This window comes from Solibacillus isronensis, assembly GCF_023715405.1.
Taxonomy (GTDB): domain Bacteria; phylum Bacillota; class Bacilli; order Bacillales_A; family Planococcaceae; genus Solibacillus; species Solibacillus isronensis_B.
The window spans coordinates 288,357-403,699 of sequence record NZ_JAMBOC010000001.1 but is presented as its reverse complement, the minus strand read 5'-3'; the positions used below and the strand labels follow the sequence as shown (position 1 = coordinate 403,699).

Here is a 115,343-nt window from a genome sequence, read left to right as displayed (position 1 = left end):
TCCTTGGTTGGCATCTACTCTTAACGTAATATCAGGCCCTACTGCTTTTCGAATTGCCATAACCCGTTCCACATCTTCCACCGGATTTTTCCCGACTTTCACTTTTAAAATGGAAAAGCCCCGTTTGACAGCTGCTAAACTGTCTTTCACCATTTCATCCGTTCCATTCACACTAATAGTGATGTCCGTCGTTATGTTCTTTCGGTAGCCACCTAGCAATTTATATAGGGGAGCATTGTATTGTTTCGCCCATAAATCATAAAGCGCAATTTCGACCGCCGCTTTAGCACTCGTATTCTGGTAGAGACACGCATCGACCTTTTGACAAAGCAGCGCAATTTCATCAATTTCAATTCCGATAATCGATGGTGCAATGACTTCTTCTATCGCATAGCGGATTGATGAAAGTGTCTCACCTGTAATAACATGGGTCGGCGCAGCTTCACCAATGCCGATTAGCCCGTTGTCGGTATAAATAAAGACGACGATATTTCTTATACTATGTACTGTGCGTAGTGCTGTTTTAAACGGGGTAATAAGAGGTGCCTCGACAAGCCCCACCTCAACCTTTGATATTTTCATAAATTCACCTGCTTTATGTTAAAAATTGTAACAGTCTCAACACTTCAAAATAATCGGTCGTTTCGAACTGGACCGTATTATGCGGTTTAAATGCCGCGCCTGGATAAAACGAATTCCGGTATGCTTTAATATGATCCTTGTAAATAATTTCTACCGTAAAGTGTTTCGGCAATTCAATTTGAAGCTTTGTACGTTCAATCTTCATTGCCTGTTCTACAAGATATTTTGTCTGTTTTAATGTCGTTTGCGGACTTACATTAATTGTTGCATGACCGATTCCCTCTTTTGTCGCGAATGTGACGATTTGGTCATTGTAACGGGCAATATGTTCTGTCAATGCCTGATCTCCGCTGACAAAAGCAACCGGTACATCATGGAGTGCTGCTGCATATGTATTTATTAAAAATTCACTAGCATATTCCCCGTTTATTTTGACATCAGCCAATAAGCTTAGTGTATGTGCAAGCGGGTTCTTCTCACTGCCGCCCTCACTGTGATAGCCAATAAAAATCGCCCGGTCAAAACTGCTATCCAATCCCGCAACCATGCACATCGGCTCTTGCGTCCAGCCACGAATGATTTTTACATTCTCCGGCAGGTTTTCAATAAGAATATTTCGGCCGGAATCATGTGCATCTTTCAGTAAAATTTCAGTAGCACCACCTGCAAATGCTCCTTCAATTGCGGCAAGCACTTCTTTTGTCATTTGTTTTTGAAACTGGGCGTAATCCGGAGCACTCAGTTCGGTTTCACTCCATACCGTTGTGCCCGTTATTCCCTCGATATCCGCACTTATATATACTTTCATTTATACGATTCTCCTTTCATTTATATTTATTCATCAGTCCAGAATAACATTTTCGAAGATTTAGATTTTTCAGTCTTTTATTTATAATCTATAAAATACCATACTTATTTCGATTGTGGAAGTTTTTTCTAATAGTTTTCTAAATAAAATAATAAAATTATAAAGCGCTAAAACCTTTGATAAATAGCATTATTTTAAAAAGATTTAAAGCATATTATCCCAATAGATATTATATTTTCATAAGAAAAAAGCCTTCTACATAATTGTTATGCAAAAGACTCAATAAACCTCCTAACGAAAAGATACATTATTCGACAAAATTATAACTTTGGACTTTGTGATTATTTCTTCCCGTTGTAGTTGTAGCTTGAGACAAAGAATTCAGTATTGCTTCTTCTGTCGCTTCGGCAGCTGCCATAAATAATGAGTTCATGACGTCATGATCTTCTCTAATCTGCCGGCGACTTTCGAGTTCTCCATCGAATTGATGTTGTATTGTACGAGCTGTTGTGAAACCGATGACAATATCTCCGCTTCCATGGGAATAATGGCTGCCTGTTCTCCCTAACCCTATTCCGCAACGTTTTATAACTCGTTTCAGCTGGCGGCTGCTTAATGGGGCATCTGTCGCCATTACAATAATAATAGAGCCGTCTGTAGGGCTAATTGTCGATTCACCGTTGGCAGCCGTAACGTTATACCGGTCTGTTAAAAATTCGCTCGCCTTCCCAAAGTTGCTCAATACAAGGCATCCGACAGTATATTTTTGACCAGCTTTATCTTCAACAATGCGTGAAGAGCTGCCAATTCCTCCTTTATAGCCGAAGCAAACCATACCTTTTCCTGCTCCGACCGCTCCCTCTTCTATAACATCTGTTTTAGCTTGCTGTATTGCTTCAATTGCATGTTCAGGTTTTACCGGAAAATGACGGATGGAGTTTAAATGGCTATCATTACATTCTCCGACAACGATATTAACGGTACCAGTCGAAATTCCTATCTCTTCGTTCTGTTCAAGTAAATACTGGAGTGTCCCTTGTGATACATTAGGTACCCCAAATGTATTAGTTAGCATAATAGGCGACTCGATTACACCAAGTTCGTCCACTTGAACGAGACCGGTTGTTTTTCCGAATCCGTTTAATACATAGCTGGCTGCTGTCATCTTTTCCCGGAAAAGATTTCCTTGGTGAGGTAAAATAGCCGTTACTCCGGTACAGGCAACATCACCTGAATCATTTAACGGATAATCCAATGTCACATGCCCGACACTTACACCTTCAATATCGGTAATGCAGTTTTTATCACCTGGAGGCAATTGTCCAATCGTTATACCCAATTCACGTACTTTCATTGTCTGTTCTCCTTTAGTCATTTATGTAGTTAGTTTCATCGTAAACAACTTTTTCCAAAAAGAAAATAGAAAAAAAAGACACGTCCTCCCACTAGGTCGCATCTTTTTTTCTTGTGAAATGAATTTATGTTCTATTAATACTTCTTACTCACGCAAAATTATATTTCCAGAATTCCTCTTGTCCAACGATCAACAAAGCTTTCAAAAGTAATGCCATATTTGTTATACACTTCATGATAAACAAAGTAAATTCCAAGTTTGTCTAGCAATTCATCATTAATCCGCATTAAAAATCACTCACTTTCGATTATTTAGATGATGGACTTTTCAGCGCCAAGCGATTCGTATCTATTTCTAATCATACCCAGAGTTGCGAACGTTATTCATGTACAGACAATGCAAACAATTTCGGAAAAGAATATCTTTATTCAACTGATTAACGAACTGTTACAATTCTTTCACAATCTGTTTCAAAATCGGTGCGAATCTTTCATCACAATTTAGTAAGATGAATGAAATGACAGCATTGGAGGGACTCTAATGAGGAGATTTAGTTTAGTATTATTTACTGTAATTTTATTGGCTGGATGTGGTGATACGGTAGCGGATTTAAAAGAGGCGGCAGCAGGTATTAATTCAAAGGCAAATGAAGCAGCTTCAGCGATTTCAATCGATGTCCACTTCATTCGAGCTACTGAAATTGAATTCGACAATCAAACTTTTACTATTAACGACTTATTTAAGACTATATTACGCGATGTCGAGTGGAATTATGACGACAGCGGTGAAACCCAGCAATTGAAAATCACAGGTACTTGGCAAAATAACGGTTTATTTGCCCAGCATTCATTTTCTGCGTACCAAAAAGAACTGTTAAAAGAAAATGGCGAAGTAGAAGTTATACTTTCTTTTAACAATGGCACAATGGATGAAACAAAAACAAAAGTATCCATGATAATGGATGGTGAGACACTTATAAAAGAAGTGGGTCAGGAGATTCTTCATCACTTGTATAAAACCTACACACAAATTTTGCTCTAATCCGACTTTTCTATCCACTTTGTTTAGTATTAATACACGAGGGAATATGATTACCATCTAAACTTTTAGGAGGTCATATTATGTCAAACGGATTTACAGATAAACTAAAAGGCGCAGGCAACAAAATTAAAGGTGAAGTAAAAGAAGAAATCGGTAAAAATACAAATGATCCTTCTTTACAAGTCGAAGGTCAGCGCGATCAGCTAAAAGGGGAAACACAAGAAAGAGTTGCTGATGTAAAAGATAAAATTACAACTAAAATCGATGAATATCGAAAATAAGGTTCACAGTAACTAGTAAATTCCATATTTACTAGTTTCTTTTTTTTGCGTTAAAATAGTTAATATACCTTAATATACCCTAATTTTTATTAAGTACTTTAGACTTAATTGAAAGGGATATTTTTATATTAATATAATCTCACTTTAAATTTATAGGAATTTTGTTATACTTTAGTTAAAATACACATTACTTTTTAAAGGGGAAGTTAGAATGACCATTGATCAATTTATACCCCTATCAAAAGACCGCTTATTTAATTGGCTAAAAACCTTAAGTAACCAGCTTTCGAAAGGATCGCTCATCATTGATATAAATGATGAAAATTTACCTATTTTACATGCTAATCCACACTTTTTAAAATTTACATCATTCGAAATGAAAGAATTACTTCATCAAAATATCAATATTTTGAATGGACACAGAACGAATGAAACCTCTATTGAAGAATTAAATTTACATTTAAAATCAGGTGTAGCGAAAAAATTTACGATTTTGCATTATACGAAAGAAGGATCCGCTTTTTGGAACACAATTATACTGCATCCGATTCGAAATGAAGACAACGTGATTCAGTATATTTTATTAACTTGCGAAGATACAACGGAAGCAGAGTTAAATAAAATGGTTTATAAATTGGAGCATGAAGTTTATGAAGCGATTGATCATGAAGATAACCTGCAGTCCATTTTAAATTTAATTACCGAGAAGATTGAACTTTTCTATATTCGCGATGTGTATTGTGCCATTCACATTTTTGATGAAAATTGTGAAATTAAATCGTTAGGTACGCATTCATTGCCATTGGAAATTATTAATGAACTTAATATACTGGAAATCACACCTAACACTAGCCTGAATTCAAACGCAGTTTATTTAAAAGACTTTGCTCCCAAAGATCACCATATAGATCTTTTTAAACATTGGCATCTTAATTTTGTTCAAGGTTCATGGACAAAGCCTATTTTAACTCCTCAAAATGAAGTAAGCGGCATTTTGACCCTGTTCAATCAGGATCCAACAGAATTAAAGCAAATAGATATTAATTACTTAAATCGATTGGCCTTACTGATCCAATTAGCAATTAAGTATGCTGAACAAAAAATTGAGCTTAGCAGACTCGCCTTTTTTGATGTTGAAACAAATTTACCAAACCTGCATTATTTCAAATCTGAATTATCAGAATGGATCAATGTTGGCAACTCGGGATTAGTCGCAATTCTACATCCTACTGAATTTAATAAGGTCGTTGATTTATACGGAAGAAACGCTGGAGCCGACTTACTCCGTCAAGTGGCGGATCGTATGCAAATATATTTTCCGGAAAGTGATTCACTGATTTCACGCTTTTCAAATTCGCTTATTTTCGGAAAAGTTGACGAAAACGATTGCTTCCTTGCCTATAATCAGCAGCTTGAATCGATAACACAATTGCCATATATTATCGATGGTAAAGAAATCTATATTACATTAAAGATCGGTTATACAGTCTTCAATGAGTCGATGACAGTCGAGCAGAGCATTCATCAGGCAGATATCGCCTTATCCAATGCACAGAAGCGTACTGGGACGAGCTATGCAGTATATGAAGATAATAGTACGAAACAATTGACGGAAGAAATGGATATCCTCAATCAATTGGCTTATGGGCTTCAACATGAAGAATTTGAAGTTTATTTGCAGCCTAAAATTAACTTTCAGACAATCGAAGTGGAAGGTTTTGAAGCATTATCTCGTTGGAATTCGAGCAAACTTGGTTTCATTTCACCGGTAAAATATATCCCAATCGCTGAACAAACGGGAAAAATTAAAGCCATTGATTTACTAAACTTTAAACAGATCCTTATCTGGCTACAAAATCGTATAAATGAGAATAAAAAGATTTTACCGATTGCACTCAATATTTCGCCGGACCATTTTTACGATCCGGATTTCCTGCAAAATATAAGGGATATATTTTACCAATATAATGTCCCACCGTATTATATAAAGCTGGAAGTAACGGAAAGCATTGAGTTGGTGGATTTTAAAAAAGCAAAAGAGATTCTAAATCAACTAAGACTTATGGGCATTGAATGTTCAATCGACGATTTTGGTATCGGCTTTTCTTCATTAAGCTATTTACCGCAGTTGCCCTTTTCTGAAATCAAAATTGACCGCAGCTTTATCAGCGCTATGGATGAACCCGGGATGTATGCAATCGTACAAACGATTATCCAATTGGCGAAAAATATTCAAATGCGCCCCATTGCCGAAGGGATTGAAACAGAAGAACAACTGGCAATGCTTCAACAACTTGGCTGTCCTGCTGGTCAAGGCTATTATTTCTATAAACCGATGTCTATTACCGAAGCAGAACAATTGCTGGACACGAAAAAAACAGCTGACGGGAAGTAAATCACCTTCCGTCAGCTGTTTTCTTAGTTTATAGTGTTCGGTAAATCTTTCGATAAGAATACGATTAAATCATGTAGATTTTGCTCGCTCACTCCATGACCTACCGGATAGGTTCTGAATGTAACGTCCGTGTCATAGTCATTGAAGAAACGAACGGCATGCTCTGCCCATTCAATCGGAAAATCATAATCATATTCCCCGTGAGAAATAAAGATTTTAGATTTATCCATCGTTTTTTTACTATATTCAAGCGCAACGAATTCCGGTAAATAACCGCTTAATGCTGCTGTTCCACGAATGGCATTGCCCATCACCATCGCAAGTGACTGTGCCATCGCTGCCCCTTGGTTGAAGCCAACAACATAAATTTGCTGTTCATCCAAATTGAATTCCCAAATAGCTTCTTTAATAAATAATTCTATACCTTTCAGCACTTTATCGAAAATGGCACGATTCGGCTTACCCTCTTCTTCAAATGTATAAAATGCATAGCCCGGACGATGTTTAATCGGTCCTTGCAAACTAAAAATATGACAATTTGTTGAAAACGAATCAACAAGTTGTATTAAATCATTTTCATCGCTCCCTAATCCATGCAGCAAGAAAATCGCAGGTTGCTTATCTGCATCTACTTTAGGTGCTTTGTGTAAATAAATAAATGGTGTGTTCATTTTATATCTCCTTTTAAGAAAGCGTCATTTTATTGACAAGCTGGTCCGTGTAATAAGCCATGTAGCCATCCAGCAATTTGATTGTTTCCTCGATATCGCCTTCTGTTAAAATATTTGCATTTTTAGCACAGGCAACTGTCAAAAAATCAATACGGTATGCATGCTCCACGGATGCATAAGCATAATCGTAAATCACATCTTCATCCTCTACCTTTAATGCATCATATTGCTGATGGAATGCTTTCTTGTAATCGTCCATTTTCTCTCCGACACTGTGGCGGATTTGCATTTGCTGTGCCATTAATTCATTTTCGATATAAGGAACGGTTGGCACTTTTCCTGAACTGAATGTTTCCCGAACAAGATCTGTCCATGCCATTTTATTCTCCACATAATACGCAATATTTAACATTAATCGATCATAAAAATCAGTCGTTGACGTGGAGGAAGCTCTTTTTTCATCGATATTTTTTTGAAGCATTGTTTGGAATTTTTCAAGATCCGCTTTATTCGACAGGAAATAAAGTGTCTGTTCGATATATGTAGTAATTTCTTTTTGCTTATTTTCTGCTGTCATGATTCATCCACATCCTTCATCTGATACTTCCATATTTCTTTATTATCGTACCATTCCTTCAGTAAAATCGCACGTTATCCTATTATCTGTATGGGCCTATTGTATCTGAATTCAGCTCTTTTTGCCAAAGCTTTTTTCTTGTCACCTATACAATAAGTCGGGCTTCCGATTGATTTAGAAATAAAAAAATGCCACTTGCCATAGTAGACAAGTGACATTTTGAGCTTCGAATTAAAGTGCTTTTACTTTCGCAACTACATTTTCTACTGTGAAGCCGTATTCTTTTAACACAATTTTCTCTGGAGCCGATGCACCAAATTTATCGATTGCCAATACATCGCCTTCAAAGCCAACATATTTATGCCAGCCAAGTGATGCACCCATTTCAATTGCTAAACGCTTCGTCACAGCTTTTGGTAATACAGATTCTTTGTATTCCTTGGACTGTTTTTCAAAGCGGTCCATTGATGGCATTGATACAACAGATGCATCAATTCCTTCTGCAAGTAGTGCCTTTTTAGCTTCTACTGCCAAGCCAACTTCAGAACCTGTTGCAATTAACAGGGCATCCGGTGTTTCTTTAGATGAAGCTGAAACGACATAAGCACCTTTTTCAACACCATCGTATACTGTCTCTGTCGCAAGATCCAATACCGGCAAGTTTTGACGAGATAATACTAATACAGTTGGCGTTGATTTGCTCTCTACAGCTAATTTCCATGCAGCTACAGATTCATTTGCATCTGCAGGACGGATAACAGAAAGATTCGGCATTGCACGTAATGATGCTAAATGCTCAACTGGCTCATGTGTAGGACCATCTTCCCCTACTGCAATTGAGTCATGTGTAAACACATATGTTACAGGTAATCCCATTAATGCAGATAAACGAATTGCTGGACGTACATAGTCAGAGAATACAAAGAAAGTACCGCCAAATACGTTTAAACCGCCATGTAATGCCATACCGTTCAGTGCAGCGCCCATTGCAAATTCACGAACACCAAACCAAATGTTACGGCCTTCCGGAGTTTCTGCAAAGAAATCGCCAGCGCCTTTAATAGTTGTCTTGTTTGATCCTGCCAAGTCAGCAGAACCACCGAAGAATGATGGTGTTGTTTTTGCAATTGCATTGATTGCATCACCAGATGATGAACGAGTAGCTACTGCAGTACCTGCTTCATATACAGGTAACTCAGATGCAAAGTTCTCCGGTAATTTGTTTTCCATTGCGTTTACAAATTGTGCAGCCAGTTCTGGATATTCGTTTTTGTAGCTTTCGAATAATTCATTCCATGCTGCTTCTGCTTGTACACCTTGTACTTCGCTAGCTGCTTTAAATGTATCATATACTTCAGTTGGAACGAAGAATGGCTCATGTTCCCAAGCGTATGCAGCTTTTGTTAAAGTAACTTCATCAAATCCTAGTGGCGCACCATGTGAATCTGCTTTACCAGATTTGTTAGGAGAACCAAAACCGATAACAGTTTTCACTTCGATTACAGTTGGGCCGCCAGTATTTTGTTTCGCTTTTTCAATAGCTGAATTAATTTCCACGATATCTGTACCGTCTGCAACTTTTAAATAGTTCCAGCCGTATGATTCGAAACGTTTTTGGATGTTTTCCGAGAATGACTTTTCTAAATCACCATCAAGTGAAATATCATTTGAATCATATAGTACAATTAATTTATCCAATTTTAAGTGACCTGCAAGAGAAATTGCTTCTGCAGCAACACCTTCCATTAAATCACCGTCACCGCATAGTGCAAATGTATAGTGGTCTACAATGTCTTTACCTGGCTTGTTGTATGTTGCTGACAAGTGACGTTCAGCCATAGCCATACCTACTGACATTGCAATACCTTGTCCTAATGGACCAGTTGTCGCTTCTACACCAACTGTATGACCATATTCAGGATGTCCCGGTGTTTTTGAATTCCATTGACGGAAGTTTTTGATTTCTTCCAACTCTAAACCGTAGCCACCTAGATGCAATAAACTATATAAAAGCATGGATCCATGTCCAGCTGATAATACAAAACGGTCGCGGTTATACCAATTAGGATTTTGAGGGTTATGGCGTAAATGCTTCGTCCACAATGTATAGGCCATAGGTGCAGCACCCATTGGTAAACCTGGGTGACCTGAATTTGCTTTTTCAATTGCGTCGATTGATAGTGTACGGATTGCGTTAATTGCTAACTGATCCATCTGTTGTGTCATTATGTGACATCCTTTCCTCGTACGATATTTATACATTTTATAGTGTAGACAAATTTTCACAAGAAAACAATAATTTCTAAAAACGTCCTATAAAATATGTCATACTTTATATTAAATGTGACATATTAATGAAATGTTATTAGTTTAAGAATTTCTTCTGTGATTTAATTTGTTTTAATTTTTCAGGTGTCACATCATTGCCTTCTTCATCAATTACTTTTACATGCTCGATTGTATCACGCATTGTAGTACGGAAAGTATCTAAATATTCTTTGCGCAGCGCTGTACGTTCCTTCGCCTGCTCTTCCGTCAATTTACCTTCTCTCGCTAATTTAGAAAGCTCGTTAATGCGAGCTAATTTTTCTTTTGATAACATTTGAATCTCACCTTTCTTCCTACCTACTACAAAGGTATAAAAAAAACGACTTGAAAACAAGTGTTTACTCTTCAAGTCGCTCCATATATTCAATATATCTTCTATGTACGGTCGCTTTACTGATAGAAATGCCCAAGCCAGACAAAGTCGTAGCAATTTCTGCAAAGGTTAAGCCTTTCTGACGCAGTTGAACAATTTCTTCGACAGGCACTTCTTTTCGTTCACGCCCTTCAATATTACCGCGGTTTTTTAAATTATTTTGCGGCTGGTAGCCATTTTCTACAGCGCGGCGCATTCCCCGGCGGATTTTTGCATTATGCATACGGCGCTGATACTCTTCGACAATCGCTAAAATTTCGAGCAGCATTGTATCCATTTCGTTTAATACGACAGGACCTGCATCATTCAATGTATATACTGTCGCTTCATATTTTTGCAGGAGGTGCAGCACTGCCATACGGGCATTCCCTCGCCCTAAACGGGTTTCATCCTGTACAAATAATGCTTTAATACCGTACTCTTTCATGTAGTCAAGCATGTCGAGTAATCCGTCTCGATCGACATCATATCCACTATGCTGGTCCATGAAAATCTCCACATCTTTATAGCCGAATGATTTTGCGTATTTTGTCAGCTCCTCCTGCTGACGCACTAGCGATGTTTCTTGTGTATTTTTATCCGTACTGACACGGCAATAGATTACTGCTTTAGTTTTTATCATTGTTCCCTCTCGCTACTTTAATCAATTGCATATCGGAGGATTCATTCAGCTGAGCTATGTATTGTGAATCTTTTTCTACAGGCACAACCAATACTTGTCCAAAAACAACTTTTTCATCCAGCATTCCGTTTTCCTTTTTTACTTCATTGATCCAATCATGCTTAGCCATTTTACCACGATATTGTTCTGCCAACGACCATAAAGTATCGCCATGCTCTATGCTTACGTGTTCGTATAATTCAATTTTATCATCCTGCATCATGAATAAAGCAATCATAAGTACAGAGAATAGTAGAAACATTGATGTGAAGCCATTTAATTTAACTCTTTTCATTTGAAAAACCCTCTTTCGAATGTATGTTCGGAATGTTTGTTCTCATAATAATACGAACGTATGTTTTTGTCAACCGTTTTTTCGAACTTATGTTTGCATTCATGTTCGCATACTGCTATACTTACTTTAAGAAAAATAGCATGATAAAGAGGTGAGTTAGTTGACACAAAAAATTTCAAAGCGGCAGCAAGCTATTCTAACTTTTATAAAAGAGGAAGTTCGTGCTAAAGGCTATCCGCCATCAGTTCGCGAAATTGGAGAAGCAGTAGGTTTAGCTTCCAGTTCAACTGTCCACGGGCATTTAGCTCGTTTAGAAAGTAAAGGGCTTATCCGCCGTGATCCTACAAAGCCGCGTGCCATTGAAATATTGGATCAGGAAGAGATGAATATCGCAAAACAAGGTGTCATTCATGTTCCGCTGATCGGTAAAGTTACAGCTGGTCTGCCTATTTCTGCAATCGAGGATATCCAGGAATATTTCCCGTTGCCGGATGCTTACGGCTCACCGGAAGAGGAATTATTTATGCTTGAGATTATGGGAGAATCCATGATTGAAGCCGGGATTTTAAATGGGGATTATGTGATCGTTAAAAAAACGTCTACTGCGAACAATGGAGAGATTGTCGTAGCAATGACGGAAGACGATGAAGCAACTGTTAAGCGCTTTTACAAAGAAAAAACCCATTTCCGTTTACAGCCTGAAAATAGCTCAATGGAGCCAATCATTGTCAACCAAGTTTCTATTTTAGGTAAAGTGGTCGGCCTCTATCGAAATATCCATTAATCATCAACTTGCCATTCTAATAGAATCGGCAAGTTTTTTATTTACAAAATAAAAAGCTCAGCCGCGAACGACTAAGCCTTTCGTTATTTATTGCATGCTTCTACAAAACTATTAAATAAGCGCTGTGCATAAACATCACCGTTCGGAGCCAATTCTTCCGGATGCCATTGCACCGCGACACAATATGGATGCGATTCATGTTCAATCCCTTCAATGATGCCGTCCTTAGCAAGTGCCGAAACAACGAGCCCTTTCCCCAGCTTTCCAACCGATTGATGATGAAATGTATTTACACGGAATGAGTCTTCTTTAAAAATCTCTTTAAATTTAGGTGTCTTTACTTCAACGGTATGTGCCAGTTCCCCTCGCTTTGAAGGCTGTTTATGTAAAATTGTGTTCGCTACTTGTGATGGTATATCCTGAATTATCTTCCCCCCGAATGCGACATTCATAATCTGTTGTCCGCGGCAAATACCGAGAACAGGCATTTGTCTTTTATAGGCTTCATTCATCAATAAAAGATCGCTGTCATCACGTTTCCGTACAACACTTCCGATATGACGGTGCGGTTCTTCATTAAACAACAATGGATCTATATCCGCTCCACCAATTAATACGAGGCCATCAATTAGATCTAATAACTCATTTACGTTTTCTTCTGTAGCATTCGGTATACAAATCGGTATACCTCCCGCTTGTTCAATTGAAATTAAATACGTGTTATTAATATCCAACTTCTTGTCAAAATCATACATTGTTAATCCAATAATCGGTTTCATTCTTTTTATCCCCTTATAATTTATAGATAATTCCAATAATTTAAATTATACTATTGCGTTATACGAAATGACTACAAAAATAAAAAAGGATTGCAGAATCGCAACCCTTTACTTATTAAACACTTTCCATTTGTTTTATAAAATACTGTTTAATTTCTTTCCAGTTATGAACACGCATGAAACCTTCTTCTGATCGATTGTACGGCATCGAATACAATATACCTGTCCCTTTGAATGCTGCGAGTTGGCGTGGGCTGTCATCAATTAAATAATCGGTATGTATTACCGCTTTATTTCCGCAAAACACAATGTTCTGTGTTTTAATAAAGGGTAAATGCTCCATTAACCAGTCGTATTTCGCTGTAAATGAACCCGGTACATCCATTGCAGCTGTCGCAATAAAAATTTCATAATGTTCCTGCAACTCTTGAATGACTTTAATCGCATCTTCATCCAGTACTTTTAAATCTCTGAAATAGTCAGGCTCATTTAATATTGCAAATAATTTCTTCGCATCTTCTCGAGGCAAATCGCGCTGTGTCGTCAGAAGAAACTCTTCATCTGTAAAATTTGTTCCGAAATTTTCGTTATATGTCACACGTAATTTCGAATAAAAATCAGCTAGTACCTGGTCCATATCGATAGCAATACTTTTTTTCATGTAATAAGCCTCCTTGAAATTCCCATAATTTTAGTTTATACAATTGTATTGTGAAAAAACAAGGTATAACTCTTTACAATTAACAACGTACATATTTACGTTTAAAACCGATTCGCCCTTTTTCCACCTGTTTTTCAATTTCCTCATAAGCATGAAGCAAACCCGGTTTTTTCCCTTCCCGTTTCGTTTCAATTGGTCCGATCTCATTTGCAATTTGCACTGCCTCATCATGTAAAGGTTTAAATGAAACACCGACTGTCATGACAAAATTGTTCATCGCCACCTGTGTGCGCTGCGGTGCTTGACGGATATTTTGTTTTACATACTCGAGCATGTCCATTAACTTTTCCTTTGAAAATTCCTCATCTTTACGATTGCCGAGAAGCCAGCAGTAGCAATGCCACCCTGCCGACATTTTCAGATCCTTACCACTGGCAATCCACTTATCGCTTACTTCTTGCGCAATATCAGATTCCGCCAGAGTTACTGCCACAACATAATCCGAAATCATATAGAAATAGGCCTGTTCCATCCAGCGGTCATAATCTTCCTCAGTCATTGCATTCGGATCCGCAATAATTCCTGCGAAATACATAGCATCATAGTTGCCTGTAGCATAGAGCTGTTCGGCCAGTTCCTGGTCTATTTTTATTTGTTTTACAAACGGTTTCATCGAGCCAATCGTTACACCGAACAACGGCTCCTTAGCCCCATTGGACATATAAATCTTTTTTGTACGCTCTTTCCCAAGTGCTTCTAACTCTTGCATCATTGTATCGAGTTTCATAATTTCCTCCTTTTTATTATTATTTTTGTCTTATACTATTATATGATTTAATCGCAAACATACCTAGCGTTCTTCTCAATAAGCTTGCTGGTAAATATTTCATTTAAAACAGTATTTACGGGATATATACGGCGACATACACTCAAGCTTCAGTGTCCTTTTATTGTTGCCCTGTACTTTAATAAAAAAATTGGCAAATTATTTAACCGAATAATAAAACAACCTCTGAACAGAATAATCTCAGGAGGTGATATTGATGTCAAAAAATAAAAACAACATCAATAATAAAAACGTCGAATTCGGTATGGAAACGGACGTTAATCAAGTAAAACAGCAAAACCAAAAAGCTGAAGCTAAAAAGCAACAATCTTCCGGTTTGTTTGCAAACAGCGGTTTACAAAAGCAATCAAGTTCCTTGAATGCTGAATTCGGGATGGAAACTAACGTAAACCAAGTGAAGCAGCAAAACCAGCAAGCTGAAGCCAAAAAGCAACAAACTTCTGGATTGTTCGCGAATAATGGTTTACAGAAAAACTTCTCTTCCATGAACGCCGAATTTGGCATGGAAACAGATGTTAACCAAGTAAAACAGCAAAACCAGCAGGCCGAAGCCAAAAAGCAACAATCTTCCGGTTTGTTCGCAAACAGCGGTTTACAGAAGAAGCTTTCTTCAATGAGCGCTGAGTTTGGCATGGAAACAGATGTTAACCAAGTGAAACAGCAAAACCAGCAGGCCGAAGCTAAAAAACAACAAGCATCGGGTCAATTTGGTAAGAACAAATTCCAAAACGGCAATAAATAAAAAATATTGAACCGGCAATTTTTATTGCCGGTTTTTTAGTTCAAAATTATATTGGTTATAATTTTAAATAATATGTATACATATAAAAAAAACGCTGGAATTTTAACTCCAGCGCTTTCTCTTAGTACATCTTCATATATTGGTCGCGTTCCCACTGATGGACAGTAGAACGGTACATGTCGAATTCGATTTCTTTAGCTTCTTTAAAGTTAGCATAGATGTGGTTGCCTAATGCTCGTTGAACAACTTCATCTTTTGCAAGTAAGTTTAAAGCGTCGTCTAAAGCTGCAGGCAGGTTATCAATGCCGTTTGCTTTACGCTCTTCTTCGCTCATTACATAAATGTTGCGGTTAATTGCTGGTGGTGGCGTTGATTTTTTACGAATCCCTTCCAGACCAGCCTCTAAAATTACTGCCATCGCCAAATATGGGTTAGCTGATGGATCGACCGAACGAACTTCTACACGTGTTGAAACTCCGCGAGAAGAAGGAATACGAATTAAAGGTGAACGATTTTGTGCAGACCATGCTACGTAACAAGGTGCTTCATAACCTGGTACTAAACGTTTATAAGAGTTTACTGTCGGGTTTGTAATTGCAGTAAAGCCTTGAACATGATTAAGTACGCCTGCCATGAATTGCATCGCTGTTTCAGAAAGACCTAATTCAGTAGACTCATCAAAAAAGGCGTTTTCTTTTCCTTTAAATAACGAAACATTGAAGTGCATTCCTGATCCGGCTTCACCGAATAAAGGTTTTGGCATGAATGTTGCGTGTAAACCGTGTTTACGTGCAATTGTTTTAACAACTAATTTAAATGTTTGGATATTGTCGCAAGCTGTAATTGCATCCGCATATTTAAAGTCAATTTCATGTTGTCCCGGTGCAACCTCATGGTGAGATGCTTCAATTTCAAAGCCCATTTCTTCTAGTTCTAATACGATATCACGACGGCAGTTTTCACCTAAATCTGTCGGTGCTAAGTCGAAATAACCCCCGTGGTCATTAACTTCCAAGCTTGGCTCGCCTTTTGCATCCAGTTTAAATAAGAAAAATTCCGGTTCTGGCCCTAAGTTGAAATCTGTGAATCCTAGCTCTTCCATTTCCTTTAATACACGTTTCAGGTTGTTACGTGGATCTCCTGCAAATGGTGTACCGTTCGGATTGTAAATATCACAGATGAAACGTGCTACTTTCCCTTTTTCAGCAGTCCATGGGAAAATCATAAATGAATCATAATCAGGATATAAGTACATATCTGATTCTTCAATACGCACAAAACCTTCGATTGATGAACCATCAAACATCATTTTATTGTCCAATGCTTTATCTAGTTGGCTTACAGGAATTTCTACGTTTTTAATTGTTCCTAAAATATCTGTAAACTGTAAACGAATGAATTTTACTTGCTGTTCTTCTACTAGACGTTTAATATCGTCTTTTGTATATTTGCCCACTAAATTCCACACTCCTAAATTTGTTCAGTACCGATTTTACTCGATCTTTTATAATTTACACACTATTGGTAAAAGCGTGATAAATCCCCTTGTCGAATAGATGTTTTTTGCATGCGCTGTGCTTGGCGCATTTCTTCACGTAAAATTTTTCGTAAGTCCGAATCTGAAATTTCTTTGCTCGCTTGTTGGGCGGCCGGATCATTTTTCAAAGCAAACACTTTTTTGATACCTGCCATATTAATACCCTGCTCAAGCATATCTTTGATTTCAAGTAAAGTATCGACATCATTTAAAGAAAACATCCGTCGATTTCCTTCTGTCCGGTGCGGCTGAATTAAATCATGCTCTTCATAATAACGGATTTGTCTTGCTGTCAGATCCGTTAGTTGCATGACGATACTTATCGATAATAGTGGCATTGAACGTCGAATTTCACTACTCATTTAATTCACCTCCCTTATCGCTATATTACGACTTGTTATTTACAATGTCAAATGTATGTCAGAAAAACTCACATAACTTATGTAAATGAGCAAATAGTTGACAGAATAAAGCGAATTTTATGCACAACAAAAATCGTCCAATAAATGGACGATTTCTAGAAACTATTTTAGTTTTTGGACAGCAGAACAAATGGCATATTTTACATGTTCATATGTTAAACCGCCTTGGATAAATGCGGTGTAGGGAGGGCGAATCGGACCGTCTGCTGTTAATTCAATACTTGATCCTTGAACAAATGTACCTGCCGCCATAATAACATCATCCTCATAACCAGGCATATAGGCAGGCTCCGGCGCAAAGTGAGCGTTAATAGGTGAAGCAGCTTGAATTTCACGACAGAATGCCACCATTTGTTCAGCCGTTTGGAAAGAGACTGACTGAATGAGATCTGTGCGAACATCCGTGTAATGCGGGGATGTCGTCATACCGATTTCTTCAAGCATAGCCGATGTAAAAATTGCACCTTTTAAACTTTGTGCAACAATATGCGGTGCCATGAAGAAGCCCTGATAAAAATCTGCTAACGTATTTAATGAAGCCCCTGCCTCCGCACCGATTCCCGGTGACGTCATACGATATGCACATTTTTCCACTAAATCCGCGCGACCTGCAATATATCCGCCAATTTTTGCAAAGCCCCCACCCGGATTTTTGATTAATGAACCGGCCATTAAGTCAACACCAACTTCTGTCGGCTCAAGCAACTCTACAAATTCACCGTAACAGTTATCAACAAAAATAACGGTGTTTGGTGCAATTACCCGTATTTTTTCAACCATTTCAGCAATTTGTTCAATCGTAAATGATGGGCGCGTCGCATAGCCTTTTGACCGCTGAATTGCAATCATTTTCGTATTTCCGTTTACTGCCTGTTTTACACCTTCCCAATCAATTTCCTTATTATCGATTAAATCTACATGGGAATAGCCAATTTTATAGTCCTTCAGGGAACCTGTATCCTTTTCGCCCCCGTCAACGATTGACTGAAGTGTGTCATAAGGCTTACCTGTAATATAGAGCAATTCATCACCAGGACGTAATACACCGAATAAACTTAATGTGATTGCATGTGTACCTGAAATGATTTGAGGACGTACGATAGCTGCCTCTGACCCGAAAGTTTGCGCATATACACGCTCTAAATTATCACGGCCTTCATCATCATAGCCATACCCTGTTGAAGGATGCAAATGAAAGTCGCTTACTTGATTTTCTCGAAAAGCTGCCAGCACCTTTTGCTGATTATAAAACGCACGTTCATCCACTTCCTGATGATAAGTGCGGACTTTTTCTTCCACTTTTGCTGCAAGCGTTAATGTTTCAGCTGTTAATATTGATTGAAATGCCATTTTTACTACTCCATTCTGTTCAAACTGTATCCATTATACATGAAAAAAAATAGTTTTGACGAATGTTTGAAAAACTGCTATCGTCATGGTCGAAAGGACATTAAGGGAGAGATGTTTATGGCGTGGGATGTATTTAGTTTGATCGGAACGGTTGCCTTTGCCATTTCCGGGGCAATTGTGGCAATGGAAGAAGAGTATGATTTATTTGGGGTGTACATATTAGGTATCGTTACAGCTTTTGGCGGCGGGGCTATCCGTAATATATTAATCGGTCTGCCGGTTTCGACATTATGGAACCAGGAGCTTATGTTTCAATTCGCGCTTCTTGCGATTACGGTGTTCTTTTTAATTCCGCATCATTTATTTAAACAGTGGAGTCGATGGGGATACGTTACCGACGCAATCGGATTATCCGCCTTTGCCATTCAAGGTGCAATGCATGCTGTCCACCTGGAGTTACCGATTGTAGCAGTAATTGTAGCTGCCGTTTTAACAGGTGCAGGCGGTGGGGTGGTTCGGGACTTGCTTGCCGGTAGAAGACCCATTATACTGCGTCACGAAATTTATGCCGTTTGGGCGGCCAGTGCAGGTTTCTTAATCGGCCTTGAAATTTTTAAGGGGGATTTGTTTTTATACTTTTTATTTGTTTCCATTACTGTCCTGCGGATATGTTCATACACTAAAGGCTGGAGCCTCCCATCAAAGAAAATTTATTATACAAAGTAGGATAACTAAAGGGAGTGCCGAATCAATCGGCACTCCCTTTCTTTTGGAAATTATTTAAATTCTAATTCTCCATCATAGGCCATCATTCCGCCATCTAAATTCGTTACATCAAAACCTTGCTCTGCCAGATATTCGCATGCATTAGCACTGCGTACGCCGCCTTTACATACGACGATATAGGATTTTGAATTATCCAGTTCATTAGTACGTTCAGGGATTGAGCCAAGTGGAATATGTACAGCACCTGGAATCATTCCGTGTTCCACTTCAAAATCTTCACGAACATCGATTACATTTAAATCTTCATTTGCATCGAGTAAGTTGATCAGTTCATCTGTTGTCATCGTTTTCATCAAAAATCCTCCAATACTTATAGCATCTTAGTCATTATAATCAATCAGACCAAAATTCGCTACAAGTTTGGCTGTGTTGTTACTCTTCTTCCGATAAAGCTACATTTTTTGACGGTACAAAAGTAGAAATTGCATGCTTGTAAATAAGCTGCTGTTTTCCTTCCGACTCCAATAATACGGTAAAATTATCATATGATTTTATAAGTCCTTTTAATTGGAAGCCATTTAACAAAAATACCGTTACAAAAACATTATTTTTACGTAAATTGTTTAAAAAAGTATCTTGCAAATTAATCGATTTCATCGTCGTTCAATCTCCCTTACCATAAAATACATGCAATAGTTACCTATTCGTTATTCGGACAAAGTTTCCCTTTAATTTTAATGATTTTCAAATAAACTTTTTATTTTACTCCAATCATTTCCGATCCACGCAATATCCATTTTGTTTCGGAAATAGGTAAGCTGGCGTTTTGCATAGCGTCTGGAATTTTGTTTAATCTGTTCCACTGCTTCATCAAGTGAAACCAGTCCATCGAAATGGGCATACAATTCTTTATAGCCGATTGCTTTAATCGCCTGAACATCACGTATCCCAGCATCGTATAGCGCCCTAACTTCTTCAACAAGACCTGCTTCCACCATCAAATCCACACGTAAATTAATTCTTTCATATAACTTTTCACGGTCCATATCCAACCCGATGATTAAGTGGTTATATAGCGGAATATCCCCTCGATTGAATTGCTCTTCCGCTCGAGAAACCCCTGCAAGTTCTGCCATTTCCAGTGCCCGAATAACACGTCTTGTATTATTCGGATGAATCGACGCTGCAGCTGCGGGGTCCATTTGCACAAGTTTTGCATGCATCGCTTCAGGACCTAAAACTTCAAGTTCTTTATAATAGTTTTCGCGTGCTGCTTCATCAACTTCCTGTTTGGCAAATTGAAAATCATACAAGACAGATTGTACATATAGCCCCGTTCCGCCAACAATAATCGGCATTTTACCTCGCGCATGAATCTCTTCAATTTTCCCGCGAACAAGCTGCTGATATTCCGCAACCGAAAACCCTTCCGTCGGTTCTTTAATGTCGAGCAAATGATGCGGAACACCTTCCATTTCGGCTTCTGTAATTTTGGCCGTTCCAATATCCATATGACGATAGATCTGCATGGAATCTCCGTTTATTATTTCGCCGTCAATCTCTTTTGCCAAGCGGACACTTAGCGCTGTTTTTCCTGATGCTGTAGGACCGATAATGGCCACGACATCGATTTTATTATTCATCTTTTAACCACCGTACAATTATTTCTCTTACTTGTTCTTTCTTTTTTTCATTTAGAATTTCATGACGCATCCTTTCAAATATATGCACCTTCACATGTTCCACACCGGCACGTGCAAGCAGTTTCCCTACTCGAAACGCTCCTTCTGCTTCAGGTCCGGCGATCGGATCATATGTCCCGTTTACAACGAGTATTTTTAAATCAGAGCGGATGCGCGCATTTGCATATTCATCCTCCATCTTAAGCATGCCTCCTGTTAAATCAACGAAAAATTGATTCGTCGGAATCACACCGCAAAATGGATCATCGATATATTTTTGCACTTCTTCTTCATCGGTAGTAAGCCAGTCAAAATTTGTTTTTGCATCTTTAATTTTTCGGTTAAAACTGCTAAAACTAAGATCATTCATGAGATCACTTTGGATTTGTGCTCCCTGCAGCTTTACCAGCTGCTTCGCGATAATATGCCCTGCCTTATGAAGCAATGTCGGTGATCCCGATCCCGATAAAATCAGCCGTTCAATTTTATCGCTATGCTGTTGAATAAAGCGGCGTGCTATGAACGACCCCATACTGTGGCCGAATAAAATAGGCAGTTCCGTTGTTTCTTTCTTTAAAAAGGAAAGCACTTCTACAACATCATCAACAACAAGTTCAAAACCTTTTTCAGGTCCGAAATAGCCGAACATGCCGTTTTTTTGCGCTGTATAACCATGGCCGCGATGATCATGTGCTGTTACAAAATACCCTTCATCACATAGCTTTTCTGCAAAATTTTCATAACGCCCACTATGTTCCGACATCCCGTGTAAAATATGAATATGTCCAATACGCTTCTTACTCGGTGCATAAGTACGGACGAAAATATCATGCCCGTCTGACATTGTGACAAAAAATGACCGTTGTTCCATAAAACCATCCCCTTTTTATGAATTACATAACGCGTTTAAACATTTTTTCCACTTCATATGACGTAAAATGAATTAATACAGGTCGTCCATGCGGACACGTAAACGGATTGTCGGCATTTCGTAAATCATTGATCAGCCTTTCCATCTGTTCTTTATTTAAATAGTGATTCGCTTTAATCGACTTTTTGCAGCTCATCATAATGGCCGCATCTTCACGTAATTTTTTTATATCGGTTTTCCGTGCACTTAACACTTGCTCGATCAATTCCTCGATAATTTCCTGTTCCTCGCCTTTCGGGAACCAAGTCGGGTATTCCCGTACAACAAATGAAGAAAGTCCGAATTCTTCCAAGAAAACCCCTACTTCTTCAAGTGCCTCTTTCGATTCTTTTAGACGCAATGCCTCATCTGCCGCATAATGGAATGTTAATGGCATGAGAAGTGTCTGACGTTCGTTTGCATTCACTTCTCCGACTTTATCACGGAAATATTCATACTTAATCCGTTCCTGTGCTGCATGCTGGTCAATTAAATAAAATCCGTCTTCCATTTGGGCTACAATATACGTTCCGTGAATCTGACCGACAATTTCAACTTGCGGGAAATGCCGTTTTGTTTCGGCTTCTTCCATTGGTACCTCTTCCGGATAGGTTTCCTCTTCAACAGTTGGAAGTTCATCGAAATCAGACCGATTATGCTGTTCCCTGCTTTCCGGCACAGGTGAAGCTGTATGCGTGACCGGTTGTTGCTTAGTCGGAACCGGCGCATACGGCTCTTTTACAACAGAAGCTTCACTTGATAATCGCTCAACGATTGTCGATAGCTTTTCTTCATTGAATACAGGCTGTGTTGAAGGTGCCGGTGCAGGGTTCCAAATATTCATCTGCTCAGTCGGCGTTCGAATTGGCTTCTCCTTTTTTTCAGCGAGCGGAATGCGGATAACATCCCGAATCGCAGAACGGATCGTATCTTCAATAAGCTTCAATAGTTCCGGCTCTTTACTTAAGCGTACTTGATGCTTCGCCGGATGAACATTGACATCGGTTAATTGCGGATCTCCCTCAACATACAAAAGTACGATGGGAAAACGCTCAATCGGTAAATACGTATGGTATGCATCTGTAATTGCCTTCTGAATCACGAAATGTTTGACCCAGCGTCCATTGACGAAAAGTGACATATAGTTTTTTGAAGCACGTGTCACCTCAGGCAAACTTGCAAAACCATGAATTTTATAATCTTGATTTTGACCTTCAAACGGCAGCATTTTCTTTGCATTATGTGCACCGTAAATGGCTGCCAATACTTGTTGAACTTGGCCGCGCCCGTTCGTTTGCAATAATGTTTGCCCATTATGCACTAGTTTAACCGCAATCGATGCGTAGCCAAGTGCAATCCGGTTAACAAAATCGATTGTATGCCCAAGCTCGGTCTGAATCGTTTTTAAATATTTTAGGCGTGCAGGTGTATTAAAGAAAAGCTGAGCAACAGTAATATCTGTCCCCCTGCGAAGTGCGGTCGGCTGATGCTCCTTCAAATGACCGCCTTCCATATACAAATGCACACCTCCATTTCCGTCCGATGTGCGTAATGTTAACTTGGAAACCGAAGCAATCGATGCCAATGCTTCACCACGGAAACCAAGCGTCCGAATGCGGAACAGATCCTGTTCTTTTTCTATTTTTGATGTGGCATGGCGCGAAAAGGATTTAAGCGCGTCTTCCTCGTCCATACCACTTCCGTTATCTATGACTTGTATTGAATGAAGGCCAGCTTCTTCCAGGAAAATTTCGATTGACGTACTGCCAGCATCGATTGCATTTTCAACTAGTTCTTTTACAACAGATGAAGGGCGTTCGACTACTTCACCGGCTGCAATTTTATTTGATAGCCACTCATCCATTATTTGAATTTTTCCCAAAGCCGTTCCCTCCTTTATTGATTGCCTAGTAATTTTTGCTGCAGTTCATGCAATAATGTCATGGCCTGCATCGGTGTTGTACCCATCACATTCAGTTTTTTCAATGCATCGAGTACTTCTTGTTGTTCTGGTGCAATTGATGGTTCTTCTTCCATTGTAAACAATGAAAGCTGCAAATCGTTCTCCGCCACCTGTTCCACTAATTGCGGATTTTGTGGGGGTTCTTGTTCAAAAATAGCTTGTGGCTTTTCTGCATTCGTTGCTTCAAATTGTTCCAGCAACAGACGTGCACGCTGTAAAATCGTTTCCGGCATTTCCGCAAGCTCTGCCACATGAACACCGTAACTTTTATCTGCGGCACCTTTTTTCACTTTATGCAAAAATACAACTCGGCCGTCTTGCTCGGTTGCACTGACATGAACATTTTGCAGTCGTGCCAGCTCGTTTTCCAAATCCGTCAGTTCATGATAGTGAGTTGAAAATAGTGTGTTTGCTCCGATTTCATCATGAATATATTCCATCATTGCCTGTGCCAGACTCATTCCGTCATATGTTGAGGTGCCGCGTCCGATTTCATCAAATAACAGCAAACTGTTTTTAGTTGCATGTGTAATGGCATACTGTGATTCAAGCATTTCTACCATAAATGTCGATTGACCTGCTGCTAAGTCATCAGCTGCACCGATTCGTGTGAAGATCTGGTCGGTAATCGGTAGTATCGCTTCATCAGCCGGTACATAGCATCCCATTTGAGCCAAAACGACAATTAGTGCGACTTGGCGCATATACGTACTTTTACCCGACATGTTCGGACCGGTAATCAGCATCATATTTTTATCCTCTGTTAGCACACAATCATTCGGTACATAGCTTTGTTTATTGAGCATTTTTTCAACGACCGGATGTCTTCCTTCAATAATTTTCAAAGCACGTCCTTCATGGAATTCCGGCTTTGTAAAACGGTACTTATCGGTTACCGTTGCAAAGCTCATCAGAACATCAAGCTCACTGATTTGGGCAGCCAATGCCTGAACCCGAGGTATATACCCTTTTAACTGTTCTCGCAATGCTACAAATAAATCATATTCCAATGCAAGGCTCTGCTCTTCAGCATTCAAGATCAGTGCTTCTTTTTCTTTTAATTCTTCTGTAATAAAACGCTCGGCATTCGCTAAAGTTTGTTTTCGTTCAAAACGTGCCAGGTCCGTATTATTCAAATGGGATTTTGTAATTTCAATATAGTACCCAAACACGCGGTTATAGCCGATTTTTAAATTTTTGATCCCTGTCAGTTCACGTTCTTTCTGCTCAAGCTGGGCGATCCAGTCTTTCCCGTTTCGGGATGCATCACGATATTCATCCAGCTGTGCATTGTAGCCATCGCGAATGACATCGCCTTCTTTGATCGAAATTGGCGGATGATCGGTAATCGCCTCTGCCAGCAATTGTTCGATATCGGCACATACGTCCAGCTTTTGACCAAGCGTCACACATTTCTCCAACCCGCTGTTTACAAGCTTTTGCTGAATCTCGGGTACTTGTCGTAATGATTCGCGCAGCTGTGCCAGATCGCGCCCTCCAACAGAACCAAATGCTACACGCCCTGCCAGACGCTCTAAATCGTATACATTTTTCAGCAGTGTCGTTAATTCGTCGCGCAAGAAGAAGTCTTCCAGTAATTCCGTAACAATCGCCTGTCGTGCTTCAATAGCATTTTTCTTTGCGAGCGGCTGGTGCATCCATTGTTTCAGTTTTCGGCCTCCCATCGCTGTTACCGTTTCATCCAAAAGCCAAAGCAATGTACCTTTAGCATCCCCGCCCCGTATCGATTGGATTAACTCCAAGTTACGTTTGGAATTTGTATCGATACGAAGGAAATTATCGGCTTCAGTATAGGAAAACGGCTGAATATGCGATAAAGAACGCATTTGTGTACGTTCCACATATTGTAGTAGTCGCTTTGCCACACCTTGCAGCTGAACCGGCAAATGTGCAACATACTGATCTGCCTTTACCGGATCCATTTCTTCTGTTTCAAGTGATAGGACGATACCTCCTGCTTCCGCATAATCGGCAAGCAGTAACTGCAGCTGTTCTGTTACAATCAGTTCTTTTATCGCATATGCTTGTACTTGCTGAATTAATTGTTTTGCACTTCCTTCAATTACCGAACAGTTTGCTTCCCCTGTTGATACGTCCAAATAGGCAAAGACGATTTCATCATCTTCATTACTTTCAGCAGCAGCAATAAAATGATTGGATTTCCCGTCAAGCGCTTTTCCCTCTGTAATCGTTCCCGGTGTAATTACTTGTACAACTTCGCGTTTCACAACACCTTTTGCATGCTTTGGATCTTCCGTCTGTTCGCATACTGCCACTTTAAAACCTTTTGCGACAAGTGTTTCGATATAGCCCTGCGCAGAGTGATGCGGTACCCCACACATCGGAATTGGATTATCTGTATTGCCGGCACGCGCTGTTAATGTAATTTCCAGCAGCTGTGACGCTTTAATGGCATCATCAAAAAACAGTTCATAAAAATCGCCTAAACGGTAAAATAAAAAAGCATCTTTGTAATCTTGTTTTACGAGCAAATATTGTTGCATCATCGGTGTATATGTAGTCATGGTTATTTCCCTCACTTGCTAAAACTTGTACAAGTATTATACCATTTGACTCGCAATTTGCCTTCCAAACGCAAAGAAAAGGAATTGTCTGAAAGTTATCTTCAAACAATTCCCATCTGTTTACGATAGAGTTTTACAATTTTTTACGATTAGACATTTGTTGTTAAAAGATGGATGCTTTTACGAAAATGATGAGGAATCATAATCTTTGCCAAAATCTTTGCCGCCAGAGTCGGACGATGATGACGATGAGGATGAGGATGAAGAACTGCTGGATGGTTGTTGTGAACTTTCTTCAAACGACCATTCATCTTCAAAATCCATTGGGTGTACATTAATGACAATTGTTGTTTCCCCAATAATTTCCACTAAAAATTCACGTTCAACCGTTACTTGGATTTTGTCGCCTTGCTTTGTAATAATTGCTTCAATACAATTCGGCGCTTGTAATACACGGACTTTTACATCATTTGAATCAATTTCTTCTCCATCACGGAATGACAGTTTGACACGATCCTTATAGGAAATTGTCTCTGTATGCACTGCCGTTTTTGAATGATTGCTATATGCATACCACACATTCACATCGAACTTCCCTGTCACCTCAACAAATTTACCGTTACGTTTCGCCTGGTGTTGATGGTTAATTACCCAACAACCTAATATGCTCGTTGGCGCATTCGGTGGACAGAGCGTTTCTACACATTCGGTACGCTTCTTCCCTTTTGCAATAACTGCTTTCGTCACAATTTGACGTAAACGCTTCACCGAACATCTCTCCTTTCTTCAACTAACTCGACTTATTGTATGCGGCAGGTGCCTAAAGGGTGAAATGAGTTTTTAGAAAAGAAAAAACTACTACAAACCTTTGTTGTAGTAGTGCTTTTGCTATTGCTTCATTCAATTATACCTCGGTGCAGTTATGTCAGGAAGCGGGATAAGGCCTACATAGTGCTGTCTTATTTAGCCCATCTTTATTTTACTGAGAGCTTCATTTGCTGAATGAAGTTTTTAACTGCTGATTTAATAGTTCATTAATTTGTTCAATTAACATTGGTTTATAATAATAGTATCCTTGCCCAACCTGACAGCCTAATCGCTTCAGCTCAAGATGCTGCTCTTCTGTTTCGATCCCCTCTGCTACCGACACCATGTTCAAGTTATCCGAAAGCTGAATAATGGTTTTTATGACGGCATTCATCCTTGGATTCGCTAAATTATCGACAAAACTTTTATCAATTTTGATTTCTTTAAATGGCAGTTCCTGCAAATAGCTGAGTGATGAATAACCAACACCAAAGTCATCAATCGATGTTTCAATCCCCAGCTGTTGCAACTCGTCGATTATTTTTTTTGCTCTTATGACATTTTCCAGTTCGACACTTTCGGTTATTTCAAATTTTATAAATTTCGGATCTATTTTATAGCTTTCTATAAGGGCAATGGAACTTTCTACAAATGCCGGATTATAAAAATGGCTTGGTGAAATATTGATCGATACTTGATACAATTTCAATCCCGCATCGTGTCGTTGTTTTTGCCATTGGAGCACCTTCTTGAAAATTTCGAGGTCTACTTTATAAATATTGCCGGTATTTTCTACAACCGGTATAAATAACGTCGGTGAGACAACACCTAAATCCGTCGAATTCCAACGTGCCAAAGCTTCAAAACTTTCAATTTCCCCTGTCATCAAGTTCACTTTCGGCTGGAGCATCGGAAAAAATTCACTATTTTTTAGACCGCGTGCAAAATGGGCCAGTACATTCATTTCCTGTTCTACAGATTCAATTAAACTCATATTAAAATTTTTAATAACAGTGCCCGTTCCTTTAAGTGCACTTGATAACGCAATATCCGCCTGGCGGACTGCTTCTATGTAATTAATACGGGAACTAAAAGATGAAGTTCCTATTTTTAATGTTAAGTATACTTCTTTTCCATCAATATAATATGGCTCTGATAAAAACTGTTCAGCTACAATGGGCGGAATCTTCATTTCCCGTAATGATAAACGTGTCGCTACAATAATCGCTGAATGGGTATACCTCGCAATGATCGAGTCTGCGAATGATGGGATATTCTGTATTCGATTTGCTAACTGACGCAGCACTTCATCCCCGCCTTGCCGGTCATACAAATCAATAATATTTTGATATTCTCCCGGTTCAATAATATATAAATGCCCCATCGACTGATTTGCAGTAAAATCATTTAAAATGATTTTAAAGCGTTCATAATTATTTAATCCGGATGCAACATCACAAAAAGCAAGACGGTGAATCGCACTTTTTTGGTCAAAATATTTTAATGCGAGTGTAACAATCGGTGCGATTCGGTTCATGAATTTTATTTCAATCGTTTTTGGTTCTGCCAGTTGTTCAAAGTACATTGTAAATAAACCGATCGTTTTTTCTTCTGAATTTAAAATTGGCTGACTCCACATTGAAACTATACGATATTTATCGATAATCGGTCTATATGCTTCATGATAAATCGATTGCTCTAAGTCTTTTAAAATGAGCGGTTTATTTATTTCCCTATTGTCTTTCATATCCATCAATAAAACTTTCTCATCGAGCTCCTTCAAATCTTTCCACATTTCACCGTAAATATTAATCATCCGGTCATTTTCATCAACAAGGACGATGGAACAATGGCATTTCTTTCCGAAAGTTATTTCAACCGATTTGCAAATATTACGTAATACATTTTCAAGTGGATGCCCTGTTTCCAGACTAAAGTAGACTTCACGTTCCAGCTCAATCAACGACTCTATGTTCATGGAGTCCGTTACATCTTTCATTATGATCACACAATATTGGAGTATTCCTTGCTGATTAAACATTGGTAAATGCCTGACTTCGTTCCAAAATGCATACCCATCTTTCCGGTAATGAAAGGATGATGTTTTAAATGTCAGTCCATTTTCAATACTTTCCTGAATCGAATTCTCATTTAACATGTCAGTAAGAGGTCCCTGTAGTAAAGAAAGTGTTGACCCGAGCACATCATCTTCCCTGTACCCTGTTGTTTGCGTAAAGATCTGGTTTACAAATTCAATTGTATACCCTTTATTCGGGTTAATAATTGCTACTGCCAAATCAATCTGCCGAGCCATCTGACATAACCAATCGTACAATCCTTCATCACTTACACTTAGATTATCAAATTCGTTCATTAGTAAAGTCCTTTCTATATAGTTCTAACTAACTTAAATCATAACAAAAAATAGTAGGAATATCGACATATTTATTGTCACATATTGCTAAACTTTTAGAATATTAACTCTACATAAAAAAAGATATCCACTTGGGATATCTTTAATAATTATTTTAAGAACATGAGCCTGGTGTACTATTACGTACTTTTGATCCTGTTTCGCCTTTTAGAACATCGCCGCCTGTAGAAGCAATGACTTCATCTGTGACATTATTCGCAATGGCATTTGATACTAATTGTAACAATTCATTTACTTCTGTCTGTGATTGTTTAAATTGTTGAACGACTGGTAATTCGTCGATTTCTGTTTCAATTCCTGTAATTTTACCTTCGATCATTTTAAGCGCTTTTTCTTTCCCTAAGTGCTGGAAGTTAACCGCCTGCTTTTGCAGTGCTTTCAATGAGGCAATCTTTTCGCGTACAAATTGGTTTTCGTTAATATGTTCTTCCGCTTTTTTGAAAAATTCTACTTCTTCGGTATTCGCAATCATATGGGCAATTTCTTTTGCTTTCTCTACAATCTCATCTTTTGTATACAATTTTGTTGTCATCTTACGAACTCCCCCTCTTTTGTCACTTCTTCTACAAACTCACCCATTAAAGAATAAGATTTTGCTTCTAAAATTTTTACATTTACAAGCTTACCAATATATTTTGGATCTGCCTTAAAGTTAACAAGACGGTTTTTACGCGTATAGCCAGCTAACACATCATCGCGTCTTTTACTGCTGCCTTCAACTAAAACTTCTACTGTTTGACCTTCCAAGTCTTTGAGCGCTCTTGCAGAATACTCAGAGACAACCGCATTCAAGCGGTGCAGACGGTCTTTCTTTTCTTCCTCTGTTACATTATCAATCATTTTTGCAGCAGGTGTTCCTTCACGAGGCGAATAAATATACGTGAACGCCATATCAAAGCCGACTTGACGATACAAATCAAGCGTTTCCTGGAATTGCTCTTCTGTTTCATTCGGATAGCCTACAATGATATCTGTTGTCAGTGTTACTCCCGGAATTGCCGCTTTAATTTTATCGACTAATTGCAGAAAATGCTCACGGGTATATTTACGTGCCATAATTTTTAAAATTTCGTTTGAACCCGACTGGACCGGTAAATGGATATGATCGACGAGATTGCCGCCTTTTGCCAATACTTCGATTAATTGATCATCAAAGTCGCGCGGATGACTTGTTGTAAAGCGAATACGTGGAATATCGATTTTACGGAGTTCATCCATCAAATCACCAAGTCGGTATTCCATATCATCAAAGTCTTTCCCGTATGCATTGACATTTTGGCCTAAAAGCATAATTTCTTTATAGCCTTGTGCTGCCAATTCACGCACTTCCTGAATAATTTCTTCCGGGCGTCGTGAACGTTCTTTGCCTCGTGTATATGGAACGATACAATATGTACAGAACTTGTCGCAGCCGTACATAATATTCACCCAAGCTTTAATCGAACCAATACGTTTTTTCGGAAGGTTTTCGATAACATCGCCTTCTTTTGACCATACTTCGACAACCATTTCCTTAGACATATAAGCGTCATGTAAAATATTCGGCAATCGGTGGATATTATGTGTCCCGAACACCATATCAACATGCTGGTACTGTTTTAATATTTTGTTCACGACAGATTCTTCTTGCGACATACATCCGCAAACACCAATCAGCATTTCCGGATTTTTACGTTTATATTTTAACAGGAAGCCTAGCTCACCGAATACTTTATTTTCCGCATTTTCACGAATCGCGCACGTGTTTAGTAAAACGACATCCGCTTCTTCAATCATCTCAGTCGGTGTATAGCCAAGCTGCATGAAAATACCAGCCATTACTTCAGTATCGTGCTCATTCATTTGACAGCCGTATGTTCGAATATAAAACTTACGATCCTGTCCCATTCCTAAATATTTTTCTTCGATATCAAAATCCTTATGATACTTTACTTCTTCTTTACCGCGTTTTTTCGCGTCTTTAAGTGAAGGAGCCGTAAATACTTTCTCGAAATATTTACTATAGTCTTTTTCTTCCTTAGGTTGTTTAATCTGCTGACTAGCTAGTCGTTGTTCTTCATTCATCGACTACTTGCCCCCCTATCATTTATTACCTTTACTCATTTCATCATTATAGCGAACTGTTGCTGGTTGTTACAAGCTAGTCGATAAATTGTTTGTAACTATTCAAGTCATTATCGCGTAAAATTGTAAAAAATGTGACACTCAATTTGATTACTTGCGCCCAGTTCATTTCATATTTTGCTTCGAATTGATGCTTTGGCAGGCGCAGAACATCTTGGAACAGTCGTCTCGCTTCAATATTTTGCTGCGCTAAATACGCTAAAAACGCCAAGAACAGCTTGTGGTCTTCCAGTTGCAATGCTTTGTTTTCCAGCAGGGCATCTACCCGGCTCCCCGGAGAGTTGGCACGTTCAAACAATTTATTAAATTCACTTTCCAGTTTTTCATTTTTATAATGCAAAAAATTTAAAATATCGGTCATATTTTCTACCTCATTTTTAAAAAACATTTCAGTAAACTAACCTCTAAAAATAAAAGGCAGAAAGATTGCTCTATCTGCCTTTTACAAATATTATTTACTATCATCCATTTTCAGTACAGCCATAAATGCTTCTTGTGGAACCTCTACTGAACCTACTTGTTTCATACGTTTTTTACCCGCTTTTTGCTTTTCAAGTAATTTACGTTTACGAGAAATGTCACCGCCGTAACATTTTGCAAGTACGTTTTTACCCATCGATTTAATTGTCGAGCGGGCAATAATTTTTTGACCGATCGCTGCTTGCACCGGTACTTCGAATTGTTGACGTGGAATCAGCTCTTTTAATTTTTCTACAATTATTTTTCCGCGTTCATATGCAAAGTCTTTGTGTACGATGAAGCTTAACGCATCGACTTGTTCACCGTTCAGTAAAATATCCATTTTGCTTAACTTAGAAGGCTGGTATCCGATTAATTCATAATCGAATGACGCATAGCCTTTCGTATTTGATTTCAGGAAATCAAAGAAGTCATATACAATTTCCGCTAAAGGCATTTCATAAACGATTTTTACACGTGTGTCATCGATGTAATCCATTCCTGAGAAGTTACCGCGCTTTTTCTGGCAAAGCTCCATAACAGCCCCTACATAATCGTTTGGTACCATAATTGTCGCTTTTACATATGGCTCTTCAATACGTTCGATTTTTTGAGGATCCGGCATCATTGACGGGTTATCTACTTTTAATACCGAACCATCTGTTTTTGTTACCTCATAAATTACTGATGGCGCAGTCGTGATTAAATCAATGTTGAATTCACGCTCAATACGTTCCTGAATAATTTCCATGTGCAATAGTCCTAAGAATCCGCATCGGAAACCGAAGCCTAACGCCTGAGAAGTTTCTGCCTCATATTGTAGTGCAGAGTCGTTTAATTCCAGTTTTTCAAGTGCTTCACGTAAATCGTTGTATTTGGCTGTATCAATCGGATAAAGACCGCAATATACCATCGGATTCAGTTTACGGTAACCTGGAAGCGGTTCTGTTGCAGCACGGCTGCCCGCGTATGTTACCGTATCACCTACACGTGTGTCCTGAACATTTTTAATTGATGCTGTTAAATACCCAACATCGCCTACTGTCAATTCAGCTTGTGGTATCGATTTCGGTGTATGAACACCTACTTCGATTACTTCAAACTCTGCACCGGTAGCCATCATTTTGATTTTATCTCCGGCTTTAACAGTACCATTTACGATACGAATTGAAATGATTACACCTTTATACGCATCATAAACAGAGTCGAAAATCAATGCTTGTAATGGGGCATCCGGATCACCTTGTGGAGCAGGTACTTTTTCAACAATCTGTTCCAAAATATCCTGAATCCCAATTCCTGCCTTTGCAGAGGCAAGTACTGCTTCAGAAGCATCCAGCCCAATTACGTCTTCTACTTCAGCGCGAACACGCTCAGGGTCTGCAGCCGGTAAGTCGATTTTGTTGATAACCGGTAAGATTTCCAGATCATTGTCCAATGCCAAATATACGTTAGCAAGTGTTTGCGCTTCAATTCCCTGTGCAGCATCCACTACTAGAATAGCACCTTCACATGCCGCTAATGAACGTGATACTTCATATGTGAAATCGACATGGCCCGGTGTATCGATTAAGTGGAAAGTATAAATTTCGCCATCTTTAGCATTATATTTCAATTGTACAGCATTTAATTTAATTGTAATTCCGCGCTCGCGCTCCAAGTCCATAGAATCCAGCAGCTGTGATTTCATTTCGCGTTGTGTAACAGTTTGCGTCGATTCTAAAAGACGGTCTGCAAGTGTTGATTTCCCGTGGTCGATATGTGCAATAATCGAGAAATTTCGGATATTTTCTTGTCGTTTTAAACGTTGTTCTCGGTTCATGTATAATTCCTCTCCTAATTAGAAAAAACACCTGAGCCCATTTGGCGTTGGTGTCACTACATATGTAGATTATTCATCCATTTACTTTTCTACTAAAATACAGCCTCTATCTCCACCAATTTTAAGTAATGGAACAATAGAGGCATAACTTATTTTAAATTATACTATGAATTGTAGTGAAACGACAACAGCGAACCTTCACCTACAATAGGAAAACCGCATTTCGCGCCTAACTTTTGCGAAATGCGGTTTTTCATATTGGAGCGAATAGCCGTGCTGAAATTGTTCAACATGTCTCACACTACCCGCCTGCTATTTGTAAACCAATTAATACCTACGCTGCTGATTCAACGAAAGCAACCCGGATTGCCTGAGCTAAAATCGCCATTGTTCGCTGAAGCTCTTCTTCCGTGTTGTCAATACCGCCAAATTCAATCAGCAATACATTTGTTGCAAGATCCTGATTATAAACACCGTCAACACCAGTACCCGACTTTTTAATAATACCGCGTGAAACGCCTGGCACAATACGGTTCACTTGCTCACTTAACATTGTTGCATAAGCTAAATTCGCTTCATATGCAGGATGTTCAGCGCCGACAACAAAAGCAATCTTTGCATATTGTTCATTGTTTGCTGTAAGTGTCGTCACTTTTTTAGGGGCTGAATCCCGATGGAAATCGATTATAAGATCATATTCGCTTTCCTCCAAATACTGAGCCAATACAGGTCGAGCCACTTTGTATGCTTGGTGAAATGTTGCATCAACCTGTTTCATTTCGGTCATAACATCAAAGTCTACAATATGTGGGGTTAAATCGTTTAATTCAAGATAATGCTGCATCATTTCTTGTAGTGAAAAGATATTCATTTCTTCATCATAAACTGCCTGCATCCCTTTTGTTTTTTTGACGATCGGCTTATAGGACTCGTGTGAATGTGTGAACATCAACAGTACATCGAATGGATCGACTTTCGGTTCTTCAGGTACTGTGACAATTGGCTCTGCCGCTGCATAAACAACGTGTGGACGTTCACTTTTGCTTTTTTGTGTAGTCATTTCATTATTTGGAAAAGGGAATTGCCCAATAATGATAGGCAGTGAAAATAAAAATAAGAACAATAATGAGAAGCGTTTTAGTTTCCGCAAACACATCACCCTTTCTCCAATACAATATGGGAAAAGAGTAAAACTTAGAACGTATAACTAGTTTTTATTGTTCAGAAAATAAATTGCCTGTTAATTACCGGCTTTTTGTTTTTCTTCAAGCCATGTAAACAAGCTTTCACCTAGTAAAAATGCATATTGGCTTAGCCAGAAGTCGACTTCTTTCGGTGTAACCATCAATCGCTCCGGATGGGTACTGAAAACTTCTTCAAATAATTGTCTGCGATCTTCAGTCGGCCATGTCGCCCACTGACCGAAAATCGGTTCAACTTTCGTTAAATCGACTTCCTCGTTTACAGGTGTCCAGTTTGTTACTGAAAGCTTGCCCGACGGTTTATCTCTTTCCTGTATTTTAGCCGCAATTGATCTGAATGCTACGTCAATTGCATCGGCGATTAAAATTGGTGCTTCGACAACTGTCGGAACTCCGATTGCTGTTACCGGGACGCCGAGCACTTCCTTGGAAACTTCCTTACGATGGTTACCGACACCCCCTCCTGGATGAATTCCGGTATCTGTCAGTTGGATCGTCCGGCATAAACGTGCACTTCCGCTTGTTGCAAGCGCATCGATAATAATGACAAGTGCAGGTTTAATTTTTTCTGCCAATGCATGGATATAATCACTTGTCTCAAATCCTGTTTGGCCGGTTACACCTGGCGCATACAAAATAAACTTTGGTGAATCCAGTTCCGACTGTTTTTTATGCATGGCATCAATCGTATATGGACCAATTGCATCTGGGGTAATCGTCTTGTTCCCTAAACCGATCACTAAAATTTTTGAATCCGCCGTAATTTTTACGTCTTTGTGCAAATCGTGCAGGTAATGGATTAAAGATTCCTGCATTTGCTCAAAACCATGGCGGTCTTCTGATGTTAGTGTAGGGATCGACAACGTTATATACGTCCCCTGCTTTTTACTTATTCTTTCTTCCCCTGTAGCATTCACTTCAACTTTTGTGATTTTGACACGATTTTGTTGGGATTCTTCCATGTGAATGCCACGTTCTTGTTCCAATGTTTCCTTTTGCTGTTTTGTTTGATGTTGGACAACTTCTGCTGTTTCATCAATTAAATCTGTTCGATTCCAATCGATTTTTTTCATAATGCACCTCCACAATTCAGTTTGTTCAAACTGTCAAGTAAATATTCTTTGCGTTTATGTATTGCAATTCCTTCAATCCTTTGGTAGAATGATTTTTGTTGTATTGACACATGAAATAAGTGAGAAAATACTCATCTCGTACCTAAATCTAGGAGGTGAAAGAAATGCCAAACATTAAATCTGCTATCAAACGTGTAAAAGTTAACGAAAAAGCTAACGCTGCTAACGTACAAGCAAAATCTGCTATGCGTACTACAGTTAAAAAAGCTGAGCAAGCGATCGCAACAGGTGCTGAAAACGCACAAGAATTAGTAGTTGCTGCTTCTAAAGCATTAGATAAAGCTGCTTCTAAAGGTCTTATTCACAAAAACGCGGCTTCTCGTAAAAAGTCTCGTTTAGCGAAAAAAGCTTAATTGTAAACTTATAAAGCCAACTGTGCATTTGCACAGTTGGCTTTTTTCATTGTTTCCTAGAATATAAATTTCTATAGTTTCTTCATTAAAAACAGCTCTAGATGGCGCTCACGGTTACCACCTGTTGTTTTAAGCTGAAGATCTACTTCCGCCAGACTATAGAGCGCTTGAAGTAAACGCTGGTCGGATGGGCGGTTTCTTTGACCTGAAATGACCTGCACTCGGTACGGATGAATTTTAAGCTGTTTTGCAATCTGTTGCTGATGGTACCCTTTTTTTTGCAAATAGAAAATATTGGTCATCGTCCGGATATTGTTCGCTAAAAGTCCTACAAGTTTGATCGGTTCTTCTTTTTGACGTAAAAGATCATGATAGATTTTGAGTGCCTCTTCCTGATTGTGCTCCAAATAGGCATTCAGCATTTTAAATGCATCATGTTCAAGTGTTTTCGCCACTAAATCCTCTACAAGTTCATGTGTTATTTCATAATCTTCACCTAAATACAAGGCCATCTTTTCTATTTCCATCTGAAGCTGGAGCATATTCGGACCGACCATTTCCAGCAGTTTACCGACAGCTTCATCGGCGATCGCTTTTCCATGCTGCTCTGCTTCACTTTTTACCCATATATTCAAATCGTTGTTTTGTGGTGTTTCCGCTGCGATTACTGTACATTTTTCTTTCATAAGCTTCGTTACTTTTTTACGCTCATCCAACTTTTCGTATGGCGCGATAAATATGGTGATGGCTGTATCAGTAGGATGCTGCAGCCAGCTTTCAAGACGCTTTAAATCATGGTCAATCTTTTCCTTGCCTTTTCCAGTCGCTTTTAAAAATGATGCATTTTTAGCTATTATTAATTTACGTTCCGAGAAAAACGGAATCGTATCCGCTTCATCAATAACATAATCAATCGGCTGTTCATTTAAGTCAAAGGTCATAACTTCCGCATCTTCATTTTTTTGAAGAGCCGCCTTCAACTGCTTAATTGTTTCATCTACAAAATAGGATTCTTCTCCTACAAGCAAGTAAACCGGTGCGAAATTCCCCTTTTTAAAATCTTGCCATACTTTTGTTATCATACTGGGAACCTCCTTTACTTTCGTAGTTCTAAGTATACCACTTTTTACGTTATTGAGGATGTTCAGTTTCACATCACAATATGCCTTGAAGAAGAATTTATATGGCCGACCTCTTCTCTATTTACTTATGGATTTTTATTGAAGCTCACACCGATTCAATAAACCAATAAAAGGAATAATTAGCATTTCATATAGCATTTTTAGTTAGAATATTCTATAATTATTGAAGATTAGGAGGGATACTTATGGCAGGACATCAAGATCCAAACTATGTAGCTGAAAACCCATTTGAAGGTCGTGGCCGAGCGATGAAAAGCAATGACTTCCCAGATGCCGGTTACGGTTTCGCCATCGGTGGCGGATTCTTCATCGTATTGTTTATTATTGCAACAATCGTAGAAGCAGCTACACGTCTGTAATTCCTTAAAAGTGGGATGGTTTCTTGTTAAAATGAGAAACCATTCCATTTTTTATTTCATAAAAAGAGAATTCGATTTTTCAATATACATTTGATTTTGTGAGACAAAAATTTCTACCGTACCATCTATTCCTGTTGTCGAGTATGGAATTTTTTTCGCCTCAAACCGATTGACAACATCAATATGCGGATGATTATAACGGTTATTTTCACCTGCCATAAACACAACAAATTTAGGGTTTGTTACTGTTATAAATTCCTCGGTGCTTGATGTTTTACTGCCATGATGCCCGGCCTTCAATAAATCGATGTTACGTAATTTCTCGTTATAAAGCCGAATCAGTTCCCTCTCGCCTTCCTGCTCCAAATCTCCTGTAAATAATGCCCGAAATGCCTCATGCTTAACGAGTAGAACGAGCGAATCATTATTTCCTTCATATTCGATTTCCAATGGCCATAAATATTCAAAAGCTGTTTCTCCTATTTGCCACTTATGACCAGCCATTTTCTCAATCAGTTTCGTATTTGTTTTCTCCAGCTCATGCAAAAAATCGTTCATAACCGGTTTGGTGATTGAACCTGGTGTAACGTGCACCTCCTTTACAATCACTTCCCGCAACACTTCTTCAGCCCCCTCTACATGATCCGCATCCGCATGTGACAGCATAAATGTATCGATTGTTTGGATTCCTCGCCCTTTTAAATAGGGAACGACAACTTGACGCCCAACCTCATAGGGAGTTTTCCGCTCTTTCCATGTTTCCTGTTCAAATCTCAACAAGCCCCCTGCATCGATGACAATGACCGATTTTCTGTACGGCAATTCAATGACAATGCAGTCCCCTTGACCGACGTTGACAAAGGCCATTTTCAGATCACTATGCAAAAATGGCTGTATATGAAATATAAATGCAGGCAGTACTAAAGCAAAGATGGCTTTCTTTAACGGAGCTTGCTGATCAAGCAAATAAAAAGTGAAAAAAACCGAACCGTATAAAACCATAAGCCATATCATCGAAGGTTTCCCGGGGTTCCACATTTGGACAATCGGCTGCTGAATGAAGAGAATGAAATTTGTCAGCGCTGTACGCAACGGCTCATATATAAAGAACAGAATGGAGTCAAACGGGAGTGGCAAATAAGTCAGCACAAGGACAAATAGATTGGTCGGTAAAACAATAAATGAAAAAAGAGGGACGAAGAAAATATTGGCGATAAAAGAGGATAGGCTAATTTCGTAAAAGTGGAACAGTAATAAAGGATAAACAAGGATTTGGCAAACGAACGTAATGTAGAAGGATTGTACCCAAAAATTTGAGTAGCGAGCTAAAATACGGCTGGAATAAACTAAGCTGTAAGTAGCCAAATAGGATAGCTGAAAGCCGACTTGAAAAACTGCACCAGGCTCTAATAAGACAAACATAATAAAGCTGAGCGACAATGCATCATCCATCGGTATTTTCCAACGAACATACTGTGCTAGCAAGACAAATTCCACGACACTTACTGCACGCCAAATAGACGGTGCCCCTCCTGCTAAAATTGCATACAACGGCAATAAAATAAGCAAAAATACTGTAGCGACCTCTCTACGTATCCTCAAGCGGAGCAATAACTGAAAAAACAGGAATGAGACAAGTGCGACATGCAAACCCGAAATTGCAAATAAATGGGTAATCCCGAGTTTTTGATAAGCGCGATTTAACTGTTCGTCGACATTTTCCTGGAAACCAATCAAAAGGGCTTGTGCCTCTGCGGCAAGTGATGGCGGGAACGTTTCTTCAATATGCCTTTTTAACTGAAAGCGCTGTTCATAAATAGGTTGCATGAAACTTTTATTTTGCCGAAAATATTGGAGCTGCTGAATTTCGATAATACCTCTTGCATTCTTACCTTGCAAATAGCGGGCCATAGAAAAGCCATAGCGGTGTGCGGGGATTGATGGGGATACTTGCTCCCCGGTTACAATAAAACTTGTACCAGCAAGCTGCTGTGCCTCGAAGCGTTGTTTTTCCTTTTCAGTTTTCAATTCATAGGTGACATATACTTTGTCGCCGGATTCATCAAGCATGAACCCCCTTAGCATCACACCATTTATATTGTACTCGTCGGTCCATGTTAATATTGCCGGTAGTTCAACCGGTAGTGAAAGCTTATTGATTTCATAGGAAAAATAACTGTAACTCCCAATGCCAACTATTAAAATAAACAGCAAATGAATGTTTGCCAGTCGTTTATAAAGACTAAACACCAACAATAATGCCAGCAAGAAAAGAAGCCTTCCCGATTCCAATGCAGCAAGTGCACTGATACAAACCGACAAGGCATAAAATATCCAGTTATGCTTGAACAAGTTTACCAAATAAAGCATGCATCTTCTCCTCTAATGGGAGCAACTGATCACGGCTTGCACCTAACTCACGAAGCTTTTCGAGCATTTCAGCAGTTAATGCGAACTTTTCATCTTGCAGAAAGTCGATTTTTGCCTCATCAAATGGAATATGCGCAACATGGACATCTGCTTTTTTGAACAATTCCATTGCGTACATATTATTTTTATAATCTTTTGCATAGTACACATTTTTGATACCAGCTTGAATGATGGTCTTCGTGCATGGCAGGCATGGGAAATGTGTGACATATAGATCCGCTCCATTTGATGGCGTACCATATTTCGCACATTGCAGTAATGCATTTGTTTCGGCATGCACTGTGCGGACACAATGGTTGTCCACAACGTAGCAACCTTCTTCAATACAGTGTTCGTCACCTGAAATGGATCCATTATATCCGCCGGCAATGATGCGCTTTTCCCGTACAATTGTCGCACCTACCGCAAGACGGCTGCATGTGCTTCTTAATGCGAGTAAATGACTTTGCGCCATAAAAAATTGATCCCAAGTAATTCGCTCCATATGATAACCCCCAAATGTTTTGTCACCTATCAGTTTATACGTAGTTCCTGACATTCGCAATGTAAGATCAATCAGAAATTTCGGTTTATTTTACGTCGATTAAGTCCTTTAACTGCTCAAATGTTTTATCCCCGATTCCAGTTACTTTTTTTAAATCATCTATAACTTGAAAATTCCCGTGTTCGGACCGATGCTGAATAATCGCACCTGCTTTGGATGGACCAATTCCCGGAAGCTGGGTTAACTCCGCTTCCATCGCTTTATTTATATTAATCTTTCCCTTCGTACTTCCGCTGCCTGAGCCGGTCGCCGGACTCGCCTGTATCATCTGTTCCATTACCTCCGCAGGCTCTTCGCCAGTTTTAGGTATATAGATCACCATTTCATCCTGAAGCCTTTGGGCATGGTTAATGAGCACCGGATTGGCATCGTCTGTGTACCCTCCTGCTGCTTCAACGGCATCGACAATCCGTTGATCTCCGGATAATGTATACACACCCGGATATTTTACCGCTCCTTTTACATCCACCATTATTGGCTTATGTTCGTTTTCGATTTCCGTTTCCGGATTTGTGGAAGGTTCATCAATAGCAGGAATTGTCATTTGGTCAATTGTTTCAATCGCAGCACTGTGCGAGGAATCATCGAGGAATAATAAGTAGATGAATACCGCAGCAACGACTCCGCCCAGAATGGCGAGTTGCTTTTTATACTTCTCCAGAAATGGCTGCAAAATAAAAAACACCCTTTCATAAAGAAGGTTTTATATATGGAGCTTACATCCACTATACAAATTCCGCTTCTTTATGAAAAGGTATTTCCATCAAAACTGCTGAAACTTACTTTTTCAGCTATTTTTATTTAACCGCCCGAATAAAAATTCGTTCGCTTTCATCAGTCGGTTGTGTTGTCATCCAGTCTGCCGTCACTTCAACGTGAGAAAAACCGATTTCTTTCAGCCATTTCACATATTGCTCATACGCAAATGTGCGCTGATAATGTTCTTCATCAAAGCGTTCATATAGACCGCTTTCTGTTAGTACAAAAAACGTCATTTGATGGTACACAGAATGGGGTTCTTCACCCGGCTCTGTATGCCAAACATATGAAATTTCGCCGTCGTCATACGTAAACGGACCATCCAGAAAAATTTCGTCCATTTTATATAACGAATGTACATCAAAGAATAGTTGTCCGCCTTCCCGAAGACTGTCAAATACCCGTTTCAATGTTTCCACGACATTTTGCTGCTCTTTTACATAATTGATCGAGTCAATTGGAATGATCGCAACATCCAAATTGCTGAAACCTTCCAGTTCGTCCATTGACATAGCATATAGAGGCATTGAAACTTTTTCATCCTCCATACGCGCACTTGCAATGGCAAGCATTTCTTCCGATAGGTCAATCCCTGATACAGCGTAACCCGCTTTATTCAGTAATAATGCAAGCGTTCCTGTACCACAGCCAATATCGAGCAGATTTTTATAGTTCTGTGCAGGTGCATATGTCTGAATCCATTCCACATATTCCGTATACGGGATATCGGTCATCAATTCATCATAAACTTCCGCAAAACGCTCATAACTATTCATTGTCCATTTGTGGCGCGTCTAATTGTGGTGCATCTCCCCATAGACGTTCCAGGTTGTAATAGGCACGCTCATCTTTATGGAAAATATGTGCAACAACATCACCCATATCGACTAAAATCCAGCGTGCAGTATCAAAGCCTTCAAGCTTACGTACTGTGTAGCCCGCTTCTTCTGCTTTTTCTTTAATTTCACGTGCAATTGCCTGTACTTGGCGCTCTGAGCTACCTTCTGCAATGATGAAATAATCAGCTAAAAGTGAAATTCCCTGCATATTTAATGCAACGATATCCTCTCCTCGCTTGTCATCGATTGCTTTGTACGTAATATTTAATAACGTTTCATTCATGTATGTTTATTCCTCTCTTATTAAGCTGTTGTAGCATTCAATCGAAACAGGATAAATTGCCTGCTGTGACGAAACTAAAAAACTGAGCGTATGTGTCACACATGCCCGGAATGCATCCTCTAAACTGATGTCTGCCAACGTTCTTAGTTCCTCAACACCCTGAAATTTACGATTTGGTTCAATCATATCTGCTACATAAATAATTTTCTCAAAAGTTGTCATATTCGCACGTCCGGTAGTATGATAACGAATTGCATTTAAAATGCCTTCATCATTAATTTGGAATTCCGTCTCGACAATCCAGGCACCGACCGGACCATGCAATATTTCAGCATTCCAGTCAAGCAGACGCGCATCCAACTGCTGTTCAATCACGACTTGCTTCATCCAGTCAACATCCGCATATTTAGCTATATCATGGAAGATAGCCGCAATCTCTGCTTTTTGTGGATTTTCACCGTATCGTTGAGCTAAACGGATCGCTGTTTCCATTACACCAATGGTATGAATATACCGTTTTTCAGGCATTCGATCTTTAATCGCTGCCAGCATCGTTTGACGTTCCATACAAACCTTCCTTTCGAATATACCGTTCAACTGCAGCAGGCAATAAAAACTGTAAAGGTGCCTCTGTTTGCTGTAACCGGTTTCGAATATATGTTGAAGAAAGGTCAATTTGCGGGGCTTCCACCATACACACGTCGTAACATGATTTTGCTTCACTGCCCGGGCGCTTCACTCCAACAAATGTGACAAGTTCCATTAACTCATCGATACGGTGCCATGTATGCAAAGAATCGATCATGTCCCCGCCGATAATAAAATAAAACTGTATTTGTGGTTCACGTTCACACAATGCTTTCATTGTATCGAATGTATAGGATACCCCTCCGCGCTCAAGTTCATATGTTTCCACATGAAAATACGGAATATCCTCGATCGCCAGCTCAACCATCCGCAGACGCTGAGCATTTGTTGCAGAGCGGGCCAAATCCTTATGCGGCGGCTTTGCGTTCGGCATAAAGCGTACTTCCGTCAAACCAAGCGCTGCATACACTTCATTGGCCATCATTAAATGTCCAATATGCGGTGGATTAAAAGTTCCGCCAAAAAGACCGACTTTCTTCATTACACTTCACCTTATTTCGTAGCTACTTTTGGTAATACGATTTTTTTGTTGTTGCGCGATTCTTTATATAAAACAACTGTCAACCCGATCAGTTGAACAAGCTCGGCACGTGTACCGGCAGCCAGTTCTTCCGCCACAACTTTTTTGTCTTCTTCACAGTTGTCTAAAATGCGTACTTTAATAAGTTCGCGTGCTTCCAATACATCACGTAATTGTGCAATCATTGCATCATTTACGCCACCTTTCCCAACTTGGAAAATTGGATCTAAGTGGTGTGCCTCAGCACGTAAAAAACGTTTTTGTTTACCTGTTAACATAATTTCCTCCTAATTGCGCCGTTAAACGGGCAATCATTGCATTTGTATTTGGATAATGACCTAACCAGTGTTCGTATGCAATCGCACCTTGATGCACGAACATGCCTAACCCATTGACAATTGTCGCCCCTTTTTGCTCAGCCGCTTGCAAAAATGGCGTCATTAATGGATTATACACAATATCTGCAGCAATTGCGCCTGCCGGGAACTTTCCAAGCGAAAATGGTAATGCAAAGTCGCCCGTAGCCATTCCTGCTGGTGTTGTTTGAATAAAAATTTCATAATTAGCCAGGCTTTGTTCTGCTACTTTCATCGAAACAGCTTGGCCGGCATGTAATTCATCAATAATTTGCTGTGCTTTTTCAACTGTTCGGTTGGCAATTGTTATATTCGTATAACCTGTTAGTTGAAGGGCAAATGCAATACCGCGGGCTGCGCCACCTGCTCCGATCAGTAAAACCGGTGCATTACGTTTTGTAGTACCGATCACATGCTCAAGTGATTTCACAAAACCCGGACCGTCCGTATTATAGCCCTTTAATTTACCTTCTGCAGTACGCACGACCGTATTGACCGCACCCATCTTTTCGGCAAGCTCGTCAAGTTCATCCAGGAACGGAATAATCGCTTGTTTATGCGGAATCGTTACATTCCAGCCGCTTGTCCCTAACAGTTTGAAAGATGCAACAGCTTGTTGTAGATGTTCTGGCTTCACGTGTATCGGGATATACGTCGCATCCACATTCGCTTCTTCATACCATGCATTATGCATCTCCGGAGATTTTGAGTGTGCAATCGGATCCCCAATAACCGCAAACCATTTTTTCATCGATATTTCCCTCTTTCCTGCTACCATTCATTCACTGTAAAATAATTGACTTGATAAAAAGAAGGCGAATTTGCCCGTCTACCCTTCATACCAATCAACTAACTTCACTTCAGATGTTAAAAATTTTTCCCTAAATTAGTTGAAGAGACCGTTCTATTAAATCAGTGATGGACGAATGAATACTTCTACGCCTTTTGGTGCGTGTGCTGCTACTACAACATTGGCATGCTGTACTGTAACCCAGCCTAATCCTGAAATAACTACATCAGTTTTCGGTTCTTTGATCGAAAACTCGTGACGTACTAATGGTGGTAATTGATCAATATGTTTAGACGTTGGAGGTGCCAATAACTCACCTTTATGTTCTTCATATAATTGATCCGCACGTTCCAGCTTCGTACGGTGGATCGGCAAATCATTTGCAACATGTACAGTAAATGCCGAACGCTCGCCTTGTATAAAATCAAAACGGGCAAGAGCACCGATAAATAGTGTTTGTCCGGGATTTTGCTGATACACTTTTGGTTTAATTTCTTTTTTTGGCATAATATATTTTAATTCACTTGAATCGATATGGTGTGCCATTTGGTGATGATTGATAATACCAGGTGTATCATATAAAGATGATCCGTCATCTAACGGAATGCCAATCATATCAAGCGTAGTTCCCGGGAAATGAGAAGTTGTAATAATTTCTCCTTCACCTGTAGCTTGCTTAATAATACGGTTAATAAACGTCGATTTACCGACATTTGTACAACCTACAACATATACATCTTTACCATTACGGTATTCTTCAATCGCTTCAACGACTTCCTGCATGCCCATTCCTTTATGTGCCGAAACAAGCTTCACATCAATCGGCTTTAATCCAAGTGCTTTCGCTTCACGTTTCAACCAGTTGATCACTTTCTTTTCTTTTACCGATTTTGGTAAAAGGTCTGCTTTATTTGCTACTAAAAGAACTGGGTTATTTCCAACGAATCGGTGTAAACCTGGTAGCCAGCTGCCATTGAAATCGAAAATATCCACGATTTTCACGATCAGACCTTGCTGTTGTCCAAGACCGTTTAAAATACGTAAAAAATCATCATCCGTTAAGCTAACAGGTTGGATTTCATTATAGTTTTTTAAACGGAAACAACGTTGACAAATAATCATTTCCTTTTCCAGCGAGGACGCAGGTGCATACCCTAATCCATTTTTATCTTCAGTTTGAATCACTGTTCCACAGCCAATACATTGTGGCATTTCATTCATTCAATATTTCCTCCTAACTACTATTGCACCTTCATGCAAAAAAACTTGGGTCGCTTTTTAGTCTTCCCAAGGATACTTTCCTTTTCGCTTTAAATCGTTGTATACACGACGTTCGACGAAGCGGTTAAATTTTGTGACGAGTCCATCAGAGTCAGCAACAGGACGAACTAAAAACGTATAAAGTTTTTGACGTTTTGCGCCCATCACATCTGTTAATAGCTGATCTCCCAGCATCGCAACTTCATGGCGACGTAGACGCAGCTGAACAAGGGCCGCATAGTATGCTGCTCCTAATGGTTTTTTGGCACGGAAAATAAACGGTATGCCATGCGGTTCTGCAAACTGGCGCACCCGTGCTTCATGATTGTTTGAGGCAATGATAATTTTTATGCCTGCTTCTCGCATCATTTCAAACCATTGTACAAGCTCTTCCGTTGCATCAGCACGGTCCCATTCAACAAGCGTATTATCTAAATCTGTTATGATCCCTTTAATGCCTAAATCCTTTAATTTTTCCGGTGTAATTTCATATACACTGCGAATAAATTCATCTGGTAATAAAAAGTTGTACAAAGCCGTAACCCCTAACTCAAAATTTATTTATTCATTATACCATAGTAGCAAAAGCTTCTCCCATTTTTATCTTCGCCCCATTTGTAACATTCTCGGTAAATTCAATTGCATTTTGTTCAAATAACATCACAACGGTTGAACCAAACGCAAAATAGCCGACTTCTTGTCCTTTTTTCCACTGTGTAGACGTATTTGTAAGTTCAATTGAATTCACAAATGTCGCTCCTACTTTAATGAATGCTGTATAATGTTGTTTTTCATAGTTAATTTCGCTTATCATACGATAATTATGACTGATTGGTTTTTTTCCATATTGTAAGCCCATCTGGTTTACAGGATAAGACTTTTGACCAAGTATGTATTGTCGCTTAACAATACCATCAATCGGACTATGGATACGGTGATAATCTGCAGGACTCAAGTAAAAAACAATATACTTGCCATTATTATACCTCTTTGCCTGTATTTCATTTCCCATTAAATCAATTAAAGAATACGGCTTATTTTTCACAGTAAACATTTCCTGATCCTCAATATTGCCGAATGCTTCTATTTTTGCGTCAACAGGACTTGCAAATATATTTTTGCGAACATCTACCGGACGTACTTCTTCTTTCAGCTGGCGAACAAAAAAATCATGCAGGCTAGTAAATTCTTTTGGAGATTTTGAAACTTCTTGTATGTTAATTCCGTATATTTGACTATAGCTACGAATAAAATTTTTACTTAAACGTGATTGTGCAATTTGTTGTAAAATTTTCGAAGAGATTTTACCATTTGATAGTTCTATCATATTCCGGTATAATTTTTCCTTCATTCTAGGTCCTCCGTTAAGTATTGAATAAAGTGAGACTTCAATCAGTTGGGCGCTTTCCTCATCCCCACTGATTAGAAGGAACACAAGCTAAAACCGTCACGTCCAGTGACAACGCTTGTGTAATCAACATCATGTTGGCCCGAACCAATCGGGCTTTTACGGGTAGTTTTACTACTCATTAATGCGGGATAAAAGTAAATTATATAATGACTGGCCAAACAAAGATAGGTTTTAATATGAATTAACTATTACCTTTTTTTAATAGAACAAGTATAATAGAATATAGCCGATGTGCAAGGGAGTGTTTTCCAATGTTTCTACTTCAAAAAGTTGATTCAACGTTTAAAAAAATAAAAGCAAACGCTGCTAATATCATTACAATTACAAATATGTCGTTTGGTGGGGCTGCAATTATGGCTACACTAAATGAGTATCATAGCTACAGTGTACTATTAATTTTTATCGCTGCTTTTTTAGATCGTTATGACGGTAAAGTTGCCCGTAAATTTAATCAGGAGTCCGAATTGGGAAAACAGCTTGATTCCATGGCGGATATTATTTCTTTCGGTGTAGCACCTGCCCTATTAATGTATGAAATGGCATTAATGAATGCAGGATTTACAGGTATGATGATGCCCGTATTATTTATTGCTGCCGGTGCGTTGCGTTTAGCTCGATTCAATGTGATGGATTCAACAGGTTATTTTGTAGGACTGCCGATTACAGCGGCTGGTACATTACTAACTTTTTCTTATTTCTTTACAAATATGTTATCCGAAACGTTTTACTTAATTCTTTTCCCGGTATTGGCACTATTGATGGTAAGTACCTTTACATTAAAAAAAGTGTAAGAGCAGAAATATCGCTCTTACACTTTTTTCATTTCTGCGCAAATTTCATCATATACTGTCGAAAAGATGAAAGGATGTTAATTGCTTGAGCGGTTTTGTGACAGCATTGGTTCAACTTTGGCTTGAGCTTCCCGCATTACTAGGCTATTTAAAAGGGCAGACGTTTTATAAACCGTTATCACGCGAGGAAGAAGAAGAAGTCATCAATCGTTTTATAAAGGGGGATGAAAGCGCTCGTGTCGAATTAATCGAGCGAAATATGCGGCTTGTTGCGCACGTTGTAAAAAAATTCCACCCTTCACACGATTTACTTGATGATTATATTTCAATTGGCACGATTGGTCTTATGAAAGCCGTAAGCAGTTTCACACCAGAAAAAAAGACCCGTCTCGCCACATATGCCGCCCGATGTATCGAAAATGAAATTCTGATGCATCTTCGCGCACAAAAAAAAGTGCAAAAAGATGTCTCGTTATTTGAGCCGATTGGTGTCGATAAAGATGGGCAGTCTCTTCAAATCCGTGATTTACTGCAGCTTGACGAACCTTCCACAATTGAAAAAATTGAACGACAGGAGGATTTTGCCCAGCTGTATCGCTATTTGGATACATTAGATCCACGTGAGCTCGAAATTATTTCCTACCGTTATGGGCTCCAAAACTTCGACCCGCATACCCAAAAAGAAATTGCCAAAAGGCTCAATATTTCACGCAGCTATGTTTCACGCATTGAAAAACGGGCACTTATTAAGCTTTACCAGCAGTTTAAACATGGTGAGAAAGAATAAGCCATATGAAAGGCAGATAGATTTTCAACATACAATAAAGAAAATGCCCAATCCTTTAATGCGATTGGGCATTTCTACGCTGATCCATATTATAACTTTGTAATTGCGTTTAATACGATTTCCGTTGAGTGTTTCGCTGCTACAGGTAAAAACTCATCAAATGACATGCTCGATTCTTGTCCTGCAATGTCTGATAATGCACGAATGACTACAAATGGTGTATCGAATTGGTGGCATACTTGCGCTACAGCCGCCGCTTCCATTTCCACGGCTTTCATTGTAGGGAAATCTTTTCGCACTGCCTCAACACGCTCAGGGTTGCTCATAAATACATCGCCTGAACAAATAAGGCCTACACTGTAATTATGCTCTCCCACTTCTTTAACTGCCTGTTTCGCAACTTCCATTAATTGTTCATCTGATTTATAAGCTGCCGGCATCCCAGCCATTTGACCGATCTCATAGCCAAAAGCTGTAACGTCGACATCATGATGACGTACTTCATCCGAAATGACGATATCCCCAACCTTTAATGCTGCATCAAAACCGCCTGCTGATCCTGTATTAATGACAACTTTCGGATTAAACTTTTCCAATAAGATCGTCGTAGACATTGCCGCATTCACTTTACCGATACCGCTTTTTAACAGTACGATTTCTTTGCCTTCATATGTACCTGTTGTGTATTCACTGTTTGCTATTGTTTCTGTTTTTGTATTTTGTAGAGCACCGCGTAATAATTCTACTTCCTGCTCCATTGCACCGATTACTGCTATTGTCATTTAGTTCATTCCTCCAATTAAACTTGCTAACTATTCTACTTTATTGTGAACCTTCTAATGTTGTCAAAACTTCTATTTGAACCGGTTTCCAGCCTTCATTGTCAACCCATTCTATACTTACACGATATTTTTGTTCTTTGTCCATCGATGTGACAACGGCAATTGCACTTTCCGTACTACCGTTATTATTCACACGCAGTACAATACTGTTTTCCTGCTGTAAATCAATGACGCTGAAAATTGCTTTTAGTTTTTCTTCGTAATCAATATGCCCTTTTTCATATGTCGACACATGTTCTCCTGTTTGTGCCGTCGGATAGGCCGGCCAATTAGGATTTGTAATGACTTCTTTTACTGACGGATCGTTGGAAGGACTCACCATGTCACCCGATTCAGATGTTGGCTGTTCAGTTTCATCTGTAGCGTTATCTTCCTCATCTACTTCTTCCTCCGGTACTTTTGTTTCTGTTTCATTATCTTCCGTTTCTTGTCCAGCGTCATCTTCCGGGACATCAGTTGCTACTTCTGCCGGTGAATCTTGCTCTGCTTCGTTTTTAGGTTCCGGCTCTTGTGTAATGATAAAAATTAATGTTGCCACAATTAACACAGCGACAATAGCGATTAAATAATTTAATCTTTTATCCGCTTTTTGAAATTTCGTCTGTTTTGTTTTTTGTTCAGCATACTGTTGTCGTGTTTGAAATCGTCTTTTTCGTTCCATTTCAATTCCTCCTATGCACACCTATTTTAGCATTAGAACAGCAAAGGTTGCACGGAAATTGAACATTGGAAACTCTTCCAAATATATCAACATAACAAAAGCAGCTAGCAATTTGATGCTAACTGCTTCATAATTATTTTACTTCTAAAATAATAACTTCCATATCTCCGCCTGGTGTTGTCAGTTTTACAACATCGTCCACATGCTTGCCCATTAAAGCTTTAGCAATCGGAGAGTCATTCGAAATTTTACCTTCCATCGGATCGGCTTCAGCTGAACCAACAATTGTGTATGATTCTTCAAAGTTTGCACGTTTACCGTTGATCAGTTCATCAAATGTAACTGTTTTACCTAAAGAAATTGTATTTGATGTTTCGTCCTCAGTAATAATAACAGCATTGCGCAGCATTTGTTCAATCAAAGAAATACGACCTTCCACAAATCCTTGCTCTTCTTTTGCTGAATCGTATTCAGAGTTCTCGGAAAGGTCACCGAAGCTGCGAGCTACTTTAATGCGCTCTACTACTTCCGGACGCTTTACTGTTTTTAATGTGTTTAATTCATCTTCTAATTTTTGTTTTCCATCAAGTGTCATTGGATATTGTTTTTCGTTTGACATTATTCCCACTCCTTAGTATTAACTTGAAAACGTTTACTTTTAGCGTTTTCTATTTCTATTCTTCTAAAAAATACGTATAAATTTAAAAGTTATTTTCACGTATTTTGTTCATAAATAACAGAAAACCCGACTACTAGTTTACGGTATGTGTAAATCCCTTCTTTTAGAAGAAGTTTACACCGTAATACGGGCAGCCGAATTTTATGATTAATTATTTATGTTGTTCTATCGATTTAAAATGTAATTAATGTAAATACTACATCATCATATTACAAGTTTGATTCAGTTTCAAGAATTGTTTTTATTTTCGTTACCATTAAGTCAATTGCAACGTTATTTTCTCCGCCTTCAGGGATAATTACATCTGCATATCGCTTAGTCGGTTCGATAAACATATTGTGCATTGGACGCACTGCTGTTAAATACTGATCGATTACCGAATCAGCTGTACGACCGCGCTCTTTAATATCACGTTGAATGCGTCGGATAATACGTAAGTCAGAGTCTGTATCCACAAATAATTTAATATCCATTAAATCACGCAGACGCTCGTCCTCCAGCACTAAAATTCCTTCGACAATGATTACATCCTTAGGTTCCACATGAATGACTTCATCTGAACGCGTATGCTGTACATAATCATAGACCGGTTTTTCCACTGATTCATAGGCAAGTAAACGATGAATATGCTCGATCAGCAAATTATTGTCAAATGCAAGCGGATGATCATAGTTTGTTTCCAGACGCTGTTCAAACGTCATATGGCTTTGGTCTTTATAATAATAATCCTGTTCGATAACAACTACTGAATGTTCACGGAAAACATCGTATATAGAACGTGTCACGCTCGTTTTACCTGAGCATGAACCACCGGCAATTCCGATTACAACTGGACGGTTTGACATTTAATTATTCTCCTTTCGCATCATATCAAAATGTGATAATGAGCGATCAACTTTAAATTTAACGATTTGTAGTGGGTGGCGGGCAACATCTAGTTCATTGCCTTTTTCATCCCAAAGCTGGCCAACCGTCATTTTGAATGTATCCATATTAGGGCCGAAAAATTCAACCGTATCGCCTGTCTTGAAATAGTTGCGTTGTTCCAATGTAACTATTTGTGTTTCGGCATCATAATCCATTACAAAACCAGCAAAATCCCACTTCATTTTATGTGAATGGAAACCAAACATTTGTTGTTTATAGCTTGGCTCACCTTCAAAGAATGACGAAGCAGTCGCACGGTTTGCACAGCGCGCCAGTTCTTCCAGCCATTCTTTTTCGAATGTAAAGTTTTCCGGGTCTGCACAGTAAGCATCAATTACTTTACGATAAACGGAAATAACCGTTGCGATATAGTGAATCGACTTCATACGGCCTTCCACTTTTAATGAATCAATCCCTAACTCAATCATGTGAGGAATGGATTCGATCAATTTCAAGTCTTTCGGGCTCATTGCAAACGGTGCTTCACCTTCGTTAAACAATGCTGTTTCTTTACCGTCGTTATTTTCATATAAATCATAATCCCAACGGCAAGACTGACAGCAGCCGCCACGGTTTGAGTCTCTGGCCGTCATATGGTTTGAAAGTGTACAGCGTCCGGAATAAGCGATACACATTGCACCGTGCACGAATGCTTCGATTTCAATGTCTACCTCTTCTTTCATTTTACGCATTTCTTCCCCGCCGACTTCACGTGCTAAAACAACACGTTCCAAACCTTCTTCTTTCCAGTACTTTACCGCTTTCCAGTTGGATAAAGACTGTTGTGTAGAAAGATGGATTTCTAAAGAAGGGGCACACTTTTTACAAGTTTCAATAATTAACGGGTCTGCAACGATAATCCCTTTTACGCCTGCTCCCTCGATTGCCTGCAAGTATTCTTCCAAACCGTCCATATTTTCGTTATGCGCAAAAATATTTGTCGTTACATATACAACGGCTCCGTATTTTTTGGCAAATTCAACGCCTTCCTTCATTTCTTCAATAGTGAAGTTCCCTGCGTTAGAACGTAAACCAAATTCCTGACCACCGATAAATACAGCATCAGCACCGTAGTGTACGGCTACTTTTAATTTTTCCAAGCTTCCTGCTGGTGCTAGAAGCTCTGGTTTTTTCGTAATTACTGTTTTTCCGTTAATAGTTTCACGGATCTTTTCATTTTGAATTAATTGTAGCATACTGCGTTCGTTCTCCTTCCTAGTAGACTGTTTCCTTGTAGATGAAGCCAGTATCCAGTGGACGTAACGCTGGCTGAATTGCTTCGATTTGCTCAAATAGCTCGGATTTAATGTCATCGTACGCATCTTCGCCTTGATCCAAATACGTATCAATTGCTTGACGGTAAAGTTCTGTAACTGTCACCGTATAATCAAACGTTTGAAGGACACCATCAATTTTGAATGAATCGATACCCGCCTCAAACAATTCATTTAACTCTTCAATAATGCACATGTCATTCGGAGAGAAAATATGTGTGCCATTCATATCCTCATAGATCGGATATTTATTTTTACGCTCTTTATCGTGAAGGAACATATTTTTGTTTTCTTTACGATTTTCGATTTCCATCGCTTCGTCACGGTACAGGAAATAGTTCCCTAAAAGTGCGCGCTTAGATTGGAACATACAAGTCATACCATGTACTTGTACTTCGATTTCATGCTTTGTATTTTGTTTAATTTCGAGCACTTCATCGACTGAAAGTTCACGTGCCAGTACAGCACGCTTACTTCCGCGTTCACCCCAATAGTTCACTTGGAAGAAGTTCGTTGCAGTCGTTTCCGGATTCCAATGCAACGGAATGGTTACATTGTTTTCACGCACTGCGATAATTACTGCTGGGTCCCCGAATAATAATGCGTCTACCCCAATACGCTGCATCTGTACTAAATATTCATCCAATGCATCTAAACGATCGTTGTGGAATAATGCATTGACCGCCACATAAACCTTTTTACCTGCAGCGTGAATCAGTTTTGTTGCTTCTTCCACCTGTGCTACTGTAAAGTCTCCAGCTAGACGTAAGCCAAATTTTTGTTCACCGATCACAAAAGCATCAGCACCTGCCTCAAGTAGTGCTGTAATATGCTCAATGGATTGTGGTGTTACTAATAATTCTGGTTTTTTCACACTAATCACCTCTTCAAACAAATTAACAAACCATCACCGACAGGGAAAAAGGCACTAGAATAATCCGGATGTGCCATGATCCAGTCTGAAAATGTTTTTAAATTGCGGATCATCGTTCTTTTTCTTCTAGGTACTTCTTTTATATCTAAATCTGATAATCCGTGCATATACATATTATCGATGTATAAAACGCCACCCGATGGAACGAGTGTTGCGTACTTTTCGAAAAACTTCATGTATTGCCCTTTTGCCGCATCAATAAAAACAGCATCAAAAGTAGTAGGAAGTGTTTCCATGTCTACCTCTAACGCATCGCCCTCTATTACTTGTATGCGGTTTGCCACCTCTGACCTTGCAATGAATTCCTTGGCATACTGAACTCGCGACACATCGCGTTCAATCGTCACAATATGACAATCTGGCAGCGCTTGAGCCATTCGTATAGCAGAATAACCAATTGCCGTCCCAATTTCTAAAATCGATTTCGGATTTTGAATTCGCAAAATTTGATTCAGTGACTCAATCCCGGCAAGCTGCATGATCGGGACATGATTCTGTTCTGCGAAGCGTTCCATTTCCATTAATAATTCATCACGTTCAGGAATGAAAGAAGCAATATAAGCGTCTGATAATTCCATTCGTCATTCTCCCTTTACCTGGTTGTTTGCGCCCATCTTTCATTCACAAGAAAAAAGACGAAACGAAGATGTTTGCGCCTACAAAATTGTTATATAAGGACAAAAAATCACAATTTATAATAGCATGAAAAGAAAAGGAATGCGAACAATTTACTGAATTCCATCGTAAAACGGAAATTTCAAGCCATTCGATCCCTTTTCCACAACTTAACTTTCTTAACGTAAATATTTTTCGATGTTCGCTAAATGTTCATCATACGTTTTAGCAAAATGATTTATGCCTTCTTTATCTGCCAGGAAGTATAAATAATCAGTTTGTGAAGGATTCAATGCCGCTTCAATTGATGTTTTTCCGGCTCCCGCGATTGGTCCTGGAGGCAATCCAACATTTTGATACGTATTATACGGGTTGTCCACTTCCAAATCTTCATACAGCACGCGGTCTTTATGGGACCCTAATGCATACAGTACGGTTGGGTCTGTTTGTAAAGGCATCTCAATTTCCATACGGTTATAGAATACACTCGCAATTGTTTCACGGTCCGTTTGGGCAGTTGCCTCTTCTTCAAGCAGTGATGCAAATGTCAATAGTTCATGAACAGATGTTTCACGTTCTTCCAATACCGGAGTATATTCGGAAACAATCGTATTCATCGCAGAAAGCATTGTATCGATAATTTCCTCTATCGTTGGGTTTTCCTCAAAGAAAGGATATGTTGCCGGATATAAATAGCCTTCTAACGGATGACGAATATTCTCCTTTAAAATAGCTTCTGACAATAATTCAGGATATTCAGTGATTAATTGCTTGACATAAGCGGCATCCGTCACTTTTTTCATGAAGTCCTCTGCTTTATGAGAAGTATTTTTCTGTACAACATCTGCTACTTGCTCAAGTGTTAACCCTTCTGGCACTGTCATTGTAAATACAGGCTCGCGATACACACGACCTGTCTTTAAGCTTTCAATAATTTCGTCGAGTGTCATGGATTTCGTTAAAGAATAACTGCCGGCTTGGAATTCCGATTCATTTTTAAATTTAGTGTAATATTTAAAAATCTGTGCATTCTTTACAATGCCCTTATCTTCTAGAATAGTCGATATTAATGTAATACCTGAACCCATCGGAATTTCGACTTCAACTTTTTTGTTCGATTCCGGGTCCATTGGTTCCAATGCCGATGTCACATAGTTGTATCCTACGAAACCGACAATGGCAATAATCAGAAGAGCCACAAGCGCGATGATTCCCACAATTTTACGCACCGTTCTGACTTCTCCTTTACGCTCTTTCATCTTATTGAACATTTCTTGCTTCTTATTTTCGTCTAGCACGGGAGTCCCCCCTTTTTCTCTCCCATAATGATACATAAAAATCTCTTTCGACACAATATAGAGCCATGAAAGGTATGGAAATTCTCACTATTTGCGACGTTTTATAATAGAAAATGTTCGTTTTTGTCTAAATTTGAACAATAAAAAAACCCTACTGCCGTATAAATCGTCAGTAAGGTTCTTGAAATTAGTTTTGTGCCAATGAGTTTAATACTTGTTCTACCATTTCCCACTCTTCGTCTGTTTCGATAGGAAGCAAGTCCGCTACTTCACCGTTATCGCCAGCGATATAGGCAGAAGCATATACTTCCTCCAGTACAGGCTCATCGTCTTCCATAATTGCATAGAATAAGTAATTTTTGCCGTTGCTTTCAAAGCGGTGTAATATTTGGCACATAACTTCTTCATCATCTTCATTCGTGATTGTGAAGTAATTTGTCTGATCCGAGCCAAATTCGTCTAGTACCGTATTCATAACTTCTTCAACCATTGACCATTCTTCATCTGTTTCAATATCCGCAAAGCCGCTCATTTCGCCATTCTCGTCGAGAACATAGCGAAGTGCAGAAATACCTGCTTCTTCATCACCGATTAATGAGAATAAAACATATGAATGATCTTCCGAATCAAATGTAAATACAACGCGGCATTGTTGCTCTCCGCCGTCTTCTTTTTGCAAAATAAAAATATTTTCTTCCAAACTAATTCCTCCCAATGAATAAAACAGAGCAGGCTCATCACCCACTCTGTTTTTATTGTGTCAAATGAATTATTCTTCTTCGCCTAATTCGTCTTCAATCTGATTTAATACTTCTTCGATTAAATCCCATTCTGCTTCTGTTTCAATCGGCGTTAATTCGCCATCTTCACCGTTTTCAGCAGGAACGAATGCAGATGCGAAAATTTCAACTGCGCCATCTTCGTCTTCTTCTGCGCCTACTAAAGAATATAATACGTATGATTTACCGAACTCTTCTGAATCGAAAGTGTGTAAAATTTCGCAAAGTTGTTCGTTGCCGTTTTCATCGACTACTGTAATATGATTTTGTTGTTCTGACATGATCGTCACCTCTTCATAATATTTAGGCATTGGTGCCTGTTACTGCTCAATACATTATACATAAAGCCTTTTCGGATAAGTACAAAAAAGCCTCATGTAGAGCAACTTTAGTTTTTACTATCTAAATAACCTTGTAAAATCATGACAGCAGCCATTTTATCAATAACTAGCTTTCTTTTTTTACGGCTTACGTCTGCTTCGATCAGCATACGTTCAGCAGCCATCGTTGTCATACGCTCGTCCCAAAGCTTAACAGGAAAACCAAATGTATCTTCCAGCAGTTTTTTATAGCTTTCAGAAGCTTCCCCTCGGGGACCGATTGAATTATTCATGTTTTTCGGGTAGCCTACAACAAATTCTGTTACATTGTGTTCCTTTACAAGCTCATTGATACGTTCAATACCAAATTTACCTGCCGCTTCATCGATTTTTATCGTCTCGATTCCTTGCGCTGTCCACCCTAGCGCATCGCTAATTGCAACGCCGACTGTTTTCGAGCCGACGTCTAAACCCATAATTCTCATTTATCCGCCTCAGTATTCTTTCTAATATAAAATCTAACGAGCTCCTCTAAAATCTCGTCACGTTCAAGCTTGCGGATTAAATTACGTGCGTCCTGGTGGCGAGGGATGTATGCCGGGTCGCCAGATAATAAATACCCTACAATTTGATTTGTTGGATTATACCCTTTTTCCTCTAAAGCCGTATACACCTTCAGCATCACTTGCTTTACTTCTTGTTCCATGGATTCTTCTGGAAAACTGAATTTCATTGTTTTATCGAAAGAACTCAAGACCAGCACCTCGCTTTCAGCAATGAGGAGATGAATCACACTCTCCCATCTCCATTTATATCATTATAACTTATTCCTGCAAGCACTTCAAATATGCCAGTAGTAAAATTTAGATGTTTAGAAAGATTTTACATGTTCGTAAACAGCATTTAATGCTTCTTCCAGTTTGGCAGCATCTTTTGCACCGGCCATTGCCATATCCGGACGACCGCCGCCTTTACCGCCGCAAGCTTCAGCAACTTGCTTCACAATGTTCCCAGCGTGATAGTTTCCACCTACGATATCTTTCGTTACACCCGCGCATAACATTACTTTCTCGCCATCAACAGCCCCAAGAACAATAACGGCTGATTCCATTTTTCCTTTTAAATCATCCATCATCTGGCGTAATTGATTATTGTCTTTTGCTTCTACACGAGTAGCAAGTACTGTCACATCACCAATTTTTTGTGCTGCATCCAATACTGCGCCAGCTTGTGCATTTGCGATTTTTTGAGACAATGTATCATTTTCGCGTTGAAGTTCTTTGTAATCCGCTTGAAGTGTTGCAACACGAGTTGCCACGTCTTTAGCATTTGATTTTAAAAGGCCAGCTGCTTCATTTAAGATCGCTTCTTCTTCTTTGATTGCTTCATATGCCGCTTTTCCTGTAACAGCCTCGATACGGCGTGTACCTGCACCGATACCGCTTTCAGATACGATTTTGAAAATGCCGATTTCAGATGAACGGCTTACATGCAGTCCACCGCAAAGTTCAATCGAATAATCCGAAACAGCTACAACACGGACAACATCACCATATTTTTCACCGAACAGTGCCATTGCACCCATCGCTTTTGCAGAATCAATATCCATTTCCTGAATAACGACTTCGATATCTTCCCAAATTTTTTCGTTCACCGCACGCTCAACTTGCGCAAGTTCTTCTTTCGTTGCAGCGCCAAAGTGAGAGAAGTCAAAGCGTAAACGGTCCGGTCCTACATAAGAACCTGCTTGTGCTACATGGTCACCTAATACATCTTTTAATGCACGGTGCATTAAGTGTGTTGCTGTATGGTTTTTAAGGATTAATTTACGTTTTGCTTCATCTACTTTTGCAGTAGCCAAATCGCCGACATTCATTTCACCCGATTCTACTACAACAGTGTGCAATGGCTGGCCATTTGGTGCTTTTTGAACATCTTTTACGATAGCAGTGAATCCGTCTGCTTCAATGATACCTGTATCGGCAATTTGTCCACCCATTTCAGCATAGAACGGTGTTTCGGATAGAATAACCAACGCTTCTTCACCTTCAGAAGCAGTTGAAGTTTCTTGTCCGTTGACAACAATTGCAGCAACTTTTGCAGAAGCTTCAAATGCATCATAAATAAATGTAGACTGCTGTGTTAAATTTGACAGCACTTCGTTTTGTACTTGCATTGAATCCACATCAGCACGTGCATTACGAGCACGTTCACGCTGTTGTTCCATAGAAGTTTCAAAACCTTCATGGTCAACTGTCATGCCAACTTCTTCGGCATACTCTTCCGTTAACTCAATCGGGAAACCGAATGTATCATACAGACGGAATGCATCAGCACCAGGAATAACTGTTTCGCCTTTTGCTTTTTGGCTTTCTGCAACTTCGTTGAAAATTGCTAATCCACCATCAAGTGTTTCATGGAAGCGCACTTCTTCATTTTTAATAACACGTTGAATAAATGCTTCCTTTTCTTTTACTTGCGGATAGAAATCATGCATAATATCTCCAACAGTCGGCACTAATTCAAACATAAACGGCTTTTCAATGCCGATTTTCTTCGCATATCGAACAGCACGACGTAATAGACGACGCAATACATAGCCACGGCCTTCATTTGATGGCAATGCACCGTCCCCAATAGCAAATGCTACTGTACGGATATGGTCGGCAATTACTTTAAATGGTGTATTCACGTCTTCAGTTGATCCGAAAATTTCATTTAAATCCACTTCATGCGAACGTTTGTACGTACGGTTTGCAAACATTTCTGTTTTTTCAATGATTGGCATGAAAAGATCTGTATCAAAGTTTGTTGGTACGTTTTGTACTACAGAAACGATACGTTCAAGACCCATACCTGTATCAATGTTTTGCTTTGGAAGTGGTGTATATGTGCCATCCGGATTGTGGTTGAATTGAGAAAATACAAGGTTCCAAATTTCAAGGTAACGCTCATTTTCCCCGCCTGTGTACATTTCTTCCGCCGGTGCACCAACACCGTACTCTTCACCGCGATCATAGAAAATTTCAGAGTTTGGACCAGATGGACCTTCGCCGATATCCCAGAAGTTGCCTTCAAGTCGGATTAGGCGCTCTTTCGGTATCCCGATTTCATTGTGCCATACGTCATATGCTTCCTGATCTTCAGGGTGGATTGTTACCGATAACTTTTCAGGGTCGAAGCCCATCCATTTTGGATCTGTTAAAAACTCCCAAGCGTAATGAATCGATTCTTTTTTAAAGTAATCTCCGATAGAGAAGTTCCCTAACATTTCAAAGAATGTATGGTGACGTGCTGTTTTACCTACGTTTTCGATATCGTTTGTACGAATCGATTTTTGTGCGTTTGTAATACGCGGGTTATCAGGAATGATACGTCCATCAAAATACGGTTTTAATGTAGCCACTCCTGAGTTGATCCATAAAAGTGATGGGTCATTAATTGGAACTAATGGTGCCGATGGTTCAATATGATGCCCTTTTTCTTTAAAGAAATTCAAATAAAGACGTCGAATTTCAGAACCTGTCATAATTTTTGTTGTCATGATTTTTTTCCTCCTAATTTTTATTGAAGTCGATGAATTTTGGTACGAATTAATTACATCCTTCACGTAAATAAGTGCTTCGTTCACCGGAAATCCCAATGATCCGCTGAAGAAAACAAAAAAAGCCTTCATCCCGGTAAAGGGACGAAGACTATTATTTCGTGGTACCACCCTAATTTATAATGCGCAATGCATTATATCTCAAGTGCTTGTAACGTAAGCAAACGGCAGTGATTAGCTGCACTCTGGAGTAGCTTTCAGTATTTATTCGGGGAGATTTTTTCAGCCGGGAAATCTCTTTCTGCTCACGAAATTCATACGTACTTGTTCCATCATCGTTTTCATTTTATTATGCTCTTCATTATAAAAAATAGACACCGTGCTGTCAATCGGCATTCCTTAATAATTAAAACGTTTTTTCGTCAGTAAAATTAAAAGGATTGCAGGCACTGTACAAATGATCATTCCTAAGAACGCCAGACCTGGCTCGATTTCATAAAGTGCACCACCTAATAATGTAAGAATCGCTGCACTTAAACTCATTGCAAGTGCCGAATAAATCCCCTGTGCATTTGGGATCTGCTCCTGTGGTAAAGCTTTTGAAATATAGCGGATAAAGGCATAATGCGCCATCGCAAATGACAGAGCGTGAAGTGCCTGAGATATGATAAACATCGGCATATTCGGAAATGCGTAAACTAAAATCCAACGAACGCTCGAGCCAATTGCCGCAACAAGCAATAATGAAGAAGGTTTCCATTTTGTTAAAATTGTATCGGCCTTGAAAAAATAAAGAACTTCAAATATTACTGCGACATTTAAAATCATGCCGATATAAAACGGATTGACATTCAGATCCTGTAAATAAATATAGCCATAGTTATAGTACGATGCATGTGCCCCCTGAAGTAAAATGACGACAAACAATACGATGATAAAGCTTTTCACTTCAAATAGACCCTTCATTGAGAGCGTTTTTCCATCCTCTTTTACAGGCACTATACTTAAAACTTGAGGTGCAGGCATGAATTGAATGATGAGCAATGCCGTTAAACCTAAAATCATCATCCATAAGATCATTTGCTCCCCGTACATCCCGCTGATCATACTGATGATTAATACAGCGACGACAAACCCGAAAGATCCTAACGAACGCGCTTTCCCATAATGTATGGTTCCATGTTGCATTAATGTGGAAGCACTGCTCTCAACAGCCGGTAATAAAGCCGGGTAAAAAGCACTGAACAGTAACGTCATTAAAAATAAGCCGCCGAATGAATTGATCGGTATGTATAGCAGCGTCACAATTAATGAACTTGCAGTAAAAAAGATCAGCACATTTTTGTTGCTCATTACTTTAGAAACAAACGGGAAAATAAACATCGTCGAGATGGCCCGTGCAACCAGTCCAAAGCCCATTATAATGCTCGCTTCCGAAACCGTAAGCCCTTTATCATTAATAAGCCAACCTGTCCAGTATGGCAGGAAAATACCCCATGTAATAAAGAACATAAAGAAGTTTTTCGCGAGCCAACGCTGATTATTCATAGTCTTCATCCTTTTTCTTTTTTATTAAGTTGAATATTAACATGAGAAATACTACAATAATGTGAGAAATCTCATATTTAATTGGAAGGAGTTGCTTTATAATTTGAGAAAGTTACCAATAGATGAAAGTCTCTCATATATCGAACAATACCCGATTTCCCAATATTTTTCTTTTGATATTGTTCCATTTATCCATGTGTATGAATTCGATAAAGGCGAATTTATTTTCCATGAGCATTCCTTCCCTGACTATTTGTATTACATGGTTGAAGGGAAAGCTAAATTATATATTACCCATAAAAACGGGAAAATTTCTCTTATCGATTTTATTACAGCCCCAACATTCATGGGCGAAATGGAACTGTTAAATGCCGAACGCTATTCAAAAGGCATTCAAACTTTATCAAAGTCAGTATGTTTTGCGATTTCCATTCAGGAAGTGAAGGAAAAATTATTGGCAGATCCTGTGTTTCTGAAAATGCTCTGTATTTTTTTAAGTCACAAAGCAACGACAGCCACAGCAAAATATACACAAAACCAGGCCTATCCGTTGGAAAACCGATTAGCCTCATTCATTCTACTATCATCGGATCAACAATTCTATAAAGAAAAACATACAGAAGTATGTGATTACTTAGGTGTATCGTATCGCCACCTGTTATTTGTCCTAGCACAATTTAGTGAAGCCGGCTATATAACGAAACAAAATCGCGGGTATGTACTGAAGAATCGGTCTGAACTGGAAAAACTCGCATCAGAAATTACGTATTAAAAAAGACTGCGCTAAAATATTTTTAGCACAGTCTCTTGAACACTGAAAGATTTTAAATAAACATACCAGCAATTGCAGCTGATAGTAATGATGCTAATGTACCTGCAGCAACCGCTTTAATCGCAAGCTTTGCAATCATTGGACGTTTATCCGGTGCCATACCACCTAAACCACCGATTAAAATACCCATTGAGCTTAAGTTTGCAAAACCACAAAGTGCAAACGAAATAATAATGGCTGTTTTGTCAGAAAGCTCGCCGATAACCGGTCCGAAGTTAGAGTAGGCAACAAATTCATTTAAGATTAATTTTTGACCGATAAATGAACCTGCACGTACTGCCTCGTCCCAAGGTACACCGATTAAAAATGCTAATGGAGCAAATACATAACCTAATAAACCTTCAAGTGTTACATTTTCAAAACCGAATAATCCTGTAATACCACCTAAAATACCGTTTAATAAGGCAATTAATGCGATGAAACTTAATAGCATTGCTCCAACATTTACTGCTAATTTCAATCCGTCAGATGCACCTACTGCAGCTGCATCAATAACATTTGTCGCTTCAGAATTACGCTCTAATTTAAAGTCATCTTCATTTACTTCTTCTGTTTCAGGAATCATTAATTTCGCCATTACAAGTCCAGCTGGAGCAGCCATGAAACTTGCCGCCAGTAAGTATTCAAGTGGAACACCTAATAACGAATAACCGATTAATACTGAACCTGAAACTGATGCAAGTCCACCTGTCATAACTGCGAACATTTGCGATTTCGTCATTTTATTTAAAAATGGACGAATTACAAGCGGTGCTTCTGTTTGTCCAACGAAAATATTGGCAGCAGCATTTACTGATTCCGCTTTTGTTGTACCTAATACTTTTGATAAGAATCCACCAATAATCTTAATGACAAATTGCATAATTCCCAAGTAATAAAGGACAGAGATTAAAGATGAGAAGAAAATAATAATTGTTAAAACGCTCATCGCGAATACAAATCCAACATTATCTGGATTTGCTAAACCGCCGAATACGAAGTTAATCCCTTCGTTGGCATAACCAATCAGCTTCTGAACACCTTCAGAAAGTTGCATAAGCTTCTCGCGGCCGAAAGACCACTTTAATACGATAAATGCAAAAATCAACTGGACAACTAATCCTGAAATAATAATTCTCCATTGAATTGCTTTACGGTTATTAGATAACCCTATGGCAATCGCTACAACTCCCAGAATACCTATGATTCCCCATACGAAATCCATGTATGTGCACCTCTTCTTTTAGTTTTGAAAACCTTTTCATTTTGTAATATTTGACATCAAACTTCGGATGTCATATAAGTTTTTTTTCATACTAACATATCCAGCAAACTAATATTAATTAATAGTTTCTTTCAAAATTTCTGATTTTTCCGCAAAAAGTTATCATTATTTTATTATGCCCTGTTTTGTTTCAAACTTTTATTATAATTAAAACATTTTCCCTCTACCTTTGATCATAAACACAGCATTTTATAAATTTGTCCAAAATTGTACTTTTCCATAAGCAATAAAAAACTAGTCATTTCCATTCAAACATGAACGAAAATGACTAGTTCTATTCTTCATTGAAGTCATATGGTGAAATATTCGCCATACCAATTAAAGGATGAATATAAGGTGCTGTTTCTGCCGTTAAGTGATTTGGCAGAGATTCACCGATTTTATGCGAATCCGACACATTCAAGAGTCCAAGCTGCTCTGTTGAAGAGTTTTGTTTCACTCCTTTAACGGACGCTTTTTTCTCTTCTATTTCCGGTGACTCTTCTGTCTTTTCTTCAGTGATAAATTCCTGATTTAGTCGTGCCTTTAATGTTGTTAAACGGGTTAAATCATCTGTTTTTGCTAAACCGTTCGCTAATACATCCGGCTCACCACATAAAATTAAAAAGTTTTTAGCACGTGTAATACCGGTATAAAGTAAATTTCTTCGAAGCATTTTTGAATAACCTCGGACAATCGGCATAATGACTGTTTGAAATTCCGAACCTTGTGATTTATGGATCGAACAGCAATAGGCCAATGTTATCTGATTTAAATCAGCACGCTGATATGTCACTTCGATTCCATCATAGCTGACGATAAGCAAATCCTGCTTTTCCACTGTTTCCTTTGCACGGATTATAGAAATCACTTCACCCATATCTCCGTTGAATACATTATTATCCGGTTGATTCACTAATTGCAGCACTTTGTCCCCGATACGGTAAATCGTATCACCGAAAACCAGTTCTTTTCTTGTCCCATCATTTGGATTAACAAGCTGCTGAATTTCTTTATTTAAATTATCGATGCCTGCAGGACCTTTGTACATCGGCGCCAATACTTGAATATCTCGAATTGCCTGACCTTTTGCAAGCGCACCTTTTACAATTTGAGTGACAACGCTCGTTACTTGTCCTGCTCCTGCCTGAATAAACGAGCGGTCCGTTGTTTTGGCAGTCAACGTATCCGGGACTTTGCCCTTTTTAATTTGATGGGCCATTTCGATAATTGTAGATCCTTCAGCCTGACGGTAAATATCCGTTAATTCAACGGTCGGAATTTGCTTGGATGCAAGCAAATCCTTTAATACTTGTCCTGGTCCAACAGGTGGTAACTGATCCTGGTCTCCTACAAAAACGACCTGTACATCTTCATGCAGCGCTTTTAAAAGCTGATGTGCCAGCCATGTATCCACCATTGACATTTCATCGATAATGATGAGTCGTCCTACAACTTCACGCTCTGTTTCTTCATCCTTTTCCTGCCCATTAAAACCTAATAAACGGTGTATTGTCATTGCAGGTAAGCCAGTCGATTCTGCCAACCTTTTTGCTGCACGTCCTGTAGGTGCTGCAAGGACAATCGGAAACGGTTCCTCTTTTTCGGCATATGTCTTAGGATTTAATGATAACCCGTGAAGCTCAGCATATACCTCGACCAAACCTCGGACAACGGTCGTTTTTCCCGTCCCCGGTCCGCCTGTTAAAATCATCACCGCGGAATTGATCGCCGTTTCAATCGCCTGTGCCTGTGTTGGCGCATATGTCACATCATACTGTTCTTCAATATCACCAATCGCTTTTCGGATTTCATCTTTCGAGAAACTTTCGGCTATTTTATTTTTTTCTTTCAGTTCATTAATTTTACTTGCAATGCCCACTTCACTAAAATAAAGTGACGGCAAGTACATGCGTGTTTCTTCACCGCATATTTTCGATTCCTCACGCATTTCGATAGCCGCTTTTGAAATCGCATCATATGGAATTTCAATGCGCTGACTTTGTTCAAGTATGTCTTTCACCATCGGAAGCACCATTTCCGCATCCAGATAAACATGTCCATCTGATAATGCTGCATTTGTCAGTACATGAAAAATGGCTGCTTTTATTCGATCCGGATGATTCCCTGTTATCCCCAGTTTCGCACCAAGTTCATCTGCACGTATAAATCCGACCCCTTCTACTTCCTCAATCAAACGGTAAGGATTTTCTGTCAGCAGCGAAATTGTTTCTTCACGATATGCCTGATAAATTTTCATTCCTAGCTGTGCCCCGAAGCCCCAATCATTCAGCCGCACCATCACCCGTTCCAGTCCAAGGTTTTCCTCGATCGTTTGGCGAATATGTAATTTCTTTTCAGCAGATAAACGGGGTACTGCATCAAGTGCTGAAGGATCTTCCAGTATTTTCGTAAGGGCATCCATTCCAAGCTTTTCTACGATTGTCTCCGCCGTTTTTCTGCCGACCCCTGTAAATAAGTCACTTGATAAATAATGGACGATCCCCTGCTCTGTTGTCGGCACTTCTTTTTCAAACGTGTCAATCTGAAACTGCATCCCGTATTTCGGATGACTTTTTAACTGTCCTGTAAAGCGGTACTGTTCGTCATTTACTAATTGAGGAAAATAGCCGACAATGATGATCTCTTTCTCGTCATACTGAATATTTGTTTCTTGAATTTTGACACGAACAATGGAGTACATATTCGTTGCATTATGAAAAATTGTTACAATTGGTCGACCTAAAATAAAAAGCTTATTTACGTCAAACAAATTTAGATTTTCCGCCATTTTCATGCCACGCTTTCTAATAAATTGTAAGCCCATTTTATCATACCGATTAAAGCCTGTCCTACAATAATGCAAACAAGCCATTACGTCTGATTTTTCTATTAATTTAGCTCACTAAAATGTTATGATACATATAGAATGTAAGAGAAAGTAGTGATGAACATGAATTTTAGACCTTGTATTGATTTACACGACGGAAAAGTAAAGCAAATTGTCGGAAGCACGCTTGGCTATGACAATAAAAAAGTGGTTGAAAATTTCACTTCTGACCAGGATGCCTCGTATTACGCTTCATTATTTCTGCAAAACAAACTGACAGGCGGACATGTCATTATGCTTGGTCCTGGCAATGAAGAAGCGGCGATTTCTGCATTGCAGGCTTATCCGAACGGTCTTCAATTAGGCGGCGGTATTACAGTCGACAATGCACAGAAATATATCGATGCAGGTGCTTCGCATGTCATTGTGACATCCTATATTTTTCATGATGGGCAGCTTGATATGGATCGCCTGCAGCAATTGGTTAAAACAATCGGCAAAGAAAAACTTGTCCTTGATTTGAGCTGTCGAAAACGTGATGGTAAATGGTATGTTGTAACAGACAAATGGACAAAATTCAGCGACTTCGAAGTAAATGCGCAGTCGATTAAGGAAATTGAAGAATATTGTGATGAACTGCTCATCCATGCGGTTGATGTGGAAGGAAAACGCAATGGTATGCAGGAAGATTTAGTACGTGATTTAGCTGAATGGACATCGATTCCGACAACGTATGCTGGAGGCGTACGTTCAATTGATGATTTAAAAAAATTCGAATCACTTTCTAATGGTAAATTACACGTAACAATCGGCAGCGCCCTTTCTATCTTCGGCGGTGACCTGGACTTCCAAACAGTAGTGAATTATTGCGAAGGTATTGAATAGCCAGAACGGATATAAAAATTTTAAGAAATACCATAAGAAACAACACTAAAAACCCATTTTTCGTCAGAGAAAAATGGGCCTTTATTTTATCACGCTTCTTTTTACATATTGAACATGAGACGTTTTGCGATCATCTGGAACTCTTCCGGACCGATTCCCGGTGCAAACTCTTCCGGTAATTCATCTAGATCCGGCATCTTTGCACCTTTTGGCGTTCCCTCTTCTACAATGAGCGGTGCATTCGTCAATGGATGCGGCCCTTTCCAGATTTTATTTATATCCTGATAATCCCCTACGTAATTCCACGTAAATAATACATTTCCATAGCCGCGCTCTTCATATTTTCTCGCGTGGTCAAATACATGGTTATCAAGGCTAGGAATCGGAAGCATCCTTGTTACATCCACACCAGTCGCCATTTCCAGCGCTTTTGCATAGGCAACAACATGTGTCCCGCCGCGCACCAGTAAATAGCCAATCATTTCACGGGCTGTCGGATGATCCGTCATTTCATAAACACGCATTTTATGTGTCCTCGCGCCGCACTCCAGGAAGAAATTATGCAGTAAATCGAGCACGAGATTTCCGCTGGAAAATACGTATTCCCCATTCCAAGGTTTCCCCATCGAATCGACAGGCAAAGCTGTCTGCGCAGAAGCGATAAAGCTCTGCGTATTGCGCATATTTTTGGCGTTCATCATCGGTCCCAGATTTGGGTTCCCGGAAAACGTCGTATCTTTGCCGAGTAAATTGATTGTCGTCGCTACAAGTTCCACATGCCCAAACTCTTCTGCTGTAATACTCGCAACTAAATCATAAAAAGGCTTTAATTTCTTTTTTCCACGGAAATTGAATGACTGATACATATAGTTATTCAAAGTCGACATTTCGCCAAACTTTCCGCCTAATAATTCCTGTACCGCACTTGCAGCGTTTGCGTCTCCATATTCAACCTGTGGTAAATCTATAAGTAATCGATTGACGCGTTGAAACAATAAAGCACCCCCTAATTGTCATAGTAAGCTTATGACGATTTGGGAGTGCGTAGACCACATTCATTTCATTTTTTTAAAAATGGCATAATCCAAACTATTTTGTCGATACGGATATAAAACGGCGTTTGGCACACATCAAGTACAATATAGTCCGGACAGATTGCGGCCAATATCCCTTGCTGAACACGATTTCCCTCTTGCTGGACGGCAACCATCTGCCCTAAATAGTTTTGGATCGCTTCAAGCCAGTACGCGTTTGGATATGTGTTCATTTGAACCAAAAAATCACTCCTTTGTATGCATACTGTACAATATGCGAAATAGGAGTGATCCGTTCATCGATTATTTGGCTTTAGACTCAATTGTAATCGTTACAGGACCATCATTAATGAGTGCAACATCCATCATCGCACCGAAAACACCTGTTTCAACATGCAGTCCATTCGCTTTTAATTGTTCATTGAATGCTTCCCATAATGGCTTTGCCTGTTCAGGTCTTGCCGCTTCCACAAAACTGGGCCGCTTCCCTTTGCGAGTATCCGCATAAAGGGTAAATTGGGAGATTGATAAAATATCGCCGCCTGCATCAGCAATGGAACGATTCATCTTGCCGTCCTCATCTTCCCAAATACGCAAGTCGGTAATTTTTTTCGCTACATATTTGATATCTTCTTCTGTATCGCTATGTGTAATGCCGACAAGCAGCACATAGCCTTTTTGAATGGCACCTGTTACTTGTCCATCGACTGTAACAGAGGCCTGTTTTGAACGTTGTAATATTACGCGCATCTTTTCCCCTACTATCTATTAATTAATTACACGCTGAACGGAGTAAATATCCGGAAGCTGTTTAATTTTTTCGACAACACGATGTAGTCCTGAAATATTGGTAATAGCAATCGTTAAATGAATCGTGGCAATTTTTTCACGATCCGCACGACCTGTAACTGCCAAAATATTTGTTTTCGCTTCACTGACAGCATGCATGACATCATTTAAAATACCTGGACGGTCGAATGCCGAAATCTCGATATCCACCGGGTAGTCTTTACGGATTTGTGTGCCGTCATTTTCCCATTCTACTTCAATAAGACGCTCCACGTTTCCATCTTCCTGGATATTCGGACAATCTGCACGGTGTACTGAAACACCGCGGCCTTTCGTAATAAAGCCGACAATATCATCACCCGGTACCGGTGTACAGCAACGTGATAAACGGATTAATAAATTATCAATTCCTTTTACAATAACACCTGATTCCGTTCGCTTTTTCGGTGTCGGATTGTTCATGCTTTTAACGATTTTTTCAAGCGCTTCTTCCTGTTCACGCTCTTTGCGCATTTTTTCAGCAAGACGATTGACGATTTGCTGAGCCGTAATTCCGCCTACGCCTACAGCCGCATATAAATCATCTTCATGTGTATAGTTGAATTTTCCAATCACACGTTTAATATTTTCTGTTGTTAAGACTTCCTTCATATCAAACTCTTGAGCCTTAATTTCTTTTTCAACGAGTTCCTTTCCTTTTACAACACTTTCTTCACGCACATGCTTTTTGAAAAATTGCTTGATTTTATTTTTTGCCTGCGAACTTTGTGCAATTTTAATCCAGTCTCGGCTCGGGCCGAATGATTGTTTCGATGTTAATACTTCAACAATATCGCCTGTTTTTAAAGGCGTATCAAGCGGTACCATTTTACCGTTTACTTTTGCTCCAATTGTTTTATTCCCGACTTCCGAGTGTACGCGGTAAGCAAAGTCAATCGGTACAGAACCGGATGGAAGCTCAATAACGTCCCCTTTTGGCGAGAAGACATATACCATGTCCGAGAATAAATCGAATTTCAACGATTCCATAAACTCAGCAGCATTTGATGATTCATTTTGGAACTCGAGAATTTCACGGAACCAAGTCAGCTTCTGGTCAATTGTTTCTGCATTTTGTTCTACGGTTTTACCTTCTTTATAAGCCCAGTGTGCCGCGATACCGAACTCTGCTATTTTGTGCATATCCTTTGTTCGGATCTGCACCTCAAGCGGATCCCCATATGGTCCGATAACAGTTGTATGCAGGGATTGGTACAGATTTTGCTTTGGCATCGCAATATAATCTTTAAAGCGTCCCGGCATTGGCTTCCATAATGTATGGATAATACCGATTACCGCGTAGCAATCTTTAATACTATCAACTAAAATACGTACCGCCAGTAGATCATAAATTTCATTAAACTGCTTTTTTTGAAGTACCATTTTGCGGTAAATACTGTATAAATGTTTCGGACGGCCAAAAATATCCGCTTCAATTTCCACTTCTTTCAGCTGGGAATTGATTTCGTCCATTACGTTATCCAAATAAGCTTCACGTTCATCACGCTTTTTCTTCATCAAGCTGACGATCCGGTAATACTGCTGCGGATTTAAATAGCGTAATGCCGTATCCTCCAGCTCCCATTTCACTTTCGAAATCCCTAATCTGTGCGCTAATGGTGCGAAAATTTCCAGTGTTTCCTGAGAAATACGACGTTGTTTTTCAGCCGGTAAATGCTTTAATGTCCGCATATTATGCAGGCGGTCCGCCAGCTTAATTAAAATTACTCGGATATCCTGAGCCATCGCAACGAACATTTTCCGGTGGTTTTCAGCTTGCTGTTCTTCTTTTGACATATATTTAATTTTCCCAAGCTTTGTTACCCCGTCCACAAGCTTGGCTACTTCTTCGCTAAATTCATTTACTAGATCTTCGCGTGTCACTTCCGTATCTTCCACGACATCATGCAAAAATCCTGCTGCTACTGTTTCAGGATCCATCTGCAGCTCAGCCAAAATCCCCGCCACTTGTACCGGGTGAATAATATATGGTTCTCCAGAGCTGCGGAACTGCTCTTTATGTGCTTCTTTCGCTACCTCAAATGCTTTAACAACAAAGGTAACATGTTCTTCGTTCATATAAGATTTGACGAGCTCGAAAACATCTTCGGGCGCCAATATTTGTTCTTTCGCCATTATGAGTCCACCTGTTCTTTCTATTTTCGCTTTAAGTATAAGTTCAATTGTATAAAATATATCTACTAAATGTAAAGGCACGTGGGCATTTAGTTTTGCAGAAAGTCGAAATTTGTAGAATTATTGAACAGCTTCTAGTAGATACTTCATTGAAAAAAACTATCCCGCAAAGTTTATACGGGATAGTTCTGTGGATTAATATTGAATTAAAGTTTTAATTGGAATATTGTTGATTTTGTTGCGGCCATTCAATTCTGTAAGCTCGATAATGAATGCTGCACCTACTACTTCGCCGCCTAATTGCTCGATTAAACGAACAGTTGCTTCTACTGTACCGCCTGTTGCAAGCAAATCATCACAGATTAAAACTTTTTGACCTGGTTTTACTGCATCTTTGTGCATTGTTAACGTGTCTGTACCGTATTCTAATCCATAATCTGCAGAAATTACTTCACGTGGAAGCTTTCCTGGTTTACGAACTGGTGCGAAACCGATTTCTAATGCATAGGCAACCGGACATCCAATAATAAATCCACGTGCTTCAGGACCTACGATGATTTCAGCGCCAACTTCTTTTGCATATTTTACAATTTCATCAGTCGCATATTTATATGCCGGACCATTATCCATGATTGTTGTAATATCTTTAAAGCTGATGCCCTCTTTCGGCCAATTTTCAACTGTTGTTACGTACTGTTTTAAATCCATTCTTCCTATGTCCTCCTCAAGAACTCAATCGTTCATTAAACCATTGCTTAAGTTCACTGTATGTTGCATATAACAGCTTCTGCTCAAGTTCAATCTGTTGTGAACGCAATTTATATGACGGTGCTTCGGATAATGCTTTTTTCGGTGCATTTTCGTTTACTGTCGTCAAACCATTCTCTATTGTAACAAATCCTAGCTCAAAAAACACTTTTGTCATAAATTTAATTACTTCTATATTTAGTCCGATATGTTCGGATAATTGTCGAATATGTTGTTTCAAGTTAAAATCCGGACGTTTTTTCAGGAATCCGTAATACCATTTAAAGTGTTCCCTTGTCGGCATTCCATTAAAATATGCAGGTTGATCGGTATATAAATGTGCATAGATTCGTTCAATTTGTACATCTTGCAGTAGTTTCTCCAATGTGGATACATTTTCCGGCAAATCGAGTAATACGATATTTCTGTGTAATTTTTCGGCTTCTGTCCCACCTGTAAAATATATTATTTCTTTCGGAATTTCCTGTTCAAAATGTAACTTTGTCTGTTCGGAAAAAGCAATAAAATCCGTTTTTTCCACGTTAATTTTTGCAAGCCAGTTTGATGTCTTGCTTTTCCCTCGGTAATCATATAGCTGCCATTCATTAACCCGGACATCCTGAATCATGAATTGCGGTTTTTTATTGCCCTGCCATTCATTGATTTGCAAATCCCCAACTAATGATAGAGCAACTCCATATGATATCTCATCATGTAAAGTCCCTTTGTTGAATCCAATTGCATCAAGGGAGCGATACGGATCTTCCAACTCCATCTTCAGATGATTTTCGCCGGAACCAATTTTGCGCATCGATTTTACTTTTACATCCTGAATGCCAAAAACCGGCTTCGGAAATTCTGTGCCAAATGGCGCCAATTGCCGCAGTTCTTCAATCGCATCAACAGTAATTTCACTTAGCTCTATCGGCACATCAATCTGCATCTTTTGTACAAGCTGTTCTTCGGTTAAACAATGTCTGGCCTGTTCATTTAAACGTGTACGCAATGATTCCACATGCTCAATCGGTAATGTCATCCCTGCCGCCATTGGATGTCCGCCAAAATGCGGTAAAATATCACGGTTTTTCGCCAACTCATTATACAGATGGAACCCTTCAATACTTCTCGCGGAACCTTTCGCAATTGCTTTTTCATGATTAATTGAAAGAACGATTGTCGGACGGTAATATTTTTCAACTAATCTCGATGCAACAATCCCGACAACACCTGGATTCCAGCCTTCCCCTGCTACGACTAGAACAAGGGAATCTTTTAATGAAGCATCATCATCAATCATAGCCATTGCTTCATTTGTAATGTCTTCCACAATTTTTTTCCGTTCAGTATTTTTATCATTCAATTGGGTAGCCAGTGTATTTGCCTGAAGCGGGTCTTCGCTCATTAAAAAGTGTACTCCCGGTTCGGCACTGCCTAGTCGTCCGATTGCATTCAGGCGGGGGCCAAAATAAAAGCCAACAGTTTCTTCATTGATGTCTTTCTTGTTTGCCCCTGATGCATCGCAAATGGCCTTTACCCAAGGATTTGGAGACTGCTTTAACGCCTGTAAACCGCGCTGTACTAAATAGCGGTTTTCGCCAACGAGTGGCACTAAATCGGCAATCGTCCCTACTGCCACATATTCAAATAGATGATCAGGCAACTCGCCGTACAATGCATGTGCCAATTTAAAGGCTACCCCTACGCCTGCGAGTTCTCCAAACGGATAATGACCTTCTGGCACACGCGGATGGATGATGACGTTGGCATCCGGTAAAATATCACCGGCTTCATGGTGATCGGTAATAATCACATCCATACCAAGCTCTCTTGCCATTTTTACTTGTTCAATCCCGCTTATCCCATTATCGACCGTAATAATTAAATTTACGCCATCTTCATATGCTTTTTTGAAAAGTTCTTCGTTCGGTCCATATCCATGAATAAAACGATCCGGAATAACAAAACTGACATCTGCCCCCAGATCAAGTAAAGCATTGAGCAGCACAGTTGTACTTGTAATACCATCTGCGTCGTAATCACCGTATACGAGAATCTTTTCACCGTTATCCAATGCTTGTTCAATACGCATAACCGCGTCTTCCATTCCAGCCATTAGAAACGGATCATGATACTGGGTTTCATCAATTTTCAGAAATGGCTTTGCTTGTTCTATCGATATGCAGCCACGGGCAATTAAAATTTTTGCTGCGATCGTTGAAATATTCAGCTGTTCACTAAATTGTTTTACAAGTTGCTCATCTTGCTTTGTTATTGTCCATAATTTTTGTGACTGTATCATATATATTCACTTCCTCACGCAGTTCATTATAACGGAAATCTATTGTGTTTCCCAAAGTTTCTTCCGATATTAATAGAAAAATTGATATGTAATTTCAGGAAGAGTGTTTATTAAAATAGATACATTACATTGTTATCAAACGGTTTCTTTACCGAATATGCTAAACAATTAAAATAGCTATTTGAAACGTTTTTTGCGTTTCAGATAGCTACTAATGGTAAGCATCACTTTTTGTTTACTTTTTCGGCATTTCATCATTATCCGGAATTTCTTCAGTTACAAATGCGGAAGCACCCCGTTCACGAAGCTCGTTTTTCAATCGGACAATCTCAGCATCCTTTTCATTAATCAGTACGTGTGCAGCTTCAAGATCTTTTCGAACTGCTTTCGTTTGCCTTTTCCCTCCGTACATACGGAATGCCGAAAAACAAAAACTGATGATAAAACCGATTAATACTGACCCTAAAATAACTAATATCAATGGCCAGCGTGCTTCTCCAAAGACATAATTCACCTGCACACTATCCACATTGACTGTAGCAAAAATGGCAATTATTATAGCAAAAATGAGTCCAACTACCAATGTCCATTGAATTTTCATATGAGGCTCCTCTCACGCTTTAGTTAAGAAATTTATTCCTTTTTTTGAAAAAGGGTAAACAAAAAACCGCGTAATTTGCAAAATGCAATTACGCGGTTTAATATTTTTAAACTTGTGGCTCGTCTGAACCCCATTGTTTTTTCTCTTTTTTCACAACAGAAGTACCTTTTTTGTCCATTTCACGGCATTTCAGTGAATACCAAACTTGTGCCGCAATACAGATTGAAGAGTAAATCCCTGTAACTAGCCCGATCAATAAAGCGATTGAGAAGTTTTGAATTGATGGAGCACCTAGGAAAATCAATGCTATAACTACTACAATAACCGTCAATACTGTATTCACGGAACGTCCCATAGTTTGACGAAGAGATTTGTTGACGATCAACGCAAGCTCTTCTTTCGTCGTAATTTTTTCGTGACGGTCAATATTTTCACGGATCCGGTCAAACGTGACAATTGTATCGTTAATCGAATAACCGACAATTGTTAATACCGCAGCGATAAACGTAATATCTACCTCTAGACGCAGCATACTGAAAATAACAATAATGAAGAATACATCATGTAGTAATGAAACAATCGCCCCAAGACCCATACGCCATTCAAAGCGGATCGCCACATAAATAATGATACCGAGTGCCGCAAGCGCCAATGCATACATTGCATTTTTCGCCAGTTCTTTTCCGACTGTATCCGATACTGTACTTAAGCTTGGCTCATGTCCGTATTTTTCGTTTACCTGCCCTTTAAAATCAAGTACTTCTTGTTGAGAGAAGTCATCTTTATATCGCATTACAGCGATTGTCTGATTATCGCCTGAAATAACAACATCCTCGTTAGCAAAACCGATTTCATCCAGATAATTCTTAACTTCTTCTTGTACTAGTGCTGTATCCGATTTAATCTCTACACGTGTACCACTTGAGAAATCGATCCCTAAATTCAGTTTGAATACACCTAGCACAACAATACCTGCAACTAAAATGATTGTAGATATCGCATAGAACTTTTTACGGTTTCCAACGAAGTCCAATTTATCAAATTTCGTTGTTAAATCCAATGAAGTGATTCCTTCATCAAGTGAATGTTGTTTCGATCTGCTAATTCCGAACCATGCCGGATTATTGAAATAGCCGCTGTTTACAAGAAGCCCCTGCAATATACGGGAACCCCATACAGCTGTTACAAATGATAGTAAAATCGAAATAATTAATGTTGTAGCGAAACCTTTAACAGAACTTGTCCCGTAGTAGAATAATACGACAGCAGCAAGTAGAGTTGTCAATTGCGCATCAATGATTGCTGATAGTGATTGTTTTGAACCTAATTTGAATGCATCTTTTACAGAATGGCCAACACGTAGTTCTTCACGAATACGCTCGGCAGTTAAAATATTTGCATCAACGGCCATCCCGATCCCTAATACGATCGCGGCAATACCCGGTAATGTTAATACAGCATTGATACCGTTAAAGACGATTAACACTAAATATGTGAATACCGATAAAGTAATAATTGAGATAAACCCTGGTAAACGGTAGTAAAGCAGCATGAACAGGAAGATTAGCAGTACGCCGACTACTCCTGCGAATACTGTATCATTTAAAGCATCTTCACCGAATTGTGCCCCAACCGATGTTGAATAAATCTCCGTTAACTTAACAGGTAATGAACCTGCATTAAGTATAGATGCAAAGTTTTTCGTTTCATCTACTGTGAAGTTACCAGAAATCATAACATCTGTAGTATTTAACACTTGTGTAACAGATGCCGCAGAAACAAATTTTTGCTTTTCAGGAGGCTTTTTGCTTTCTTCAGCGTAAGAATCTACGCCCTCTTCAAAGTCCAGCCAAACAACTAATAAGTTATTCGGTGCGCCCATGCTCATGACTTTTTGCGTCACTTCTGCGAATTTCGCTGCGTCTTTCAATGTTAAAGTTACAATTGGTTGGTTTTGCTGATCAAATGAAGGCGCTGCGCCACCTTCCTTTAAATCTGTCCCATCGAGTAAAATATTATCATTTACGTCACGGAAAGTTAAATTCGCTGTACTCGATAATAGCTCACGAGCAGAATCCTGATCCGCTAAACCTGCAAGCTGTACACGAATTCGGTCTTCCCCTTCAATTTGAATGCTTGGTTCACTAACCCCGAATTCATTAATACGATTATCTAATGCCGTAGTCGTATCTGCCAATACATCTTGGGTAATCTTTTGTCCATCAACAAGTGATTCCACTTCATAAAGTACTTCAAATCCACCTTGAAGGTCCAATCCAAGTTTTACATCGTTTAAAACCTTCTCTACCGTTGTGCCCATCCCTGTAAATAGCAATGCTACGACAAGAACGAACGTAATGATACGGTTTGCTAATTTCATTAAAAAATCCTCCTCAATATCACACAAAAAGCGGTGTGATGTAAAACGTAAAAATTACCTTCCACAAACTATGTATTCATTTCAATAATTTTCTGAATCACTTTTCAAAAATAACATTCCGATAGTTTGAAAAGCACAACACTCTCATTATGAAACAGCTTATGGAAACTGTCAAATTATTACTAGATAATTTATTATATTATTCTTATTTTTCCCTACTCTTTAAGCACATGGAACAAACCTTGCAGCTCTTCATTGGAAAGCTTTAAGTTTAATTCATTGCGCTTAAAATCCTTTATTTGCATATAGCTTAGCACTTCCGAAGCAGTAGCACGGAAAATGCCGGCTGTCAGCTCATGCAATCGCATATTTTGCACATCTCTTTTGCGCCACACCTTATCAATGCAATATTTCCATAAATCCTGTTCTGTTATCGAATCATATCCATAGTAATGGAATTCCTCGATTTTGTTCGTCAATATAAGCTGTACCTTTTCGTAAAGGCTGAAAAATGGAATTTGCATGTCGATCACTCCTGAACTTAGGTTTTAACTGCGATTACTACTGCATACTTTATTGTATATGAATGAAATTAAATTGAGAAGGGAGAAAGTAGAAGTTATTTGGGCTCATTTCTAAAAGGAACATTATTTTTAATGTTTGTTATATTTATTTCAAAATGTCTTGGGTTTATGTACAGAATGCAGTTTATGCGTATTGCCGGGGAGGAAGCGGTCGGGCTTTATATGACGGCTTATCCGACATTTATATTTTTCATTTCGCTTATTCAATTAGGTATTCCGATTGCCATTTCCAAGCTGATTGCAGAATACCATGCGAAAAAGAAAACGGAACATGTCACATCCGTAATGAAAACGGCAATCAAAATTTCGGCTATTTCAATTATTTTATTTAGCCCATTCATTTATTTTGCTATTCCGTATATCGCAAAAGTGCTTTTACATAATGAAAACCTTATTTTCACTCTTTATATTAGCCTTTTCACAATTCCGATCGTAATCTTTTCAAGTTTAATAAAAGCATATTTGCAAGGTTTAGCAAAAATCGCACCAACTGCATGGGCACAGCTTCTTGAGCAGCTTGTACGGATTGGTCTCATTGTTGTATTGTTACCTTATTTTATTTCGGAATCGCCTGCATTGACAGCTGCAGCGGCTATGGGAATAACAGCAATTGGTGAGATTTTTTCATTACTGTTTTTGGCGATTTTTTATAAACGCTCGAGTAGAATGTTCAAAAAGGGATCAACGGGCACTTCCTTTACAAAACCGATTTTTAATATTGCATTGCCATCAGCCGGCAGTAAATTGTTTGGTACCTTTACATGGTTTTTGGAACCAATCATTTTCCTAAAAGCACTGACGGTTTCAGGATTGGCTGCAGGCGCGGCCACTACATTGTACGGTATCATCTCAGGCGTGCATATACCATTACTGCTGTTCCCGGCTTTCATACCTGCTGCATTGGCAATAGTACTTATTCCTGCAGTAAGTAGCGCACTGGCGAGCAACAATTACCCGTTGCTGAATAAGCGTATCACCCATTCGTTACGGCTATCTTCATTAATTGGCTGTATGGCCGCTACTGTGTTTTTCATACACGGCGATGAGTTGACTATGGTACTGTTCCATCTTGAGGAAAATCGTGGCTATATGAAAATATTGGCTCCTATTTTTTATTTTTATTATATACAGAGTCCGCTTCATTCCATCTTACAAGCACTAGATGAAGCACAGGCTGCCATGATGAATTCCATCTATGGAGGAATAGGGAAACTATTTTTACTGTTTTTCCTTGCCTCACAACCTGCCATTCAGGAAAAAGGCGCGATTATCGCTATAGGCTTTGGCGTATTAATTACGTCCTTCTTACACATCGCTTCCATTAGACAGCAGAAAAAGATTAATGTAGGTTTCCGCTTCTTCGTTCTGCCGTATGGTATTTTCATCCTTACTTGTTTTGTACAGCCGATCATTGCTGCCGGCATGCCGCTTATCGTAAGCGTTGCAATTACGATTGGGTTTGTCTTGCTGTTACTGTTCATTACAAAACAAATCCGTTTTAACGATTTCCATTATCTTCGTTCAATATTTTCGCGCTCGTAATTGGACAAACCACTTTCCGTCTTCATAACTGCAGTAGAATATATCGCGTATATTGGGATAACCGTTTACCAATAATTCATGAACGAGCCATTTTTCATCTTTACCAATAATTTTTAAATGTCTTTTGTCAACATAGCCATCCAAAATGAGAGGTAAAATAAATCCGCCCTGATCTTTTTGGTAAATCGATAGCTTTCCGGATTGCTCCAAAAAAGCGTAGGCAACATCCTGCACAGAGCATACGCCCTGTTCGCGTAACTGCTGGAGTAAATCGTCGAGATTGTAGCGCTGCTTTTTCATTTCCGCTTCACAAATATATCCGTCGCGGATAACAAGCGACGGATCGCCTTCAATAAAGTCGCGCAGTTTTTTATTTTTTAATATGAGCCAGGAGTTTAAATATTGAATCAAAAATAATAAAATTATCGGTAAAATGGCTTTAAAGAACTGCCTGTCATAATCGTCCAAGGCAATTGCAGCTACTTCAGCCATCAATACGAATATTGCCAAATCCACAATACTGAGCTCACCAACTTCACGCTTGCCCATAAGGCGGAAAACAACTAGTAAAATAATATATAAAACAATTGTTCGAAATATAATTAATGTATAATCTTCCAATTGATTCACCTCTCATACAATAGCTTGTTCGAAATTGCATGAAAAATACAAAAAAGCTTGTGGAAAATTAAAATCCACAAGCTTTTTTATGTAACGTTTAAACCGATTCTATACGGCCAATTGCTTGGCGTTCGAATTTTAAACGTGTATTTCCGTCAACTAATAAAAAGACAGTCGTATCTTCAATTGCATCTACTTCTCCGTGTAAGCCACCTACAGTAACTACTTTATCACCACGTTTTAAGCTGTTTTGCATAGTAGCAGTTGCTTTTTGACGTTTTTGTGCCGGACGAATTAAAATGAACCACATCGCAACGAACATTACGATAATCGGTAAAAATTGTACTAAACCTTCCATTTTCAAATTGCCCCCTTTCTCTATCTCTTTCTCACTTACCTAGTATAGTATAGAATTGCACGTTTTTGCGCAAAAAACTCTTTTTTTTCTCAAAAAAATTATATTGAATTTCGAATTTCGAACATATTTTTAGAAATTTTTAGCATTCGGTTTATTGTAACCGTACTTTTCAAAGAACTCTTCTTTGAAATCGCCTAGACGGTCTTCGCGGATAGCCTGACGTACATCTTCCATTAATTTAATAAGGAAGCGCAGGTTATGGTATGACGTTAAACGTAAACCGAACGTTTCTTCCGTACGTAATAAATGACGCACATAAGCGCGCGTATAGTTTTTACATGTGTAGCAGTCGCAATTTTCATCGATTGGCGTAAAGTCTTTTGCATATTTTGCATTTTTGATAACCATACGACCTTCAGATGTCATTAATGTACCGTTACGTGCAATACGTGTTGGTAATACACAGTCAAACATATCAATGCCGCGCATTGCTCCATCGATTAACGAATCCGGTGAACCAACACCCATTAAATAGCGCGGTTTATTTGCCGGCATCATAGGTGCAGTAAATTCCAATACTTTATTCATAATATCTTTAGGTTCACCAACTGATAAACCGCCGATTGCATAACCCGGGAAATCCAGCTCTACTAAAGCTTCAGCCGATTTACGGCGCAGCTCTTCATATTCTCCGCCTTGAATAATACCGAACAGTCCTTGCTCGTCAGGACGTTGGTGTGCTTCTTTGCAGCGTTTTGCCCAACGTGTTGTACGATCAACAGATGCTTCCATGTATTCGTATGTCGCAGGGAATGGTGGACATTCATCAAATGCCATCATAATATCAGAACCTAAGTCGTTTTGGATTTCCATCGCCTTTTCCGGTGATAAAAACAGCTTGTCTCCATTTAAATGGTTACGGAAATAAACGCCTTCTTCTTCGATTTTACGGAATTTTGATAATGAAAATACTTGGAAACCGCCTGAATCCGTTAAAATTGGACGATCCCAGTTCATGAATTTATGCAGTCCGCCTGCTTCTTTCACGATATCATTTCCTGGACGCAACCATAGATGATATGTGTTTGACAGAATAATTCCTGCATTCATTTCTTTTAATTCTTCTGGGCTCATTGCTTTTACTGTCGCTTGTGTACCGACCGGCATAAAAGTCGGTGTTTCAAATGAACCGTGTGGTGTATGGACAATACCTAGTCGTGCACCTGTCTGGGCACATGTTTTAATCAATTCATAGCGAATTGGTGGTTGTTTTGTTTCAGTCATAATATAAAAATCCTCTCGTTTCTAAAGTAAACACAGTACTTCGAATGAAAACACCTACTAAATTTAGTAGGTGTTGCACAAATCATTATTGTATATAGGTTTTTGTTTAATTGCAAATTACTTAGCCGGGCGGATAAACATGGCATCGCCAAAGCTGAAGAAACGGTATTTTTCCTTAACTGCCTGTTCATAAGCGTTCATAATTGTTTCCTTTGAAGCAAGTGCGCTGACAAGCATTACTAATGTCGACTTCGGTAAATGGAAGTTTGTAATCAGGCCATCGATTGCTTTATATTCATATCCCGGATAAATGAAAATATTTGTCCATCCTTGAGAAGCGACAATTTTACCGTCATTTTTCGATGCGACAGTTTCAAGTGTACGAGTTGAAGTTGTCCCTACCGATATAACTTTGCCCCCTGCTTGTTTAGCACGTTCAATTACAGCCGCTGCCTCTTCTGTCACACTGTAAAATTCAGAGTGCATATCATGGTCCTCAATCGAGTCCACACTTACAGGGCGGAATGTACCAAGTCCTACATGCAGTGTAATAAATACGACTTCAACACCTTTTGCTTTAATCGCTTCAAGTAAAGGCTGTGTAAAATGCAGACCCGCTGTTGGTGCAGCTGCAGACCCGCGCTCTTTTGCATAAACCGTTTGATAACGGTCTTGGTCATCCAACTTTTCACGGATATATGGCGGTAATGGCATTTCACCAAGCTGATCTAAAATTTCATAAAAGATTCCGTCATATGTGAATTTAAAAGTACGGCCGCCATGATCCAGCTCACCCGTACAAGTTGCCGTTAATAGTCCATCGCCAAAAGTAACGACAGTGCCTGTTTTCACACGCTTTGCAGGCTTTACTAACGTTTCCCACTCATCGTCATTTGTCTGTTTTAACAGCAGTAACTCAATGTTCGCACCTGTATCAGCTTTGACACCCATTAACCGTGCCGGCAATACACGTGTATCATTCAATACAAGGCAATCCCCTGCATTTAATTCATCTAAAATATGACCGAATGTGTGATGTTCCACTTCAAGCGAGTTCGGATTTACTACCATTAGACGACTCGCTGTACGGTCCAATAGTGGTGTTTGGGCAATTAATTCCTCTGGTAAATAAAAATCAAAATCTTCTACTTTCACGTTCAAAACTTCCTTCTATTCATTTTGTGTCGGCGGATAACCGAAATGGTCGTAACTTAGATTTGTCGCAATTCGACCGCGTGGTGTTCGTTGGATAAATCCGATTTGCATTAAATATGGTTCATATACATCTTCAATTGTAATACGCTCTTCCCCGATCGATGCCGCTAATGCATCCAATCCGACAGGACCCCCGCCGAATCGTTCAATCATTGACTGCATCAGTTTATGATCAATATGATCAAGGCCACGAGGATCAACTTGCAGCAGCTCGAGTGCCTGCTCAGCCAAACTTGTGGAAACAATGCCATCTGCCAATACTTGTGCATAGTCTCGGACACGTTTTAACAATCGATTTGCAATACGAGGTGTCCCACGGGATCTGCGGGCAATTTCAAATGCCGCATGCTTATCGAGCGCAACACCGAATAATTCGCCGGAGCGGACAACAATCTCAGCGAGAGACTGCTCATCATAATATTCCAAGCGCGATAATACACCGAACCGATCACGAAGTGGAGCAGATAAAGCACCCGCTCTCGTTGTTGCACCGACGAGTGTAAATGGCGGCAATTCCAATCGGATCGAACGGGCTTCAGGACCTTTTCCGACAACGATATCAAGACAGAAGTCTTCCATTGCAGAATAAAGCACTTCTTCAATCGCTCTAGGCAGGCGATGAATTTCATCGATAAAAAGTACATCCCCTGCTTCAAGGGAGCTTAAAATCGCTGCTAAATCCCCAGGCCGTTCAATTGCAGGACCGCTCGTCATCTTTACATTTACATCCATCTCATTTGCAATGACGATCGCTAACGTCGTCTTCCCTAAACCTGGTGGACCATAAAGGAGAACATGGTCAAGACTTTCCTGACGTAGCTTAGCGGCTTCGATAAAGATTTTAAGGTTTTCTTTCACTTTATCCTGGCCTATGTATTGCGCTAGACGTTGTGGTCTTAAAGATAGCTCAAACTGCTGCTCGGCATCTGTTGCTTCACCAGAAAGTACACGGTCTGACATGATTCTCACTCCTTTTTATTTCAATTTCAACAACAGCTTTAATGCCTGTTTAATATAGGCGTCTGTCGTCGTTAACTTTTCGTCTTCACTTAATTGGGGTCTGATTTTATCTAATTCTTTTTCTGAATAGCCTAAGGCGACAAGTGCCAGCATCGCTTCCTGCAACTCATGCTCATTCGGATTCACTCCAAATAATGGCAGTTCATTTTCGGCGCTCGGTAACTCGACGTGATCAAGCAGCATGTCCAGTTTCCCTTTTAAATCGAGAATCATTTGACGAGCTGTTTTCTTCCCGACACCCGGGAAACGGATTAAAAATGCTTCATCTTCCATTTCAATTGCCTGGATGACTGAAGTTGGATTTCCGCTCGCTAAAATAGCAAGTGCACCTTTTGGACCGATACCTGATACTTGAATCAGTTTTTTAAATAATTCACGTTGCTCCAAACTATTGAATCCATATAAATTTTGGGCATCTTCACGCACTTGTAATGACACATAGATTTGCTGTTCACTTGCAGATGTACGGAATGCAAATGGATTTGGTGTATAGAGCATCCAGCCAATGCCTTGTTGCTCTAATACAATATATTCTGGTGTAACCCTAGTAACCTGTCCCTTTAAATAATCATACATCGTTTTATCCCTCACATTTCTCGCTCTATTATAGCATAAGAACTGTGAATTACCGAACGTATGTTGCACCAAAAAAGAAAAGACCGTCTTTAAAGACAGCCTTTAATAGTTTATCATATTCTTCTCCATCTAACATCGATTATAAACTGCCAATCAGTTTTGCAATGAATCAATTTGTCTTGCAAAAGAATCATAATTTTTCATCCAGTCATAAACAATCGATTGAATAAACGGATAGCAGGAAAGCTTTTGCCGATCGCTGAGTTTTAAATAAAATAGACATTCCCTTAATATTTCATTCGGGAAAAACAGATAATGAAGCTTTTCCTGCGCTTTATGCAAATAATGATGGTCATTTACAAGTGGCTGGACCTCATACTGAACATGTGGTAATACGCGATGAAGCCATAAAATAATTTCATCTGACGCCTCTCCTAAAGAAGCTAAATCAAAATCAATAAGTTTCACGTCTTCACCACGTAGCATCACATTATGATGAACAACATCCCCATGTAAAATCGTTTGCTTTTCACTCGGAACTGTAATTTGAGCCATTAAACCTAAGGCATAGGAAGCATGATTGACTAAAATATCATAATTGCTTTTTAATAAACGTCTTAGTTCTCTTTCATGATTGATAAAACGTTCAAATCTCCTCGTCCACTTCTCCTGTAATTGATACGTGGACAAGATGCCCGTTTCCGCCCAAGGAATGACTTCATTTGTTTCATGCAGTTTTTCGATTGCATGGAGGGAAAGCTGCTGATGTTCAAAACGTTTATACTCCGCACTTTTTCCTTCAAACCAAAACTGCTTTAATATATGTGGCTCTTCATTTTCTATAAGTGGAATATGATATGGAAATTGTATATTTTCAAGCTCTCGATGAATCGCTTTAACTTTCTGCGCAACAAAACCATTTTCATAGTACTTCATAAAAAAGGACCCTTTATGTGTATCCCACTTCCAGCAATTTTCTTTAATTACTATTGACATGATTTCGGCGGATGTGGCATTGGTTGCATTTGAGGCATCTGATTTGCTGGATATGGCATCATTTGTGGCATGGTATTTTCATGATATGGCATCATTTGCGGCATGGTATTTTCTTGGTACGGCATCATTTGTGGCATGATATTTTCTTGGTACGGCATCATTTGTGGGTGACAGCAAGGGTTTGGTTGACGCATCATGTGATCAATCTCTTCATAATACTGGTGTACTAGGTGATCCTTATCCTGGCAATGATCTCTCTTCAACGATGATTCTTCATGGAAAATCGGCTGCATCTGCATTTGCATAGGCACCGACATCGGCATTTGTTCCATATACATATTTGGCTGCATTTGCATTGGGGATTCCATTGCCATTTGGTTACATTTCGAACATCCAGGCATTTGTGGCATTGGCATTGGTTGCATCTGCATTGGAGATTCCATGGCCATTTGATGACATTTTGAACATACAGGCATTTGTGGCATCGGCATTGGCATTGGCATGTGATGACACGTTGGACACATAGGCATTTGTGGCATTGGCATTGGCATGTGGTGACACGTTGGGCACACAGGCATTTGTGGCATTGGCATTGGCATCGGCATTGGCTGGATATATTGCGGTTGTTCGATAAAAATCGGTTGCTGTGGTTGCTGCGGAGGTGGTTGAACAACCGGTTGCTGTGGCATTGGCATTGGTTGCGGTACTGTCACCGTATTTTCAAATGTCGGCTGAACATGTACATTTGTTTGCCAACTCGGCATTGGCATCGGCTGTGGTTGCTGGAAATAAATAATATCCCCTTGCCAAATTGGCTTTTGCGGCTGTGGCATCGGCATTGGAGCTGGTGCTGGTGCTGGCGCTGGTGCCGGCTTAACCATTTGCTCTTTTTTCGGTGCTGGGGCTGGTGTTGGCGCTGGTGCCGGTGTTGGTACCGGCTGCTCTTTAACAGACTTTGGCTGTTCCTTCACAGGATGGTGCATTTCTTTTTTCGCTGTCGTTTCCGGTAAATAGATTTCCATTCCCGGAACAATATAGTCAGGGTTTGCTAAATGGGCATTTAATCGCTTTAACTCATCAAAGCCAACCGCGTATTGCTTCGCGATTTTCCACAAAGTGTCTCCCTTTTGAACAATATGAACGCGCACTTCTTTCCTCCTTTTCTCGTAATAGCATATGCACAAATTGTGCTATTGCCACAATGTTCACGCTTAGTTAGTGGTAAATATGATAAGATGAAAAGGAACTGGTATGCTAATTGAGGTGAATATATTGAAAAAATTATTAGGTGAAGAACGGCGTCTGGAACTGCTTGCATTGTTAAAGACTGCTGAACAGCCAATGACAGGTACAGAATTGGCGAAGCATACAAATGTTTCAAGACAAGTCATCGTCAATGATATGAATTTATTGAAAGCACGAAATGAACCGATTGTAGCAACAAGCCAAGGGTATATTTATATGCACAATGTCCAACAAACACGCCTTCAGCGAAAAATTGTCTGTATGCATAATCCAAATGAGGCAAAAGAAGAACTTTTCATATTGGTCGATTGTGGGGTTACGGTCGAAAGCGTTATTGTCGAACATCCGGTATATGGAGAAATTACCGCTTCGATCATGGTATCTAACCGCTTGGAAGTTGAGCATTTTGTGAAACGCGTCCAGGAAACTAATGCATTGTATCTTTCTGCATTAACGGATGGTACACACTTACACGTTATTAGCTCGGCTTCGGAAGAGAGTTTGAATCTGGCTGAAGCGAAATTACGCCAGCGCGGCTTTTTAATTGAAAACTAAGTTAAAACAGCTTATTCAAAAAGACACTTGTCAGATGAATAAGCTGTTTTTCTTATGAATAATCCCGTTGTAATCCATTTCTAAACAATGTTTTCCGGCGATAAACACTTAATGCAATCCCGATAACAAATGAGTTTAATAGGAGCGGTGTAAAACCATAACTTATAAAAGGAAGCGATAATCCGATAATCGGTAACCAGCCAAGTATCATGGCAACGGAATATCCAAACTGCATGCAATAAAAAGATACTGCTCCAATTACAAGCATTTTGCCATAGGAACGGGTTAATCGGTTCACTTTCCAAAGTATACGAATGGCGATTGCAAATAATACCGATACGATAACAATCCCCGCAATATATCCAAATTCCTGAATTAGCAGTACTAAAGCAAAGTCTGTATGCCCTTCCGGAATATAACGAATTTTCTCTGCCCCAAACCACCCTGCTTCATTTAGTGCATTTTTAACTGCCAAATAAACATAGCCTTCCGTTGTTGCATAGCTAGATGGATCCAAAAATGCATAAAACCGTACAAGCTGATAATCGTGCAACCGAGGAATGATAAAGAACATGCTACTCACTATGAACCCGATTACCGCTAAACTTGTCACAAGTTTTGTCTTGGCGGAATAGTCGCTAACAAAAAATAATACCGTCACTACCCCTGCATAAATGAGGGCTGCTATCAGGCTTGGTGCACTTAAAATAAACCATAACGGCAAAACAAATAACACGATTAACTGCCAGCTTTTAAGTTTTCTCTGCGTAAAAAAGCCTGCCCAAGCAATGAGCAGCAATGGTAAAACGGTCCAAGCTTGAATCTGTATCGGTCCTACCATTAAATAGCTTTGCCCTTGTACCATAGTTGTCGGAAAATAATTTAATATCATTAACAAAATAAGGGCACCAAAATATATAGCTAGACTGAAGCGCTCCAGCTTCCGATAATCGGTATACATCAGTGCTGCAATCAATATTACGGCAAATAGAAGGTGCAGCCATTTATTTCGAATAAAATAATCGGTCATATCAACTCCAAAAATGATGGTACTGTCAAATGATAAAATCGGGATAAAACTTGCACCTAAAAGAATGGCAACTAAACTAATCAGCAACCAGTCAATTTTCGGCCGGTGGATTTTGTCCATGGATTTTCCGATTTCAGACGCCGACCCCATTTCTTCGATTGCTTTTCTTTCGGCCTCCTCCGGTGTATACCCTTTTTTCATCCATGCATTTTTCGAATGTTCTATATGGTGCTTTAATTCGCCATATACATGAACCTGAGCTTCCTTTGACCGAATAAAGGCGGTTACTTTACTTAAAAACCTTTCACTCTGCATGCATGCGCACCCCCAATAGACGTTCCTTCATTGTCAGTTTCACATGCCCGCCTTGCTGTAATTGTTTTTTACCGGTCTTCGTTAACTCGTATCGCTTAACGCCTTCCTTCCAATTGGCAAGCACATATCCATCGCTTTCCTGTTCGTGAAGAATTGAATAGATCATCCCCTCATTGTTGACAACATCATGTATCCCCCTTACATGGAGTAATTGCGTAATTTCAATACCGGACTTCGCTTCAAAAAGTAGTGATAAAATAACCTTTTTCAACTCCTCAGCGCTTAACTGTCGCTGAACATTTTCTTTATGCTGCTCTGTGAACTTCATGCTGGAAAATGCAGTGCGATCCATCGCTTTTTTCAAATTTTTTAAACGATCATCCATTTTCTTCACGCTCCAGATGTTTTTTTAATAGTTGCTTCCCTTTTCGAAGCCTCGTTTTTACTGTACTCTCGTTAATTTGCAGTACATCAGCCATTTCCTTCATCGTCTGATCTTCGTAATAACATAAATAAATAACTTCACGGTATTTAATCGGCAGCGCCATGACCGCCTTTACTAAGTTATCATCTTCCTGTTGCTGGATGACCTCCTGTTCAACGGAAATACTGCTTTCCACTTGCATAAAAACTTCATCATCTTTAGCTTCAACATTTTTGGCATACCAGCTTTTCAGATAATCTTTTGAATGGTTAATTGCAATGCGCCAAAGCCATGTTTTTAACGACGATCCGTATTGGAAAGAAGGAAGTGCCCTGTAGCATTTAACGAAAATTTCCTGTGTCAGATCCTCGGCAATCGAGTTGTTATGTACATATTGCATGACAAGCTTTAATACGTCGTCTCCGTAATGTTGCATTAGTTCATCTATAATCGCTTCATTTGATAAGTTAGCGGTATCATTTATTAAATAACCTTCCACCGGAATACCTCCTTTCATCAATTAGACGAGCTCCGTTATTGGAAAGTTTGATTTCTTGACGGAATTTCTAATATATTTGCAGATTTTCTAATATAAATTTTATCTTCTAATAAAATGGCGATTTTCTAATATATCGCCCGGATGTTCTATCGCAGCAGGATGTACAAGTATCCGTATGATTTGTGCTAATATCCCGCAACAAAGTTCTAATATATTCGATACGCCTATTTTTTTCAGCCCTATACGTATTAAAATACTGTAGTGCGTATCCAAAATTCACCCGAGTTCTAATAACATCATTTCTTTTTCGAATAAATACCTACATTCTTCTAATAATAGGCAACATTGTTCCAATAAAAACCTGATCGATCCTAACAATCAAAAAATGCACTCCGCATAAAGCAGAGTGCACCTGTACATTTTATAAAAATCGTTTTCGCTGTTCTGGTGACGGTAACATGCATTCCTGCTTTTTCCCGAACCATTTGTAGCGGTTTTTTGCAATCCAGCGATACACAAGATCGCGAACCGGTTTTGGTACAACGATAAATACATAAAACAACTTCCATAAACCTGATAAATTTCGTGTAATATTAAGTGCGGCCGTCGATTCCGTATAATGCCGGTCATTTTCTATAAACACAATGCTGTCCGTTGTTTCCGGCACATCATACTTTTTCAATAAAGCTACTCCAATATCACTTTGAAGCGAGGCAAACTGAAACAATGCTTTCGGGTCACGTTTTATAATAAACTGGACACTTGCATCACAGACATTGCACTCTCCATCAAATAATAAGATTCGTTTCATGCTTTTCACCTCATTCCGGAGTGGCATATGTATAATATGTCCCGAGTGATTTTACTTTGCAGCCTAGCGCAATCAATTCTGCCATAGCGCCTTTCATCATCGGTTCCTCTTCATCTGCTAGTATATCAGTTATGAAGAAATAATTCCCGAGTCCTGTTTTCAGTGGTCGTGATTCAATTTTGCTCAAGTTCAGTTTACGCCATGCAAATACCGAAAGTACTTGATGAAGCGCACCAGACACATCTGTAGGTAATGTAAGCATAAATGTTGTTTTCGGCTGTGCCTGCAACGGTACTAAACCATGCTTTATATTTTGCTTCGATAAAACGAAGAAGCGCGTATGATTAAAATGGAAATCATGGATATTATGTTCGAGTATATGTAAATTATATTTCTCAGCGGCAGAAAAGTTCGCGACAGCAGCGATACATCGGTCTTCCGTACGGGAAACAAGTTCAGCTGCGGCAGCTGTTGAAGAATACGATGTCTGTCTTACATCACCATGATTGTAATATAGATATTTATGACACTGTGCCAAAGCATGCGGATGTGAATAAATCTCCTCGATTGCCTCGTTACTTTCTGCGAATTTTTTATTTACTAATAAATGTTGCTGGATTTTCGACATGACTTCTGCTGTAACGAAAAGCTCGGATTCATGATACAAATAGTCAATTGTCAGTGGGACAGAACCTTCCAGCGCATTTTCTACAGGGACAACCGCCAGTTCGACTTTCCCCTCAGATACAGCTTCAATGCATTCCGGGATGGATTTGTACGGGATATGCCAATCATGCGGGAACAATCCCTTTGTCGCCAAATATGTAAATGATGCTTCCGGACCTAGGTAAGCAACTCTTTTTTCCCAATTTTTTTCTGACATTAATAAGCACCTCGATTATAAGTTCTAAATTTTCTGGAAATTCATCCTATAAGAAAAGCTGTCCAATATGCCCTAAAACCTATTGGACAGCAATTTTTATTTAATTATATTCTGATGGAATTGCACAGGGACATCTCACTTTTCCCTACAAGCAACATCGCGCTTTGAAGAATAGTTAAAATGCGCCTGAACTGATTACTTCAGCAGATTCGATAAATTCAAGTTGATTTAAGCTGCGAATAAGTTCATCCAGCTCATAAGACATGCTTGTCACATCTAAAGAAAGCGTCACATTGGCACGTCCTTGAATGGGAATCGTCTGGTGAATCGTCAGTACATTGCAATGGGCATCAGATACAGTTTCGAGTAATTTGGCAAGTGTACCTTTTCGATCTTGCAATTGAATGAAAACCGTTAAAATACGCTCTTGCACAATCGAATGGAAAGGAAAAACTGCATCCCGATATTTATAAAATGCGCTGCGAGATAAATCCACTTCTTTTACCGCATCCCAAATGGATGAAACAGATCCTTTTTGCAATAATTGTTTTGCTTCCAATGTTTTTTGCATCGCATCTGTCAGGACATCTTCACGCACTAAATAATATCGCTGATTTGCTACGTTTTTCATCGTCATCCCCCACTTAATTAGTCGACAAAGTCAAATTCGAATTCCATTAAACGTACAGTATCGCCATTTTGAGCACCGCGTTTACGTAACTCTTCATCGACACCCATCGCACGCAACTGGCGAGCAAAGCGTCGAATACCATCTTCACGGCTGAAGTCTGTCATTTTGAACAGGCGTTCGATTGTGTAACCTGATAGAACATATGCACCATCATCATCACGTGAAATTTCGAAGTCGCCGCCTTGACCTTCATGCTTGTACATTACGACTGCATCCGACTCTTCTTCAAGAACATCATGTAATAAGAACTCCGGTGTCACTTCTAAAAGATCCGCAATTTCAAATAGTAATGGCTTTAACCCTTGACGTGAAACTGCTGAAACAGGGAAGATTTTTACATCCTCTCCTACTTTCTTTTTAAACTCTTCCAAGTTTTCTTCCGCATTCGGCATATCCATTTTGTTCGCAACGATAATTTGAGGACGCTCAAGTAATCGTAAATTATATTGTTCAAGCTCGTTGTTGATTGTTACATAATCATCATAAGGTTTGCGGCCTTCCATACCGGACATATCGATTACGTGTACGATGACACGTGTACGCTCAATGTGACGCAGGAACTGCATCCCTAATCCGACACCTTGGTGTGCGCCTTCGATTAGACCAGGTAAATCTGCCATTGCGAATGAACGGCCATCATCAGTTTCCACCATACCTAAGTTCGGTACTATCGTTGTAAAGTGATATGCGCCGATTTTAGGTTTTGCAGAAGAAACAACAGATAGTAATGTTGATTTACCTACTGAAGGGAAACCAACTAATCCAACATCCGCCAATACTTTTAATTCTAAAATTACTTCCAGTTCCTGACCTGGCTCGCCTTTTTCGGCTAATTCCGGTGCAGGGTTAGAAGGTGTCGCAAAACGGCAGTTACCGCGTCCGCCACGGCCTGCTTTAGCAATAATTGCTTGTTGGCCATGTTCAACTAAATCGGCAATGACTGTTTTTGTTTCAGCATTCATTACAACTGTTCCCGGTGGCACTTTAACGATTAAATCTTCTGCACGACGACCGTGCATCCCTTTACTCATTCCGTGCTCTCCACGTTCAGCTTTGAAGTGACGTTTGTAACGGAAATCCATTAACGTACGTAAACCTTCTTCTACTTCAAAAATAACGTTACCGCCACGTGCTCCGTCTCCACCTGCTGGGCCACCATTTGGTACATACTTTTCACGACGGAAGGCGACCATTCCATCCCCGCCGTCTCCACCTTTAACATAAATCTTTACGTGATCGACAAACATTTCTTTCACTCCTCATATGTGAAGAACATATTTCCAACTTGTATTCGTTTGTTCATATGTTTCCACATTAAAAATATTCTGTTCTATTGAAAATGGCGTCTGTTCCCATTTTCCCTTTAAATGAAATGAAATATTCCATTTATCTTCATATGTTTCGATGTTTAACAGTAATTGATGCTCTTCATATGGATCAAGCTTGTCGTAAACATGAATAATTGTGTTTTCCAAGTATTGAACAATCGCTTCATCGTACTTGCTTTGTATTGGTGTACTTACATCACTTGTCATGTTTAGCTGTAAAGCCGGATAACGCCAACATAGGGTATGAAGCCATTCAACTGTTTTCGTTAATTGAAGTCGATTGATGTTCGAAAGTATTTTACAATGTTCAGACTGGTCAAAAATCACCTTTTTTGCCTCGTCCACTCGTCCTAAATCTAAGTTCATCTGGATCAAATGAAGCTGATTCAAATAATCATGATTTGCAAAGCGCAATGCTTCACTTACAGTTAATTTTGAAACGGTCATTTCACACACTCCGTATTCCAATATTATTAGTATAACAAGTATTTCATCTATTTTCCTTCCATACTTCATACTCATACATATTCAATACTTAAGAAAATTTCAATCATCCATTTCCATAAAGGCATCTCTGCACTCAACTATGAATTTGAGTAAAAACTTAAAAAAAGGACTGCAATAAATGCAGTCCTTTCATTGCAAGAATTATGCTTCTTGAGCTGTAGGGTATACAGATACTTTTTTCTTGTCGCGACCATAGCGTTCAAATTTAACAACGCCGTCAACTTTTGCGAATAATGTATCGTCACCACCGCGGCCTACGTTTGTACCTGGGTAAATTTTTGTACCGCGTTGACGGTAAAGAATTGAACCACCAGTTACGAATTGACCATCAGCGCGTTTAGCACCAAGGCGTTTAGACTCAGAGTCACGTCCGTTTTTAGTAGAACCTACACCTTTTTTAGATGCGAAGAATTGAAGATCTAAAGTTAATAATAACATTCTGTTCCACCTCCTAGATCATTTTATATTTCAATTCGATATATTCTGAATAGCTCGCAGTCATTGTATAGAACTGTGTCACCATTGTGTTCAGAATAACTTGTAATTTAGCGTCTGTTTCATCATTCAGTTCAGCTTGTGGAACAGTTACTTTCAAGTAACCACCTTCAGCACCTTGTTCGATTTCAGGAGTAATTCCTGTAATTTGCGGGATTGCGTTTACTGCACCAAAGGCAACAGCAGAAGCACCTGCACAAACTAAATCACGACCATAGATATCCGATAAAGCATGTCCTGAAATTTCAAATCCATACGATTTACGATTTTCATCACTATAAATAGTTACTGTAATCATGTCCGTCACCTACTTATTAAGCGTTGATAGTTTCAACTACTAATTTTGTATATGGTTGACGGTGACCTTGCTTACGACGGTAGTTCTTTTTCGCTTTAAGTTTGAAAACAGTAATTTTCTTTTGCTTACCTTCTTTAACAACTTTCGCTGTTACAGTAGCGCCAGCAACTGTTGGAGCTCCAACTTTAACTGTTTCTCCACCTACGAATAAAACTTTGTCAAAAGTAACGATTTCGTCAGCAGCCACACCTAGTTTTTCAACATAGATTTCTTGACCTGCTTCAACTTTGATTTGTTTACCACCAGTTTCGATAATTGCGTACATTAAAATGCACCTCCTCTTAGACTCAGACTCGCCCGGAATTGCAGGTGACCTATAAAGGTACTTAAACCTGTTCAGCGCGGTTGCAGTAGCACGGGTGCTACAAACAATAACATTAAAATACTACCACACCGAAATTATCAAGTCAACCGCTTCATTACTATTTTTTCAAAAGCAGCACGGTATTTTCGATATTTCCAATCTCCAATTACTTTGCTCCATAAAAAGAGACTTATAATTGCTAAAGATAAAGTTTGCGGCAATAAATATAATAGTACGATAATTGTTACCGTAAGTAAATAAAAAGAAGCCGTTAAATAAAATTCGAAAATTTTAGAAAACGGCCGCCGTTTCAAAATGCTGAAACAAACTATTCTTCCACCATCAAGGGGCCAAATAGGAATAAGATTAATAGCTAAAATAAATAACTGCACCTCTATTAACCTCGCACTCAGCATATCAGGCAGAAATAAACTGATAAAAATCCCCACACATGTTGCAACCGGTCCACCAATAGCGATAATGATCAGCTGCTGATAGGATAACTGCAATTCATCCTTAATCGTCATCTCCCCGCCATACGGAACAATTTTACATTGCGTTATTTTGGCTCCGACTAGCTTTGCAGCGATAAAATGACCTAATTCATGAAATAATAGCGAAACAATAATAATACTGTATAAAGCAATATCACCATATAAAACAATTGATAAGAGCAGTAACAAAAATAATGGATGAATCGTGACTTTCATCTAAATTGGCTGTTCCTTTAGCCAGCGAATCGTTTCTTCCATATTTAAAACTTCCCCGTTACGTTCAATCTGAATGTAGAGTTCCCCGCTTTTTTTCGTTGCGACGACAGTTCCTTTTGTTACTGTCGTGTATGGTAATACATAGAAGTCGTCCACAAATCCAAATGTAACCGTATCCCCTGTATCATAAACAACCGAGACCGTTTTTCCGTTATATTTTGTATGGCCCGTAAACACAATCAATCCATCATACAATGCATTTAATACGAAAGGTTCATCATACACGAGTAAATATCCGTCATTAAAACGATCAATCGTCTCAAACAGCTGTAATTGACTAATCGATACATCTGCACTAACAGGGAGCTGCTGGTCTTCATTAGACAACATATTCACAACCGCTTTTCGCATCATGACTAAATCATCTGAACTATAGACAATGGAATGAATGACACGTTTTGTAGCGATATCCCCATAATAATTACAGCTATAAATAATAACAAAGACAATACTCGCGATGAGCCACTGCCATTTTTTCAAGCTCACCATCCAATCTTTTTGCACTAGTATATGTCAGGAACGACAATACAATTCAAGAATGCCTGTACATAGAAAAAAAGCTGTAAAGGATAATTGATTTTATCCCATACAGCTTACTTCTTATTTAAATAATGCTTTTATTTTTGCGAAAACGCCTTTTGGCTGATCATCTTCCAAGGACATTAACGGCACAGAATCACCTAATATACGGCGTGCGATATTACGGTATCCCAATGACGCTTTGTTGTTCGGATTCATGACAATTGGTTCACCTTTATTGGATGAACTGATAACATCTTCACTATCAACGATGATTCCCAATAAATCAATCGATAAATGAGTAGTTACCTCTGTGATATCCATCGCATCTCCGGTGTTCATCAAACTTTTACGGATTCGGTTAATAATAAGTTTAGGCGGTTCGATCGGCTCCTGCTCCAGCAAACCGATAATTCTATCCGCATCTCTTACTGCTGAAATTTCAGGTGTCGTCACAACAATGGCACGATCCGCACCAGCGACCGCATTGCGGTAGCCTTGCTCAATACCAGCCGGACAATCAATTAAAATATAGTCAAACTCACGCTTCAACTCATCAATTAAAGCTTTCATCTGTTCAGGATTGATGGCGTTTTTGTCTGTATTTTGGGCAGCAGGCATCAAGTATAGACGTTCATCTACACGTTTGTCCTTTACTAATGCCTGATGCGTTTTACAGCGGCCTTCAATTACGTCCACTAAATCATAAATGATTCGATTTTCCAAGCCTAATATAACGTCTAAATTACGCAGTCCGATATCCGTATCGACTAGACAAACTTTCTTTCCTTGAAGTGCCAATGCCGTTCCTAGGTTTGCAGTCGTAGTAGTTTTCCCTACTCCACCTTTTCCTGAAGTTATAACGATTGCTTCTCCCACATTAGCGGCCCCTTCCTTATATAAGGTAGCTTTTTGAGCTCCAGTTTCATCAGTATTCTTAGAGAATAATAATTCTTCATCACTCATTTAGCTTCCTCCTTTGAATGTTGATAAATTCGGTCGTACATTTCTTATTTCCTGGATTCTATCATATGCGATTACATTATTTTCTCCAAGATAGGCAAAAATTTGATCGGTATTGTCTAGTATATATTGCGTCTCGTTCGTCATTACTTCCACATAATTCCCAATTAATATATGTGTTGGTTCAAAATGTGACGCGGATACAATTGCTTGTTCATTGCCACCCATGCCTGCATGCACAATGCCTTTTAACTTACCCGCAATATGTACATTACCCCCTGCCTCAATACGTCCGTTTGGATTGACATCACCTAACACAAGTATATCACCCGTTACACGAATCGTTTGTCCGGAACGCACAATACCTACATATGTTTCAAAGCGACTTGTCTCAAGCAATTTATGGCTTTCTTCTAATGTAATGACATCACTTTGAATTTTTTTCACACATAGTTTTTGCTGTTCTTCCACAATATCAGTAAGCTGGTCTTTTTGCTCTTGTGTACAGTAACGTTTTCCTAAGTGCAATTGTACATCTATTTTACCATCAAGATGGCCGTCTGTAACTTTTTTTCCAAGTTCTTCTACCAACTCGGTAAAAGAACATTGGTCATCCAAACGAAGAACTAACCCATCTTTTGTTCCTTTAATATGGATAAGTTGTTTTTTCATAGCTTTTTCAAGTCACCTCGCGCTACATAATAACGAAAAGAAAACAATCGGATTATAGGTCCGTTTTGTTTCTTTTCGTTTTTTTAAAATGCTATTGTGCCCGTTGAAATACACGAGCGTTAAGACAATATTTAAACGCCCATGCAAGCATTATCAAAAATAATAGATTACCAATTGTTGTCGGAACTAATCGATTCACTAGAAACGGCTGAAGCGCCATCGTTGTAAATTGGAGCATATAGAAAAATTCATATACAACAAATTCGAAAACAATCATTAGCAATAATGCCAAAATCGTAGAAAATACTAAATGTGGATGAACACGTTTTACACACCATGCCGCAATATAGCAGATAGCGGGATATAAAACCGTATAAAGACCAATAATATTAATATAAAACACATCAAAACAAAGTCCAAAAATAAGACCATAAATCATGGCTTTTTTTCGGCTGTAATAAATGGCTAGAAAAATTAAATATAAAATTAAAAAACGCGGAATCAAATAATAGATTCCTTCGCCCAACTGCAATGGGGAGAATACAGCAAATTCAGATTCAAGCAAAAACAGCAAGACAGCAACGAAGCCAATTAAAAATCGAGCGAGCATTACTCATCCCCCTCATTTTCATCGGCTGGTCCGTTTACTAAATCTTCATTTGTACTGCCACCGTCAGAACCATCTACCGAAATTGTTTTGCGCTTAGCAATAATAACATGTTCGATCATTGAAAAATCTGCTGCTGGTTTGACATAGGCCATTTTCGTTAAACCGAAATCATCAGTTGTTACTTCTGTAATCTCCCCGATTAAGATACCTTTCGGGAAGATTCCACCTAGTCCAGAAGACAATACTTTTCCGCCTTCTTTCAAGTCAACTTTGGAATCGATACGCTTTAATAATAATTCGTTACGCTCAACGTCATAACCTTCTACTAAACCATGAATTTCCCTATTCTTTTCATCATGTACTACTGCAGAGACACGATAGTTTTCATTATTCGTATAAAGCAATTCCACTTCTGAAGTATAAGGTGTTGCGATGACAATTTTACCAACTAGCCCTCGCGAAGTCATAACAGCCATGTTTTTTTCAACACCGTCTGCAGTCCCTTTATTTAAAATAATTTTTTCTTCCCACTGATCAGGGTTTCTCGCGATGACCGTCGCCTGAATTGGGTCGAAATCACGCAAACTTTCCTCGATTGATGCGAGTTCACGCAATGAAGAATTTTCGGCCTTTAATGTACTTACTTCCGCCTTCAGGACGGCAAAGTCTTCTAGACGCATCTTTAAGCGCTGGTTCTCTTCATACGTATTTAACAGCGAATCAATATTGCTAAAAATACCTGTTATGTAATTAGCCGGCTTTGCGACAAGCGATTGTGCAAAGCCAACTGTATCTTTAATAATTTTCTCGGGTAATGTTGCGTTATGACGATCACGTAAAGAGAAACCAATCAATGCCACTAGAAAAATCACGCTTACTAATAGGACAATTAATTTTTTATTAGAAAAATGTGGCACTGCCAGTCCTCCTTACTTCAATTGTTGCGCTCGAATTAAAGCGATGTTGTCTAATGCTTTACCCGTTCCGATCGCAACACAATCCAACGGATCTTCAGCAATAAATACAGGCATTTTAGTTTCATCGCTGATTACTTTATCTAAATTGCGTAATAATGCACCACCGCCTGTTAAAACAATGCCGCGCTCCATTACGTCTGCAGATAATTCAGGTGGTGTTTGTTCCAATGTTTTCTTAACGCCATCTAAAATAACTACAATAGCTTCATGTAAAGATTTTGAAATTTCGTCTGATGTAATTTCAATAGTTTTTGGTAAGCCTGTTAACAGGTCACGTCCACGAATCTCCATCGTTTCAGCAGGTCCTTCAGCACGTGCCGTACCAATTTCTACTTTAATGCTTTCCGCTGTACGCTCACCAATTGTTAAGTTATATGTTTTACGGATGTAAGCAATGATGGATTGATCCATTGCATCACCACCAACACGTACTGATTCACTTGTTACAATACCACCAAGAGAAATTACAGCTACTTCTGTTGTACCTCCACCGATATCTACTACCATCGAACCTGTTGGCTCCCATACCGGCAAGTTAGCACCGATTGCTGCTGCAAACGGTTCTTCAATTGTAAATGCTTCTTTTGCGCCTGCTTGACGGCTTGCATCAATAACCGCACGTTGCTCAACTGAAGTAATACCATATGGCACACAAATCATGACATTCGGTTTCTTCCAGTTAGAACCCGATGCTTTCATTGCTTCTTTTAAATAATATTGAATCATTGCTGTTGTAATTTCAAAATCAGCAATAACGCCATCTTTCATCGGGCGGATAGCCACGATTGAACCCGGTGTACGACCGATCATATTTTTTGCGTCGTTTCCGACTGCTACAATATCGCCTGTTTTTGTATTTTTCGCTACTACTGAAGGTTCACGCAATACAATTCCTTTACCTTTTACAAATACTAATGTATTAGCTGTGCCAAGATCGATCCCGACATCTTTATTCCCTAATCCAAACAAATTAAGTACTCCCTTTCTTATTAAAACAATTTCTAATTTATGATGCTAGCAAAATCATACGCTCTATTATAACGAATTACATCAAAAAATTATAGTGTTACAAGCACCGAATCGCGACTTTTGTCGAATGTTTTTTTCTACAACACTACTTTACTATTGTATTTCTATTTCTGTTACGAAACAAATAAAATTAATATGTAAGATTTAACAAAATCGCCACATGCTTATGACGAATATAACAAATAAAAGTTGCAATTGCGAAAATTGTCGACGAATTTTTAAATCCGTAATAATTGTTATCGCAATGTAATAATTCCTAATTTATAAAATAACTACAAAATAAAAAGACAAACGCTTTAATACGTTTGTCCAGTTATCTAGCATTCCCTAGAAATATCCCTTTTCCTTCATGCTTATAAACTGATGATCACCAATGATGACGTGATCGAGCAAATCGACTCCGACTATTTTGCCCGCTTCATAAAGTCTTGTTGTGACATCGATATCTTCAGGACTGGGTGTCGGAATGCCGCTTGGATGGTTGTGGGAACAAATGATAGAAGCAGCGGAACGTTTTACAGCTTCGCGGAAAATTTCACGGGGATGGACGATGCTGGCATTCAAGCTCCCAACAAATATGGTTTGTTTATGGAGCACCTGATTTTTTACGTTGAGAAAAAGACAGACAAAATGCTCCTGCTGTAATGACGTCATATCCTGCATTAAAAAGGTCGCTGCATCTTCCGGCGAGCGGATCGTAAAGCGTTCTTCCAAATCTTTCGATGCGAGTCTTCTTCCAAGTTCGATCGCAGCAAGCAGCAAAACTGCTTTTGCTTCCCCTATTCCTTTAATCTCGGTCATTTCTTCAAGTGTTGCATGCTTTAAATTATGCAATTTTTCGAAGTTGATCAATACCCGATTGGCTACTGTCAATACAGACTCACTTTTTGTTCCAGTACCGAGCAATATGGCAATCAGCTCCTGATTCGAAAGACTTCTTGCGCCTTGGCGGATGAGGCGTTCCCGCGGGCGGTCTGCTTCATGAACGTCATGGATTTTCATATTCAATAACGGTTGTTGGACCGTCATTTACATCACTCCTAAAATGGTAGTTTTAGTAGTTGTAATGTAAGCATTTTTTGAACTAATGTAGCAATTGGTAAACCGACGACATTATTATAGTCCCCTTCAATACGGTCAACGAGCATGGCGCCACTCGTCTGTATTCCGTATCCGCCTGCTTTATCGAATGGATCTCCTGTCTGAACATAGGCCTTGATCATTTGCGGAGAAACATCTTTAAATAGCACCGATGTTATTTCAACAAATGTATGCTCTGTTCCGTCCGCCAAAATAAGAGCTACAGCTGTCATCACTTCATGTCGATTTCCGGCAAGCTTCGTTAAATGCTCTACGGCTTCTTCCTCCGAAACAGGCTTGTGCAGTAGTTGGTCATTAAACACAACAATTGTATCCGCTCCGATAATACAATGATTAGGACATTTCTTAGCCACATCACGCGCTTTCAATAATGCCACTTCTGTCACATATTCATGAACCGTATCGCCCGTGACGCTTGTTTCGACAACATCGCTTGTCACAATCTCAAACGGGACATTCAGCATTTGGAGCAATTCCTTTCTCCTTGGTGAAGCAGAAGCTAATATAAATTGTTCATTTGTAGTAAAATTCATTTCCAATCCTCCTACATACTATAGTAACTGAGAAATGGAATTTTGAACAACAGCCAACTCTATATGCAAATATACGAAAAACAAAATTTCATTATGTTTTCCACGATTAAAATGTTACTTTCAAGCAATCAAGACTCTCAAAATAATTTATAAACATATGCAGACGAACAACATTAGGATTCGTCGAAAGCTTTGAAACTTCTGTCATAATCCCTGTCCAGTCTTCCGGTACCTGTTTTTTGTCAATTGCTTTAGTATCCTCAGCCGAGAACAATTTCGGATCTTTCAATGTGACCGGCAGCTGGAGTTCTGCAGGATTAGGACAGCTGCTCGCAATCTTAATTTTTTTATAAAAACCGGTAGGCACAATTGTTAATGCCGTTTCCACTTTTTCTGTATCCAGTCGGGACCAGACAAAATACTGATCGCCCACTTTAACAACTGCTGCTTTATTTAACGTAGGATAAGTCCCCAAAAATTGTGCTGCACTATCAAAATTTGAAAAAACACCGTGCTGCAATGCAAAATACTGTTGCTGTACTTGCTGCTCCTCGGGTGTTTGAACAGTCGTCGGGATTGTTTCTGCAGCTTCTTCGGTTGTCGTAGGTAGTTGCAGAATAAAAACAAATAGTATGACGCCAGCAAGCCCTGTAATACTTCCAATGAACATTGCTTGAAAAATGGCATTATTCCTTAAAGCTTTCATTGTTGCCACAGCTCCATCTCTTTTTCATACAACAATAGCAAAATAGCGTTAAAAAAAGAGGAGACTGCTGTCGCCTTCCTCTAAAAAGTTTTCGATATTATTCTTCTTTATTTGCAACCCGATTTTCTTTTACGGCAATTCATCCTTTTCAAATTGACGCAGATCGCAATATGCACGCTTTATCCCGGGTTTGGTGCCTGGTTGGCATCAGTGCATATTTCGTCGAATTTCACTTAGTAAATAGAGTGAACCGGTAACAACTCGTACTGTTTCATCTATTACCGGTCGCTGTAAAAATTCGTTTACATCTTCTATTATTTGTTTTTCCTCCGCTCGACTAAGTTCGTAAAGGGTCATTGCCTGCATTGCCCGTTCATTATGAATATTGGCGAAATAAAAAGCGTCACCGACTTCTTCCAGTAAATTTAGAATTGTTTTGACATCCTTGTCCGCCAGTAAACCGATGACAAATTCGATTCGCTTGTTCGGAAAGTGCTCTTTTACCGTATCCACCAATGACTGAATACTTGCAGGATTATGTGCCCCGTCAAAATAAAGTTTCGGCCGGATTTGTTCAAAGCGCCCGGCAAGTATTGCATTGTTCACACCCGTACGGATTTTTTGAACATCTAGCGGCAAGTCAAATTTCTTTAAAACTTCCAGAAATGCAGTAATGGCCAATGCCATATTATGCCCTTGATGTTTCCCTAGTAGCTGACGCTGTAATTTGGATATATTTAGTTGCAGTAATGGATACTCATATACTTCGGTTCCTTCATTTTTTGAAACGAAAAAGTCGGTACCAAACTTGAATAATGGTACATTTTTCTGAACGGCTTCCTTTGCGAAAACTTCGGTAACCTCTTCTGTCATTTCCCCAATTACCGCCGGACGATTTTCTTTCAATATGCCGGCTTTATGATACGCTATACTTGTTAATGTATTGCCTAAAAAATTCGTATGTTCCAAAGCGATACTCGGGACAACCGAAACGATCGGTGTCACTACATTTGTACTGTCTTCTCTGCCGCCCATGCCTGCTTCGATTAATACTAAGTCCGGCTTTTGCTCAGCAAAGTATAAAAGTGCCACCGCCGTCAATAATTCAAAGTCTGTCAGTTTTCCGCTAAGTCCGGCTTTTGCCAACTGCTGAAACTTCCGGTCCATCTGCTCATTAGTGATTGACCGGCCATCAATCTGTATTTGATCATGGACATCTACAATACAAGGTGACATAAACTTCCCGACTGATAAACCGTATTCGCGAGCCATCCCTTCAACAAATGCCAATGTTGAGCCTTTTCCGTTCGTTCCCGCTAAATGGACTACATTCAGCTGTTTCTCAGGCTGTCCAAGCAGATTAAGTGCGGATTCAATCGCTTCTAAACCCGGCTTGATCGCTCGTTCACTTTCTACCTGCCAACGCTCTTTGTATAACTCCAGTAATGGAATCATGAAATCCACCCTCTTTCTGTGAACAGACTGCGTACTTCAGCGATAAAATATAAGGAGCCGGTAATAACGAGCAGCTCATCTTCAGCCAAATGATTCATTTCTTTTTCAATTAGCTCCTGCCAATTTGAATGCATAAACTTTTTTGAATGTGTGCTTTGTTCATAAAGTTGCTTCGCTGTCGCCGCGCGCGGCAAATCAATTTGTGTGAAGTGCATTTCAGATGCGACCTCATCCATTAATTTTATACTGACACCATGGTCCTTATCCTGTAAAGCAGCATAGACAAACTTCACTTTATGCTGTGGTGCAGTTTCCTGTAATGTATTAATGAGGGCAGTCGTCCCTTCCGAATTATGGGCACCGTCCAAAATAATATTGTCGTGCACTTTTTCAAAACGCCCTTCCCACTTTGCATGTTGCAAGGCCAATTTTACTTTTTGCGCATTAAAGGATTCAAGATATAAATATGCTGCCGTAATGGCAAGCGCGGCATTGGCCATTTGATGTTCTCCAGCCATCGCAAGTGCAATTTTGTCGATCATGATATTTCCTCGGTAGTCAAAATAAGCACCTTTTTGATTTTCCACATAAAAATGTTCACCCAACGTAAAGATCGGAGCATGGAGCTGTGCTGCCGTTTGCTGAATTACCGCCAGCGCTTCCACATTTTTCACTCCGACAACAACCGGCTTTCCTTGCTTAATAATTCCTGCTTTTTCTGCGGCAATTTCGGCATATGTCTCACCGAGCATATCCGTATGCTCAAGCGAAATTGTTGTAATCACACATACTTCCGGTGTCACAACATTCGTTGAATCCAAACGCCCCCCAATACCGGTTTCAAGCAATGCGATATCCAATGACTGCTCCGAGAAGTATTTTAGGGCAAGCAATGTCATAAACTCAAAAAAGCTTGGGTATTCCCCGCCCAATTTATTTTCAATAACTTCCGCAATTTCATTTGCAATACGCAGAAAGTCTTCATCGGAAATTTGCTGTTTATTGATTGTCACCCGTTCATTGGCACGCTCAAGATGCGGAGATATGAAGGCGCCGACCGTTAAGCCGTGCTTGATTAAAATCTCACGCGTTGCATTCAATGTTGAACCTTTTCCATTGGAACCTGCAAAATGTATGAATTTCGTTTTTTGTTCCGGATTGCCAAGTGCATCCAGGATAATCTTCGCCGACTGTAATGGTTCGCCTTTATATTGGCTTGCTTTTAACTTAAAAATAAAATCTGTGCATTGCTTCATCGTTTGAAACATTATGTCCTCTCCCTAATACGGCTAATATGTAATATATTTTATTATAGCTGAATTAAAAGAAAGAGGTACCGTTATACGGTACCTCTCTTTGGCATTACATATTTTTCAGTTCTGCAATGCGTTTTTCAACTGTTGCGTATTTTGCTTCATAGTCCGCCAGTTTTTCACGCTCTGTTGCTACTAATGCTTCCGGTGCTTTTGAAACGAAACGTTCATTCGATAGCTTTCCAGAAACTAATTTTACTTCTTTCGCCCATTTGTCGAGCTCTTTTTCAAGACGTGCGATTTCTTCTTCAATATTGATTAAGCCTGCAAGTGGCATGAAGATTTCTGCGCCTGAAACTACTGCTGACATTGCCTGTGCTGGTGCTTCAAGATTCGCCCCGATTGTTAAGCCATCCGGGTTACAGAATTTTTCAATATAGCCTTTGTTCACTTCAAGCACTGCCGATGTTTGTTCATCTTTTGCTGAAATCGTCATCGGTACTTTTTTGCTCATTGGTGTATTCACTTCTGCACGAATATTACGTACAGAACGGATAATATCCATTAATAGCTGCATATCGCCCGCTTCTGCTGTAAAGTTGAATGCCGGATTAACAGTCGGCCATGCAGCAACTGTAATTGACTCCCCTTCATGCGGCAAGTGCTGCCAAATTTCTTCTGTTACGAAAGGCATGAATGGGTGCAGTAAACGCATCGTGTTGTCTAAAACGTAAGCAAGTACTGAACGTGTCGTTAATTTAGCCGCTTCATCTTCACCATATAATGGCAATTTCGCCATTTCGATATACCATGAACAGAAATCATCCCAAATGAAATTGTAAAGTTCACGGCCAACTTCACCGAACTCATATTTATCAGATAATGTTGTTACACGGTCAATCGTTTCATTCAAGCGTGAAAGAATCCATTTATCCGCTGTTGAAAGGTTACCTGTTAAATCAATTTGCTCATATGTTAGGCCTTCCATGTTCATCAAAGCAAAACGAGAAGCATTCCAGATTTTGTTTACGAAGTTCCAAGTAGATTCTACTTTTTCTGTAGAGTAACGTAAATCCTGACCTGGAGATGAACCTGTTGCAAGGAAGTAACGCAATGAATCCGCACCATATTGGTCGATTACATCCATCGGGTCAACCCCGTTACCAAGTGATTTGGACATTTTGCGTCCTTCAGCATCACGAACTAAACCATGGATTAAAACGTCTTTAAATGGACGCTCGCCTGTAAATTCTTTCCCTTGGAAAATCATGCGGCTTACCCAGAAGAAGATGATGTCATAGCCCGTTACTAACGTATTTGTCGGGTAGTAGCGCTTGAACATTTCGGATTCTTCATTTGGCCAATCCATTGTAGAAAACGGCCATAAAGCAGATGAGAACCATGTATCTAGAACATCTTCGTCCTGTGTCCAATTCTCAGCATCTTCAGGTGCTTCTTTTCCTACATAAAGCTCGCCTGTTTCTTTGTTGTACCAAGCTGGAATTTGATGACCCCACCATAATTGACGCGAAATACACCAGTCATGAATATTTTCCATCCAGCGGTTATATGTGTTTTCAAAACGATTTGGTACGAAGTTTACTTTTTCATTTTCATCTGCTTGCATTTTTAATGCTTCTTCAGCAAGTGGAGCCATTTTTACGAACCATTGCTTAGAAAGATACGGTTCTACAACAGCATTCGTACGCTCTGAATGGCCTACTTGGTGTACATGTTGTTCGATTTCGATTAATACGCCTGCCTCTTGTAAATCTGCAACGATTTGCTTACGGCATTCGAAACGATCCATACCCGCATATTTACCAGCTAAGTCATTCATTGTACCATCTTCGTTCATAACTAAAATACGTTCTAGATTATGACGGTTCCCAACTTCAAAGTCGTTCGGGTCATGTGCTGGTGTCATTTTTACAACACCTGTACCGAATTCCATATCTACGTAGTCATCTGCAACGATTGGAATTTCACGACCTACGATAGGTAAAATGACAGTTTTCCCTACTAAGTGTGCATAGCGCTCATCTTCAGGGTGTACAGCTACACCAGAGTCACCCAGCATTGTCTCTGGACGAGTTGTTGCAACGCGTAATTTACCTGAACCATCAGCAAGCGGGTATTCCATATGGTAGAATGCGCCTTCTACTTCTTTGTGGATTACTTCGATGTCTGAAAGGGCCGTTTTGGCAGCCGGATCCCAGTTAATAATACGCTCACCACGGTAAATATAGCCTTTTTCGTATAATTTAACGAATACTTCTTTTACAGCATCCGATAAGCCTTCATCAAGTGTAAATCGCTCTTTTGAATAGTCTAATCCTAAACCTAATTTCGACCATTGTGCACGAATATGGGATGCATATTCTTCTTTCCATTCCCATGTTTTTTCAAGGAACTTTTCACGGCCAAGATCATAGCGGGAAATACCTTCACCGCGCAATTTCTCTTCTACTTTCGCCTGTGTCGCAATACCTGCATGGTCCATACCTGGCAACCATAGTGCATCAAATCCTTGCATGCGTTTCATACGAATTAAAATATCTTGCAATGTTGTATCCCAAGCGTGGCCAAGGTGCAGCTTACCTGTTACGTTTGGCGGTGGGATAACGATAGAGTATGGTTCCTTATCGCTTGTTGGATCTGCTTCGAAAAATTTGCCTTTTAACCACCATTCATAGCGGCCGGCTTCAGTTTGCTGCGGATCGTATTTTGTTGGCATTGTAATTTCCGTCATGATGAATCTCTCCTTTGTCACCTTATTATTGGACATAAAAAAACTCCCTTCGTCTAAAAAAAGGACGAGGGAGTTAATTCGCGGTACCACCTTTATTTCCGATCGGGTTTAGTCAAGCGTTCGCATTCCTTACCCACAAACGCTTTCTTTAAATTTAAAAAAGCGCAAGCAGTCAATATGCGGCGTTGGAATGCCCAATCGGCACTTCATTCGATAACGGTGTTTAACCGGACCCTAGCTACTGTTAGTTCACTAAGTCAGCTCCTAGGCTACCTTCTGCATGGTTGATGGAGAAACTTTTCAGCTACCGTTTCCTCTCTTGCCATCGATCTCATACGTACTCTTCCTAATCTTCGCTTCAATTATATAGTTGCACTTTATTTTAAGCTGTTTTTAATGAAATATCAAGCACGAATGGGGAATATACTTTAACACGTTATCTGCGCTCTTCACATATACTATGCAAAAGGAGTCTGGACATTGCGAAAAAACTACAATCCTTATTTATTGCCTCCATGGCTGCGAAAATTCCGTTTCTTTATGCGTCATTGTATTTTGCCGATTACGATTTTTCAGGCGATTCGAACGGTCTTACTTCCGACAACGGGTGATATATTATTGCTGGCCATTCTAATTTTATTTACTTACTTATTGCTCACAGATTTCATTTAAAATTCACAACAAAAAAATGTTCCGTAAGCTTCAATTCTTACGGAACATTTATTTATTTTTTCAATTGTATTTGCACGCGACTATATGCATCAGCCAACTGTTCCAGGAAATCAAGCTCATGGGGAACGGTTTGGGCCATCTGCGTTGATTCTACTTCTTTTTCCGCTTGAAGTCGGGGTTGTACTTCTTCTACAGGCTTTTCGACGACGATCTCTTCGACTGGTGCCGGTTCCTCTACTTCAACAATTGCTTGTACTTTCTTTTCCACATCACAATGGACTGCCCAGCTACATGAGCAGTAGCCATTATTCGGCTCCACTTTAATATCATTTATGCGAAGTGATACAGCTTCAATGTCATCGTTCGGAAAATCTACTGAAAAAGGCAGGGCATATTCGAAATAACCATGATCTTTTTCAATATCCATATGCTCGATATAGATACCTTCCTCAATTTCATCCTCGCGTGCTACATGATCAAATTGAATATTGCCTTTTACTACATAAATTCCTCTTACTACGACGGAATCTTCGCTAATCTCTTCATGCCATTTCGGTTCTACTACTATTTTAGAATTCTCTTGAACATTTCCTAATTGCTTTGGAAATGTAAATGTCTCTTTCATTTCCCACTTTTGCATAAAAAATCCCCTCCCTACGCTTACATTATGCATAGAAAGGGAATTTATGATTTATTTATGAGATTATCTCGCTAATTTTTCAAAGACATTATGGAATGCCTGAACTGTTTTTGCGATATGTTCTTCTGTATGCGCCGTTGAAATAAATAGTCCTTCAAATTGTGATGGCGGCAGGAAAATTCCTTCTTCGGCCATTAGTTTGAAGTATTCTGCAAATAGCTCTAAATCCGAACTTTTCGCCGATTCAAAATCGATTACATCTTCGTTTGTGAAGAAGAAACCAATCATCGACCCTGCACGATTCACTGTATGTGGAATATTGTATTTCGTCGCTGCCGCACGGAAACCTTCTTCCAACTGGTCACCCAGTTTGCGGAAGTATTCATATGAGTCTTTGTTCAGACGGCTTAATGTTTCATAGCCGGCTGTCATTGCAAGCGGATTACCTGATAACGTACCTGCTTGATAAATCGGACCTGACGGAGCGATTTTCTCCATAATTTCGCGCTTTCCGCCAAATGCACCAACCGGTAAACCTCCGCCGATTACTTTACCTAAACAAGTAAGGTCAGGTTTAATTCCGTAATATTCCTGTGCACAGCCATAGTCTACACGGAAGCCTGTCATAACTTCATCGAAAATTAAAACCGTTCCATTCTCTTCTGTCAGTTTACGCAGCCCTTCAAGGAAACCTGGCTGTGGCGGAACAACACCCATATTGCCGGCAACCGGTTCTAAAATAACTGCAGCTAAATCAGCGCCGAATTTTTCAAATACTAATTTTGCAGATTCCAAATCATTATAAGCAACCGTTAATGTATTTTTGGCAATATCAGCCGGAACACCCGGTGAGTCAGGTAAACCAAGTGTCGCTACACCTGAACCTGCTTTAATCAGCAGTGAATCCCCATGACCGTGATATGAACCTTCAAATTTTAAAATCTTGTCGCGTCCAGTAAATCCACGCGCTAAACGTAGTGCAGACATTGTTGCTTCTGTGCCTGATGATACAAAACGAATCATTTCCACTGACGGCAAACGGTCCATTACAAGCTTCGCCAATTTGTTTTCTGAAACAGTAGGTGCACCGAATGATGCGCCTTTAGCTGCCTGATCCTGAATAGCCGAAACAACTTCCGGGTGTGCATGTCCTAAAATTAACGGACCCCATGATAAGACATAGTCAATATATTCATTGCCATCAATATCTTTAATAACTGCACCTTTGCCTGAATCCATAAATATCGGATCCAAGTTTACTGATTTAAATGCACGTACAGGAGAGTTTACTCCCCCTGGCATTAAATCAACCGCTTCTGTAAATGCTGCTTTTGACTTTTCATAACTACGCATATTATTTTTCCTCCAACCAACGACAGACGTCTTTTGCATGATAAGTAATAATTAAATCGGAACCTGCACGCTTCATACCTAATAATGTTTCCAGTACAACCGCTTTTTCATCGATCCAGCCATTTTGTGCAGCTGCTTTTACCATTGAATATTCGCCCGATACATTATACGCTACAACAGGTAATGGGAAGCTGTTTTTCACATCACGGATGATATCCATATACGCTAATGCTGGTTTCACGATTAGGAAATCGGCACCTTCTTCAACGTCCGAAGTTGCTTCGCGAATCGCTTCCATTCGATTGGAAGGATCCATTTGATACGTTTTGCGGTCACCGAACTGTGGTGCTCCTTCTGCCGCTTCACGGAATGGACCGTAATAGCTTGAAGCGTATTTAACCGCATAAGACATAATCGGAATATGCTGGAATCCTGCTGAATCCAATCCTGCACGAATCGCCGTTACAAACCCGTCCATCATGTTCGATGGTGCAATAATATCGGCACCGGCTTTTGCTTGTGAAATTGCTGTACGCGCCAGCACATCAAGTGATGGATCATTTAACACTTGATCGCCTTCAATAACACCACAATGACCGTGATCTGTAAATTCACACAAGCAAGTATCTGCTACGACTAGAAGCTCTGGATGACGTTCTTTAATTAAACGTGTCGCTTCCTGTACGATACCGTGATCATGGAAAGCACCAGTACCGACTGCATCCTTTTCTTTAGGAATTCCGAAAAGTAATACCGCACGAATGCCTAAGTCTACAATTTCATCTACTTCAGCTGCCAAGTTATCTAAAGATAATTGGAACACGCCCGGCATTGAACTAACAGGGTTTTTAATATTTTCGCCTTCAATAATAAACAACGGATAAATAAGGTCTTCTTTTTGTAGGTATGTTTCTTTTACGAGTGCACGCATCGCTGCATTTTGACGTAAGCGACGGTGACGTTGGAAATATAGTTCTGTCATTTTGTCTGTTCCTCCAGGATGAGCTGTTCAATTACAGCTTGCATCGTATAGATTTTAGGTTGCACAATTGGCTGAACCCCGTATTTTTCAAGGGCTGCTGTTGTTACATGACCAATCGATGCAAATTTCACATTTTGCCAATCTACATGCGGCAAAATATGCTCAGCATAAATATCTACCGCAGAAGGACTGGCGAATATTACAATCGGATGTTTTTCTGTCAGTAGGCACTGTGTTAATTGCGAAAAATATTTTCTGCACGGACGTGTTTCATAAACCGTCCATTCATCCGCTCCAGTACCTTCATGAATCGTCTTTTTCGCCATCGATCCGCGCACAAATAAGGCACGTTCACCTGGCTCCATCGAAAATTCCTCCACAAATACATCAGCACTGTAAACAGTTGGCATAAAATGAATTTCATAGCCGTGCTCCTGCAATAAAGCAGCTGTCTTTTCACCGACAGCTGCAATTTTCATTGTGGCCGGAATCGTCTGTTCATGCCGTATACATTTATCGATAAAGCTTTTTACCGCATTTTGGCTCGTAAAAATGAGCCACTGATATGCAGGTAATTCACGAAAATAGTATTCATCTTCCTTAGAAACCTTTTCTACTGTTTCGATTAATGGATAATTATAAACTTTCCCGTCATGTTGCTCAATCAATTGCTCTACAGACCTTACAACCGCCGAGCCTGTAATAATTAATGTTTTTCCTAAGAGTGCATTACTCGGCATCTAACTCAGCCTTTACTTTTTGAATTAAGTCAAAGGCACCTTGCTCAGTTAATTTTGCGGCAACAGCTTTACCAACTGCATCCGCGTCAGTCCCTGTTAACGTTTCCTTATAAGTTACAGAAGCATCCGGTGCTGCCACTAAACCTGTTAAAGTAATTGTGTCACCGTCTACTGTTGCATAGCCGGCAATCGGCACTTGGCAGCCCCCATCCATCGCAGCTAAAAACGAACGCTCGGCATGTGCTGTAGCCCATGTTGTAGCATCCGTTAATTTTGCCAGTTGCTCAAGCAGCTCCGCATCATCCGCGCGGCATTCAATCCCTAATGAACCTTGTGCTACAGCTGGAAGGCAAATATCCGTATCTAAATATTCAGTTACGACTTCATCACTCCAGCCAAGTCGTTTCAAGCCTGCTGCGGCTAAAATAATCGCATCGAAATCTTCTGTTTCCAGTTTTTTTAGACGTGTATCAACATTTCCGCGAATCCACTTAATCTCAAGATCTGGACGTGCTTGTAATAATTGTGCGCTACGACGTAATGAACTCGTTCCAACGATTGCACCTTTTGGCAAATCGGCAAATTTCACATGACCATTTGAAATAAAGGCATCTCGCGCATCTTCACGTGGAGGAATACAGCCAATGATCAGCCCTTCAGGCAATACGGCAGGCATATCTTTCATCGAATGCACAGCAAAGTCGATTTCTTTATCATAAAGAGCTTGTTCGATTTCCTTAACGAATAGACCTTTACCGCCAACTTTAGAAAGCTGTACATCTAAGATGCGGTCGCCTTTTGTTACAATTTCCTTGATTTCAAAATCAAATGGTACGCCAGCTTCTTTCAGCTCATTGATAAACCAGTTTGTTTGTGTTAATGCTAATTTACTTTTTCGAGATCCTACAATAATTTTTCTCACGTTACTCCGACCTTTCTATTCTGCTAAACCCACAGATGGAAATTTGATAATTTGCTGCCGAGAAAGAAATTAATCACAACGAGTAAAAATAAATAAATATGCACCTGTGCATACACCATGCCGATTAATTTTCCTTTCCGATGCAGCAAAAAAATAATTAAGTAAACAATCGATACGATAAACGAGCCTAAAATTTTTACATCGAAAACGGAAACATTCTCTAATGTTAAAAATGCCCATTCTAACCCT

The 115,343-nt window shown here is 39.4% G+C and carries 120 protein-coding genes and 3 other annotated features (2 of these 123 cut by a window edge); of the genes, 15 read left to right on the top strand and 105 right to left on the bottom strand.

What is annotated here, in order from left to right:
• The 3 genes from M3166_RS01930 to M3166_RS01920 form a co-directional block, all read right to left on the bottom strand.
• Positions 1-582 carry the 5' portion of a dipeptide epimerase gene (locus M3166_RS01930; RefSeq protein WP_251686824.1) on the bottom strand. 504 nt of this gene lie to the left of the window's left edge, so 582 of the gene's 1,086 nt are visible here — the first part of the coding sequence; its start codon is at positions 580-582; its stop codon lies off the left edge, out of view.
• Between the two features lie 13 nt (positions 583-595).
• Entirely contained in the window at positions 596-1,390 is a 795-nt protein-coding gene (locus tag M3166_RS01925) for a M55 family metallopeptidase (protein WP_251686822.1), read from the bottom strand.
• Between the two features lie 307 nt (positions 1,391-1,697).
• The gene (locus M3166_RS01920) at positions 1,698-2,744 is read right to left on the bottom strand and encodes a P1 family peptidase (RefSeq protein ID WP_251686820.1); all 1,047 of its coding nucleotides are present in this window, start codon (positions 2,742-2,744) and stop codon (positions 1,698-1,700) included.
• Between the two features lie 540 nt (positions 2,745-3,284).
• Between M3166_RS01920 and M3166_RS01915 the strand changes: the two genes are divergently transcribed.
• The 3 genes from M3166_RS01915 (at position 3,285) to M3166_RS01905 (ending at position 6,461) form a co-directional block, all read left to right on the top strand.
• The gene (locus M3166_RS01915; protein WP_251686817.1) at positions 3,285-3,785 is read left to right on the top strand and encodes a 23S rRNA methyltransferase; all 501 of its coding nucleotides are present in this window, start codon (positions 3,285-3,287) and stop codon (positions 3,783-3,785) included.
• Between the two features lie 80 nt (positions 3,786-3,865).
• A complete protein-coding gene (locus M3166_RS01910; RefSeq protein WP_008407565.1) occupies positions 3,866-4,066 on the top strand; it encodes a CsbD family protein in 201 nt (66 codons plus the stop codon).
• Between the two features lie 211 nt (positions 4,067-4,277).
• The gene (locus M3166_RS01905) at positions 4,278-6,461 is read left to right on the top strand and encodes an EAL domain-containing protein (protein ID WP_251686815.1); all 2,184 of its coding nucleotides are present in this window, start codon (positions 4,278-4,280) and stop codon (positions 6,459-6,461) included.
• A gap of 23 nt (positions 6,462-6,484) precedes the next feature.
• On the opposite strand, the gene M3166_RS01900 is transcribed toward M3166_RS01905, so the two are convergent.
• The 6 genes from M3166_RS01900 to yneA all read right to left on the bottom strand — a co-directional run bounded on the left by M3166_RS01900 (position 6,485) and on the right by yneA (position 11,366).
• Complete coding sequence (locus M3166_RS01900; RefSeq protein ID WP_251686813.1) at positions 6,485-7,132, bottom strand: alpha/beta hydrolase; 648 nt, start codon at positions 7,130-7,132, stop codon at positions 6,485-6,487.
• A 13-nt stretch (positions 7,133-7,145) separates the two neighbouring features.
• The gene (locus M3166_RS01895; protein ID WP_251686811.1) at positions 7,146-7,709 is read right to left on the bottom strand and encodes a DNA helicase; all 564 of its coding nucleotides are present in this window, start codon (positions 7,707-7,709) and stop codon (positions 7,146-7,148) included.
• 231 nt (positions 7,710-7,940) lie between these two features.
• Positions 7,941-9,935 carry a transketolase gene (gene tkt / locus M3166_RS01890; RefSeq protein ID WP_251686810.1) on the bottom strand — a complete coding sequence of 665 codons (1,995 nt, stop codon included), beginning with the start codon at positions 9,933-9,935 and terminating at the stop codon, positions 7,941-7,943.
• A 139-nt stretch (positions 9,936-10,074) separates the two neighbouring features.
• Positions 10,075-10,311, bottom strand: coding sequence for a DUF896 domain-containing protein (locus M3166_RS01885; RefSeq protein ID WP_079527868.1), 237 nt, complete (start codon positions 10,309-10,311; stop codon positions 10,075-10,077).
• 64 nt (positions 10,312-10,375) lie between these two features.
• The gene (locus M3166_RS01880; protein WP_251686809.1) at positions 10,376-11,032 is read right to left on the bottom strand and encodes a YneB family resolvase-like protein; all 657 of its coding nucleotides are present in this window, start codon (positions 11,030-11,032) and stop codon (positions 10,376-10,378) included.
• On the bottom strand, positions 11,019-11,366 hold the full coding sequence (yneA, locus tag M3166_RS01875; RefSeq protein ID WP_251686807.1) for a cell division suppressor protein YneA: 348 nt from the start codon (positions 11,364-11,366) through the stop codon (positions 11,019-11,021). Before yneA ends, M3166_RS01880 begins: the two co-directional genes overlap by 14 nt.
• Before the next feature lie 160 nt (positions 11,367-11,526).
• On the opposite strand from yneA, the gene lexA reads away from it, so the two are divergent.
• The gene (lexA, locus tag M3166_RS01870; RefSeq protein ID WP_079527874.1) at positions 11,527-12,150 is read left to right on the top strand and encodes a transcriptional repressor LexA; all 624 of its coding nucleotides are present in this window, start codon (positions 11,527-11,529) and stop codon (positions 12,148-12,150) included.
• A gap of 83 nt (positions 12,151-12,233) precedes the next feature.
• Here lexA and M3166_RS01865 read toward each other — a convergent pair whose 3' ends face one another.
• The 3 genes from M3166_RS01865 to M3166_RS01855 form a co-directional block, all read right to left on the bottom strand.
• Entirely contained in the window at positions 12,234-12,929 is a 696-nt protein-coding gene (locus tag M3166_RS01865; RefSeq protein WP_251686805.1) for a gamma-glutamyl-gamma-aminobutyrate hydrolase family protein, read from the bottom strand.
• 115 nt (positions 12,930-13,044) lie between these two features.
• On the bottom strand, positions 13,045-13,590 hold the full coding sequence (locus tag M3166_RS01860) for a 5' nucleotidase, NT5C type (RefSeq protein WP_251686803.1): 546 nt from the start codon (positions 13,588-13,590) through the stop codon (positions 13,045-13,047).
• 79 nt (positions 13,591-13,669) lie between these two features.
• On the bottom strand, positions 13,670-14,377 hold the full coding sequence (locus tag M3166_RS01855) for a DNA alkylation repair protein (protein WP_251686801.1): 708 nt from the start codon (positions 14,375-14,377) through the stop codon (positions 13,670-13,672).
• 256 nt (positions 14,378-14,633) lie between these two features.
• On the opposite strand from M3166_RS01855, the gene M3166_RS01850 reads away from it, so the two are divergent.
• Positions 14,634-15,179, top strand: a complete 546-nt coding sequence (locus tag M3166_RS01850) for a gamma-type small acid-soluble spore protein (protein WP_251686799.1) — start codon at positions 14,634-14,636, stop codon at positions 15,177-15,179.
• 121 nt (positions 15,180-15,300) lie between these two features.
• Here M3166_RS01850 and glnA read toward each other — a convergent pair whose 3' ends face one another.
• The 3 genes from glnA to M3166_RS01835 form a co-directional block, all read right to left on the bottom strand.
• Positions 15,301-16,635, bottom strand: coding sequence for a type I glutamate--ammonia ligase (glnA, locus tag M3166_RS01845; RefSeq protein WP_251686797.1), 1,335 nt, complete (start codon positions 16,633-16,635; stop codon positions 15,301-15,303).
• 62 nt (positions 16,636-16,697) lie between these two features.
• Positions 16,698-17,078, bottom strand: a complete 381-nt coding sequence (locus M3166_RS01840) for a MerR family transcriptional regulator (RefSeq protein WP_008407589.1) — start codon at positions 17,076-17,078, stop codon at positions 16,698-16,700.
• Positions 17,079-17,240: 162 nt separating this feature from the next.
• A complete protein-coding gene (locus tag M3166_RS01835) occupies positions 17,241-18,488 on the bottom strand; it encodes an aminotransferase class I/II-fold pyridoxal phosphate-dependent enzyme (protein ID WP_251686795.1) in 1,248 nt (415 codons plus the stop codon).
• A 117-nt stretch (positions 18,489-18,605) separates the two neighbouring features.
• Between M3166_RS01835 and M3166_RS01830 the strand changes: the two genes are divergently transcribed.
• On the top strand, positions 18,606-19,214 hold the full coding sequence (locus M3166_RS01830) for a trimeric intracellular cation channel family protein (RefSeq protein WP_008407591.1): 609 nt from the start codon (positions 18,606-18,608) through the stop codon (positions 19,212-19,214).
• 50 nt (positions 19,215-19,264) lie between these two features.
• Here the strand turns inward: M3166_RS01830 and M3166_RS01825 are convergent, their stop codons facing one another.
• The 14 genes from M3166_RS01825 to gpr all read right to left on the bottom strand — a co-directional run bounded on the left by M3166_RS01825 (position 19,265) and on the right by gpr (position 36,236).
• Positions 19,265-19,567, bottom strand: coding sequence for a rhodanese-like domain-containing protein (locus M3166_RS01825; protein ID WP_014823385.1), 303 nt, complete (start codon positions 19,565-19,567; stop codon positions 19,265-19,267).
• 79 nt (positions 19,568-19,646) lie between these two features.
• Positions 19,647-19,871 carry an RNA chaperone Hfq gene (hfq, locus tag M3166_RS01820; RefSeq protein WP_079527893.1) on the bottom strand — a complete coding sequence of 75 codons (225 nt, stop codon included), beginning with the start codon at positions 19,869-19,871 and terminating at the stop codon, positions 19,647-19,649.
• Between the two features lie 77 nt (positions 19,872-19,948).
• A complete protein-coding gene (miaA, locus tag M3166_RS01815) occupies positions 19,949-20,857 on the bottom strand; it encodes a tRNA (adenosine(37)-N6)-dimethylallyltransferase MiaA (protein WP_251686793.1) in 909 nt (302 codons plus the stop codon).
• Entirely contained in the window at positions 20,850-21,767 is a 918-nt protein-coding gene (locus M3166_RS01810; RefSeq protein ID WP_251686791.1) for an alpha/beta fold hydrolase, read from the bottom strand. Before M3166_RS01810 ends, miaA begins: the two co-directional genes overlap by 8 nt.
• A gap of 22 nt (positions 21,768-21,789) precedes the next feature.
• Positions 21,790-23,688 carry a DNA mismatch repair endonuclease MutL gene (gene mutL, locus M3166_RS01805; RefSeq protein ID WP_251686789.1) on the bottom strand — a complete coding sequence of 633 codons (1,899 nt, stop codon included), beginning with the start codon at positions 23,686-23,688 and terminating at the stop codon, positions 21,790-21,792.
• Positions 23,689-23,702: 14 nt separating this feature from the next.
• Entirely contained in the window at positions 23,703-26,315 is a 2,613-nt protein-coding gene (mutS, locus tag M3166_RS01800) for a DNA mismatch repair protein MutS (protein WP_251686787.1), read from the bottom strand.
• Between the two features lie 180 nt (positions 26,316-26,495).
• Positions 26,496-27,083, bottom strand: coding sequence for an outer spore coat protein CotE (gene cotE, locus M3166_RS01795; protein ID WP_251686784.1), 588 nt, complete (start codon positions 27,081-27,083; stop codon positions 26,496-26,498).
• A 223-nt stretch (positions 27,084-27,306) separates the two neighbouring features.
• A complete protein-coding gene (locus M3166_RS01790) occupies positions 27,307-29,496 on the bottom strand; it encodes a bifunctional diguanylate cyclase/phosphodiesterase (RefSeq protein WP_251686782.1) in 2,190 nt (729 codons plus the stop codon).
• A 154-nt stretch (positions 29,497-29,650) separates the two neighbouring features.
• Complete coding sequence (locus tag M3166_RS01785; protein WP_251686780.1) at positions 29,651-30,088, bottom strand: RicAFT regulatory complex protein RicA family protein; 438 nt, start codon at positions 30,086-30,088, stop codon at positions 29,651-29,653.
• The gene (gene miaB, locus M3166_RS01780; protein WP_251686777.1) at positions 30,085-31,620 is read right to left on the bottom strand and encodes a tRNA (N6-isopentenyl adenosine(37)-C2)-methylthiotransferase MiaB; all 1,536 of its coding nucleotides are present in this window, start codon (positions 31,618-31,620) and stop codon (positions 30,085-30,087) included. Before miaB ends, M3166_RS01785 begins: the two co-directional genes overlap by 4 nt.
• A gap of 76 nt (positions 31,621-31,696) precedes the next feature.
• Complete coding sequence (locus tag M3166_RS01775) at positions 31,697-32,041, bottom strand: hypothetical protein (RefSeq protein WP_251686775.1); 345 nt, start codon at positions 32,039-32,041, stop codon at positions 31,697-31,699.
• Positions 32,042-32,131: 90 nt separating this feature from the next.
• Positions 32,132-33,961: a translation elongation factor 4 gene (gene lepA / locus M3166_RS01770; protein WP_251686772.1), complete on the bottom strand. Its 1,830-nt coding sequence runs from the start codon at positions 33,959-33,961 to the stop codon at positions 32,132-32,134.
• Between the two features lie 334 nt (positions 33,962-34,295).
• The gene (gene spoIIP, locus M3166_RS01765) at positions 34,296-35,117 is read right to left on the bottom strand and encodes a stage II sporulation protein P (protein WP_251686770.1); all 822 of its coding nucleotides are present in this window, start codon (positions 35,115-35,117) and stop codon (positions 34,296-34,298) included.
• Positions 35,118-35,201: 84 nt separating this feature from the next.
• Complete coding sequence (gene gpr, locus M3166_RS01760; RefSeq protein ID WP_251686768.1) at positions 35,202-36,236, bottom strand: GPR endopeptidase; 1,035 nt, start codon at positions 36,234-36,236, stop codon at positions 35,202-35,204.
• A 164-nt stretch (positions 36,237-36,400) separates the two neighbouring features.
• On the opposite strand from gpr, the gene rpsT reads away from it, so the two are divergent.
• A complete protein-coding gene (gene rpsT, locus M3166_RS01755; RefSeq protein ID WP_251686766.1) occupies positions 36,401-36,649 on the top strand; it encodes a 30S ribosomal protein S20 in 249 nt (82 codons plus the stop codon).
• A gap of 71 nt (positions 36,650-36,720) precedes the next feature.
• Here the strand turns inward: rpsT and holA are convergent, their stop codons facing one another.
• Entirely contained in the window at positions 36,721-37,731 is a 1,011-nt protein-coding gene (holA, locus tag M3166_RS01750) for a DNA polymerase III subunit delta (protein ID WP_251686764.1), read from the bottom strand.
• Between the two features lie 245 nt (positions 37,732-37,976).
• On the opposite strand from holA, the gene M3166_RS01745 reads away from it, so the two are divergent.
• On the top strand, positions 37,977-38,150 hold the full coding sequence (locus tag M3166_RS01745) for a YqzM family protein (protein ID WP_079527924.1): 174 nt from the start codon (positions 37,977-37,979) through the stop codon (positions 38,148-38,150).
• 51 nt (positions 38,151-38,201) lie between these two features.
• On the opposite strand, the gene M3166_RS01740 is transcribed toward M3166_RS01745, so the two are convergent.
• The 12 genes from M3166_RS01740 to M3166_RS01685 all read right to left on the bottom strand — a co-directional run bounded on the left by M3166_RS01740 (position 38,202) and on the right by M3166_RS01685 (position 47,930).
• The gene (locus tag M3166_RS01740; protein WP_251686755.1) at positions 38,202-40,520 is read right to left on the bottom strand and encodes a DNA internalization-related competence protein ComEC/Rec2; all 2,319 of its coding nucleotides are present in this window, start codon (positions 40,518-40,520) and stop codon (positions 38,202-38,204) included.
• The gene (locus tag M3166_RS01735) at positions 40,489-41,064 is read right to left on the bottom strand and encodes a ComE operon protein 2 (protein WP_079527928.1); all 576 of its coding nucleotides are present in this window, start codon (positions 41,062-41,064) and stop codon (positions 40,489-40,491) included. The genes M3166_RS01740 and M3166_RS01735 overlap by 32 nt, the downstream gene beginning before the upstream one ends.
• Positions 41,065-41,149: 85 nt before the next feature.
• Positions 41,150-41,797, bottom strand: a complete 648-nt coding sequence (locus M3166_RS01730) for a helix-hairpin-helix domain-containing protein (RefSeq protein ID WP_251686753.1) — start codon at positions 41,795-41,797, stop codon at positions 41,150-41,152.
• Positions 41,798-41,921: 124 nt separating this feature from the next.
• A complete protein-coding gene (locus tag M3166_RS01725; protein ID WP_251686751.1) occupies positions 41,922-42,659 on the bottom strand; it encodes a class I SAM-dependent DNA methyltransferase in 738 nt (245 codons plus the stop codon).
• A complete protein-coding gene (gene rsfS, locus M3166_RS01720) occupies positions 42,652-43,005 on the bottom strand; it encodes a ribosome silencing factor (protein WP_008407622.1) in 354 nt (117 codons plus the stop codon). The genes M3166_RS01725 and rsfS overlap by 8 nt, the downstream gene beginning before the upstream one ends.
• A 6-nt stretch (positions 43,006-43,011) precedes the next feature.
• Positions 43,012-43,572, bottom strand: a complete 561-nt coding sequence (gene yqeK, locus M3166_RS01715) for a bis(5'-nucleosyl)-tetraphosphatase (symmetrical) YqeK (protein ID WP_251686749.1) — start codon at positions 43,570-43,572, stop codon at positions 43,012-43,014.
• Positions 43,541-44,134 carry a nicotinate-nucleotide adenylyltransferase gene (locus M3166_RS01710; protein WP_251686747.1) on the bottom strand — a complete coding sequence of 198 codons (594 nt, stop codon included), beginning with the start codon at positions 44,132-44,134 and terminating at the stop codon, positions 43,541-43,543. Before M3166_RS01710 ends, yqeK begins: the two co-directional genes overlap by 32 nt.
• A gap of 11 nt (positions 44,135-44,145) precedes the next feature.
• Complete coding sequence (gene yhbY, locus M3166_RS01705) at positions 44,146-44,451, bottom strand: ribosome assembly RNA-binding protein YhbY (RefSeq protein ID WP_251686737.1); 306 nt, start codon at positions 44,449-44,451, stop codon at positions 44,146-44,148.
• Positions 44,438-45,280 (bottom strand): shikimate dehydrogenase, encoded by an 843-nt coding sequence (gene aroE, locus M3166_RS01700; RefSeq protein WP_251686735.1) that lies wholly within the window; start codon positions 45,278-45,280, stop codon positions 44,438-44,440. Before aroE ends, yhbY begins: the two co-directional genes overlap by 14 nt.
• Before the next feature lie 156 nt (positions 45,281-45,436).
• Complete coding sequence (gene yqeH / locus M3166_RS01695; RefSeq protein ID WP_251686733.1) at positions 45,437-46,540, bottom strand: ribosome biogenesis GTPase YqeH; 1,104 nt, start codon at positions 46,538-46,540, stop codon at positions 45,437-45,439.
• A gap of 57 nt (positions 46,541-46,597) precedes the next feature.
• Positions 46,598-47,113 carry a YqeG family HAD IIIA-type phosphatase gene (locus M3166_RS01690; protein WP_008407628.1) on the bottom strand — a complete coding sequence of 172 codons (516 nt, stop codon included), beginning with the start codon at positions 47,111-47,113 and terminating at the stop codon, positions 46,598-46,600.
• Between the two features lie 34 nt (positions 47,114-47,147).
• Positions 47,148-47,930 carry a phosphatidylserine decarboxylase gene (locus M3166_RS01685; RefSeq protein WP_251686731.1) on the bottom strand — a complete coding sequence of 261 codons (783 nt, stop codon included), beginning with the start codon at positions 47,928-47,930 and terminating at the stop codon, positions 47,148-47,150.
• Positions 47,931-48,241: 311 nt separating this feature from the next.
• Between M3166_RS01685 and pssA the strand changes: the two genes are divergently transcribed.
• Both pssA and sigK read left to right on the top strand, forming a co-directional pair.
• Complete coding sequence (gene pssA / locus M3166_RS01680; RefSeq protein ID WP_251686729.1) at positions 48,242-48,781, top strand: CDP-diacylglycerol--serine O-phosphatidyltransferase; 540 nt, start codon at positions 48,242-48,244, stop codon at positions 48,779-48,781.
• Positions 48,782-48,866: 85 nt separating this feature from the next.
• On the top strand, positions 48,867-49,568 hold the full coding sequence (gene sigK / locus M3166_RS01675; RefSeq protein WP_079527948.1) for an RNA polymerase sporulation sigma factor SigK: 702 nt from the start codon (positions 48,867-48,869) through the stop codon (positions 49,566-49,568).
• A gap of 89 nt (positions 49,569-49,657) precedes the next feature.
• On the opposite strand, the gene mtnN is transcribed toward sigK, so the two are convergent.
• The 14 genes from mtnN to M3166_RS01605 all read right to left on the bottom strand — a co-directional run bounded on the left by mtnN (position 49,658) and on the right by M3166_RS01605 (position 62,989).
• A complete protein-coding gene (gene mtnN / locus M3166_RS01670) occupies positions 49,658-50,350 on the bottom strand; it encodes a 5'-methylthioadenosine/S-adenosylhomocysteine nucleosidase (RefSeq protein ID WP_251686727.1) in 693 nt (230 codons plus the stop codon).
• A gap of 40 nt (positions 50,351-50,390) precedes the next feature.
• A complete protein-coding gene (locus tag M3166_RS01665) occupies positions 50,391-51,071 on the bottom strand; it encodes a YrrS family protein (RefSeq protein ID WP_251686725.1) in 681 nt (226 codons plus the stop codon).
• A gap of 133 nt (positions 51,072-51,204) precedes the next feature.
• Positions 51,205-51,690 (bottom strand): transcription elongation factor GreA, encoded by a 486-nt coding sequence (gene greA, locus M3166_RS01660; protein WP_251686723.1) that lies wholly within the window; start codon positions 51,688-51,690, stop codon positions 51,205-51,207.
• A 269-nt stretch (positions 51,691-51,959) separates the two neighbouring features.
• Positions 51,960-52,595 (bottom strand): uridine kinase, encoded by a 636-nt coding sequence (gene udk, locus M3166_RS01655; protein WP_251686721.1) that lies wholly within the window; start codon positions 52,593-52,595, stop codon positions 51,960-51,962.
• The gene (locus tag M3166_RS01650) at positions 52,596-53,873 is read right to left on the bottom strand and encodes a peptidase U32 family protein (protein WP_251686719.1); all 1,278 of its coding nucleotides are present in this window, start codon (positions 53,871-53,873) and stop codon (positions 52,596-52,598) included.
• Between the two features lie 19 nt (positions 53,874-53,892).
• Complete coding sequence (locus M3166_RS01645; RefSeq protein WP_251686717.1) at positions 53,893-54,825, bottom strand: peptidase U32 family protein; 933 nt, start codon at positions 54,823-54,825, stop codon at positions 53,893-53,895.
• Positions 54,826-54,830: 5 nt separating this feature from the next.
• Positions 54,831-55,463 (bottom strand): O-methyltransferase, encoded by a 633-nt coding sequence (locus tag M3166_RS01640; protein ID WP_251686715.1) that lies wholly within the window; start codon positions 55,461-55,463, stop codon positions 54,831-54,833.
• Positions 55,464-55,679: 216 nt separating this feature from the next.
• A complete protein-coding gene (gene mltG / locus M3166_RS01635) occupies positions 55,680-56,798 on the bottom strand; it encodes an endolytic transglycosylase MltG (RefSeq protein ID WP_251686713.1) in 1,119 nt (372 codons plus the stop codon).
• Positions 56,799-56,985: 187 nt separating this feature from the next.
• The gene (locus tag M3166_RS01630) at positions 56,986-57,498 is read right to left on the bottom strand and encodes a DUF1292 domain-containing protein (protein WP_251686711.1); all 513 of its coding nucleotides are present in this window, start codon (positions 57,496-57,498) and stop codon (positions 56,986-56,988) included.
• Between the two features lie 69 nt (positions 57,499-57,567).
• Positions 57,568-57,858, bottom strand: coding sequence for a DUF1292 domain-containing protein (locus M3166_RS01625; protein WP_014823362.1), 291 nt, complete (start codon positions 57,856-57,858; stop codon positions 57,568-57,570).
• 107 nt (positions 57,859-57,965) lie between these two features.
• Complete coding sequence (gene ruvX / locus M3166_RS01620; RefSeq protein ID WP_251686709.1) at positions 57,966-58,382, bottom strand: Holliday junction resolvase RuvX; 417 nt, start codon at positions 58,380-58,382, stop codon at positions 57,966-57,968.
• Positions 58,379-58,651, bottom strand: a complete 273-nt coding sequence (locus tag M3166_RS01615) for an IreB family regulatory phosphoprotein (protein ID WP_014823361.1) — start codon at positions 58,649-58,651, stop codon at positions 58,379-58,381. The genes ruvX and M3166_RS01615 overlap by 4 nt, the downstream gene beginning before the upstream one ends.
• Before the next feature lie 117 nt (positions 58,652-58,768).
• Positions 58,769-61,441, bottom strand: coding sequence for an alanine--tRNA ligase (gene alaS, locus M3166_RS01610; protein WP_251686707.1), 2,673 nt, complete (start codon positions 61,439-61,441; stop codon positions 58,769-58,771).
• A 137-nt stretch (positions 61,442-61,578) separates the two neighbouring features.
• Positions 61,579-61,786: a binding site (T-box leader), on the bottom strand.
• Between the two features lie 54 nt (positions 61,787-61,840).
• Positions 61,841-62,989, bottom strand: coding sequence for an MFS transporter (locus M3166_RS01605; RefSeq protein WP_251686705.1), 1,149 nt, complete (start codon positions 62,987-62,989; stop codon positions 61,841-61,843).
• Between the two features lie 103 nt (positions 62,990-63,092).
• Between M3166_RS01605 and yeiL the strand changes: the two genes are divergently transcribed.
• Positions 63,093-63,761, top strand: coding sequence for a transcriptional regulator YeiL (yeiL, locus tag M3166_RS01600; protein WP_251686703.1), 669 nt, complete (start codon positions 63,093-63,095; stop codon positions 63,759-63,761).
• Between the two features lie 52 nt (positions 63,762-63,813).
• On the opposite strand, the gene M3166_RS01595 is transcribed toward yeiL, so the two are convergent.
• The gene (locus tag M3166_RS01595; protein ID WP_251686702.1) at positions 63,814-65,025 is read right to left on the bottom strand and encodes a NupC/NupG family nucleoside CNT transporter; all 1,212 of its coding nucleotides are present in this window, start codon (positions 65,023-65,025) and stop codon (positions 63,814-63,816) included.
• A 334-nt stretch (positions 65,026-65,359) separates the two neighbouring features.
• Entirely contained in the window at positions 65,360-67,855 is a 2,496-nt protein-coding gene (gene recD2, locus M3166_RS01590) for an SF1B family DNA helicase RecD2 (protein ID WP_251686699.1), read from the bottom strand.
• 162 nt (positions 67,856-68,017) lie between these two features.
• Between recD2 and hisA the strand changes: the two genes are divergently transcribed.
• Positions 68,018-68,779 (top strand): phosphoribosylformimino-5-aminoimidazole carboxamide ribotide isomerase, encoded by a 762-nt coding sequence (gene hisA / locus M3166_RS01585; protein WP_251686697.1) that lies wholly within the window; start codon positions 68,018-68,020, stop codon positions 68,777-68,779.
• Between the two features lie 101 nt (positions 68,780-68,880).
• On the opposite strand, the gene M3166_RS01580 is transcribed toward hisA, so the two are convergent.
• From M3166_RS01580 to M3166_RS01540, 9 genes are all read right to left on the bottom strand, one after another.
• Positions 68,881-69,774: a manganese catalase family protein gene (locus tag M3166_RS01580; RefSeq protein ID WP_251686696.1), complete on the bottom strand. Its 894-nt coding sequence runs from the start codon at positions 69,772-69,774 to the stop codon at positions 68,881-68,883.
• Positions 69,775-69,839: 65 nt separating this feature from the next.
• Positions 69,840-70,046, bottom strand: coding sequence for a YuzF family protein (locus tag M3166_RS01575; RefSeq protein ID WP_251689991.1), 207 nt, complete (start codon positions 70,044-70,046; stop codon positions 69,840-69,842).
• 70 nt (positions 70,047-70,116) lie between these two features.
• Positions 70,117-70,563 carry a D-aminoacyl-tRNA deacylase gene (gene dtd / locus M3166_RS01570; RefSeq protein WP_251686695.1) on the bottom strand — a complete coding sequence of 149 codons (447 nt, stop codon included), beginning with the start codon at positions 70,561-70,563 and terminating at the stop codon, positions 70,117-70,119.
• 18 nt (positions 70,564-70,581) lie between these two features.
• A complete protein-coding gene (locus M3166_RS01565; RefSeq protein WP_251686694.1) occupies positions 70,582-72,777 on the bottom strand; it encodes a RelA/SpoT family protein in 2,196 nt (731 codons plus the stop codon).
• Between the two features lie 195 nt (positions 72,778-72,972).
• Positions 72,973-73,485: an adenine phosphoribosyltransferase gene (locus tag M3166_RS01560; protein WP_008407673.1), complete on the bottom strand. Its 513-nt coding sequence runs from the start codon at positions 73,483-73,485 to the stop codon at positions 72,973-72,975.
• Positions 73,486-73,501: 16 nt separating this feature from the next.
• Positions 73,502-75,823 (bottom strand): single-stranded-DNA-specific exonuclease RecJ, encoded by a 2,322-nt coding sequence (gene recJ / locus M3166_RS01555; protein ID WP_251686693.1) that lies wholly within the window; start codon positions 75,821-75,823, stop codon positions 73,502-73,504.
• Between the two features lie 235 nt (positions 75,824-76,058).
• On the bottom strand, positions 76,059-76,424 hold the full coding sequence (locus M3166_RS01550) for a LapA family protein (RefSeq protein WP_251686692.1): 366 nt from the start codon (positions 76,422-76,424) through the stop codon (positions 76,059-76,061).
• A 106-nt stretch (positions 76,425-76,530) separates the two neighbouring features.
• The gene (gene secDF, locus M3166_RS01545; protein WP_251686691.1) at positions 76,531-78,804 is read right to left on the bottom strand and encodes a protein translocase subunit SecDF; all 2,274 of its coding nucleotides are present in this window, start codon (positions 78,802-78,804) and stop codon (positions 76,531-76,533) included.
• Between the two features lie 215 nt (positions 78,805-79,019).
• Complete coding sequence (locus M3166_RS01540; protein ID WP_251686690.1) at positions 79,020-79,328, bottom strand: post-transcriptional regulator; 309 nt, start codon at positions 79,326-79,328, stop codon at positions 79,020-79,022.
• Between the two features lie 132 nt (positions 79,329-79,460).
• Between M3166_RS01540 and M3166_RS01535 the strand changes: the two genes are divergently transcribed.
• Entirely contained in the window at positions 79,461-80,930 is a 1,470-nt protein-coding gene (locus tag M3166_RS01535; protein WP_251686689.1) for a putative polysaccharide biosynthesis protein, read from the top strand.
• Here M3166_RS01535 and M3166_RS01530 read toward each other — a convergent pair.
• The 8 genes from M3166_RS01530 to M3166_RS01495 all read right to left on the bottom strand — a co-directional run bounded on the left by M3166_RS01530 (position 80,910) and on the right by M3166_RS01495 (position 88,148).
• The gene (locus M3166_RS01530) at positions 80,910-81,551 is read right to left on the bottom strand and encodes a DUF421 domain-containing protein (RefSeq protein ID WP_251686688.1); all 642 of its coding nucleotides are present in this window, start codon (positions 81,549-81,551) and stop codon (positions 80,910-80,912) included. The genes M3166_RS01535 and M3166_RS01530 overlap by 21 nt on opposite strands.
• A gap of 97 nt (positions 81,552-81,648) precedes the next feature.
• Complete coding sequence (gene yajC, locus M3166_RS01525) at positions 81,649-81,909, bottom strand: preprotein translocase subunit YajC (RefSeq protein WP_251686687.1); 261 nt, start codon at positions 81,907-81,909, stop codon at positions 81,649-81,651.
• Between the two features lie 129 nt (positions 81,910-82,038).
• Positions 82,039-83,193, bottom strand: coding sequence for a tRNA guanosine(34) transglycosylase Tgt (gene tgt / locus M3166_RS01520; protein ID WP_251686686.1), 1,155 nt, complete (start codon positions 83,191-83,193; stop codon positions 82,039-82,041).
• A 117-nt stretch (positions 83,194-83,310) separates the two neighbouring features.
• Entirely contained in the window at positions 83,311-84,348 is a 1,038-nt protein-coding gene (gene queA / locus M3166_RS01515; RefSeq protein WP_251686685.1) for a tRNA preQ1(34) S-adenosylmethionine ribosyltransferase-isomerase QueA, read from the bottom strand.
• Between the two features lie 15 nt (positions 84,349-84,363).
• Positions 84,364-85,368, bottom strand: a complete 1,005-nt coding sequence (ruvB, locus tag M3166_RS01510; RefSeq protein ID WP_251686684.1) for a Holliday junction branch migration DNA helicase RuvB — start codon at positions 85,366-85,368, stop codon at positions 84,364-84,366.
• Positions 85,369-85,383: 15 nt separating this feature from the next.
• A complete protein-coding gene (gene ruvA / locus M3166_RS01505) occupies positions 85,384-86,004 on the bottom strand; it encodes a Holliday junction branch migration protein RuvA (RefSeq protein WP_079528015.1) in 621 nt (206 codons plus the stop codon).
• Positions 86,005-86,157: 153 nt separating this feature from the next.
• Positions 86,158-86,940 (bottom strand): phosphotransferase, encoded by a 783-nt coding sequence (locus M3166_RS01500; RefSeq protein ID WP_251686683.1) that lies wholly within the window; start codon positions 86,938-86,940, stop codon positions 86,158-86,160.
• Between the two features lie 50 nt (positions 86,941-86,990).
• Positions 86,991-88,148, bottom strand: coding sequence for a LysM peptidoglycan-binding domain-containing protein (locus M3166_RS01495; RefSeq protein ID WP_251686682.1), 1,158 nt, complete (start codon positions 88,146-88,148; stop codon positions 86,991-86,993).
• Positions 88,149-88,251: 103 nt separating this feature from the next.
• Between M3166_RS01495 and M3166_RS01490 the strand changes: the two genes are divergently transcribed.
• Positions 88,252-88,800: a transcription repressor NadR gene (locus tag M3166_RS01490; protein WP_251686680.1), complete on the top strand. Its 549-nt coding sequence runs from the start codon at positions 88,252-88,254 to the stop codon at positions 88,798-88,800.
• A 52-nt stretch (positions 88,801-88,852) separates the two neighbouring features.
• On the opposite strand, the gene M3166_RS01485 is transcribed toward M3166_RS01490, so the two are convergent.
• The 24 genes from M3166_RS01485 to M3166_RS01370 form a co-directional block, all read right to left on the bottom strand.
• Positions 88,853-90,145: an FtsW/RodA/SpoVE family cell cycle protein gene (locus M3166_RS01485; RefSeq protein ID WP_251686678.1), complete on the bottom strand. Its 1,293-nt coding sequence runs from the start codon at positions 90,143-90,145 to the stop codon at positions 88,853-88,855.
• Positions 90,135-90,530, bottom strand: a complete 396-nt coding sequence (locus M3166_RS01480) for a helix-turn-helix transcriptional regulator (protein ID WP_251686676.1) — start codon at positions 90,528-90,530, stop codon at positions 90,135-90,137. Before M3166_RS01480 ends, M3166_RS01485 begins: the two co-directional genes overlap by 11 nt.
• A complete protein-coding gene (locus M3166_RS01475; RefSeq protein ID WP_251686674.1) occupies positions 90,523-91,068 on the bottom strand; it encodes a sigma-70 family RNA polymerase sigma factor in 546 nt (181 codons plus the stop codon). The genes M3166_RS01480 and M3166_RS01475 overlap by 8 nt, the downstream gene beginning before the upstream one ends.
• A gap of 421 nt (positions 91,069-91,489) precedes the next feature.
• Positions 91,490-91,879 carry a thiol-disulfide oxidoreductase DCC family protein gene (locus M3166_RS01470; protein WP_251686672.1) on the bottom strand — a complete coding sequence of 130 codons (390 nt, stop codon included), beginning with the start codon at positions 91,877-91,879 and terminating at the stop codon, positions 91,490-91,492.
• A gap of 10 nt (positions 91,880-91,889) precedes the next feature.
• On the bottom strand, positions 91,890-92,762 hold the full coding sequence (gene pheA, locus M3166_RS01465) for a prephenate dehydratase (protein WP_251686670.1): 873 nt from the start codon (positions 92,760-92,762) through the stop codon (positions 91,890-91,892).
• A 175-nt stretch (positions 92,763-92,937) separates the two neighbouring features.
• Positions 92,938-93,393 (bottom strand): ACT domain-containing protein, encoded by a 456-nt coding sequence (locus tag M3166_RS01460; protein ID WP_008405215.1) that lies wholly within the window; start codon positions 93,391-93,393, stop codon positions 92,938-92,940.
• A gap of 17 nt (positions 93,394-93,410) precedes the next feature.
• On the bottom strand, positions 93,411-94,700 hold the full coding sequence (obgE, locus tag M3166_RS01455; RefSeq protein ID WP_251686667.1) for a GTPase ObgE: 1,290 nt from the start codon (positions 94,698-94,700) through the stop codon (positions 93,411-93,413).
• 12 nt (positions 94,701-94,712) lie between these two features.
• A complete protein-coding gene (locus M3166_RS01450; protein WP_251686665.1) occupies positions 94,713-95,228 on the bottom strand; it encodes a Spo0B domain-containing protein in 516 nt (171 codons plus the stop codon).
• A gap of 201 nt (positions 95,229-95,429) precedes the next feature.
• Complete coding sequence (rpmA, locus tag M3166_RS01445) at positions 95,430-95,726, bottom strand: 50S ribosomal protein L27 (protein ID WP_008405208.1); 297 nt, start codon at positions 95,724-95,726, stop codon at positions 95,430-95,432.
• 13 nt (positions 95,727-95,739) lie between these two features.
• Complete coding sequence (locus M3166_RS01440; RefSeq protein WP_008405207.1) at positions 95,740-96,081, bottom strand: ribosomal-processing cysteine protease Prp; 342 nt, start codon at positions 96,079-96,081, stop codon at positions 95,740-95,742.
• A gap of 16 nt (positions 96,082-96,097) precedes the next feature.
• Positions 96,098-96,406: a 50S ribosomal protein L21 gene (rplU, locus tag M3166_RS01435; protein ID WP_251686663.1), complete on the bottom strand. Its 309-nt coding sequence runs from the start codon at positions 96,404-96,406 to the stop codon at positions 96,098-96,100.
• A gap of 14 nt (positions 96,407-96,420) precedes the next feature.
• Positions 96,421-96,498: a sequence feature (ribosomal protein L21 leader region), on the bottom strand.
• A 45-nt stretch (positions 96,499-96,543) separates the two neighbouring features.
• Positions 96,544-97,155, bottom strand: coding sequence for a site-2 protease family protein (locus tag M3166_RS01430; RefSeq protein WP_251686661.1), 612 nt, complete (start codon positions 97,153-97,155; stop codon positions 96,544-96,546).
• A complete protein-coding gene (locus M3166_RS01425; protein ID WP_251689990.1) occupies positions 97,156-97,704 on the bottom strand; it encodes a M23 family metallopeptidase in 549 nt (182 codons plus the stop codon).
• A 111-nt stretch (positions 97,705-97,815) separates the two neighbouring features.
• Positions 97,816-98,613 carry a septum site-determining protein MinD gene (gene minD, locus M3166_RS01420; protein WP_251689989.1) on the bottom strand — a complete coding sequence of 266 codons (798 nt, stop codon included), beginning with the start codon at positions 98,611-98,613 and terminating at the stop codon, positions 97,816-97,818.
• 87 nt (positions 98,614-98,700) lie between these two features.
• The gene (locus tag M3166_RS01415; RefSeq protein ID WP_251686659.1) at positions 98,701-99,369 is read right to left on the bottom strand and encodes a septum site-determining protein MinC; all 669 of its coding nucleotides are present in this window, start codon (positions 99,367-99,369) and stop codon (positions 98,701-98,703) included.
• 91 nt (positions 99,370-99,460) lie between these two features.
• A complete protein-coding gene (gene mreD, locus M3166_RS01410; RefSeq protein WP_251686658.1) occupies positions 99,461-99,979 on the bottom strand; it encodes a rod shape-determining protein MreD in 519 nt (172 codons plus the stop codon).
• Entirely contained in the window at positions 99,979-100,896 is a 918-nt protein-coding gene (gene mreC, locus M3166_RS01405; RefSeq protein ID WP_251686656.1) for a rod shape-determining protein MreC, read from the bottom strand. Before mreC ends, mreD begins: the two co-directional genes overlap by 1 nt.
• Positions 100,897-100,908: 12 nt before the next feature.
• On the bottom strand, positions 100,909-101,925 hold the full coding sequence (locus M3166_RS01400) for a rod shape-determining protein (protein ID WP_079528052.1): 1,017 nt from the start codon (positions 101,923-101,925) through the stop codon (positions 100,909-100,911).
• Positions 101,926-102,312: 387 nt separating this feature from the next.
• Complete coding sequence (gene radC, locus M3166_RS01395; RefSeq protein ID WP_285848679.1) at positions 102,313-103,014, bottom strand: RadC family protein; 702 nt, start codon at positions 103,012-103,014, stop codon at positions 102,313-102,315.
• 11 nt (positions 103,015-103,025) lie between these two features.
• The gene (locus M3166_RS01390; protein ID WP_251686653.1) at positions 103,026-103,619 is read right to left on the bottom strand and encodes a Maf family protein; all 594 of its coding nucleotides are present in this window, start codon (positions 103,617-103,619) and stop codon (positions 103,026-103,028) included.
• A gap of 106 nt (positions 103,620-103,725) precedes the next feature.
• Positions 103,726-104,325, bottom strand: coding sequence for a translation initiation factor 2 (locus tag M3166_RS01385; protein WP_251689987.1), 600 nt, complete (start codon positions 104,323-104,325; stop codon positions 103,726-103,728).
• A gap of 207 nt (positions 104,326-104,532) precedes the next feature.
• Positions 104,533-105,780, bottom strand: coding sequence for a bifunctional folylpolyglutamate synthase/dihydrofolate synthase (locus M3166_RS01380; RefSeq protein ID WP_251686651.1), 1,248 nt, complete (start codon positions 105,778-105,780; stop codon positions 104,533-104,535).
• Positions 105,777-107,048, bottom strand: a complete 1,272-nt coding sequence (locus M3166_RS01375) for a bifunctional folylpolyglutamate synthase/dihydrofolate synthase (protein ID WP_251686649.1) — start codon at positions 107,046-107,048, stop codon at positions 105,777-105,779. Before M3166_RS01375 ends, M3166_RS01380 begins: the two co-directional genes overlap by 4 nt.
• Before the next feature lie 94 nt (positions 107,049-107,142).
• Entirely contained in the window at positions 107,143-109,785 is a 2,643-nt protein-coding gene (locus tag M3166_RS01370) for a valine--tRNA ligase (RefSeq protein ID WP_251686646.1), read from the bottom strand.
• Positions 109,786-109,842: 57 nt separating this feature from the next.
• Positions 109,843-110,148 (bottom strand) — a binding site (T-box leader).
• 117 nt (positions 110,149-110,265) lie between these two features.
• Here M3166_RS01370 and M3166_RS01365 point away from each other — a divergent pair.
• The gene (locus M3166_RS01365; RefSeq protein ID WP_079528065.1) at positions 110,266-110,457 is read left to right on the top strand and encodes a hypothetical protein; all 192 of its coding nucleotides are present in this window, start codon (positions 110,266-110,268) and stop codon (positions 110,455-110,457) included.
• Between the two features lie 52 nt (positions 110,458-110,509).
• Here M3166_RS01365 and M3166_RS01360 read toward each other — a convergent pair whose 3' ends face one another.
• From M3166_RS01360 to ccsA, 6 genes are all read right to left on the bottom strand, one after another.
• Entirely contained in the window at positions 110,510-111,097 is a 588-nt protein-coding gene (locus M3166_RS01360) for an alanine racemase (RefSeq protein WP_251686644.1), read from the bottom strand.
• Between the two features lie 63 nt (positions 111,098-111,160).
• Positions 111,161-112,450: a glutamate-1-semialdehyde 2,1-aminomutase gene (gene hemL, locus M3166_RS01355; protein ID WP_251686643.1), complete on the bottom strand. Its 1,290-nt coding sequence runs from the start codon at positions 112,448-112,450 to the stop codon at positions 111,161-111,163.
• A 1-nt stretch (position 112,451) separates the two neighbouring features.
• Positions 112,452-113,432 (bottom strand): porphobilinogen synthase, encoded by a 981-nt coding sequence (hemB, locus tag M3166_RS01350; RefSeq protein WP_251686642.1) that lies wholly within the window; start codon positions 113,430-113,432, stop codon positions 112,452-112,454.
• Complete coding sequence (locus tag M3166_RS01345) at positions 113,429-114,172, bottom strand: uroporphyrinogen-III synthase (protein ID WP_251686641.1); 744 nt, start codon at positions 114,170-114,172, stop codon at positions 113,429-113,431. Before M3166_RS01345 ends, hemB begins: the two co-directional genes overlap by 4 nt.
• A complete protein-coding gene (hemC, locus tag M3166_RS01340) occupies positions 114,162-115,094 on the bottom strand; it encodes a hydroxymethylbilane synthase (protein WP_251686640.1) in 933 nt (310 codons plus the stop codon). The genes M3166_RS01345 and hemC overlap by 11 nt, the downstream gene beginning before the upstream one ends.
• A 23-nt stretch (positions 115,095-115,117) precedes the next feature.
• Positions 115,118-115,343 carry the final stretch of a cytochrome c biogenesis protein CcsA gene (ccsA, locus tag M3166_RS01335; protein WP_251686639.1) on the bottom strand. 602 nt of this gene lie beyond the right edge of the window, so 226 of the gene's 828 nt are visible here — the last part of the coding sequence; its start codon lies off the right edge, out of view; its stop codon occupies positions 115,118-115,120.

Bases quoted from the DNA above. Each gene is read 5' to 3' on its own strand.
- M3166_RS01440 (WP_008405207.1), bottom strand. From the start codon at position 96,081: ATGATTACAGTAACTATTTATAGTGATGAAAATCGTAAATCGTATGGA.
- M3166_RS01450 (WP_251686665.1), bottom strand. From the start codon at position 95,228: ATGACCGTTTCAAAATTAACTGTAAGTGAAGCATTGCGCTTTGCAAAT.
- yajC (WP_251686687.1), bottom strand. From the start codon at position 81,909: ATGGAAGGTTTAGTACAATTTTTACCGATTATCGTAATGTTCGTTGCG.
- ruvX (WP_251686709.1), bottom strand. From the start codon at position 58,382: ATGAGAATTATGGGTTTAGACGTCGGCTCGAAAACAGTCGGCGTTGCA.
- miaB (WP_251686777.1), bottom strand. From the start codon at position 31,620: ATGAATGAAGAACAACGACTAGCTAGTCAGCAGATTAAACAACCTAAG.
- recJ (WP_251686693.1), bottom strand. From the start codon at position 75,823: ATGATACAGTCACAAAAATTATGGACAATAACAAAGCAAGATGAGCAA.
- M3166_RS01375 (WP_251686649.1), bottom strand. From the start codon at position 107,048: ATGTTTCAAACGATGAAGCAATGCACAGATTTTATTTTTAAGTTAAAA.
- M3166_RS01665 (WP_251686725.1), bottom strand. From the start codon at position 51,071: ATGGAACGAAAAAGACGATTTCAAACACGACAACAGTATGCTGAACAA.
- gpr (WP_251686768.1), bottom strand. From the start codon at position 36,236: ATGAAAAAAATCGATTGGAATCGAACAGATTTAATTGATGAAACAGCA.
- M3166_RS01710 (WP_251686747.1), bottom strand. From the start codon at position 44,134: ATGAAGAAAGTCGGTCTTTTTGGCGGAACTTTTAATCCACCGCATATT.
- M3166_RS01915 (WP_251686817.1), top strand. From the start codon at position 3,285: ATGAGGAGATTTAGTTTAGTATTATTTACTGTAATTTTATTGGCTGGA.
- M3166_RS01550 (WP_251686692.1), bottom strand. From the start codon at position 76,424: ATGAAAATTCAATGGACATTGGTAGTTGGACTCATTTTTGCTATAATA.
- M3166_RS01380 (WP_251686651.1), bottom strand. From the start codon at position 105,780: ATGATTCCATTACTGGAGTTATACAAAGAGCGTTGGCAGGTAGAAAGT.
- M3166_RS01775 (WP_251686775.1), bottom strand. From the start codon at position 32,041: ATGACCGATATTTTAAATTTTTTGCATTATAAAAATGAAAAACTGGAA.
- M3166_RS01425 (WP_251689990.1), bottom strand. From the start codon at position 97,704: ATGGTGAGCTTGAAAAAATGGCAGTGGCTCATCGCGAGTATTGTCTTT.
- M3166_RS01595 (WP_251686702.1), bottom strand. From the start codon at position 65,025: ATGGATTTCGTATGGGGAATCATAGGTATTCTGGGAGTTGTAGCGATT.
- M3166_RS01535 (WP_251686689.1), top strand. From the start codon at position 79,461: ATGTTTGTTATATTTATTTCAAAATGTCTTGGGTTTATGTACAGAATG.
- M3166_RS01860 (WP_251686803.1), bottom strand. From the start codon at position 13,590: ATGAAAAAAAGTATTGCTATCGATATGGACCAGGTACTAGCTGATTTT.
- yneA (WP_251686807.1), bottom strand. From the start codon at position 11,366: ATGAAAAGAGTTAAATTAAATGGCTTCACATCAATGTTTCTACTATTC.
- ruvB (WP_251686684.1), bottom strand. From the start codon at position 85,368: ATGTCAGACCGTGTACTTTCTGGTGAAGCAACAGATGCCGAGCAGCAG.
- dtd (WP_251686695.1), bottom strand. From the start codon at position 70,563: ATGCGCGTAATATTACAACGTTCAAAACAGGCCTCTGTTACAGTCGAT.
- mreD (WP_251686658.1), bottom strand. From the start codon at position 99,979: ATGCTCGCTCGATTTTTAATTGGCTTCGTTGCTGTCTTGCTGTTTTTG.
- M3166_RS01850 (WP_251686799.1), top strand. From the start codon at position 14,634: ATGTCAAAAAATAAAAACAACATCAATAATAAAAACGTCGAATTCGGT.
- M3166_RS01905 (WP_251686815.1), top strand. From the start codon at position 4,278: ATGACCATTGATCAATTTATACCCCTATCAAAAGACCGCTTATTTAAT.
- M3166_RS01825 (WP_014823385.1), bottom strand. From the start codon at position 19,567: ATGAAAACGATGACAACAGATGAACTGATCAACTTACTCGATGCAAAT.
- mutS (WP_251686787.1), bottom strand. From the start codon at position 26,315: ATGACTACATATACACCGATGATGCAACAATATTTGCTCGTAAAACAA.
- M3166_RS01575 (WP_251689991.1), bottom strand. From the start codon at position 70,046: ATGAACACATATCCAAACGCGTACTGGCTTGAAGCGATCCAAAACTAT.
- M3166_RS01370 (WP_251686646.1), bottom strand. From the start codon at position 109,785: ATGACGGAAATTACAATGCCAACAAAATACGATCCGCAGCAAACTGAA.
- M3166_RS01360 (WP_251686644.1), bottom strand. From the start codon at position 111,097: ATGCAAAAGTGGGAAATGAAAGAGACATTTACATTTCCAAAGCAATTA.
- M3166_RS01735 (WP_079527928.1), bottom strand. From the start codon at position 41,064: ATGGAGCGAATTACTTGGGATCAATTTTTTATGGCGCAAAGTCATTTA.
- spoIIP (WP_251686770.1), bottom strand. From the start codon at position 35,117: ATGTGTTTGCGGAAACTAAAACGCTTCTCATTATTGTTCTTATTTTTA.
- M3166_RS01480 (WP_251686676.1), bottom strand. From the start codon at position 90,530: ATGGATGATCGTTTAAAAAATTTGAAAAAAGCGATGGATCGCACTGCA.
- M3166_RS01685 (WP_251686731.1), bottom strand. From the start codon at position 47,930: ATGAAGGAAAAATTATACCGGAATATGATAGAACTATCAAATGGTAAA.
- M3166_RS01560 (WP_008407673.1), bottom strand. From the start codon at position 73,485: ATGGATTTAAAACAGTACGTAACAACAGTTGAAAATTGGCCGAAAGAG.
- miaA (WP_251686793.1), bottom strand. From the start codon at position 20,857: ATGAATAATAAAATCGATGTCGTGGCCATTATCGGTCCTACAGCATCA.
- pheA (WP_251686670.1), bottom strand. From the start codon at position 92,762: ATGTCAGAAAAAAATTGGGAAAAAAGAGTTGCTTACCTAGGTCCGGAA.
- aroE (WP_251686735.1), bottom strand. From the start codon at position 45,280: ATGAAAAAATGGTTTGCGGTTATTGGGGATCCGATTGCACACTCAAAA.
- ruvA (WP_079528015.1), bottom strand. From the start codon at position 86,004: ATGTATGATTATTTAAAGGGACAGGTTACTAGGGTTACACCAGAATAT.
- M3166_RS01810 (WP_251686791.1), bottom strand. From the start codon at position 21,767: ATGGAACAACGGTCATTTTTTGTCACAATGTCAGACGGGCATGATATT.
- M3166_RS01880 (WP_251686809.1), bottom strand. From the start codon at position 11,032: ATGATAAAAACTAAAGCAGTAATCTATTGCCGTGTCAGTACGGATAAA.
- M3166_RS01565 (WP_251686694.1), bottom strand. From the start codon at position 72,777: ATGGCGAAAGAACAAATATTGGCGCCCGAAGATGTTTTCGAGCTCGTC.
- M3166_RS01865 (WP_251686805.1), bottom strand. From the start codon at position 12,929: ATGAAACCGATTATTGGATTAACAATGTATGATTTTGACAAGAAGTTG.
- hemB (WP_251686642.1), bottom strand. From the start codon at position 113,432: ATGACAGAACTATATTTCCAACGTCACCGTCGCTTACGTCAAAATGCA.
- mtnN (WP_251686727.1), bottom strand. From the start codon at position 50,350: ATGACAATAGCAGTAATCGGTGCAATGGAGCAGGAAGTAGAATTATTA.
- M3166_RS01910 (WP_008407565.1), top strand. From the start codon at position 3,866: ATGTCAAACGGATTTACAGATAAACTAAAAGGCGCAGGCAACAAAATT.
- M3166_RS01345 (WP_251686641.1), bottom strand. From the start codon at position 114,172: ATGCCGAGTAATGCACTCTTAGGAAAAACATTAATTATTACAGGCTCG.
- M3166_RS01390 (WP_251686653.1), bottom strand. From the start codon at position 103,619: ATGAATTTTACTACAAATGAACAATTTATATTAGCTTCTGCTTCACCA.
- M3166_RS01790 (WP_251686782.1), bottom strand. From the start codon at position 29,496: ATGAACGAATTTGATAATCTAAGTGTAAGTGATGAAGGATTGTACGAT.
- yqeK (WP_251686749.1), bottom strand. From the start codon at position 43,572: ATGGAACGTCAAACGATGCTGGCAGCGATTAAAGATCGAATGCCTGAA.
- M3166_RS01640 (WP_251686715.1), bottom strand. From the start codon at position 55,463: ATGGAATTATCAGACGCTTATATTGCTTCTTTCATTCCTGAACGTGAT.
- M3166_RS01625 (WP_014823362.1), bottom strand. From the start codon at position 57,858: ATGTCAGAACAACAAAATCATATTACAGTAGTCGATGAAAACGGCAAC.
- M3166_RS01740 (WP_251686755.1), bottom strand. From the start codon at position 40,520: ATGCTTTATTTGGTAAACTTGTTCAAGCATAACTGGATATTTTATGCC.
- M3166_RS01430 (WP_251686661.1), bottom strand. From the start codon at position 97,155: ATGAAAGTCACGATTCATCCATTATTTTTGTTACTGCTCTTATCAATT.
- recD2 (WP_251686699.1), bottom strand. From the start codon at position 67,855: ATGGCGGAAAATCTAAATTTGTTTGACGTAAATAAGCTTTTTATTTTA.
- M3166_RS01485 (WP_251686678.1), bottom strand. From the start codon at position 90,145: ATGCAGAGTGAAAGGTTTTTAAGTAAAGTAACCGCCTTTATTCGGTCA.
- M3166_RS01540 (WP_251686690.1), bottom strand. From the start codon at position 79,328: ATGCAAATTCCATTTTTCAGCCTTTACGAAAAGGTACAGCTTATATTG.
- M3166_RS01470 (WP_251686672.1), bottom strand. From the start codon at position 91,879: ATGAAACGAATCTTATTATTTGATGGAGAGTGCAATGTCTGTGATGCA.
- yhbY (WP_251686737.1), bottom strand. From the start codon at position 44,451: ATGTTAACAGGTAAACAAAAACGTTTTTTACGTGCTGAGGCACACCAC.
- M3166_RS01490 (WP_251686680.1), top strand. From the start codon at position 88,252: ATGCTAATTGAGGTGAATATATTGAAAAAATTATTAGGTGAAGAACGG.
- M3166_RS01835 (WP_251686795.1), bottom strand. From the start codon at position 18,488: ATGGCATTTCAATCAATATTAACAGCTGAAACATTAACGCTTGCAGCA.
- yqeH (WP_251686733.1), bottom strand. From the start codon at position 46,540: ATGAATGAAATGCCACAATGTATTGGCTGTGGAACAGTGATTCAAACT.
- M3166_RS01725 (WP_251686751.1), bottom strand. From the start codon at position 42,659: ATGAATAGTTATGAGCGTTTTGCGGAAGTTTATGATGAATTGATGACC.
- secDF (WP_251686691.1), bottom strand. From the start codon at position 78,804: ATGAAATTAGCAAACCGTATCATTACGTTCGTTCTTGTCGTAGCATTG.
- tgt (WP_251686686.1), bottom strand. From the start codon at position 83,193: ATGACTGAAACAAAACAACCACCAATTCGCTATGAATTGATTAAAACA.
- rpmA (WP_008405208.1), bottom strand. From the start codon at position 95,726: ATGTTATTATTAACTTTAGATCTTCAATTCTTCGCATCTAAAAAAGGT.
- M3166_RS01885 (WP_079527868.1), bottom strand. From the start codon at position 10,311: ATGTTATCAAAAGAAAAATTAGCTCGCATTAACGAGCTTTCTAAATTA.
- rsfS (WP_008407622.1), bottom strand. From the start codon at position 43,005: ATGAATGAAACGTTATTAAATATTACGTACAAAGCAATCGATGACAAG.
- M3166_RS01920 (WP_251686820.1), bottom strand. From the start codon at position 2,744: ATGAAAGTACGTGAATTGGGTATAACGATTGGACAATTGCCTCCAGGT.
- lepA (WP_251686772.1), bottom strand. From the start codon at position 33,961: ATGAACCGAGAACAACGTTTAAAACGACAAGAAAATATCCGAAATTTC.
- udk (WP_251686721.1), bottom strand. From the start codon at position 52,595: ATGTCAAACCGTCCAGTTGTAATCGGAATTGCCGGTGGTTCATGCTCA.
- alaS (WP_251686707.1), bottom strand. From the start codon at position 61,441: ATGACAACAAAAATTATGACAGGTTCTGAAATTCGACGTCTTTATTTG.
- M3166_RS01895 (WP_251686811.1), bottom strand. From the start codon at position 7,709: ATGACAGCAGAAAATAAGCAAAAAGAAATTACTACATATATCGAACAG.
- greA (WP_251686723.1), bottom strand. From the start codon at position 51,690: ATGTCAAACGAAAAACAATATCCAATGACACTTGATGGAAAACAAAAA.
- M3166_RS01415 (WP_251686659.1), bottom strand. From the start codon at position 99,369: ATGAAAAAACAACTTATCCATATTAAAGGAACAAAAGATGGGTTAGTT.
- hfq (WP_079527893.1), bottom strand. From the start codon at position 19,871: ATGAAATCGATTAATTTGCAAGATACTTTTTTAAACAATTTACGTAAA.
- M3166_RS01785 (WP_251686780.1), bottom strand. From the start codon at position 30,088: ATGACAACAAAATTGTATACAAAAGATGAGATTGTAGAGAAAGCAAAA.
- M3166_RS01650 (WP_251686719.1), bottom strand. From the start codon at position 53,873: ATGCTACAATTAATTCAAAATGAAAAGATCCGTGAAACTATTAACGGA.
- M3166_RS01900 (WP_251686813.1), bottom strand. From the start codon at position 7,132: ATGAACACACCATTTATTTATTTACACAAAGCACCTAAAGTAGATGCA.
- obgE (WP_251686667.1), bottom strand. From the start codon at position 94,700: ATGTTTGTCGATCACGTAAAGATTTATGTTAAAGGTGGAGACGGCGGG.
- holA (WP_251686764.1), bottom strand. From the start codon at position 37,731: ATGATAACAAAAGTATGGCAAGATTTTAAAAAGGGGAATTTCGCACCG.
- M3166_RS01385 (WP_251689987.1), bottom strand. From the start codon at position 104,325: ATGAAAGCTTTAAGGAATAATGCCATTTTTCAAGCAATGTTCATTGGA.
- hemL (WP_251686643.1), bottom strand. From the start codon at position 112,450: ATGCGTAGTTATGAAAAGTCAAAAGCAGCATTTACAGAAGCGGTTGAT.
- rplU (WP_251686663.1), bottom strand. From the start codon at position 96,406: ATGTACGCAATTATCGAAACTGGTGGTAAACAAATCAAAGTTGAAGCA.
- hisA (WP_251686697.1), top strand. From the start codon at position 68,018: ATGAATTTTAGACCTTGTATTGATTTACACGACGGAAAAGTAAAGCAA.
- tkt (WP_251686810.1), bottom strand. From the start codon at position 9,935: ATGACACAACAGATGGATCAGTTAGCAATTAACGCAATCCGTACACTA.
- M3166_RS01925 (WP_251686822.1), bottom strand. From the start codon at position 1,390: ATGAAAGTATATATAAGTGCGGATATCGAGGGAATAACGGGCACAACG.
- M3166_RS01855 (WP_251686801.1), bottom strand. From the start codon at position 14,377: ATGAAACTCGATACAATGATGCAAGAGTTAGAAGCACTTGGGAAAGAG.
- M3166_RS01745 (WP_079527924.1), top strand. From the start codon at position 37,977: ATGGCAGGACATCAAGATCCAAACTATGTAGCTGAAAACCCATTTGAA.
- rpsT (WP_251686766.1), top strand. From the start codon at position 36,401: ATGCCAAACATTAAATCTGCTATCAAACGTGTAAAAGTTAACGAAAAA.
- M3166_RS01840 (WP_008407589.1), bottom strand. From the start codon at position 17,078: ATGAGTAGTGAAATTCGACGTTCAATGCCACTATTATCGATAAGTATC.
- pssA (WP_251686729.1), top strand. From the start codon at position 48,242: ATGTTTCTACTTCAAAAAGTTGATTCAACGTTTAAAAAAATAAAAGCA.
- radC (WP_285848679.1), bottom strand. From the start codon at position 103,014: ATGACGGTCCAACAACCGTTATTGAATATGAAAATCCATGACGTTCAT.
- M3166_RS01605 (WP_251686705.1), bottom strand. From the start codon at position 62,989: ATGAATAATCAGCGTTGGCTCGCGAAAAACTTCTTTATGTTCTTTATT.
- M3166_RS01460 (WP_008405215.1), bottom strand. From the start codon at position 93,393: ATGAAAAACGTAGCAAATCAGCGATATTATTTAGTGCGTGAAGATGTC.
- M3166_RS01500 (WP_251686683.1), bottom strand. From the start codon at position 86,940: ATGAAGTACTATGAAAATGGTTTTGTTGCGCAGAAAGTTAAAGCGATT.
- M3166_RS01830 (WP_008407591.1), top strand. From the start codon at position 18,606: ATGGCGTGGGATGTATTTAGTTTGATCGGAACGGTTGCCTTTGCCATT.